Below are 113,534 nucleotides of genomic sequence, written 5' to 3'. Positions count from 1 at the left end.
CGATCGAACGGCGCGAGCTGGGTGCCACTCGCGCCTTTAATATCTAGCTATTTTTAATAGCTAGATTAGTCATTTAGTCTATCGCCATTTATGGGCTAACGTCACCCGCGCTTTTAAGCACTTACTTATCAACCTGTCTTTGTGCTCTTTTTTACAAACTCGCCGCCAGACGAGTGCCCTGCTCAATTGCGCGCTTAGCATCCAATTCGCTGGCTTCATCCGCACCGCCAATAATATGTACCGCCGCCCGCGCGCGCTCCAGCGGCGCCAGCAGATCGCGAACTGACTCCTGCCCGGCGCACACCACCACGCTATCCACGGCAAGTACTTGATCGACGCCATCGCGGCGAATATGCAGCCCCTCGTCGTCGATTTTGAGGTATTCGCAGCCGGTGAGAGTTGCCACTCCCCGCTGCTTAAGCGATGCGCGGTGAACCCAACCGGTGGTTTTCCCCAGATACTTGCCAGGCTTGGAAGTTTTACGCTGGAGCATGACAATTTCGCGGGGAACCACGGGCGCCGTAGGCGCTTTTAAACCGCCCTGCTCGCCGACTGCCAAATCAACACCCCACTCGTCGCACCACTCGGCAATGTCCAACGCTGGATGGCCTTGATGTGCCAGCAGTTCGGACACATCAAAACCAATACCTCCCGCGCCAATCACCGCCACTCTACGCCCAACACGCTCGGGGGATTCAATCGCTTCGGCGTAGCTCAGCACTTTATCGTGATCGTGACCCGGCAGACTTAGCTCGCGGGGCTGAACCCCAGATGCCATCACAACTTCATCAAAATCGGCGAGCGTTTCCGCAGTTGCCATGGTAGTCAAACGTACCTCTACCGCATATTTCTCCAGCATCACCCGGTAGTAGCGCAGGGTTTCGTTAAACTCCTCTTTACCGGGAATCTTACGCGCGTAGTTAAACTGCCCGCCCAGCTCGCTACGCTGCTCAAATAAGACCACGCTATGTCCGCGGCTAGCAGCTGTCACAGCCGTTGCCAACCCGGCCGGCCCGCCACCCACCACGGCAACGCGTTTAGGGGTTTGCGCGGGCTCTATCACAAGCTCGGTTTCATGACAGGCACGGGGGTTGACCAAACAGGAGGTCAGCTTTCCGGCAAAGGTGTGATCCAGGCAGGCCTGGTTACAGGCGATACAGGTATTGATTTCTTCCGCCAAGCCCTCTTCGGCTTTGCGTATCCAAGCGGGATCCGCCAGAAAAGGCCGCGCCATGGAGACCATATCCGCGTGGCCTGCCGCCAGCACACGCTCGGCTACATCAGGCATATTGATACGGTTGGTGGTAATCAGCGGAATCGACAGCGCTGACTTGATTCGCCGAGTCACCTCGGTAAAGGCAGCACGGGGCACGCTAGTCACAATGGTGGGCACCCTCGCTTCGTGCCAACCGATACCGGTGTTGATCACGTTTGCCCCGGCGGCTTCGATCGCCTGGCCCAGCGTGACGACCTCTTCCCAGGTGCTGCCCTCTTCGACCAAATCAATCATCGAAAGGCGGAAGATAATCACAAAACGTTCACCCACCGATTCGCGAACACGGCGCACAATCTCGACCGCTAAACGCATACGGTTTTCAAACGCCCCACCCCACTCATCGTCACGCTGGTTGGTACGCTGGCAGATAAACTGATTGATCAGATAACCTTCTGACCCCATGATCTCAACGCCATCGTAACCTGCCTGTTGCGCCAGGCCTGCACAGCGAACGTAGTCAGCAATTTGTTGCTCAACTTCATCGCTTGAGAGAGCTCTAGGCATAAAGGGATTGATCGGCGCCTGAATAGCCGAAGGCGCTACCAAATCCGGCGAGTAGGCGTAGCGCCCGGCATGAAGAACCTGCATGCACAGATGGCCGCCCTCAGCATGCACCGCGTCTACCACCTGGCGGTGTTCTGGCAACTGCGCCTCATCAACGAGCGCGTGGGCGCCCTGGAATACGGCGCCTTCCGCATTAGGGGCAATACCGCCGGTGACGATCAGGCTAACCCCCTCCCGCGCACGCTCGGCATAAAATGCCGCTAAGCGTTCAAAGCCATTGGGCGCCTCTTCCAAATTGGTATGCATGGAGCCCATCAAAACGCGGTTGGGCAGCGTTAAATGGCCAATGGTCAGCGGGCGAAAAAGATGCGGATAGGCGGGCGCACGGGTCATCACGGTACTCCTTGGTATTATTAGTAACACTGTCAAAACGCATTCAAACAAGCGTATGACATACTTGTCGCAACGTACAGACCTTTACCTCTCTGAATATTGCTAGGTTTGCCGTTCTCCCCCTTGCCCAGCGTGCGAATCCGCGTCACATTACCCGGCTAACGATAAGGAACCGTTGCTATGCCCTTGATGTATTTTTTGCCACCGCTCGCCACCGTGCTTATCTGGTCGGGCAATATGACCATTAATCAGCTTAGCGTAGGCGCCATCGCACCAAGCAGTATCGCTTTTTTACGCTGGCTGCTTGCCCTTGCGGTGATGACCCCGTTTGTGCTCCCCGCAGCGTTACGCCACCGCGACGAAATTCGCCGCCAGTGGCCTAAGCTAGCACTGCTTGGACTACTCGGCATGGGCCTATGGCAAGGGCTTGCCTATGTGGCGGCAGAAACGACGACCGCTACCAACATGGGTATTCTTGCCGCCATGGTGCCGTTGTTAACGGTGCTGCTGAGTGCGCTGATTTTAAGCGAGCCGCCGTCCCTGGGCGGCATTGTGGGCGGCGTGCTGGCCTTCGTGGGGGTTACCGTTCTACTAGGGCGCGGTAATCCGCTCTCGCTGCTACAGCTACAGGTTGCCCTCGGTGATGCGCTGATGGTGGTAGCAGCCACTTGCTACGCGCTATATGGGGTGATGCTCAAGCGCTGGCCGATGAATTTACCGCCCGGAGTCATGCTTTACGCCCAAGTCTGTTTTGCTGTGTTGTTCTTGTTACCGCCTTATTTGATGGGGCCAATGACACCTATCGATGGCCAGAATATCGGCCTGATTCTCTACGCAGGCATTCCTGCTTCGATCATCACCACCTTTTTATGGATGCGCGCGGTGCGCCAAATTGGTGCCAATCAATCGAGTATTTTCATCAACCTAATGCCACTTTTTAGCGCACTGATTGCGATGGCCTTCTTGGGTGAACAAGTGGCGGGGTTCCACTTTACCGGTGGGCTGCTGATTCTGGCTGGAGTCATCATGGCGCAAACGCTGACACGCCCGTTAACACGCGGTTTAACCTCGGATAAGCCGAGCAGCGCCCGATAATGCTAGAATGGTCGTCGATTTCTAACGCTGGGAAGCCCTGATATGTCCCTGGAAGAACTGCATCTTAATCTGCGCAACCTAATGAGCGATGACTACGATCAGCTCAAGGCATTGATGGACGCCGTCTATCACGATATCGGCGGAGCATGGCCGAAGCGCACCATCGACAAATTAATTCAGGAATTCCCCGACGGCCAAATCGCCATTGAAGACGATGGCCTTCTGGTGGGCGTAGCACTGACCGTTCAGGTGGATTACGACGAATTTTCCAACCCGCATAAGTACGATGACCTGATCGGCCATCGCGAGATCATCCTCAACGACGAGGATGGCGACGCCATGTACGGGCTGGATGTACTGATTCACCCGGATTACCGCGGTTATCGCTTGGGCCGCCGCCTTTACGAAGCACGTAAAGAGCTGTGCCGCTCCATGAACCTGCGGGCGATTTTAGCCGGTGGGCGTATTCCTGAGTATCACCAGCACGCCGATGAACTTACGCCTGCCCAATACATTGATAAAGTCTCGCGCAAAGAGATCTACGACCCGATTCTCTCTTTCCAGCAGGCCAACGATTTTCAGGTAAAGCGCCTACTGCGCAAATACCTGCCTGAAGATGAGCAATCGCGTGGTTACGCCACCCTGTTGGAGTGGAACAACATTCTGTTTGAGCCCGCTGCCAGTGTGCTCGACAACAAACCGACCCAAGTACGGGTGGGCGCGGTGCAGTGGCAGATGCGTGAGTTTTCATCGGTTGAAGCCGCGCTTCAGCAGATCGAGTACTTCGTGGACGCGCTCTCCGACTACCAGAGTGACTTTGCCGTTTTCCCAGAGCTGTTCAACGCGCCGTTGATGGGCCTCCAAGACCGCGCCGCCCAGCAGGATCAAATGGGCGCGATTCGCTTTTTGGCCGGTTTTACCGAACGCTTCAAGACTGAACTGTCGCGTATGGCGGTCTCCTACAACATCAATATTGTCGGTGGCTCGATGATTGAAGTAGGTGACGATGACCGACTCTACAACATCGCCTACCTGTTCCATCGCGACGGCACCGTTGAGCGCCAGGCCAAGCTGCATATTACGCCTCAAGAGCGCCGCGACTGGGTGATCGAGGGCGGCGATGAGCTACAGGTGTTCGATACCGACGCTGGCCGCGTGGGCATCCTGATCTGCTACGACGTGGAGTTTCCGGAACTTGGCAGACTGCTGGCCGACCAGGATATGGACATTCTGTTTGTGCCCTTCTGGACCGACACCAAAAACGGTTACCTGCGCGTGCGCCACTGCAGTCAGGCGCGGGCGATCGAAAATGAGTGCTACGTGGTGCTCTGCGGCAGCGTTGGCAACCTGCCTTCGATTGAAAACCTGGATATTCAGTACGCCCAATCAGCGGTGTTCTCGCCGTCTGACTTCGCGTTCCCCCACGATGCAGTGCTGGCGGAAACCACGCCCAACACCGAGATGATCTTCTTCTCGGACCTGGATCTCACTCGCCTCACGGTAGTACGTGCCGAAGGTTCGGTGACCAACCTTAAAGACCGCCGCAAGGATCTGTTTGATCTACGCTGGCGCGACTGGTCGTGGAAATCGGGTGCTAATTTGGAAGAGTGAGGAGTTAAATGTGAGGTGTGAGGTGTGAGGTGTAAAACAAACCACCATCGCCCATTATAAATACGCAATCATGAATACGATAACGCCGCCCAATTGAGCGGCGTTATTGTGTCTAAAAGCGTTTTATATAGCTTAATCAGGCCAGACGAGGTGTGCTGGCACGCGGCCTTTGGCATCAAACAGCACCCCTTCATCACGCAACTTGCGATGCTGGCGTTCGGCGCCGCCGTGATCGGCAAGCTTCAAAGACGATGCAATCACGCGATGCCAGGGCAGCTGGTGGCCATCCGGCAGGTGGCGCATCGCCGAACCTACCATGCGTGGGGTGGCACCTTCAGTCATGGCGGCAATACGGCCATAGGTCGTCACACGCCCCGGCGGAATTTGATCGACAATGGTGTAGATCTGTTCAAGTAATTCCGGCCGAGCCATGTGATTATCCTTTTATTCCTTGAGAGCGCTTCAGACCGTGTTTAAAGCCCCTCAACCAATTGATCGATCGCTTGGAAAGCTTCTTTTATTGCAGCTTCGCGCTGCTGCTCACCCAAATTCAGGCCTTCAGCATAGACCACGTCTACCTCTTTAATTCCCATCAGCCCTAGCATGGCTTTCAGGTGGGGTGTTTGGCTGTCAAATTCAGTTCCCGCGTACTGACCACCCCGCGCTGCCAGAATAATCGCTCGCTTACCTTCTACCAACCCTTGCGGGCCGTTTTCAGTATAGCGGAACGTTTCACCGGCACGCAGAACACGGTCAAACCACGCCTTCAGCTGTGAAGGAATACCCAGGTTATACATCGGTACCGCAATGACCAGCACATCATTGGCGCGTAGCTCAGCCAGCAGTTCGTCCGAGCGCGCGGCTAATACCTGCTGCTCAGAGGTACGCTCTGCGGCCGCCACTTGCCAAGCCCCTAGTTCACTAATATCCAGGTGAGGGAGCGAGGTTTTCACCACGTCACGCTGAGTAACGTTTACATCGTTGCGGGCGCTCGCCTGCTCGATAAAGCGATTAGCCAACGCAATGGATTGGCCGTTCTCAGCCAGAATAGAAGAGGTAATTACCAGGGCACGGGTCGTCATTGAAAGCTCCAAAAAAGTATAGGGAAGGATTGGAAGCTATTGTACGGCGCTTTCCTATAAGCAAAAGCGCAACGTTTTCCGACTTGTATTCGATTAAATCGAATCATGTGACGGCCAAGAAAAAAGCCCCGCGACGCAAAATGCGAGGCAGGGCGCAGCCAGTGTATTAAATGACTAGCTCGTTTACTTAAGCTCGGTTACTTCTTGGGCCAGGCCTTGGGATCGACTTTATTAACCAGCTTGGGGAAAAGGCTGGGATCAAACACAGGCTCTTTGCCCGCTTTCAACTGCGCTTCGTAGTCGCGGAAGAGTGCGAAAGCTACTGGCGAGAGAAGCAGAATAGCGACAAGGTTAATAATCGCCATCATCCCCATGGAAAGGTCAGCGAAGTTCCAAATAGCCCCCAGGCTTGCCACCGAGCCAATCATAATCATCGCCAGCACCGCTAAGCGGTAAATAAACACGGCAACCGGGGCGCGGCGCCCGGCCAGGTACTCAATGTTGGACTCGCCGTAGGAGTAGTTGGCAATCACCGAGGTAAACGCAAACAGCAGAATCGCCACCGCGATAAACATACCGCCCCAATCGCCCACATGGCTGGAAAGCGCCATTTGGGTCAACTGAATGCCGTTGTTCTCATCGCCCGCCATCAGCTCCGGCCCCGCCATAATGATGATTGCCGCCGTGGCCGTGCAGATCACCAACGTATCAAGAAACACCCCGAGCATCTGAATAAAGCCCTGGGCAGCAGGATGATCTGGCCGCGTAGAGGCCGTAGCCGCGGCATTGGGCGCCGAGCCCATACCCGCTTCATTTGAAAACAGCCCGCGCTGAATGCCGTTCATAATCGCCTGGGATACCGCGTAGCCTACTGCACCACCGGCCGCCTGCTCAAAGCCAAAAGCACTGCGCACAATGGTCATGATGGCAGCGGGCAAGTCGCTGATATTCAACCCCACTACCACCAGCGCCAGAATTAAGTAGAGCAGCGCCATAAGCGGAACCACCAGTTCAGCCACCTTGGCAATCGATTTCAAACCGCCAAAAATGATCGGCGCCACAACAGCCATCAAAACTAACCCCATGGCCCAGGTGGGAATGGCGAACGCCTGTTCCATGGCCTGGGCGATAGAGTTGGCCTGAACGCTGTTGAACGCCAACCCAAAAGCAATAATCAAACAGATAGAGAACAGTACAGCCAGCCAGCGCAAGCCCAAACCACGCTCAATATAACGCGCAGGGCCGCCGCGGAAGGTGTTGTCGCCGTGGTCTGTTTTGTATGCCTGGGCCAGGGTGGACTCCACAAAGCTGGTCGCCATCCCAACCATTGCGGTCATCCACATCCAGAAAATGGCCCCAGGGCCACCAAAATAAATAGCCACCGCGACACCCGCCAGGTTACCGGTACCGACTCGGGCCGCCAGACTGGTGGAGAGCGCTTGAAACGAAGATATACCGCCGCTTGATTGCCGAGAGCTACGCAGCAGCTTAAACATATGGCCGAAATAGCGCAGCTGAATACCGCGTGTCATCACAGTAAAATAGAGACCCGCGCCAATCAACAGATAAATCAGCACGCTGCCCCAGAGCAAGCCGTTGCCGCGATCCACTAGCGATGTCAGCAACGGAGGAAGAGTAAAGTCCATGAAAATCACGCCTTTTTAAACAATGAAAGCGCATCATTTTTCACGGCTGCACCAAAATGGCAAGAAAATTGGTAAAAAGACTTTAAAACAGCAATAACCACTTATCACATGGAATCGCAAAGCCACCGCCACACCAGCTCGGCTTCGTCGCTAACGTGTCGCCGGCTAGGGCGAACCAGCCAGAAGCGTTCATCGCTGGGCACACTAAGCTCAAAAGGCGCCACCAAATCGCTACGCTGCTCCATTAAGCGTCGATGAGTTAACGCAACGCCACCGCCCTGGCTAGCAAGCGCCAGCGTCATCACCTGGTTATCGCAAGTGAGCGACCAACACTGCGCTTCCAGGTGAGCAACCCCCGCTTCCTGCAGCCACCCCGGCCACCCCACCCCAAAACCGACAGCATGCAGCAGCGTATGCCCAACCAGATCGCTCGGCGCAGTAAGCGTATCCGCTAACTCCTGCGAGCAAACAGGCAGCAGTTGCTCTTGGCCTAGCGGCTGCATTTCAACGCCCGTCCACTCCCCTTTGCCATAGCGAATCTCGATATCCGCCCCTTCAGGGCCAAAGTCATCGGGCCAGATAGCACTTACCACACGAATCGACACCTGGGGATGAGCCCGGTGGAAGGCAATTAAACGCGGCGCCAGCCACGACTGCTGAATAACCGGCGTGGCACGCAGCGTCACTGGCTGCTCAGAGGTGCTGCCAAAGACCTCCAAGGTGCCCTCACTAATACGCACAAATGCATCGTGAATGCTCGGCAGCCACGCCTGGCCAGCGGGGGTGAGCGTTAAGCTACGTGCATGGCGAACAAAGAGCTTCTGCCCCACGCGGTCTTCCAGCAGCCTGACGCGCTGGCTGATGGCCGCTTGGGTAACGCCCAGTTCATTGCCTGCAGCAGTAAAGCTTAAGGTGCGCGCTGCAGATTCAAAGGCTTGTAGCCATAACAATGGCGGTAACTGGCTCATGAAAAAGAGACCTATAAATTAAATGATGTCTTAGGGGTCAGATTAATCGTTTGTCACTGCCGTGGCTACTCCGCATCCTGGTTGGCACAAACGCACACCCCTACGTAATGCCACAAAGGGAGCAAATCGGAGTTTTAATGAACAGCGCAGCACAGACCACCTTAACGCCCCCCCATACAAACACCCCTGAGATGGGCGAATTAAGTCCGTATCAAGCGGGCCCGGTACTCACTCAAGCGATGCTTGCCCACAATGGCATCACCCTTGAGTGGCAAGATAGCCAAAGAACCACTCTGCCCCTGCTCTGGCTGCGCGACCACTGCGCCTGTCCGGCCTGTCGTCATCCGCAGACCCGGGAAAGGCTCTATCTGCCGCTTGAGCCAATCACTGAGCCACCCAGCGTTGCTCTGCTAGATGGGCACTTACACCTGCAATGGCAAGATGGTCATGTCAGTGCCTTTCATAGCGGCTGGCTTTACCAGCGCCGCCCGGAAGCCAAGCTGACTTCTGCGGTACCCAACGCTAAGCCTTGGGTCGATAACTTCACTCCCGAGCACATCAGCCATAGCGATTTTTTAACCCCTCAAGGCGAGAAAGCCTGGCTAACCGCCATGCTACGCGACGGGCTGGCACTGATTACCGACGGCCCATTGGTAGAAGAAGAAGTGAGCCGCTTAGCTGAACGTATTGGGCCCCTGCGCGCCACCAACTTTGGCGCCCGCTTTGATGTGCGCTCCAAACCCAATCCCAACAATGCGGCGTATACCGCGGTAGGGTTGCCGCTGCATATCGATTTACCCAACTGGCGCCAACCGCCAGACATTCAGTTGCTCTACTGCCTGCAAAACGGTGCCAGCGGCGGCGAATCACTGTTTGCTGATGGCGCTCGGGTCGTAGAAGCTCTGCGCCAGGTGTCTCCAGAAGCGCTGACGATTCTTAGCGAAACACCGATTGATTTTCGCTTCCAGGATGAAACCCACGATATTTCAATGCGGGCACCGGTGATCACTCTGGACAGTGCAGGCAACCTGGTTGAGATGCGCCTGAATAACTGGATTCGCGATGCCCTTCACCTACCGGTAGAGCAGATGGACGCCTGGTACAGCGCCTACGCTCTATTGTGGAAGCTGTTCCACAGCGAAGCACACCAGTTAGAGTTCACCCTTCGCCCTGGTCAAATGGTCGCTTTTGATAATCGTCGCGTACTCCACGGGCGGCGCGAGTTCGACCCCAACAGCGGCGCACGCCATTTACAGGGCACCTATTTAGACCGCGATATGCTGGCTTCGCGCCTCCGCGTGCTGGCCCGCAACGTTTAGCGGTATTCAAATCACTATTTAACAACAACACCTATCAGACAAAAACCTAGCAAGGAGATCCTATGACACACCTCAAGCCTCTCGCCTCAGGCATTGCCCTCGCCACTACCGCGCTATTTGCCTCGGCGGCTTACGCCGACGACCAAACCCTCGATTTCGGTGTACCCGCCTGGCCCGGCATTACAGTAAAAACGGCCATCGCCGAACAGCTATTAAACCCACTCGGCTACGAAACCAGCACCCAGGAAATCGGCCTACAGGTGATTTACCAGGGTATCGAAAGCGGCGATATCGACGCCTTTCTAGGGGCTTGGCTGCCCGCCCAGCGTGAGATGTTCAATCCTCGCAAGGAGTCGGGTGTACTGATTGACGTGGCGAATAACGTCGATGGTGCGCAAATGACCCTGGCGGTACCGGAATATGTTTATGAGAGTGGCATTCAGAGCTTTGCTGATCTAGACGAAAATCGCGAGCAGTTCGAGGGTGAAATCTATGGCTTCGGCGCAGGCTCTGCTGCCAGTGAAATTCTCCACAACGCCATTGATAGCGACACCTGGGGGTTAGGTGACTGGCAGGTAGTCGATACCAGTGAAGTGGGCATGCTTTCCGCTGCACGTGACGCCATCTCCCGTGAGGAACCGATTGTCTGGGTAGGCTGGACGCCCCACTGGATGAACCTTGAACTGCCCATGCGCTACCTGGAAGATCCTGAAGACCTGTTCGGTGAGAACAACGGTGAAAGCGATGTGTTGACGCTGCTGCGCAGTGACTACGCTGAAGCCACCCCCAACGTAGTAACGTTCTTTGAGCAGTTTACCTTTTCGACTGAAGAGCAGAGCTGGATGATCCAAGCGTTTGGCCAGGAAGAGCAAGACCTTGCCGACGTCGCCGAACAGTGGATCAACGACCACCCAGAACGCATTGAAGCAATGCTGGCAGACGTCACCACCACTGACGGCGACCCCGCTTGGCCGGTCATTGAAGCCCAGCTCAACAACTAAGACACCGCTGATTAACTACTGCGCTTTAACTACTGCGCTTAATGTAAAAGCGTCTTCATCCCATCGGACGGCTAGCGTATGCTAGCGCTTTTTTAGACGATGGGAGTGGGCATGTCGCGGACATTGGGTAAGGGCGTAGGCCTGCTGGTAGTCGTCGTGCTGCTGGGCGTTATGTGGCAGTTACTGCAGCGCTGCGACCTACTCACCCAGGCGCGCCTTAGCGAATTTATCGCTTACATTCGCCAGTGGCGTACCGCGCCCTGGATGTTTGCTGCGGTAATGGCCACTTATGCCAGCGCCCTGCTGGTGATGTTTCCACTTAGTCTACTGGTGGTGGTGACTGGCTTACTGTTTGGCCCGATATGGGGGCTGGTGTACGCCACGCTAGGCACATTGACCTCCTCGATTGTGTCTTATTGGGTAGGCCACTGGTTAGGCCGTGAGGCGCTTATGCGTTATGGCGGGCGTCATCTGCGCGGCCTATCGGGTTACTTATCCAAACGCGGCATTCGTACCATGACGGTGATTAACCTGCTGCCACTCGCCCCGTTCACGCTCACTAACATGCTGGCGGGCGCTTTTCATCTTAAGTTTCGCGACTATATGGTCGGCTCCACCCTGGGCATCGTACCGGGGCTGGCAGCGGTGATCTTATTGGGCAGCCAGCTAGGCGCACTGTTCACCGCGGCCTCAACCAAAGAAATTATCTTAGCGGCTGTCGGGCTAGCGGCCGGCGCTGGCTTGTTAATAGGCCTTAAACGCTATGCTAACCGGCGCCAAGCGGCAAAAAAACAGCCTCACCGCGAAGGCGAGTGATATTTGGCCAGCACCTCGGCGTAAAAGCCTGCCACCGCTGAGGCAAAGTTGGCAATATCAAACTCCTCAGCAAAGTGGCTGGCCTGCTTACCCAACTGCCGGCGTCGTTCAGCGTTATCTTTTAACTCAACCACTTTTTGCCCCCAGGCCTGACGATTTTGCGGTGTTTTGAACCCATTGACCCCTTGGCGCACCACATCATCGATACCGCTTGAGCGCACTGCCACGACGGGCAACCCCGCCGACATTGCTTCAAGAATCACCATGCCCTGGGTTTCTGAGGTCGAAGCAAACACAAATATATCGCCTAGATGGTAATAAAGCGCCATGCGCTCCGGCGGCACCGCTCCTACCAGGGTGACCTGCGAGGTCAGTTTCAAAGTATCGATTTGGTTTTGAATCGCCTCCCGGTCTGGCCCATCACCAATCAGTAGCAGATGAAGATCATCATGCCCCTGTGACTGAAGCTCGGCGAGGGCTTCCAGCATAAAGCCAATGTTTTTCTCCTTACTAATCCGCGAGACGCTGATCAATATTTTACTTGCAGGGTCGATAGTTAATTGCTCGCGCAGCGTTTCCAGTTCACTCGCCTCAACGTGGGAAAAGCGTGCCACATCAATGCCTGTGGGCTGCACCAGCGAAGGTGTTTTCACTCCAATCATGCGCAGATACTCCTCGGCGGAGTAAGTCGGCACAATCACTCCTTGGCAGCGATTCGAGAAGCGCTTAATCAGGGTATGGGAAATCAAATTACGAAACAGCGCACCGGGCAACGGCACGAAGTGGGCATAGTGCTCCAGGCGAGTGTGATAGGTGTAGATCACCGGCACCTTGAGCCGACGCCCCATAAACAGGCCCATGGAACCGAGCCAAAAAGGATGGTGAACGTGAATCACATCCGGCTTAAACCCACGCAGGCAGCGGCGGAAACGAGCACTGAACGGATTGGTTAACCGGAACTCGCCCTTCTGCCCAAATGCCATTAGCGTGGGAATGCGTTTAATTGAGCTGTCGTCCTGCCACGTTTCTCGGTAGCGCGGCACTAACAGTTGGATGGTGTGGCCTAGATCACATAAGCCATTGCGCAGTCGATCCACTGAGACCGATACCCCCGACACAAAAGGAAAGTAGTTATTAGAGATCATCGCTACGCGCAGAGATTTACCCAGGAAAGGCGTTGGGTCGATATCAAAATCAGGGTAGTAGTCGCGATCTTCGAAAATTAGCCGATATAAGCGCAGTGCGAGCAGCGTCAACATACCCACAATTAGCAAAAACCGCGTATAGCTAACGTAGAAAAACGCATACACCGTGGAAGCCACACTACTCACCATCCGCCACCAACCAGGGCTATCCACATTTAACCGCACCGGCGCAATAGCGACATTCTCACCCTCTACATTGACGATGACATAGTGATGAAAGCTACTATCGGCATCGATGAGGATGCCTCCCGCGCCACCTGTGGTGACGTAATCCACGCCATTGATCGTCTGCTGGGAAAAGAGCGTTAAGTTGGCAGAAAATACGGTATCAACGTCATGCTCCTCCGCCAGCGCCATAATGCCATCGGCTAAGCGAGAATCGTTGAGGTAATTGTCCGCTTCAAACAGAGGCGCGTCGCGCACTACGTTGTGCAGCGGCAAACCAACAAATAGAAACCGATGCTGTGTTTCTGAGGCCGCAAGTTCACGCTCCAACCAATCAAGCTGCCAGGAGGTAGAGGACTTGCCGGTACCATCAAGAAAGATAAAGTGGCTATTGCCCGCTACAAATGAATAAAAGTGAGGCCCAAAATATTCATAAAACAGATAGCTACCAAAGTCGCTATCTTCATTTTCACCGTAAGTGAGTAAGTAAGGAACATTGAGCTGCTCCAGACTCCGATAGATCGCCTGGTAGCTCTCCTGCTGCCCACTATTGACGGCATTCCCAGCGGAAATCAGGAAGTCGATGCCGCCCTGATTGATGAGCGGCACGATCTCATCTTGAAACACGCTCACCGAGTTATTGATATTGCCCACCACCGCAAAGCGGTAGTCGGTTCGCTCCCTCAACACCTCGCGAATATTCGCCACTTCAAGGGTATGCACCGACTCAAATTTGGGCTCAGCTACATACAACCAAATTTGGTGAGCAATTAGCCCAACCACCAGAGCAAGATTAAGAAAAAAGAACAGCCGCAACCAGCGTTGTCGGGAAAGGCGAAGAAAGGAGCGTCGTGGCATTTAAAAGCGCTTTTTCAAAGATAAAATGAGGTTATTAGCCACTATACAGCAACGCTGAGTCGAGGTGGCGCGCCAAGCTAGCGCGCTTCACACCCGTTTAGGGTGGCCAGTAATCGACGTGGCCCAGCCTGATTGCGGTGTTCTCCCAGCCATATGCCCTGCCAGGTACCTAAGGCCAGGCGTCCATCGCGCACCGCTAGCGTAAGCTGTGTACCCAGCAGGCTGGCGGCTACATGGGCGGGCATATCATCAGGCCCTTCCAGGGTGTGGCGGAAATAGGACAAATCTTCGGGCACCAGTCGACGCAGAAAAGCATCTAAATCGTGGCGCACATCCGGATCAGTGTTCTCATTGAGCGTTAACGAGGCAGAAGTGTGCATCAGCTGTAAATGCAGCATGCCAATATGGCAGTCACTTAAGCAGGGCAGTGCGCGGGCCACATCATCCGTAATCAAATGAAAGCCGCGCGCCATTTCGGGCAAATGGATCTCTTGTTGGTACCACATACGCACTCCTTTATTTGTTATGTAAACGGAAACACTCCATCACCGCGTGCTCGTTTTGTATATCAAAATAGCCACCAATAGCACTTACCATAGTCCATCGCGCATAGTTCATAGTTCATAGTTCATCGCCAAGGAGCGCGTTAATGCCCCCTTGCTAGGAAGCAGCGTCGTCAACATGGCCCTACTCCGGCAATATCGGCACCCGCCCCGCTATCTCTCGCTGAACATAGTCAATAAAAGCGCGCAGCCGGGCGGGAACATGGCGGCGTTGCTCAAACACCGCATAGAAATCTGCCCGCACCCCCTGCCAGCCTGGCAACAGCGCTACCAACGCGCCACTGGCAAGGTGCTCGTTAACGTCCCACCAGGAGCGCAGCATGACCCCGTGGCCGTCCAAGGCCAGTCGGGTAATGACCTCGCCATCGTTGCTGGCTAATCGGCCGCTGACCTTTATCGACTGTGTCTGCCCAGGCAGTCCTTTGGCAGACTGAGCGACTTGTTCAAAGCGCCAGAGGGGGAAATCACTGTCGTTCTCGCGAATCACCAAACAAGCGTGCTGCTGTAAATCTGTCGGTACTTGCAAAGGCGGCGCCTGGGCAATGTAGGCAGGCGACGCACAGAGCACCCGCCGATTGGCCAGAATACGTCGAGCGACCAAGCGCGACTCCGGTGGCTCGCCCACGCGAATACCAATATCAAAGCCGTGATCGCTCAAATTGAGCGGAAAATTGGTTAACTCCAACCACCCTTCCACCTCGGGGTGATCGGCACAAAAGCGTGACAGCAGCGGCGCAATATGGCGGCGCCCAAAGCCAAAAGTGGCGTTTACCCGCAAACGTCCGCTAAGCGCTTGATCGCCCCCCTCACCCAGTGAATTTTCCAGCTCATCCAACTCATCTAAAATCAGCGCGCCACGGGCCAAGTAGCGCTCGCCCTCTGCGGTCAGCGTCAACCGCCGCGTGGTGCGGGCCGCAAGCTCTACTCCCAAACGCGCCTCCAACTGCTTTAGCCGCTTGCTGACCGCCGAGAGCGATAGCCCCAGCTCGCGAGCAGTCGCCGTCAGGCTCCCCGCCCGCGCTAAGTGCTGAAAAAATGCCAAATCATCCAGGTGCGCCATTTCACTCCTCATCTATTCTGCACTTTCACGCAACAATAACTTGAATAGTAGCCTGATTATCTCCGACAAAATAGCCGCTACACTCTATTTACGACTCACAAATCACACGCATAAAAAGCAACTAACAAGATAAGGAACCACTATGACCCACCGTATTGCCATTATCGCCGGTGACGGCATCGGCACCGAAGTGATGCCTGAAGGCATCCGCGCCCTTGAAGCGACCGCCAAGCGCTTCAATATTGATCTTGAGTTCGCCACCTTTGAGTTTGGCAGCTGCGACTATTACCTGGAACACGGCAAAATGCTGCCGGATGATTGGTTTGAGCAGTTAAAAGGCTTTGACGCGCTGTTTTATGGCGCGGTGGGCTGGCCCGACAAAGTCCCCGACCATATTTCCCTGTGGGGCTCACTGCTGCAATTCCGGCGCCGCTTTGATCAGTACATCAACCTGCGCCCTTGCAAGCTCATGCCCGGCATTAAAAGCCCACTAGCAGGCCGTAAACCCGGCGATATCGACTTTTACGTGGTGCGTGAGAACACTGAAGGCGAGTACTCAAGCGTTGGCGGCAAAATGTTTGAAGGCACCGACCGTGAAGTGGTCATTCAAGACACGGTCATGACCCGCACCGGCGTAGACCGCGTATTGAAATACGCCTTTGAGCTGGCCCAAACTCGCCCGCGTAAAAAGCTCACCTCCGCGACCAAGTCCAACGGCATCTCAATCACTATGCCGTATTGGGATGAACGTGTGGTCGAAATGGCGAAGGGCTACCCTGAGATCGCGGTGGATAAATTTCATATCGATATTCTCACCGCCAATTTCGTTCTCCACCCGGATTGGTTTGATGTCGTCGTGGGCAGCAATCTGTTCGGCGATATTCTTTCTGATCTCGGCCCCGCCTGCACCGGCACGATAGGCATCGCCCCTTCAGCCAACATCAACCCCGAAGGCAACTTTCCGAGCTTGTTCGAGCCAGTACACGGCAGCGCGCCAGATATCGCCGGTAAAGGCATTGCCAACCCTATCGGTCAGATTTGGTCAGGCGCCATGATGCTGGAGCACCTCGGCTATAAAGAAGCCGGTGACGCGATGGTCACGGCCATTGAGGAGGTATTAAGCGAAGGGGATGCCACCGTACTCACACGCGATGTGGGTGGAGAAGGCACCACTGCAAGCCTAGGCAAGGCGATTGCCAACGCTATTTCGCACTGACACACAGATGTCATAACGATTGGCTGTCTGGTTGAATCCAACCGGGCAGCCAATGTATGTTTTCTAATCACCTATGTTCTACATTTGTCCTGAGGGTGGAAGAAACATCAGTTTCACTCCGCTCATAACAACATCAACAAACAACCATCAGGACAATGCTATGAAACTTGGACGCCGTCAGTTCCTTTCGGCATCGGCCGCCCTGGCCGCTGTTGGCACATCGCCCCAGCTTTTTGCTTTGCAGAGCTCACAAGGTTCCACCCCGGAACGATACCCGATCGATGCCTGGAAAGTCGAAGATTCCCGCTTTAGTGATTACATGATTTTTAACAGTCCTCTAGAGCGCCACTGGAGTGGAGGTCTATGGACAGAGGGGCCAGCATGGAACGCCGTAGGCCGTTATGTCGTTTTCAGCGACATACCTCGTGCCAAGCAGATGCGCTGGGACGAATCCACTGGCCAAGTCAGCGTTTTGAGAGACAATGTCGGCCACTCTAACGGTAATACCTTCGATCATCAGGGGCGACTAATTGCTTGCGAACACTATCCCTCACGCGTTTTGCGCTACGAATGGGACGGCAGCACAACGGTGCTCGCCGAGCACTATCAGGGCAAACCGCTCAATGCCCCCAATGATGTGGTGGCACTGACTTCAGGTGGAGTGATCTTCACCGATCCAGGCTATGGTGCTCACTTCGACTACGAGGGCAAAAAACGAGACCTGGAGCTAGAAACGGCCATCTATTACGTCGATGACAGCATGGATGAGCCCATCATGCTGACCGACGATATTTATAAGCCAAACGGTATTGTATTAACGCCGGATGGCGAAGGGTTCTACGCCAGTGACAGTGCCCCCACCCATTTCGATGAGCCCGCACGAATCATTCGCTGGTCGCTTGGCGAAGATGGCCGTAGTGTCAGCGATCGGCAGGTGATCGTCACCAGCGAAGATACGATTTTCGACGGCATGACCTGCGACGTGGATGGCAATATCTGGTCAAGTGCCAATGGTGGCGAAGGTATCGACGGAGTCGTGGTCTTCTCACCGGAAGGCACTCTGCTGGGTCGAGTATTGCTACCCGAAGTCTGCTCGAACGTGTGTTTTGCGGGCAAGAGCCGCAATCGGCTATTTATGACGGCCAGCCAATCCGTCTACACAATTTACACGGCAGCACGCGGGGCGAAGTAAGACTTATAACCTCAACCCAAAAAGCCTCCTCAGACATGTCTGAGGAGGCTTTTGCATTGCTGGCTAGAAGAAAATTAACGGGTCAGCTTGGCCGCCGTTTGGGCCACTAATTCGCCCTGGAAGCGGGCGATTTTCAGTTCACGCTCGTCAGGTTGGCGTGATCCGTCACCACCAGCAATGGTTGCGGCGCCGTAAGGCGTACCGCCGCTGACTTTGGAAATATCAAATTGCTCTTCGAGACCGTAACCAATCGGCACGATGATCATGCCGTGGTGGGCCAGCGTGGTCCAAGTAGAGGTAATGGTCATCTCATCGCCGCCGCCAGTACCGGTAGAAGTGAACACGCTAGCGACTTTGCCACGCAGAGCACCGTTCGCCCACAGGCCACCGGTCTGATCCAGGAAGGTACGCATTTGACCGGCCATATTCCCAAAGCGGGTGGGCGTACCGAAAATGATCGCATCGTAATCGGCAAGCTCTTGAGGCGTCGCTTCCGGCGTGTCGTAATCCTGCTTACCGCCTGCATTTTTAAACGCATCTTCCGGCATGGTTTCCGGCACGCGTTTCACCGTCACCTCAACGCCGCTCACACCCTTTGCGCCTTCTGCCACGGCCTGAGCCAGCGTATCAATATGGCCATACATGGAATAATAAAGTACCAGTACCTTTGTCATTGCTATCTCCTTCACTTATGAGTAGTGCAGTTATGAGTAGTGCCGTGAACGTCGCCTAAAGTGGGCGGCGCCTGATAAGTAGTAAACACAACATAGCGCACTCAAGCATAGAAAAAAGCGAATGTTTTCGTCCGTGGGCGTCGATTTCATCGACGAACGCCGCCTTGCACTTTACGCCAACCACCACTAGCTTTTGACTTGCCTACATCAAACGTATCCAAGGAGTCTGGAATGACGATTTTTGAAGCCCTGCGCAAGGATCACGATATTCAGCGCGATCTGCTCGCCCGCTTAGTTGACACACATGGAGACAGCGATGAGCGAGATAAACTGTATCAGCAGGTACGGGCAGAGCTACACTACCACGCCGCTGCCGAAGAACGGGCGCTCTATATCCCAATGATGTCGATCGACCTGACTCAGGAAAAAGCCCGTCATAGCGTTGCCGAACATCATGAAATTGATGAGCTTTTAGAATTGCTTGATGAAACTGACTACAGTGCGACCCACTGGTTGACCCACGCCAAACAGCTTCAGGATTTAGTCACCCACCACCTGGATGAAGAAGAGCAAGAGGTTTTCCAACTGGCGGGCCGAGGCCTGCAAGATAAACAAAAGACATCGCTTGCTAGCGAGTACCAGGAAGAAATGCAGCGCCAGCGTTCAGCGTAACTTGATGAACAAATTGAAAAACGCTCATGCACCCCATGGGCGTTTTTTGTTGTTAGCGATTAAATAAAGCCACTTGTCAGCTTCCGCTTGTTTCATGAATACGCTTTTTCACGAATACGCTAGGCTTTTACACGCGAACGACCTGCGGGCTTGTGGCATACGCCCAGCATGGTAAACCTAGGCTCGCTTTTATACTGACAACGATACTCAAAACAGTTAACTGAGGAGCGACAATGCTAGGCCAATGGCTCGACTGGTCGCTTGATGGGCAACTCCCCACCGCCAGCCAAGGCGTCTTCGCCAGCGGCACTTATCATTTGCATGCGCCTGGTATTTTGGAGCTCTCCCCCAACACGGTTAGCCAAGGCGCCCACGCGTGCATTTTTTCAGCGGCGATCCATGGCAATGAAACCGCGCCGGTTGAACTGGTGGGTGAATGGTTAAGCGGCGTAGAAGCGGGCAGCATATCGCTCGGCGCTCCCGTGCTGGTGATTTTAGGCAACCTGCCCGCGCTTAAGGCGCAGCAGCGTTTTCTTACCACCAATTTAAACCGGCTATTTAGCCGTGAACTAACCGCCAAGGGCGAGGAGCCAGATCGCGCCAGGCAATTAATGGCCACGGTGGATAGTTTTTATGCCCGCCATGCCGGGCGACCCAAACTGCACTACGACCTACATACCGCAATTCGGGATAGCCGCTACCCTCGTTTTGTCGTGGAGCCCTTTGCCGAATCCTCCACCGATGCTGAGCAATGGGGCTGGCTGGCGGCGGCGGGTATGCAGGCGGTGCTGCACCAACATCAGCATAGCTGGACATTCTCCCACTACAGTAAGCACTATCACGCCGCTCAGGCATTTACTTTTGAACTAGGGCGGGTAGCGCCTTTTGGCCACAACGATATGGCATCATTACAACCGATGCACACACTACTCACCACGCTTAGTGAAGGGCATACGCCGCCGAATCAGCCCGCCACGCAAATGCAGTTTTTCCAGGTTCAACACGAGTTAATGCGTCACTCGGAGGACTTTACACTCTGTTTTGCCGAGGACACGGCGAATTTCAGCCGCTTTGAGCCCGGCACTCTGCTGGCTCAAGACGGTAAGTCGGGTGAGTTTCGGGTAGGTGATTCGCCCCTTCATGTGGTTTTTCCTAACGCACAAGTAGAGGTGGGCGCCCGTGCCGCGCTGTTGGTGGCGCCTATCGTTTAAACCACCACCAAACAGGATCTACTTTAACCAAGACAATAATAATGGAGAGGCGACAACAGGCCCCTCGACGTCGATACGACTATCGTCGAGTGCATAATGTTAGAAGGAAAGCGCGCATAATGCGCCCAGCCTGATAGAATCGCCCCTTTTTTCGCGCCAGCCGCATCAAACCCTGTTGTTGTAAACCCTGTTGCTGCGGCAACTCTGTACTGGAGCCAATGATATGGCCGCTACGCCTACTCCCCTTGAAGTGCGTAATATTAAAAAACGCTTTGGCGATACGGAAGTTCTGAAAGGTCTCTCACTACAAGCCCAGAAGGGCGATGTGATTACCCTGATTGGTGCCTCTGGGTCGGGTAAAAGTACTTTTTTACGCTGCATGAACTTGCTTGAACAGCCTGACGACGGCGACCTGATAGTCCATGGCGAACCGGTTCGCTTTAAGACCACGAAGCACGGCCGCGAACCTGAAGATTGGAAGCAGGTGGTACAAATGCGTGCCAAGCTCTCCATGGTGTTCCAGAGCTTCAACCTGTGGGCCCACATGACGCTGTTGGAAAACATCATCGAAGCGCCGATTCATGTGCTGAAAAAACCCAAAAAAGAGGCCTTGGAGCACGCCCATGCCCTGCTCGATCGGGTTGGCTTAACGGCCCGCGCCAATGCCTACCCCGCACAGATGTCAGGCGGCCAGCAGCAGCGCGGTGCGATTGCTCGCGCACTGGCGATGGATCCAGAAGTGATGCTGTTTGACGAACCCACCTCTGCCCTTGACCCGGAATTGGTCGGCGACGTTTTGAAAGTCATGCACGGCCTTGCTGAAGAGGGGCGCACCATGGTGGTAGTTACCCACGAAATGGGGTTTGCCCGGGATGTTTCCAGCCAAGTGATTTACCTTCACCAGGGCCTGGTGGAAGAAGCTGGCCCGCCCGATCAAGTGCTCGGCAACCCGCAATCACCGCGCCTGCAGCAATTCCTGGCACCTAAATACTGATCCGCGAGGCTCACCATGATTGATTTGCAAGGTTATGGTCCCCGGCTGATCGAGGGGGCAGGCGTTACCGTTCAATTAGCGGTGCTGTCACTGATTTTAGCGATTATTTTGGGACTACTGACGGCCAGTGCGAAAATGTCGCGCAACTGGTTTTTAAGGCGTACAGCAACAGTTTACACCACGCTGATTCGCGGTGTGCCGGATCTCGTTTTGATGATGCTGCTGTTTTTTGGCGGTCAGATTGGCGTTAACGCCATTAGCGACATGCTCTATTACAGCTACGATATCGACCTTTATATTAACTTCAATGCCTTCGCAGCGGGCGTACTGACCATTGGCTTTATCTTCGGCGCCTATATGGGCGAGACCTTTCGGGGTGCCTTTATGGCGGTGGACAACGGTCAGATCGAAGCGGGCAAAGCTTACGGCATGAGCAGCAGCCTCGTATTTCGCCGCATCCGCTTTCCGCAAATGATGCGCCATGCGTTACCAGGGCTATCCAACAACTGGATGGTACTGCTCAAAACCACCGCGCTGGTCTCGGTCATTGGCTTGACCGATATGGTGCGGGTGGCAGCGGAAGCCTCCCGAGCGACCCACGAGCCCTTTACCTTTTTGCTCCCCGTCGCCGTAGCGTACCTACTCATCGCCAGCGTATCCGAATGGATTTTTGCGCGCCTGCAGAAACACTACGACATCGGCTTTGGAGGTCAGTGATATGCTCGATATTTCCACTTGGTTCAATGACCTGCTAGCAGGCAACGTGATTTTCACTGCTGATACGCTAGGTTATTACTGGGAAGGCCTGGTCACGACCACCCAACTGGTATTTTTATCGCTGATTGCGGGGCTCATTCTCGCTGTGCCACTGGCCATTATGCGCAGCTCGAAGCATAAATGGATTAGCCTGCCGGTTTACCTCTACACCTACGTATTCCGTGGCACGCCACTGCTGATTCAGCTCTATATCATTTACTACGGCGTAGTGTTTATTGATGGTATCCAAGAGAGCTTTTTATGGCCGGTGCTGCGCGAAGCTTTCTACCCAGCGCTTATCGCCTTCACGCTGAATACTGCTGCTTACACTACCGAGATTTTTCGGGGCGCCATTAAATCCACGGCCCAAGGTGAGATTGAGGCCGCCCGTGCCTATGGCATGTCGCAGAATTTAATGATGCGTCGAATCATCTTACCCAGCGCCTTTCGCCGCGCCCTGCCCGCCTACGGCAACGAAGTGATCTTTATGCTTCACGCCAGCGCAATTGCCAGCGTGGTCACGCTGATGGATTTAACCGGTGCTGCCCGCTTTGTTTACGCCCGCTACTACGCCCCTTTCGAGGCGTTTCTATTCGTGGCTGCGATTTATCTATGCTTAACATTCGCGATTTTGTTCTTCTTCCGCTATTTAGAGAAAAAGCTACTCGCACACCTGCGGCCGCAAGATGCTTGATCATGGAAAACCGGTGCAACCGTCAAACAAACGTTGGTTCACAACGTAACGTCCCCTTTTCGTCAACGCCAACCTGGGTTAGTTTAATTGTCGGCTAACAACTATTTGTCAGTTAAAAACGGGGATCACTTTTAAGTGAACCCGCTTTCTACGGAGTAATAAGATGAAAAAGCTACTATCCCTTTCACTGCTAGGCCTGGCAGTCGCTGCCGCTTCCTCGGCACAGGCGCGTGATTACGATAACGTGCGCATTGGCGTAGACGTTCCTTACGAGCCCATGGAGTTCCGCACTGCTGAAGGCGAGCTTACCGGTTTTGATATTGACCTTGGCAACGAGCTTTGCGACCGCATGGGCGTTACCTGCGAGTGGGTCGAGCAAGAGTGGGATGGCATCATTCCCGGCCTAATGTCACGCAACTACGACGCCATCATGTCGTCAATGACCATTAACGACGAGCGTCGTGAGCAAGTGCTGTTCTCTGACCCCTACATCACTATGCCCTCTGCATGGTTTGCTGCCAGCGACCTGGGCATCAGCGAAGCCACTAAAGAGACGCTGGAAGGCATGACTATTGGCGTTCAACGCGGCACCCTGCAGGACAACTACGTGACTGATAACTTCAGTGACGTCGCCGAGATTAGCCGCTACTCCACCGCCGACGATATGGTGCTGGATATGGAAGCCGAGCGTCTGGATATCGTGTTCCTCGACTTCCCGATTGGCCAATCCACCCTGCTGGAAAGCGAAGAAGCCGAGTACATGGTGGTTGGTGAGCGCATCAGTGAGCCTAAAGAGTACTTCGGTGACGGCTTTGGCATCGCCTTCCGTCAGCGCGACGAAGCGCTAGCCGAGCAGTTCAACGAAGCCCTTGCTGAAGTGCAAGAGGACGGCACTTACGACGAGATCTACACCCGTTATTTTGGTGAAGAAGAGTAAGCCTCAAAGCAATCCAGAACAACGATCACCCCGGCAACCGCCGGGGTGATGCGTTTCTATCTAACGCTGAAAATTCAGTGAACTAGGTAAAGCTACCTCTGTCTGTGTATCATTGCGCATGTTCAACACGGAGGTTTTATGGCTCACCCGACTAGCCCACATGCAGGCACGCTACCTCGCCTCTCTTCTCACTGGACCGGCTGGGGGCAGTGGCTGGCCCTGATCACCATGACCGTGGATCACCTCACTCGCTATGTGCTGCCCGGCGATTGGGATCTTGGCTGGGCGGGATCTTCCATTGGGCGTATCGCCTTTCCTCTGTTTGCCGCCATGGTGGCTTGGCACGGGCTGTTTAATACCCGTAATCCGTTGCGCTACTCGCGCCGAATTCTAATTATCGGCTTGGTTGCCCAACTCCCCTACATGATGATGCCGCGCTCAACAGACGCATTTATTCTCAACGTCTGCTTTACCCTCGCCAGCGGTTTAGCCCTGGGAGCGCTCGTGCGCCAAGGGTGGCAGCACTACCATCAGCAAACGTTAGGTTTTCCCTGGTTGTTAGCCGGTGCGGCGGTAGGTGTTACCGTGTGGTACCTACTCGGTTTTTGGGTGGAGTACGGGCACAACGGGCTGCTGCTGATTCCGTTATTAATGTTCGCGATGCACGCCTTGAGCCAAGCTGAAAACCATTTTCAAGCGCGCCTATGGGCAGGCTTGGCGGCGTTTCCTGTACTCTGGATTGCTGGACAGATGAATGCCTCTGACATGGCCAAATCGTTTACCGTAGGTACGTGCCTCATCGTGCTAGTACTTGCTGCAGGTGCAGCGCAACGAATCCCCCCCGTCTACTTAGTGATGCCCCGGCGTTTATGGCTAGCGTGGTACCCCGGCCACTTTGCGTTAATCGCGTTGTGGGTGCTGCTAATCGGTCAATTGGCTTAAGCGTTCGGATCACTGCATTTTATCGCGCATCCAGGGCTGGTAGCGGCAAAGCTGCGCCCGGCCTTCTGTTTTTGCGCGATACATCGCAATATCCGCCTGTTTAAGCACTTCTTCATAATCACAGGCAACGGTCGTGAAGCAGGTATAACCTATGCTGGGCGTTACGTTGGTATCGTTGCTTGTCAGTCGGTAAGGCTGAGAGAGAGCCTGCTGAACCTTAAGCATATAAGTCTCAGCGCGCGCCTCCAGGGCCTCCTCTGCTCCCTCTCCAAGCAGGGCCATTAGCACAAACTCATCCCCGCTGAGACGAGCAGCCATATCCTCCCCGTTCAAGCAGCTTTCAAGGCGGCGAGCCACTTGCACTAGTAAATTATCGCCCGCTGCGTGTCCCAAGGTGTCGTTAATCAACTTGAAGCGATCCATATCCAAGAACATCAGTAACCCGCTCTGAGGCTCTGTTTGTTTCTCATCGCAAAGAGTTGCCAAACGCTCGATAAACAGCCGCCGATTGGGTAAATCGGTGAGGGAGTCATAAAAAGCCTGACGGTAAATGATCGCCTCTGCGCGCTTACGCTCGGTGAAATCTTCAATTATTGCTACGCCGCCGACCATCTCATTACTGGCACTATGCACACCGTTGAAGAATGCCCGTAAGGGAGTGCCTGCGCTCGCTTTGGGCAAATAGTAAGTTCCCTCATAATAGCCAGTCCCTTTAGCGAGGGCATTGCGCACGGCCTTGGCCACCTTTGGATTCGCCGAGCGGGATAACAGCTTATAACCGAGCAACTGAGCGCGGTTCACGTCCAGTATCTCTAACAGCTTACTATTACAATCAGTGATGAAACCCTGGCTATCAAAATGCAGCACTCCCAGCGGCGAGCGTTGAAAGATAGAGCGGTAGCGATTTTCGCTCTCTTGCAGCTGCGCTTCCCGGGCCGACATACTCACCCGCAGAGCAATGTTATCGTGGATAATTCTGCTTAAACGTCGGCTAGTGGTAACAATCAGGCCAAGAAACAGGCTAATCATGGCACCAATTAAAATTGCCAGCGGTGAACCTAATAGTAAAAACTGCACTAGCAGGGGAAGCAAAATCGGCAGCACAAAACCGAGCGCCACCCACCAAACGGCCGAAAGCGTTGTGACACCACCGGCAGCAATACCTGCCAATACAATAGAAAGCGCAGCCACCTGACCGTGATTTTCGCCCGTAAACAGAACGACCCCACCGACTCCCCAGACACAGCCAGCTAAAAATGCCCCAGCGCTAAACCGGTATAGCCAGCGGCGGCGCTGCTGTTGCTGCGCAGGTAAGCGTCGAAAATAGAAGGCCAAGACAAGCCGGGCCATTGATACCAGGACCAATACAGCAAGCCAAGTGAGCAGCACCCAGCTTGCTACAACTGGCCACATGGCGGCCACTAATAGAATTCCTGCTAATACACTGCTCAGCACCGGCTGCCACAGATTGTCGTATAGCAGACTTACTTTTTCGCTATGCAAGCGTTTTACAGTGACATGATGATCGCGATGAAAACCACTGCGCAGCCCAGACGGCGTTCCAGTGGTTGAAGAGTGAGGCATACTGGCTACCCGCCTAAAAAGATACTGTTAAGGTCAGCCTAATGGCTGATTTTGTTGTCGTTCCTTTTTAGCGCATTTAAGTACTTTTAGCGATATAAGTTGTGTGGTTGGTCAACATGGTAAAAAAAGCCGCCTAGGCTAAGACAGGCGGCATTGGTAACTACTGCTTAATGGAAAAGCTCAGCGCTGGCGGAGGTGCCTCCGGCAGTAACGCGCTACAAGTGTTCACTTTTTCCAGTAGTTCGGCATGGTTAGGTGCCAGAATATTGATGTGGGCAAGCTTGCGACCGGTGCGCTCAGCTTTGTCATAGCGATGCAGGTGCGTATTGGCAAGCGCTAGAATCGCTGCGTTGTCACCTTCACGACCAATCACGTTAATCATACAGGTGGGGGCTATCGCCTGGGTATCGCCTAAGGGCAAGCCCTGTATCGCGCGCAGGTGGTTTTCAAACTGGCTGGTCACTGCGCCGTCCATCGTCCAGTGGCCAGAGTTATGCACCCGGGGCGCCATTTCGTTGGCGAGCAGACTACCATCGCGGGTTTGAAACAGCTCTAGCGCCAGCACGCCCACGTAATCCAGCTCATCGAGCAGCGCACGAATATAGCCATCAGCGGTTTGCTGAACGCTGGCATCCAGATCCGGCAGCGGTGCCACGGAGTAGCGCAGGATGCCATCCACATGCTGGTTCTCGGCCATGGGGTAGAACACCACCTCACCATCGCGACCGCGCACGGCAATCATCGAGACTTCACGCACGAAATCGACGAAGGCCTCAACGACCAACTGTGAGTGGCCAATAGCGTTCCACGCCTCGCCAGCCTGCTCGGGATGTTTCAAGACTGCCTGGCCTTTACCGTCATAGCCTTCAGTAACCGATTTAGCCACCACCGGGCAACCCAACTCACGGGCGGCGGCTTCAAGCTGCTCGGCGCTCTCGACCACCCGGTAAGCGGGCGTGGGGATGCCTAAGCGATCAAACAGCGTCTTCTCTTCGACCCGGTTCTGACACACTTCAATAGCGCGACTGCTGGGGTAAACCGGTTTGTGCTGTTCTATTTCGCGTACCAGTTGAACAGGCAGGTGCTCGAACTCATAGGTCACCACATCAACCTTGGCCAAAAACTCTGTCAGGTGCTGATTGTTAGGATCGACAATCACCTCGCCAATCCCCGCACTAGGATTCCCAGTGGTATCTAAAAAGGTGAAGCGATTACCCAGCGGATAACCCGCCAGCGCCAACATGCGGCCTAATTGGCCTGCACCCAGTACGCCGATGTTTTGTACAACGATATCTTTTACAACGGTGCTCTTTGCAATACCTGAGTTCATAGCCAGACTCCTTATTCCGCTTCCGGCTCGGGGCGCGGATCAGGGTTGTCGAGAACTTTCTGAGTCTGTTCTGCGCGAAACGCTTCAACCGCGCTGCGTACGGTCGCATCTTGCAGGCCAACGATCTGCGCTGCTAACAACCCTGCGTTGGTCGCGCCCGCTTTACCAATCGCCAAGGTGCCCACCGCTATGCCGCCCGGCATCTGCGCAATGGAGAGCAGCGAATCCAAACCTTTTAGCGCTTTCGACTCCACCGGCACACCCAGTACCGGTAGTGGTGTTTGCGAGGCCACCATACCTGGCAAGTGAGCAGCGCCGCCCGCACCCGCCACAATTACCTGCAAACCGCGCTCGGCAGCGCTTTTGGCATAGTCGAACAGCAGGTCAGGTGTGCGGTGTGCCGACACCACGCGAGTTTCATAAGCCACGCCCAAACGCTCCAGCATGGAAACAGCGTGCTCCATGACTGGCCAGTCGGACTTGGATCCCATGATCACGCCCACCTTGGGTGCGCTGTTCGACGACATGCAAAACTCCTCGGCCCAACGGCCTATAAAAGCGAAACTAAATTAAAAAACAGCGTGCGCCGAGTCAGGCACACGTCAAAATAGGGAGGCAGATAGTTTACCAGAGCCACGGGCGTTTGAGGGTGTTGCCGAGGTCGTGAAATTTTCATCAAAATAGGCATTGAAATGCGCACCGGTTGGCGGCATTGTGTGTTTGTCATTTCAGACTGATGGAGCCACATGAGCACGGCACGCGCAACTGCCACTGCGGAACAGCTTGATCCTCCGCGAAGCAGCCCTGACCTCGACGTCAGGGAACTTGAAAAACGTACGCGATTAATGCGTATTATCACGCGTCTGATCGCCGTATCAGACTTAGGAAGCCGAGAAATTGCCCGCCGGGCAGGGCTTCCCGTTCAGAAAATTAGCGACCTGCTCGCCGGAAGGCTTGAGCATCTGGGAGTGGATGAACTTCACGCCCTGCGTCGCACCTTAGAGCTGGAGGCGCCATAGCAGACACTTTTTCTGCTGTTCCCACTTCTCCACTCCACGCAGGCCGCCTCCCGGCGGTCTGCCAAGAAAGCTTTTTTTCTATCGCGCTCATGCCCAACCCCGAAATTACCTCACTGCCTTCGTAAATGACATTTCAAGAGTCACTACTCACGGCGCAACCGCAATTCCCCCAAATGCGACAATAGCCACCACTACCCAAGCGGGCAGCTTCCATACGGTTAATAGCAAGAAACCGGTTAACGCCAGGGCAAACTCCTCTGCACCAATGATCGCGCTCGTCCACACCGGCTGATAAAGAGCTGCGCCTAAAATGCCTACCACCGCTGCATTGGCACCGCGCATTAGCGCCTGGGCACTGCCCCACTGACGAAATTGATTCCAAAACGGCAGCACGCCCACTAATAGCAAAAAGCCCGGGATAAAGATTGCCAGCAGCGCCAGCAAAGCACCGACTAAACCATTGATACCGGGCAGCAACGCGCCTAAATAAGCCGCAAAGGTAAATAGCGGCCCTGGCACCGCCTGAGCGGCCCCGTAACCGGCCAAAAACTCATCCGGCGTAAGCCAACCCGACTGCACCACTTCCGCCTCCAACAGGGGAAGCACCACGTGCCCGCCGCCAAACACTAATGCGCCTGAACGGTAAAACGCATCGGCGATATCCAGCCAAGCCGCCATCCCCGCCAATAACGGCAGCAGAATCAACAGCCCTGCAAATACCCCCAGCGCCATCATGCCTGCCTTACGCGTTACCGGAAAATGCAGCGACTCAATTGCCGTAGCGGCAGCGCTATCGCGACACAGTGCTAGCCCGGCTAAGCTGCCCAGCACAATCGCCGACACCTGGCCCAGCGGGCCGCTGACCAGCACCACTGTCAATACCGCTGCAAGTGCGATTCCCGTGCGGGTTTTATCGGGGCAGAGATTACGTGCCATGCCCCACACCGCGTGGGCAACAATCGCCACCGCCACCACTTTTAAGCCATGGATAATGCCACTGGCAATGGGGCCATCCAGCACCGCCGCGCCAAACGCAAACAGCACCAGGATAATCGCCGAGGGCAGTGTAAACGCCAGCCACGCCATGGCAGCCCCCCAAGGCCCCGCACGCAATAGGCCAAGTGCAAAGCCCACCTGGCTGCTGGCGGGCCCCGGTAAGAACTGACACAGCGCCACTAGATCAGCGTAGGCCTGCTCAGAGAGCCACTGGCGCCGTTCCACAAAGGCCGTGCGAAAATACCCCAGGTGCGCTACTGGACCGCCAAAGGACGTTAAGCCTAGTGCTAAAAATACCCAAAACACCTCACCTATGCGCCCGCGTGCCTGCGATTGCTCCACCATTTCGGCCACCTGTTATCCCAATAAAAAAGCGCAAGGCTTTTATACTAAGCCTTGCGCTTTAATTCTTTATGACAGCGTGTTCATGAGGATACGCTCATAACAGCAACGCGGATTACTCCTGGTCGGTCACCGCGCCGGTGCTGGCCGAGCTAACCAAACGCGCATACTTCGCCAGCACACCGCGTGTATAGCGGGGTTCTGGCTGCTGCCAGGCGGCGCGGCGGCGCATCAGCTCTTCATCGGAGAGATCAACGTCGATGGTATCCGCTTCAGCATCGATGGTGATGGTATCGCCATCTTTCACCAGCGCCAACGGGCCGCCGTCAAAAGCTTCCGGTGACACATGGCCGACCACAAAACCGTGGCTCCCACCGGAGAAGCGCCCATCGGTAATTAGCGCCACGTCGTTACCCAAACCACGACCCATAATCGCCGAGGTCGGTGTGAGCATTTCACGCATACCGGGGCCACCTTTCGGCCCTTCATAGCGAATCACCACCACATCGCCGGCAACGACGGTGCCATCATTAATACGCGCCTGGGCCTCTTCTTCCGAGCCAAATACCCGCGCTGAACCAGAGAAGCGAGTGCCCTCCTTGCCGGTAATCTTCGCTACCGCGCCTTCCGGTGCCAGGTTGCCGTAGAGCATACGCAGATGGCTTTCCGTTTTAATCGGATTACCCAGCGATGCAATAATCGGCGGCTCAGCAGGGTAAGGCTCAACCTCAGCAAGGTTCTCTTCCAACGTTTTGCCGGTGACAGTCAAGCAGTTGCCGTTGAGCAAGCCCGCATCCAACAGCATCCTCATCAGCGGCTGAATACCGCCAATCGCCACCAGCTCACTCATCATATAGTGGCCGCTGGGGCGCAGGTCAGCGAGCACCGGTACGCGCTTACCTATTTCAGTGAAATCGGACAGCGACAGTTCAACGCCGATGGTGCGCGCCATAGCGATAAGGTGCAGCACCGCATTGGTAGAGCCACCCAAAGCGATGACGACAGTTATCGCGTTCTCGAACGCCTCGCGGGTCATAATATCGGAGGGTTTGATATCGTCCACCAGCAGTGCCAGCACCGCCTCGCCCGCCGCTTTGCAGTCGTCGCGCTTCTCTTGGGAGATGGCATTTTGCGCCGAGCTACCCGGCAGGCTCATGCCCAAGGCTTCAATCGCCGACGCCATGGTGTTGGCGGTGTACATGCCACCACAGGAGCCAGGGCCAGGGATCGCCGTTTCTTCGATATTCTTAAGCTCGATCAGGTCGATATCACCACGGGAGTGCGCACCCATGGCCTCGAAGACCGAAACGATATCGGTATGCCCCTTGCCGGGCATAATGGTGCCGCCGTAAACAAACACGCTGGGGCGATTCAGGCGCGCCAGGCCCATCAGACAGCCCGGCATGTTTTTATCACAGCCGCCAATGGCGACTAGACCATCAAAACCTTCACAACCGGCGACGGTTTCGATGGAATCGGCGATCACCTCCCGCGACACCAGTGAATACTTCATCCCTTCGGTGCCGTTGGCAATACCATCGGAAATCGTGATGGTATTGAAAATCACACCTTTACCACCGCCTGCATCGGCACCGTCACGGGCAAACTCAGCCAGCTCGTTAATATGACTATTGCAGGGCGTCACCATGCTCCAGGTAGAGGCAATGCCCACCTGAGGCTTCTTGAAATCGGCATCCGTAAAGCCCACGGCGCGCAGCATGGCGCGACTGGCGGCTTTGCCTGGGCCATCGACCACTTGGGAAGAGTGGCGGCGGGAGTTTTGCGATGAATCAGACATTAGAAATCTCTCTTAGCGTTGTTCACGGTATCCGCATAGCTTGGCGATATATATCGCATCCCGCAAGATGATTAACTTATGGCACCATACACTTAGTCGCCCCGCCACCGCCGCGAAGGAACCATCCATTAAGGAATCGTGCATGTCTGCAAACTCGCTGCTCTCACAAACGCCGTTAACGCCAGGCTTTATGGTGGTGCATGCCAATCGCCTGGAAGATTTGCGCGGGTTGGCGGTGGAATGGATGCGCCGACACCCGCTCTCGCCGCTGGAGAACGAGACCATTCTGGTGCAGAGCAACGGCATTGGGCAGTGGCTAAAACTGGCGCTGGCGGAAGACCCGGCCCAGGGCGGTGCAGGCATAGCGGCGGCATTGAACGTCACACTGCCTGCGCGTTTTCTATGGCAGGCCTATCGCACGGTGCTGACTCACTTAACGCACGACGAGCACGCAGTGCCCGAAACCTCGCCGTTTGATAAATCGCGGTTGATATGGCGCTTATTGCGCCTGCTGCCCAGCCTTGCCGAGCAGGAAGCTTTTGCGCCGCTGGCACGCTTTTTAGAAGTGGATCGCGACCAGCGCAAGCACTACCAACTGGCCGAGCGGCTAGCGGATCTGTTCGACCAGTACCAGGTGTATCGCGCCGACTGGCTGGACGCCTGGGCCAAGGGCAATGACGTGCTGATCACCGCCCGTGGCGAGGCACGCCCGCTGGAAGCGCACCAGCTGTGGCAGCCGGAGCTGTGGCGAGCACTGCGCGACGATGTAGCTAATAACCTAGGCCAAGCGGGCCTTAACAGCAGCCGTGCCCAGGTGCACAGCCGCTTTCTGGAAGCCGCCGTTCAGCTTGAAGGCCAAGCGTGCCCACCCGGCCTGCCCCGGCGATTGATCATTTTCGGCATCTCATCGCTGCCGCAACAGACGTTAGAAGCCCTGGCGGCGCTGTCACGCTGCTGCCAGATCGTGCTCTGCGTGCACAACCCCTGCCAGTACTACTGGGCGGATATCATTGAGCACAAAGACCTGCTCCGCGCCAGCCGCTACCGCCAGCGGCGCAAGGCAGGCATGCCCGACGCCCTGGACGTACTCGGCACCGGCGATGCCGACGACGCCCTGCACCTGCACGCCCAACCTCTGCTGGCCGCCTGGGGCAAACAGGGGCGCGACTACCTGCGCCTACTCGACGAACACGACGACGCGGGCAACTACCAAACCCTATTCGAGCAGCAGGCGCTACGAATCGATATGTTCGAGCCCTTTAGCGGCGAAGAGCGCAACTGCCTGCTCAGCCAGCTACAGGACGATATCCGTGAGCTGCGCCCAGTGGCGGAAACCCAAACCCACTGGCCCGCGCTCGACCCCGCCAGCGACGACTCCATCGTGTTCCATATCGCCCACGGCCCCCAGCGGGAAGTAGAGATTCTTCACGACCAGCTGTTGGCGGCCTTCAGCGCCGACCCGGATTTGCGCCCGCGGGATATCATCGTCATGGTGCCGGATATTGACCGCTACGCGCCCCATATTGAAGCCGTATTCGGCCAGTACCGCTCCGCCTTCGGTGGCTATAACGCTAACGCTAGACCCGACGACCCACGTTACATCCCTTACACCCTGTCGGATCAGGCCAGCCGCCACCGCTTGCCGATGATGATCGCGCTGGAAAAACTGCTGCGCCTGCCGGAACTTCGCCTCTCGGTAAGCGACCTGCTGGATCTACTGGAAGTCCCCGCGCTGCGTGCACGCTTTGGCATCGATGAACACGACTTGCCCACCCTGAGCCGCTGGATCGAGGGTGCAGGCATCCGCTGGGGGCTCAATGCCGAGCAGCGCACCCGGCTGGATCTACCCGAAGGGCTAACCCAGAACACCTGGGCCTTTGGCCTGCGCCGGTTGCTGCTAGGGTATACGGTGGGGAGTGCCGACGCCTGGCAAGGCATCGAGCCATTCGATGATATTGGCGGGCTGGAAGCCTCTTTGGCAGGCCCGCTGGCAAATCTGCTGGAAAAACTGGAAAGCACCTGGGAAACCTTCTGCCAGCCCACCGACGCCGCCAGCTGGGTGGCACGGCTGCGCGAACTGCTGGAAACCTACTTCTTGACCGACGACGCTCAAGAAAGCGTGATGCTCACCAACCTGGAAACCGCGCTACAGCAGCTGTTGGACAGCACCGAAGAGGCCGCGCTTTTTGACCCGCTGCCGCTCTCCATGGTGCGTGAACACTGGCTGGGGCAAATCGACGAGCACAGTCTTTCCCAGCGCTTCCTGGCCGGGGCGGTGAACTTCGCCACGCTGATGCCGATGCGCGCCATTCCGTTTAAGCGGGTGTGTTTATTGGGCATGAACGACGGTGAGTACCCCCGTTCCCAGCCGCCGCTGGACTTTGACTTAATGGGCAGCGACTACCGCCCCGGCGACCGCTCGCGGCGGGAAGATGACCGCTACCTGTTTCTGGAAGCGCTGCTCTCCGCCCGCCAGCAGCTTTATATTAGCTGGGTAGGCCGCAGCCAGATCGACAACAACCCCATGCCGCCCTCGGTGCTGGTGGGCCAGCTGCGCGACCATCTTGAAGCGGGCTGGCAAACACAGAACGGCGAGCCGCTGCTGGAAGCGTTAACCACCGAGCACCCGCTGCAACCGTTCAGCCGCCGCTATTTCTCTGTCCAGGCCAGCGACTCCCCCGCTCAAGCACGGCTGTTCACATACGCTCACGAGTGGCACGCCCTGCACACCCCGAGCGGCGAAAGCACCCAAGGCTCAAAACCACCAGGGCTTAAGGCGGACAGCGAACAGCAGAGCACGTTAACCCTGAACCTGCTAGGCAGCTTTCTACGCGAACCCGCTAAGGCGTTTTTCAACACCCGGCTTGGGGTCTACTTCGAGCAGGAGGAGCTTACCCAGCTGGACGTTGAACCCTTCACCCTGGACGGGCTACAGAACTGGCAGTTGCAGGATCAGCTAATCGCCGCCCAGCGCCACGCCGTGGATAACGGCCAGCCGCGAGTGGAAGTACTGCACGCGGCACTGGAACGCTTTAAAGGCCAGGGCGTGTTAGCGGTTGGAGCCTTTGGAGAGCGAATGCGTGAAGCGCTAGCCGAACCAATGGACGCCCTGTTTGGCGCCTACGAAGAAGCGTTGCAAGAGTGGCCCCAAGTAGTGGCGGTGCCCCAGGCGGTGCATGTTGTTGAAAGCGCTGAGGGGCAGGTAACGCTGGAAGATTGGCTGGGAGAACTTCGCCAGGATGACGCGGGCAACCGCTGCCGCTTGCTACTGCTTAGCAGTAGTTTAATCAGCCAGGGGCGTGGCCGTGGCCAGTACCGCTGGCAGCATCTGCTACGCCCCTGGGTCGCCCACTTAGCGGGCAATATTGAGCGCCCGATGACCACCCAGCTACTCTCCAAAGCAGGTCATGTGCGCCTGGAACCGTTAGAAGCCGAGAATGCCCGCTACCAGCTACAAAACCTGCTAAGCGCCTGGTGTGATGGCATGCAGGCCCCGCTACCGCTGGCCCCGCAAGCCGCTTTCGCCTGGCAGGCCAAACAAGGCACGCCGGAATTGGAAGACGATAGCGCAAGGGAGAGCGACGCCTACGCCGCCGCCGAAACCGCCTACGAAGGCGGCCGCTTTCAAGCCGGCGAAGTTGCCCAAAGCGCCTACCTCTCCCACCAATGGCCGAGTTTTGAGCGACTGTTTAACGAGCGCGTCCTAGGGCATAGCTTCGTCACGCTGACCGAGGCGCTCTACGCGCCGCTGCACCGTTCGGTAAAGGGGTGACTTAACGTTGCCGAACCAGGAATAAACGATCAGCGAAAGCAACCAGCCTTAGGCTAAATACTATTCCCATTCAGCGACAAGATGCGCTTCGCCAGCGAGATCATCTCCGGGTCACCGGTGTTCTTTTCCGCCACGTCGGAAAGCTTGATCACCGGCAGCCAGCCCTGCCCTTCTGGGCGCGCCTCGACCATCTTGATTACCATGTTCATCGGCTCAACACCGACATCGTTAGTGAAGTTGGTGCCGATACCAAACGCCATGCCGATGCGACCTTCGCAGAAGGTATGTATCCGCTCGACCTTCTCCGGTGTTAGCGCGTCGGAGAAGATAATCGTCTTACTTAGCGGGTTGATACCCAAGCGCTCGTAGTGGTCGATGGTTTGGGAAGCAAACTCGATAGGGTCGCCGCTATCGTGACGAACGCCATCGAACAGCTTGGCGAACTTCTTATCGAAGCTGTCGTAAAATGCCTTAGAGGTAAAGGTATCCGTTAAGGCGATTCCCAGATCCCCCCGGTACACATCCACCCAATGTTCCAGCGCCAGGCTATTGGCCATTTTGAAACCGAAGCGGGCACCGTGGAACATAAACCACTCGTGAGCGTGGGTGCCGATCGGCTTAACACCGTGGTGCATTGCCATCAGCACATTGCTGGTGCCACTGAAGGCCTCACCGCCGTGGTGGCTAAGTGCGCCGACCACCCGGTCGTGAACGTCAGAAGAGAAGCGCCGCCGGGTGCCAAACTCAGCAATTTTCAGCCCTAAACGGCGGTAGAGTTCGATCTTCTCCTGCGCGTGCTGCTCAATCATCGCATCAGCGTCAGGCGTGATTGTCACGCCACGAAGCCGATACCACAGCTCGCTGATCAACGCCATCAGCGGCACTTCCCAGAGAATGGTGCGGTACCAGGGCCCTTCAATGATCACCGAAAGATCGCTCCCCTGCTGCTCTACAATCACCTCGCTGGGGTTGTAATGAAACCCGGCGAGGAAATCGAGATACGTAGGGTCGAGATAAGGGCACGTTATTTCGAGATAGCGCTTCTCCTCGTCGCTCAAACGCAGCGATGCCATCTTATCGACTTCGCGGCGAAGTTCAGCGCCGAAGCCGTCAGGAAAAGCATGCTCGCCACGATTGATAAAGGCGTAGCGCGCATGGGCATAAGGAAAGCGTTTGATCACGGCGTTCTGCATCGTGATCTTATAGAAGTCATTATCCAGCAGCGATGTCAGCATGAGATCCCATCGTTAGAGTGAACCGAAGCCGCCGGTGGCGTAAACTAAAATGCACCTAAAGTGGCTCGACGATAAGATTATCAGGTGGCGGGGCTGTCATACAGTTAAGGAGCTGACTTCATGCGTATTACCCAAACACATCGCGCAATCATTCTCTCTGGCGTGAGCGAGTTTATTGGTGATTCGGTGGAAACTCATGTGTTTGGCTCAAGACTAGATGACTCCAAGCGCGGCGGCGGCGTTGATCTACTGTTAATTTCCCAGACAGCGATACCGCCGCAGCCTCGCGCTGAACTCAAACAGATACTCGAAGAATACCTCAAACTGCCGGTGGAAATTGTCACCTATGTATCGACTGATGAGCCAAGCCCCACCCAAGCGAGAGTCTTAGCCGAAGCGCGCCCGATTGGTTAAAGTGGGGAAGCGGCATGAGTCAGGACGTTCTTAGCGGCCAACAATATATTAATAACGCTCATACAGCGTGCAAAACGGCAATATGCCAGTTTCAGGGTGGCAGTTGATGTACTCAAATGGCACGCCTTCGGTTAGCAGGAAGACTTCATGCCAGGTCACCACTTCGCGTTTTTTCCCGTATTGCCTGTTTTTAGCAATGGCATGGTCATAAATGGTTTTATGAGTAGGATGTGAACTGGCCCAGCTTTCCATCTCCTCCAAAGAAGCAAAGTAAGCATGCACCGAGGTTTCATAACGCTCGTCACCATTATCATCAAGGTTTGACATGACTCTCAAGCAGAGCGTGCCCGTTTCCTCCTTATTGTCGAGCAAGTACTGCATACCTTCCATCAATTTGGGGCGTAATGACTCCTCGTAGTCGTCAAACTGCTCCTGCTTCGCCTCCCCCCAATACTGACCGGATCGAATCGAGGTCAGGTTATGAGGCACTTGAGCAAACAAACGTCGCCCGAGTGTCGTTTTGCTACCCGGTACAGGCATCTTAACCTTAAAGGTGCTCGCCAGTGGATCCACCGCAGAGACCGGAAAGCGGTCACGGGCAGCGCCAAAATAGCCGTTGGTAGTCATGGGAACCACCTTGGTGTCAGGACAACGCCCAAACCCTATTCGATAGTTACCTTCTGAGTAGATCGTTTCATGGCGGTCATAATGGACGTGGATGGTCTCCCGCCAATAGCCGAACGCATCGTCAGTGCGCTGTGGCTGTGCGAGCCACTGGATAAACGCAGCATCCCGCAACCACTCCATATAGACCGAAGGATCGGTCCAGTAAGCGACCAGCACCGCATTGGTGTAGCCCGCTTCATCGGTAAAGCGCAGCGTTTCGTGGGCTTCCGGTGCGGAGTCGATAACAAAGGAGTCCCTGATACGGCTGAAAAACGCCGCCTGGTCATCCCAGGCAAGCTCGCGCCCCTGAATACCAAAATAGACACAACAGAGTCGATTGACCGGTCGTGTCCAGCGCAATGTATAGCGGGGGGCCGCCGGTTCATGACCAGGAGGCCGCCGCTCGGGTACCACTCGGGGGTAGTCGATATGAAACGTCATGGCAATACTCCATCTCAACGACGGCTGATCCAGTGGAGCATGAAACAGCCATCGGATGAGTTGATTTCACAGCAAGCTTAAACGTGATCAGTCACTTCTTACCGGCGACTTCGCTTCTGTATCCACATGCAGGCTGAATACGTCCGGGCGGGCATAGTGCCCGACCGGGTCGAAATCGAGCTTGCTGCGTACGATGACGCCCTGGGAGACCTCGGTATAGAGAATGCCCTCCTCGTTAAACAGAGGGCCGGCGAGAACTTCCCCCATGGGGCTTACGATCATGCTCGCGCCTCGCATCAGTATCGTTTCCGGCTCACTCGCCGGTGCCAGCAGGCAGTCATAATCGTCGGGAAAATCGCCCCTAGTCAGATACTGGCAGGCGCTTAACACGTAGCAACGTCCTTCAAGAGCGATATGCTGCATGCTAGCCAACCACGTATCACGGTCATCAGCGGTGGGCGCGCAGTAAACATCGACCCCCTTGCCATACATGGCCGAGCGCATCATAGGCATATAGTTTTCCCAGCAAATCACCGCGCCTACCGTACCTACACCGGTCTTGAAAACCGGTAGCGTCGAGCCATCGCCGAACCCCCAGATGATACGTTCACCGCCGGTAGGCATCAGTTTGCGATGTTTGCCCACCAAGCCCTGCTCAGGATCTATATACAGTACCGTGCAGTAGAGGGTATAGGCCGTACGCTCAATCACCCCCATGACCACGAATACGTTATGTGCCTGAGCTGCATCGGTAATCAGGGTCAGCTCCGGCCCATCAAGGTCAATGGCGCTTCGGTAGTAGCGAAGAAACTCATCACGTCCCTCCTCAGTCCGTTTGCCTACCGGACTACCGAAGCTTGCACCCTTAGGGTAGCCCCCCAGAAAGGCTTCTGGAAAAACTACCACCGTTGCCTTTTTGGAGGCAGCTTCACTGATTAACCTTGCCCCCTTTTCAGCGGTCAACATAGGGTCAAAGGGATGGGATCCCGCCTGAACGACGGCGACTTTTTTAGCTGATTGCATGAGCAGTTACCTTTTGCGTAGGTTGCTTGCCATAGAGCTGAGCGAACAGCGCATGGTAGTCATTGTCGCCGTTCACTGGCGCAGCCTGGGTAAAGCGGCTAACAACGGCCACCAACAGGCCATTGACGATGATCGCGCTGATACCCGGGCCAAAGAACAGCGTGAAATCGGTAGCAGCGCTTACGAACAGTGTGATGACACCCACCACCATCCCGGTTAACGCACCAGCGGGAGTAATCCAGCGGAAATAGAGCATCCCCAGTGCGGTGGGTACCAGTTGCAAGCCAAGGCTGAAGCCCAGGGAGGCAACAGGCACAAGATAGCCAGCCCCGGAAGGGCTAAGGGCAAGCACCAGTACAATGCTGGTGATCAGCCCAATGACCACCTTATTGACCAGGCGCAAGCGCTTTTCACTCATCTCTTTATCAAAGAACCGACGCCATACATCCTCAGCCACCAGGCTTGCCGAAGAGAGCAACTGGCTGTTGATGGTAGAAATGGCAGCGGCAAGGATACCGGCGACCACAAAGGAGCCGAGAATGGGGGCATATTCAGCAAAGATCAGGGGCAGAATCGCATCGCTATTGTCCGCCGCCCCTGGCACCAGCCCAGGAATGTTGGCTGAAAGGCCTATCACCAACGGAATGCAGGCCATCATCCAGGAGTTCCAGAAAGGGGTGAACATGGCCACCTTGCCCAACACTTTCGCTGAATGCGCCGAGTAGAACTTCTGCCACATGTGGGGCAATGCCCAGGCGCCAAAACTCAGCCCAACCCATAACTCCAGCATAGCCACCGGATTGCCTTTATTGGTCAGCAGTTGCGGTTCGACCTCGGCCACGTTCTGCAGAAACGACCAACCGCCCGCTTGACCAATGATAAACACTGCCGTGAACACCAGTACCGTAGCAAAGAAGGTACCCATAAAGGCATCCGCCCAAGCGGTACCCCTGAAGCCCGCCCAGAGCACGATAAAACCCACCACTACCGAGGTAACGATAACCCCAACGGCATAGGGGATAGCCCCTCCGGTCAGGCTTTCCAGAGCTCGGGCACTGCCTGTTACCTGGATCAGCATTACCGGCACCAAGGCGATGATACCAACAATGGAAAACAGCAAACGAAGCGTGGGGCTCGAGTAGTAGTGCTCTACCATTTGCCCAGGGGTAATAAAGTTGAAGCGTTTCCCGATATACCAAATGCGCGTGCCAAACAGCCAAATAAACACACTGCCCTGAATGATCGCCCAGGTAGTAAAGCCCGCGAACCAAATCCCTTCCCGGTAATAGACACCGAATGAACCCAGCAGCGTCCAGGTAGAAAAGTAAGTCGCCCCCATAGACATCAGCAGCAGCGCGGTATTCATGGAGCGCCCACCCACCACGTAATCGTCAATGGTGGACGCATTATGCTGCCGAGCACGCAGCGATATCGCGACAAAGATAGCGATAAACGCGATCAGTATGATGATAGTGACAGCGGTGCTATTCATGCCCTCCCTCCTTACGTTCAAATGCATCAATACGTTCAGAGAGTGGCTTGAAATAGAGCGGATACATCGCGATGGCACAAAGTGTCAGCACTATATTACAGGTAAATACCCAGGCCAGCGGAAGAGATAGTGGGCCTACCCACACCAGTCCATTGAGAATATTAAAGTAGGGAAGCCAGCTTCCGATAAGTGCCAATATAAGCACTAACCAGAACAACTTCCGATTCATTCCTGTCAACATTTAAGTCACCTTTAAGCGTAGAGCCAAAGCCAACATCTCTTTTTAGCTTTACTTGTTAGTTTTATAACAAACCGTGTTGAGCAAGCGTCTCGAATTTCCTTAAGCTATATTTACAGACCTGTTTACAGACACGTTTTTATACAAGCCTTCACATAGCTTACTGAGCTCACGATTGCCGCTATCAAGAGATACCCAAGTACTGCATTGCAGTAAGATAGAGCATAGGAAGCGCCAGGGTATGAGAAAAACGCTATTGTTAGCACGACTCGTTGCCGAAATGTGAACACCTACCTAAATTATTGTTTTAATTAAAAAAACAGGGGATCAACATGCAAATTTCAATGTTCAAGTACTTTTTGGCTGTCGCGGAAACGGGGTCGATACGCCAGGCGTCGCTCTCACTTCATGTCAGCGCTTCAGCCATTAGTCGCCAAATCCAGAACCTTGAGCACAGCTTCCAGACAACGCTGTTCGATCGCTGCGCGGATGGGATGCTGCTTACGGAAGAAGGCAGGGTTCTGGCACTCCACATGCAGCGCACCATGCGTGAAATGGAGCTGGCAAGAGCCAAGATAGCCGATATACACGGATTGACGGCAGGCACGGTGAGATATGCCACTATCGAAGGCGTTGCCAGGGCCTGGCTGTTCCCTGCCATTGCAGAGTTTCAAAAAGCCCATCCACTCGTCGAATTCAAAGGACGTATTTCAGGGGCAGAGGCCGTCTACCAGGCCCTTGAAAATGATCAGGTGGATTTCGGAATCACAATGCAAGATGACTTCTATCCTGATATCGGTATCGTTGAAAAATTCACGACCCAATTCAAGGCGGCCATGCCTCACCAACACCCATTGGCCAAACATAGTACGTTGAACCTGAAAGACTTAACCCCCTACGAGCTGACAATGCTCGACCCAACGTTCCATACTCGGCGAGCACTTGATACCTCCCTGTTAAGGCTGGGCCTCACCGCAAAAATTGGCTTCGAACTCGACCACATCGAGTTGATCAAGGTGCACGTCATGCAAACCGGCAACCTCACCATATTACCCGACTACGCGGTGAGCCATGAAGAGAAGCACCAAACCATGGCCATTGTCGATATCGCAGAAAACGAGCTCCCCTCTGCAACGACTATCCTCTGTGTTCGCAGGGGACGTATATTGACTAAAGCAGCCGAGGCGATCATCAATAGCTTACGGAAACGCCCCATTACGCTGCCTGTATAACGACAATTAAAATATATAAAAGACGACGGTCTCAATGACTAAGCCACGCCAGCTTTATATCCCTACTCAAGCACACTGGTTAAAATGCACTTTTTAAATTAAGAACCAGAATCTATTCAATAACTGTAAACAATGATGTGTATATAATGATTGAACACAGGCAGCCTGAAACAGCCATAGTAACGACTTCCAGAACAGCCCGACTTCTACCCAGCTACCTTCTCGTGTTCAAATAAGCGTTGGACAAGCCTCGTCCTACAGCGCCCTACCGTGCTGACAGTGAATACTGCTCGGGATACCGCCATGCCTTCTATCACATCTCTTGACCCCCTGAGCCTTCCGCTCCACGGCAGCCGCCTGATAGAGGCAAGCGCTGGCACCGGCAAAACCTTCACCATCGCCCTGCTCTACGTGCGGCTGGTACTCGGCGGCCACAGCGTTGATGACGACACAGCATTTATCCGCCCGCTCACGCCGCCGGAAATCTTGGTCGTCACCTTCACCAACGCCGCCACCCAAGAGCTACGCGAACGCATCCGCAATCGACTGGTAGAAGCAGCAGAAGTATTTCGAGCTGAGGACGTAGAAGAAGGGGCGCCGGGGGCAAGCCGTAGTGGAGGTCATTCAACAGGGATGTTGAATGTAGCGCCCACGGATGGGTTCACAGCGCCTCCACGTAGGCTTGCCGCCGGGGAAGCCCCGGTTGCACTAGATCCGTTGCTCCTAGAACTCCGCGACCAATACGACCCCGCCACCTGGCCCGCCTGCTCGCGGCGCCTGGCGCTGGCCGCCGAATGGATGGACGAAGCCGCAGTTTCCACCATCCACAGCTGGTGCTATCGCATGCTGCGCGAACACGCCTTCGACAGCGGCAGCCTGTTCTCCCTCAACTTGGAAAACGACCAGCGCGAACTGGAACAGGAAGTGGTGCGCGACTACTGGCGCAGCTTCTACTACCCGCTGGACAGCGACGCACTCGGCATTGTCACCCGCTACTGGAAATCACCGGACGACCTACACGCCCCGCTACAACGGCTACTGCCCGAAAGCGAAGCACTGGGCGACCAAAAGCCCGCACCCAGCGAGACCCTGGCCGCCACTCAGGCCGAACGCACCGCCCAACTCAACGAACTCAAAGCACCCTGGGCCGCCTGGCTGGACGAGCTGGTGCCCGCCCTGGAAGAGGCCGCCACGCGCAAAGCCTTCAAGGGCCAAAGCTTCAACGCCAAAAGCCGCGCCAACTGGCTAAGCGCACTACGCGAGTGGTGCGAAACGGAGGCCGACCGCCCGGCGCTCACCGACGCCGCCTGGAAACGCATGACGCCCGACGGCATGGCCGACATCTGGAAAGAGGGCACACCGCCCTGCCCGCAGGCCTGGGAAGCGCTGGCCCAGCTCCCGCAAGCGCTGGATGCCCTGCCAGAGCCACGCAACGACCTGCTGATTCACGCCGTACAGTGGTGCCGCGCCCGGTTAGAGCGCGAACAGGAACGCCGCGCCGAGATGGGCCCCAACGATCTGCTCACCCATCTGGATCGCGCCCTCAAAGGCCCCAACAAAGAGGCCCTGGCCGCGCAGATCCAGCGCCAGTTCCCCGTGGCGCTGATCGACGAGTTCCAGGATACCGACCCGATCCAGTACCGCATCTTCAACGCCGTGTATGACGTTGCAACGCCCCGTCGCGACAGCGCCATCCTGCTGATCGGCGATCCCAAGCAGGCGATCTACGCTTTTCGCGGTGCGGATATCTTCACCTACCTGCAGGCCCGGCACGACACCGATGGCCGCCACGTCACGCTGGGCACCAACTTCCGTTCCAGCCAAGCCATGGTGGCAGCGGTCAATCACTACTTCAGCTACGCCGACCAGCATGAGGCCGGCGCCTTTCTGTTCCGCGCAGAGGGCGGCGACAACCCGCTGCCGTTCAACCCCGTCAACGCCAAAGGCACCAAGGATACGCTGGTACTCAACGGCAAACCGCTACCCGCGATGACCCTATGGCCGTTGGAAAGCGACGAGCCGCTCTCCAAAACCGCCTACCAAACCGAGATGGCCGAGCGCTGCGCCTCGCACATGGCCGCGCTTTTGGAAGCAGGCCGCCAACAGCAGGCGGGCTTTGCTAAGGCGGCTGATGACAGCGGCGATAACGGAGAGCAATCACTCACTCCGCTGGCCCCCTCGGACATGGCGGTGCTGGTCAACGGCCTGCAGGAAGCAAGGGCGATTCGACTGGCGCTGGCCAGCCGGGGCATCAAGAGCGTCTACCTTTCCGATCACGACAAGGTATTCAGTTCCCCCATTGCTCCGCAGCTAGCCATTTGGCTGCGCGCCTGTGCAGAGCCCCAGGCCAACTCCCGCCAGGCGGAAGCCAAGCTACGCGCCGCCCTGGCAACATCAGTACTAGGGCTAAGCCTTGAAGCACTCGACCACCTCAACCAGAGCGAGCTAGCCTGGGAAGCGCGGGTCGAGCAGTTCAGCGACTACCACCGCCTGTGGCAGCGCCAGGGCGTGCTGCCGCTGGTGCGCCGTTTGATGGTCGATTTTGATATAGCCGCACGGCTGCTGGGCGAGTTCGCCGAGGGTGAGCGTTTGCTAACCGACCTGCTCCACCTGGGTGAAATGCTCCAGCACGCCAGCCAGGAACTGGATGGCGAACACGCGCTGATTCGCTTTCTGGCCGAAGCCATCGCCGACCCAGACAGCCACGGCGAAAGCCACAAACTGCGCCTGGAGAGTGACGCCGATCTAGTCAAGGTAGTGACCATCCACAAATCCAAGGGGCTTGAGTACCCGCTGGTGTTCCTGCCGTTTATCGCCAACCACCGCCCGGTCAGCGACAGCGACCTGCCGCTGCGCTGGCACGACAGCAAAGGCAGCCTGCAACTTAGCCTAAGCGCCGATGAAACCACGTTGGCCACCGCCGACCGCGAACGGCTGGGCGAAGACCTGCGCAAGCTCTACGTCGCGCTCACCCGCGCCCGCCACGCCACCTGGCTGGGGCTGGCACCGCTGAAAGGCGGCGAGAACAGCGCCATCGGCCACTTAATTAACGGTGGCAAGGCCATTGCCCCCAGCGCGTTTACCCAGGCGCTAGGCGAGTTGGTAAGAGGCAGCAACATCGCGCTAAGTGCCGCCCCGGAACCCACCGCGCTGCGCTTCACCCCGGTGCCGGAACAGCAGGCACTGGGCCATGCGCGCACCCCGCTGCGCCCCGCCCGCGAACAGTGGTGGATCGCCAGCTACTCGGCGCTGCGCACCTCCGGGGCCGTCTCTGAAACGATGCCAGGCGCGGCGCAGCCAACGCCCACGCCAGAACCCACCACGCCCCAGGAAGCCACCACCCTGGAAGTGCTGGATGAACCCCACGACAACGCCATCAACACCGAAGCATTTCACCTGCACCGGTTTCCGCGAGGGCCTGGCCCCGGCACCTTCCTGCATGGATTGCTGGAGTGGGCGGGCCAGCTAGGCTTTAACAAAGCCCTGAAAGACCCCGCCGACCGGGAAGACATGCTGAGGCGACGCGTGCAGCTGCGCGGCTGGCAAGCATGGCACGACACCCTGGCGGGCTGGCTGGAAGAACTGCTAGCCACACCGCTTCCTCTGCCAATGCCCCAGGCTCTGTCACAGCCCAGCGAAGGCAGCCAGGTGGCGCTATGCGAACTCGAAAGCTATCAGGTGGAACTGGAGTTCTGGTTTGCCGCGCACCAAGTACAAACGCGCAAGCTGGATGAGCTGGTCAGTGACCACTTACTGCCAGGGGTATCACGCCCCGTATTGGATGCCGACACCCTCAACGGCATGCTTAAAGGCTTTATCGACCTCGCCTTTGAGCATGAAGGCCGCTTCTACGTGCTCGACTGGAAATCCAACTACCTGGGCAGCGACGACAGCGCCTATACCGCTGACGCCCTGCGTGATGCCATGCTCGACAAACGTTACGACCTGCAAGCGGCGCTGTATATGCTCGCCCTCCACCGGCTGCTAAAAGCACGCCTGCCCGACTACGACCCGCACCAGCATTTGGGTGGCTCGATGACGGTATTTCTGCGCGGCAGCCGCACCAACGCCCGTGGGGTACACGCCGTGCCTGCGCCGGTCGCGCTGATCGAAGCACTGGATGCACTCTTTGTAGGCACAGCGGCAGAAACTGCAGCACCCCATCAGGAGTCGGTAGTATGAGTAAGCGTGACTTAGCCTCCAAGAATGGGCCTATGAACCTTGACCTGTTCGCCGATGACGCGCCGCCCGCGGCACCTGATTCACCCGCATCGGCAGCACCACTGACAGAATCAGCCGCCAGTGCTACCCAGCCGCACCCGGCACTGAGCGACACCGCCGCGCTATTCCTGCTGTGTGAACGCTGGGTTTCTCGTGGCTGGCTACGGGATCTGGATCTAGCCCTGGTGCGCTTTCTCGACCGTGAAACCCAGAACGCCCCGCCGCTGCTACTGCTGGGCGCAGCGCTGGCCAGCCACCAGCTCGGCCGAGGCCATGTCTGCCTGGATGTAGCCGCGACGCTGGAAGCCCCGGATTTTGCGCTTTCGCTGCCCCCAGAAGGTGACGACCTAAACGACCCGCCGCCGCTACCCAGCCATGTGCTGGCCACGCTAACGCTGCCCGAATGGCAGGCCGCGCTCAATCACCCCACGCTGATCAGCGACGGCCCCGGCAATACGCCGCTGGTGGTAAGCCACAGCGGCAACACCAGCAAACTCTACCTACGCCGCTACTGGCAGTTCGAGCAAACCCTACACCAGGAAATTGCCAACCGGCTTGGCGCCGGTAATGAAGCGGATAGCCCACTACTCAAAAGCGCACTAAATACGCTATTTCCGGCCACCGACACTCTGGATTGGCAAAAGAATGCCTGCGCCCTCGCCGCCCGCAGCCCCTTCGCGATCATCACCGGCGGCCCCGGTACCGGCAAAACCACCACCGTGGTGCGCCTGCTGGCCCTGCTGCAAACCCTGCAACTTGCTCAGCCCAACGCCCACCCGCTGCGCATTCGCCTAGCCGCCCCCACCGGCAAAGCCGCCGCACGGCTAAATGAATCCATTGCCGGGCAGGTGAAAGACTTACCCCTTAGCGGGTTGGAATCTCTATTAGATGAGCAATCAGCCGCTTCCTCATCGAACGCAATCGACATTCCGACGGAAGTGACCACGATCCACAGGCTACTTGGCGCCCGCGCCGACACCCGTCACTTCCGCCACAACGCCGCCAACCCACCGGCGCTGGATGTGCTGGTGGTAGATGAAGCCTCAATGGTAGATATCGAAATGATGACGGCGCTACTCAGCGCCCTGCCCGCCAGCGCCAAGCTGGTACTGCTAGGGGATAAAGACCAGTTGGCATCCGTGGAAGCAGGCGCCGTGCTAGGCGACCTATGCCGCCGCGCCGACGACGCCCACTACACCCCCACCACGGCGCAGTGGCTAGCCGAACTCACCGACCACCCGCTGCCAGAGGCATTAATCGACCCGGACGGCCAGCCGCTGGATCAAGCTATTACCATGCTGCGGGTAAGCCATCGCTTTACTGAAACAAGCGGCATCGGCCAGCTCGCCCAGGCGATTAACCAGCCGCTAAGTGAGGCATTGCGGGAACGGGATAAACTCCAAGCCGTGCATGGCGTGCTGAATAACGGCTACGCCGACCTGCACCACCTAGTGTTGAAGCCAGACGCACAAAATGAAGACAGCGCCCTGGAGCGCCTAGTGATCACCGGAAGCCCGGAACGTTTTCCCAACGCAGGCGAAGGCCGCACCAATTTCAAAGGCGAGCCAATTGCACCGCCCACCGGCTACCAGTACTACCTGAATACCTTGGCAAGTGAACGACCTGATACGGCATTAGCATTTGAAGAGAACGGTAAGATTTACGATGCCTGGGCGAAGCAAGTACTCAACGCCTACAGCCGCTTTCAGCTGCTGTGCGCGTTACGCAAAGGCCCCTGGGGAGTAGAAGGCTTAAACCTGCGCATCGCCAAAACATTGCGCCGCGAAAAGCTGCTGTTCGGCAACGACCACACGTTAGAAAAAGGCTGGTTCGAAGGCCGCCCGGTACTGGTCACCCAAAACGACTACGGCCTGAAACTGATGAACGGCGATATCGGCATCACAATGGCGGTGCCAGATCCCCGCTCTTCATCAGGAGCGCCAGGAAGATCGCTATTAAGAGTTGCCTTTCCGACAAGCGACCCTGAAAACCCAATTCACTGGGTACTGCCTTCCCGCCTACACGCGGTAGAAACCGTGTTCGCGATGACGGTACACAAATCCCAAGGCTCGGAGTTTCAGCACACCGCTCTGCTGCTACCGCAAACGCCCAACCCGATTCTTACCCGCGAGCTGGTCTACACCGGCACCACCCGCGCCCGCGACTGGCTCACGGTGATCGAAGCCAAGCGCGGGATATTGAATGATGCGGTGGCTAGGGAGGTTATGAGGGTGAGTGGGATGGGAAGTTTGTAATCAAAGTCGACATTACCGTTGGTGATGTCGGTTTTCGGCCGAGGCTGTGTGAAAACGTAGCTGTCGCTATACTCTACCCATGACTGATCGTGGGAGGTACCGATGAAACGTTTCGTCGCAGGTGAATCCCGGTCCCAGGCTACGTTGTTTCCTGAGCTTCTGGATGATTTCGTTACTGAAGACAACCCGGTTCGGTCTATTGAAGCTTTCATTGACGCCCTCGACCTCAGACAGCTGGGCTTCAAAGGCATTGATCCTCATGCCACTGGACGCCCAGCGTATCACCCCGCTGTACTGTTAAAAATCTATCTTTACGGTTACCTCAACCGCGTGCAATCCAGCCGCCGTTTGGAACGTGAGGCACAGCGTAATGTTGAACTCATGTGGCTAACGGAGCGCCTCGCGCCGGACTTCAAAACGATTGCCGATTTCCGCAAGCACAATGGCAAAGCGATCCAAGCCACCTGTCGAGACTTTGTCGTTATATGTCGGCGTCTAGGGCTTTTTTCACAGTCGGTCATGGCAATCGATGGCAGCAAATTTAAGGCAGTCAACAATCGAGACCGCAACTTTACCTTGGCCAAAATGAAACGCCGCGCAGAAGAAATCGATAAGAGTATTGAGCGCTATTTACGCCAACTCGACGCAATGGACCAAGGCTCCACCGTTGTCACAGAAGCGCAGACGACAGGATTGAAGGAAAAGATCGCCTCCCTCACAGAAGAAGTTCAGCAACTGCAATCCATTGAAATTCAAAGGATCGAGGCCCCTGATCAGCAAATCTCGTTGACGGACCCAGATGCTCGCTCCATGACGACGCGAGGAACGGGAGTCGTGGGCTACAACGTTCAGACGGCTGTCGATAGCCAGCATCATCTGATTGTCGCCCATGAAGTCACTAATGTCGGCAGTGACCGGCGTCAGTGATCTCCACGTCGTCGCTGATCGCGGTTATTTTACAGGTAATGAAATTCTTGCGTGTCATGAGGCCGGTATTACGACGTATCTCCCTAAGCCCAAAACCTCGCCGAACGAGGCCAAAGGCATGTTTCCCAGGGAAGCGTTCCAATACGTGAAGGAGCGTAACGAATATCGCTGTCCTGCAAGGGAGCGCCTGATTTGGCGCTTCAAGAACGTCGAAAAAGGCCAGACGCTCCATTGTTATTGGAGTTCGGCCTGTCCGAGTTGCTTAATGAAGTCGCAGTGCACCACGGGTATCTATCGGCGCATCAGACGCTGGGAACACGAAGAGGTACTGGAGGCGGTAACATCACGTCTGGATCAGAGGCCGGATATAATGCGCACCCGTCGTCAAACGGTTGAGCATCCCTTTGGCACGTTAAAAGCGTGGATGGGAGCGACTCACTTTTTAACCAAAGGGCTTAAGAACGTCAGCACGGAAATGAGTCTTCATGTGCTTGCCTACAACATGAAACGCGTCATGAATATCCTCGGCCCCAAGGGTTTGATCCAGGCATTGCGGGCATAAGTCCTTAGTCCGGACCTAGCTCTGCCAAGCTTGTGGTAGCCAATAACGCTCTTTAGTAAGCGCTTTTAGGCTTTATCTCGACTCACTTCAAATGTTGGCATAACGAAGGAAGGCGTTCTGGTCTGTCTTGCTGGTCTGTTAGTGAGGGCAAAACGGCTGAGCACTGTAATCGCCAACTGATTTTGGGTTTTCACACAGCCTCGGCCAGAAGCGGTCCTTTAGGTATCAGCGATATAGCTCTATAAAAAACCTGAATTAAGCCTAGCCGCGAAGCGGCGTCGGCTGTTGTACCGCACATATTTGCTTTACCCATTGTGCGGCCTGACGTATTGATTGCTGTCGAACCTGGGTATTCGAACCGCCATGATCGAATTGTTTGCCTTGGATTGGAACAATACAAGTGCGATCCTGTTGCATCTGGCTGAGCGTCCACTCCCAAAGATCGCGGTTGATGCCATAGCTCCACCAATCGGAGAAATGGCAAATGATAACGGGAGCAGTAGGCTTGGTTGAAAGCTCGCCGCGCAAGTACGGCCAATATTTGAGCAGGTTCTGGATTGGTATTTGCTTGCTCTCAAACTCTATGACGACTTTGTGCCCTTTGATGTTTGCAGTTAAGTCACCTAGCTCAAATCTCTCGGAACTGTGGTAGATGTTTCCGCGTCTCCCAGCGCTGTGTGTCTCAAGCCTCGCAGTGTTGGATTTGCCTTGCCCCCCCCCAGTCCAACTGGGGCGAACCAGAAGATCTGCGTCGAAGTTCGCTAAAAATTCCGTAAGGAAGGTGGTTTGAGTTTGGCCCATGCAATGCTGTCTCTTGTGCGGTCTAACGCCTAAGCTCCGTTGTCGCCACGCAGTAGCGATCAACTGCAGCACTTCACTATGTTTTACTTTTACTCGCGGTTAGTTTTCATCACTTTAACCAAGAACTCAACCGCAGCATGATTGTAAATGCTCGGTGTTACAGACGGTACCACACCGGTCTCTCGGTATTCATCTTCATGCTTTTTATTTCTAAAATTGTAGGCTGAATAGTCGGAGTTATTCTTCAGATCATTTTCGGTGATGCATTTCCATACTTCATTGCGGCCAACACCCGGTACGAGGCCCTTGACCTCGTCAGCTAAATCTATTGCCGCCAGCGGGTAATTTTTAGTCAGGTTTTCTTTTACGTGCTTGATGACTTCAACTTGATCAATCGGTACAACATCCCCCACAAGTTGAAGTGCTGTTGCACCGTCTTTTTCAACAAACTCACCTTGTTTTATAAATTTTAGCTTGGATGCGAGGCCTTCATCCAAAACTAAAACACGGGTCTCATCCTTTTCAATCAAGCCCTTTTCTGTGTCCAAAATAGCCGCGTTTTGAGGACCAGCTCGACCGATCTTAGACATCAAATCGAGCCAATGCTGATTATTTTGCTCAATCCGATGATTGATTATACTTTCAAGCTCAGCGCTCTGAATTTTCTGCGTTCGCCCACCATAACGGTAATAGATTTCTCCGTTTTTTATGGTTTGGTCTTTGCCCTCATCCTTTCGCGCAATTACTGGTTTGCTGTTTGATGGCCAGACACGGAAAACGCCAAACTTCTTATCGTCGATCTCGATCGCTGCTTGATCCCAGTGAATCTCCGAAGAAAAAATATCTAAGAGAAACCCAGTTATTTTTTCAGGGTCTATCTTTTCGAACTGATCCGCAGACTTCTCGGACATCCCAATCAAAACTCGAGGCGCGTCTTTGACTCCAAAAATTAAATGACCTCCTCGGTTGTTTGAAAATGCTGCAAAGTCGCGAAAATAGTCAGCAAGCGCGGCGAGATTAAATTGCTCTTTGAACTCTAGCTCCTGCCCCTCTCTGTGATAAAGCCGCTCGCCATTTAGGCGAAGGAGCTCTCGCACTTCAGGTTCATTGATCACGTTTTAGCTGGCTCCCTGATTTTAGACATAACGCTGTAAACAGCGGCGAGCGATAGCGAGTCCGGCGGTGACAGCCGCGAACTGCTTCACTTTATTAGCTTTTTTCTGTGGATACGATAGTGTAGTTAATGCCACGGCTATTAAACTCGCTTTGAATCCAGTGCGTTATTTTGAGCATTAGAATAACAAAGACAAGAACAAACTTTACTCTATTGTCGGAATCGTTCCATGTGTAAGTTATTTCTTTGAGATTTCCATTTTCGTCTTTTCCACCTACAAATACATGAAAAGTTTCACACTTCTGCACCTTTGCAGATTCAACTATACCATCAACTCTACTTTTTAGAGATTCGATTTGAGACTTTTCTAGCTGGTAGTTCTTACGGTGCGAGAATTTATTTCGAATATTATTTACCTTATTAAGTACGGTAAATAACTCTTCGCTCATGCCGAGATTTTTTGATACAACCAACTTTGTTTTGAAAGAAACGAAAGTTCCGGTATAAAGGTCTTCAGTACTAGTCAATTTACTTGACCATAGGTTTAAGACTTCTTCTAGTATTAAATGCCCCCTGAGAATACAGGTCGCTTCGTCAGGGATACTTATCATTGCTAAGTAATCCTTGTGATCAAAAATTCTATTAAAATCGCCGCCTACGGCTACTTGTTTATGATTCATGGTCAAATTTCCGTGTACAGCTAACAGGTATTAGACTGACCATCTTATGATTGGATAAACGTGCCAGCATGTTTATCAGACAAATGCAGCCTATGAAATGCGCTCTAAGTATATAACAGTTATCATAGTTAGGTTGCATATAAAAATTCTCGCCACTGCTGCATTTTCCTGTACGTATGCTTTGGATCGTTAGATGAAGCAACATTTTCATTATTATTTCCAAACGATTTTATTTATTATCATTCCAATTCTCCGCCGCCCAATCGCTTAGCTTTTCTTCAAGATCACTAAAAATCATAATATGCCGAAGCCTGAACTGAGGGTCGGTAGAAGCCTTCTGAAGACGTTGCGCTAATAAAGATGCGCAGATTTCACGATCACTCTCTGGCAACGACTTAGAACTTATGCCTTCACCCAAAATATGGCAAACATTCATAAAAGGCGCGATACGATCTTTCTTATAATACGCTTGCTCACGAAGCACTCTCAACTGTTTAAGATTCTCAGGAAGCTGACAAACCCTGTTAACAAACGCCTGATCGGCATATTGGGCCTTTAGTTCCGCTTGAACTTTAGCAATATACATTCTTGCTTTTATCAACTCAAACATTAGTCACCTTTGCATTTTTATTTTAAAAGTAAGCTTGCGGCGTTTTAAAAGTGTCTGCTAAGAGTCGTGTTCTGTCGAAGCGCATACATCAGCATAAGCTAAATCTCTTCTACCGGCCATCAACGGCCTAAGGCGTGCTACTCATCTTAAGCGCAACGACAGCTATTCGGACCGAACCTTATTGCGCTCAGCGTACTCGTCGGCACGCTTAGCATCCTGATCCCAGCTTTCGGCGATGGCGGCCAGCATCGCCTTGGTACGCGGAAACTTCACGTTCGCCGCAGACCAGCGTCGGTACTGCGTGGCCAAATCCCGCTCCTGGTCGCCGCCTTCGAAGGTAGACTTCGTGAAGACGCCTCGCATGTTGAAGCGCTCGATCATGATCGCGTGCTCAACGTCGTTCGACCGAAGGCGCTCGATGGCGCTAGCGACCTCGGGCGGCGGCCATATACCCTCCACCTCGGCGGCATGAGCGAGCGTGCGGCCAATGTAGTTCGGAACGATTTTCGTGCGTTTCTGCTTGAGTGCCTCCTCATTCATCCCGTCAATCCAAGCGTCAAGTTCAGCCTGATCGATCTTACCGTTCTCCTGCCCTGGGACGCGCTTGTTATGCATTAGGATTCTGTGAGAGATGGAGGCGCGGTTGCGCTGATCCGGCGTCGTCTCGTTCTCTCCAGGGTCTACGTGGTCGGCGACGAACACGTCCTTCATGATCGATACGAAGAACTCCGGATCGCTGACCATTCGGTCGTAGAGCGCGAGATCTCCGTCCTGATATTCGAGGACTGGGAAGAAGGCATATTCCCAGTGCGCGAGTTCAAGCTGATTAACATCTTCGCGGCTACGGATGGACTTGAAGAGCTTGCTCAGAAGATAGCTGTCGATATCGCTGTTCTTTTCGCCCGCGTTGATCTCGGAGATCCGTCCGCCGAGTATCGCTGTAATGGCTTGCCACGAGAGTTCGTGCTCGCGCGGATGGACGAGCGAGAGTGCGCTACCGGCGCGGCCAGCTTTGACGAACCGATGCACCAGTTCCTCCAGCTCTTCCGCCGAACCCTCGAACCTGTAGGAGCGCCGGTTTTGCCAGAAGTACTTCTCGGCTTCCTGGCCCAGCGTAGTGATCAGTTTCCAGGTGCGTCGCTCCTCGGGCCAGTCCAGCAGCATCGAAGCGGTGCGCACGGCGTTCCAGCCCGACCGCTCAGCCAGAGAAAGGATCTCCGCATCATATCCCTCGCCGCGGCGGTGTCTAAGCATCCCGGCCACAGCCGTCGAAAGATCGGGTGCGGGTGCCTGCGGGTCGCCGTCTACCAAAATATGTTCGAGGATGGACTCGTCCTTGATACCCGTGACAGCCGAGAAGGCTACACCCCGCGAGAAGCGCACAGTCGCCGCGAGCCGTATGATAGCTTCAGCTCCGGACGTCACGGCGAGATTGGCTACTGCGTCGGCGCGACGCTGCTCGATCGCTCGCTCGGAAGCCGTAATGTCTTCGACTGGGTAGGGATCCCACTCGTCGAAGAGCGTACGGGCCTGGTCGAACGGTTCCAGGGTTTCCATGGACGCGACGATTTCCTGCAGGCGCTTCAGATCCTCTTCCGGCAAGACCCAATCCGCCTGCCTGAAGCGTGCGTGACGGTCCTCAAGCCGTCTAAGGGTGCGGCGGAGCTCGACACGCTCCTCGCCGGTGGTGCTCTTAGCGTGTGGGACAAGCATCGATAGGAACTGGTCGCGCCGTTCCGGCGAGAAACGTGGGAAAGCCTCGGCGACTACGATCCAGTGGGCGTTATTGTCTCCGACGAGTGAAAGCGCTCGGTCGGCCATCGCGTTGTAGGTTTCCGCGATGATCCCGTATGTAAGGGCCTCCTTGTCAGAAGCACCAGCATCCCGATAGCGGGGGCGCTGCGTTGGGTTTTTCGTGTCATGGAGTGTAGGTAACAGCATGGTTACGAGCTGCCATCCGACCTGCGTGTGCTCGGCGATGATCTCATCGACGACAGCGATGCGTTCTACCATCGGCGCGTTCGTGCCAGGCAACCAGGCCGTGAATAGATCGCGCAGGCTCGAGATTGGTCGGTTTCCGGACTTGCCGCCCGGATCCATTGATGCCAGTTTGGCAAGCAGAAGCGCAGTGCGCCTGAAGTAGGCGGGATCCCATGCCAAGAGCTCAAGCGCCCACAGCAAGTTCGGGATTCTTGAATGTGGCACGCCGTAGCTGCTGTTCTCTTGGAACAGGACTGCAGCCACCTCATCGCCCTCGAGCAGGTGCTCGAGGGCTGCGAGCAAAGGGCGCGGGGCCGCCTCCATTAGATACGTCAGTTGACCTTCCAGACCCAGGATTACTCGCGCGTCGTCGCGCAGGCCTGGAAGGTTGGCGACGAGATCGTGTACGAACTTTTCTGGATCCAGACCAACCTCAAGGCCAACTTCCTCGTGCACCGCAGCGATGATGAGCAGGGTCGTTGCGATTCCTTCGCGAAGAAGAGAACTATATGGCGCCGTTGATCGTCCGAAGCGCTCATCGGCGAAGTTCGGGGGTACCTCGGTTGTGAACACTTTGAACGCTGCTTCGGCCAAAGATTCGAGGTGGCGGCGGGTGATGAGGTGCGACAGGTTCACGAAGGCGTCTACCGGCGCCTGTAATTTCCAGAACCCGCCTCTCAAGTCGACTGGCGTGTCTTGCTTAGTAAGATATCGGCGTAGCGCTAAATCATAGTCCTCGTAGCTTGAACCGCTGAGTTCGGCGATGATCTCGAGGTCGCCTGTCTGTTGCGTACTCCAGGAGCTTGCTAACAGGGCTGGCACCAACCGTTCTCCTTCCTCCGCCCAGGGAGGAGGGCGGGAGCCGGATCGGGGGGCATGACGTTGAAGGATGGTGAGGCTTCGACCGGATTTACGCGCGAGAGTCTCGGCTTCTTCCTCGCCGTAGCTCATCGACTTGAGGGCTTCGCCCATCTCTCGGATCGAGGGCCGTTCCAGGCGCGAGTAACCGTTGCCTGTCGGCCTGTAGTCGAGGGTTGAGACGGTTGGGCCGAAGTTCGCAAGGGATCCTCCGACCTCCTTTACCGTTGGCGAGAGGATGTATCCATAGCGTCCGGCTGTCGAGAGCGAACGCCCAGCCTCATCTGTATCGACGATCAGCGTTCGAGCCTCAAGGAACTCTCGGCTGGCTTTGTCTGCCTGACGGATCGCGGCTACGGCGACGGCGCTCACTTCGTCCGGGCCGTCACCTACGAACACGAGAGGTCCTCGATCACTCATCAGGTGATCGACGATTTCCTTGGCTTGGGCGCTGCGACCGGCGAGTGCGACCTCCTCTGTCAGCTGCTGCCTATAACGGTTGGAGAATTCGTTCCAGAATTCCTCGGTGCTACGCGCACCATGGTTTGGTACCGTGCCTAGGATTTGGCGCGCGTGTTTCGCGCCGACCGCGCCATGCTCCTGCAGCCACGCATCGAGCATCGCGCCATCAATGTAGCGGACGTCGGCAAAATCGCCCTTGTCCTTGTATTCTTTAACGAAGTCAGGGAGCTTGCGATTGGCGTTGTCCCAGTTTCGGGGTGTCACAAACACGAAGGTCAGGTCTTTGCGGGTGCTCTCGTCGGTGTCTTGCACTCGACTTTCATAGTCGCTTTTAAACTTCTTGACTGGTTTGCTATTCGTCCCGAATTCCCAAACCGATCGGCCGACGGGGATGTATGGCGTTCCCACCGCCATTGTCAGGTCGCCGTCGTATCCACGGATCTGGCCGGCCTCGCCCCCTGGAAACCGCACATGGTGGATATCACCGACATCGCGCGCCGACGCGAGGATGAGATCGCGAATCATGACGGGGAACTGTTCGCGTGAACCAATTCGGTCTGCCCAATCCCGGAGTTCTGCCTGATTAATCCACTGCATAAGGTTTCTCTCGAGAGTCTTATCCACTTTCTGCCATCGTTTGGCCTTTTAGCCAAGGACTGACTGCTTTGGGTCGAAAGGCGTCATTCGCTAGTTCACTAATACAAAGCAACCCTTCCCGTCATACCCTCCATAACTTCAATTAACTGTTCATAATTGCAAGCAATATCCTGAATCTCACCCAGCGGAAAACAAGCTGTATGCCCTTTAAAGAGACAATAGATGGTATTTCCGAAACGGTGAGTAGATCCACCGCACATCTTCGCGGGAGAAGTAGTGGCGTGGCGGGTAGACTTGCTCTTGGAGCTCTAGGGCTTGAGTGGAGTCGGCAAGCAGCTTGCCATCAACATGCTTCTGCACGCGCTGGCTAACGAAGTAAAGCTCAATGCATCGGGCATTTTGCATTTAGATTGTCCCTGCGGCGATTTTTCGCTCTAGTTATTTCAGCCTAGCAGCTAAGTTCGTTGAAACCCATTTTTGGTTCATTAACCTTTAGGCTACGAGGATGACTTGGGACATGCTCATATCCGATTACCGCCCTACTATTTCCCTAGGCTACTGCGAAGCAAACACGCACTTTGAGCTGTGCCGTTTTGAATATCTGGGTGAGCTGAAAAACATCACGACAACGCCCCGCAGCAGCGAGGCGATGAAGGCAGCAAGGGTGTTGGCGTAGTCTCTGCTAAGCGAATGCGGTCTGCTCAAAACTCGCACGTGCAGTCACACCAGAATGCCATGCCAGAAGCTGTGGATACTCTTCTTGCCAATTCATCTCAGGCAGCCTGAAAGCTAGATAATCCAGCGCGACCGCAATAGCGATGTCACCCAGGTTGATGGTTGAGGCCTGCGGTTCTTCGCCAAACTCACTGTTCAGTTGTTTCAGCAGCCTCTGAATAGCCCGCGAACGCCGCTGCACCAACTCACTGTCATCTATCTCGTTGCCATAATGCTTTCTGGCAATCACGGTCGTGAACGCGGCATCCATCAGGTTTTGGCCTAGCCCCGCCAGGTGCAACACGCTCCCCAGGTTGGCTGCTAGCAGCATGGGCGGGTTGGGGCTAACGCTATCCAGGTAAACGGCAATCAGCATTGATTCGCTAAGCGTGGTGCCCTCCTCCGTTACCAGCACGGGAATACGCCCGGCGGGGTTGGCTTTTAACAGATCTACATCATCTGCCCAGGGGTCGCACCACTTTAGCGTCACGGCGTCCATCAGGCCTTTTTCCAGTAATACGATGCGCACTAGGCGCGCATAGGGCGAGGTTGCGTTTAGGTAGAGTTCCATTATTGCCTCCCTTGGTTTGAAGATTGCTGTGTAGGTTGCTGGGCAGAAAGATGCGAGTGACGCTGCTGTACGCCACGGCTAAGCAGCACCAGCAAAAAGCCAGCGACGAGGATGAGGCCGCTGATGGCAAACAGTGGTGTGTAGCTGCCCCAAGCGCCATAAAGCGCGGACATGGCATAGCCCGCCACTGCCTGGGCGGCAGCAAAGGCGGCGGTGGCTTGCCCCCAGAGCTTCTTGTGGGCGGTTGGCCCTACCAACTCAGCAAGGCGTCCAGAGGTGAGTGCGACAATGCCGGGGATCATCGCCCCCACCATGAACGAGGAAACCGACTGGCTGAGCAGTGCGAGCGAGAACACCGGCAGCAAAACGGCGGCGGCCTTCGTCGCAAAGGCGATCATCAAGCCACCCTGCCAGCCCACTCGCTGCGCCAGTGCGCCTACCATGAACGGCCCACACAATGCTCCCAACCCGAAGATACCCCACTGCAGAGAGGCCGCTTGATTGCCCAGGGCGTTTTCTCTGGCGAGATAGTCCACCCAGAACACGGTATGGGGCATAAAGCCAATCGCATCCAGGGCGTAAGCGCCAACCACCAACATCACAATTATCTTTACACCCGCACCCCCTGTGGGGCTATTCACCCTTGGGCTAGCCGTGGTCGGTGAGGCTAAGTGTGCTACTCCCTGTCGCAAAAAATAGTCGCACAAAAGGCCAGCGGCAATACACAGCAGCCCCAGCGTGCCCCAGGTGACGGAGAGGCTTAACCCTAAGAGTAACGGTACGATGAAGGCCGAAAGCAGTGCGCCTAAGCCAATGCCGGTAAACACCATGGCACCCACACTGGCTCGCCTTTCAGGGGGCGTGGCAGCCAGCGCCAGCGAAGGGCCAACGACCATCAAGATGGCCCCAGCAGCCCCCGAGACCAACCGCCAGAAGAAGAACCAGAGGAAACCGCCCGCCCCGGCGCAGAGCACAAAGCTTAGCGCGATACCCGCGAAGCTTGCGGCCATCACCAAGCGAGGAGAAAAGCGCTCACTCAGGGAGTGGGCGGCGAGTGCGCCGATAAAATACCCCAGCAGGTTGGCGGCCCCCAGGTAGGCGCCTTGGCTCGCGGTAAACCAACCCTCTTGAATAATCGCAGGCAATAGCGGCGTATAGGCGAAGCGCGCAATGCCAATTCCCGCCAGGGTCGCCATTATACCTGTCATCAGGGCAGGCAGATCGTGAGTAGTGAGTGATCGATTCATCATGTGGTGTCCTTTTCGTGCCGCCTTTCGGGCAAGGTGGGCAGCGCGTTAGTGCACAGTCAGACTACGCGTAAGGAACTATTTCTAGAAACGATTAGTTTTGATAGCTACTATCTTGTTTAAAGATAACCTGACAGGGAGACGGCGCGTGCAATTGAAATCACTGCGACTATTCATGGCCGTAGCCGAAACCGGCAGCTTCGTGACGGCGGCTAAGCAACTGCACACGGTGCAATCCAATGTGACGGCCCACATCAAGAAACTTGAGGAAGAGTTAGGCGTACAGCTGATTCACCGTGCAGGACGCGTTCGCCCTACGAGTGCCGGATCGGCGCTGGTGGAGTACGCCGAGCGCATGCTGACAGCCCACGACGAAGCGGTATCGCTGTTCAAAGGCCAGGAGAAGGCGTGTGGGCGGCTGCGTATAGGCGCCATGGAGACCACGACGGCGTTGCGCCTTCCGCCGATACTGGCGGCGTACCACGCAGCGCAGCCTGACGTTGATATCCAGATAAAGACCGGGCCCACGGCTGAGCTGGTCGAGTTGTTGCTTAACGGGCAGGTGGACTGTGTCTTCGTGGCCGGTCGGCTTGAACATGGCCGCTACCACTTGCTCAAAGCATTTAGCGAGCAGCTTGTCTTAGTCGGCTCAACACCTATGACGAGAATGCCCTCTTCACAAGAACTGCTGACGTCTGCTTTCTTGGCGTTTCGCCAGGGGTGCAGCTACCGCCAGCGTATTGAGCTGTTGCTGGCTTCCTACAGCGTCAATGCAGGCCGGATTTTTGAGTTCGGCTCCCTGGACGCGATGCTTGGCTGCGTTGCTGCCGGGATGGGTTACACGGTGCTACCCCGTGGGACGGTTGAAGCCCACCAGCACCGGTTCGGGATTCATACGCTGGAACTGCCCACGTCCATCGCCAATGTCGATACCTATTTTGTCGCCCCCGAACCAGAGTCCTGGACACCCGCCCTGGCAAGCTTCGCTGAGACGTTGCGTGATGCGGTGGTGGTGGATGAGCCTCAGCTTACTGTGTCGTGAAGTGGGTATCCTATGGTGGCGTTTTGTGATTTGCTACGTGTTGCCAGAAAGTCTCGACAAGTTTCAAGACCGGTGTGGCCGTTGCAGGGACGAGCCCAAACCTTCGATAAATCGGCTGTGTCAGCGATAACACGCGTAAACCACGCTTATCTTCGGGTAGTGTTGATTCCGGCACGATGGCGACTCCCATTCCTTCACGAACCAGTACACAGGCACTGACCCAGTCACGTACCGTCACACGGATATTGCTCAACGCTACTCCCCTCTCTTGAGCCAAATGCTGGGCATTCACCGCGCAGCCCCCCGTTGCGAGAATGAACGGCTGGGTAGCGAGTTCTGCAAAGTCGACACCTCGTGCGGATGCACGGCGCGCCATGGGGTGAGCCGTTGGCACCACGGCTACCCAAGCATCGCAGCCGAGTATCAAGGCTTGGCGTTCCGGCGTAGGATTCAGCACCACGCCAAGGTCGATGGCGCCACTAGCTAACCATGTCTCGACTTCTTCATCGGTACCTTCCAGAGCGACGATGTCGATACCGGGATGGCGCTGTCGAAAGGAGCCGAGCAGTGCAGGGAGACGAGTCGAGATTACAGACGGGAAACTAGCTAATCGAAGACGGCCACTCCCTATACCTTTCTGCTCATCGGCCAAACCACCAATCGCGTTGAGGCTCGCCAACATACCACGCGCGTGCTCGACAACCGCATCTCCAAAGGCCGTCATGCTGACGTCTCGTCGCGAACGGGCAAATAGCGGTGCCCCCAGCGTTTCCTCCATTTGTGCGAGCGCCTGGCTGGCGCCGGATTGAGTCATGCCAACACGCTCGGCACCTCGTGTGATAGTGCCAGTGTCCGCGATGGCGACAATCAAGCGCCAATGGGAGAGATTCATCATGTCAGTAGCTCAGCTAATGGCTAACTCGTGAGATATTAATTTTACGGTGATTAAAAGGATCTGCACACTTTTGAATTGTTAGCGGTAGCTAATCTCTTTTTTATCACTATAAAGGAATCCCATGAAGCTGTATTACGCCCCCGATACCTGTTCGTTATCGCCTCATATTGTCCTGCGTGAATTGGCGCTGCCTTTCACGTTAGTGCGTGTCGACAACCAAACAAAAACAACAGAGGATGGCCGAGACTTCCTCACCATCAATCCCAAGGGCTATGTAGCGGCTTTGGAGCTAAAGGATGGGCAGATCCTGACCGAGGGGCCTGCCATACTCCAGTACCTAGCTGATCTATCGCCGGAAGCGAACCTTGCTCCACCACTAGGAAGCTGGGGGAGAGTTCGTCTTCAAGAGTGGCTGGCTTTCATTAATAGCGAGATTCACGCTGGATTAGCGCCACTGTTTAACACCAGCCTGGCCGAAGAGGCCAAGCGTGTGTTTCACGATAAGTCCTTCAAGCGCTTTGACTATCTCGACAGTGTTCTTGAGTACAACGCTTACCTGATGGGCAAAAACTTTTCTGTCGCGGATGCCTATCTATTCACAGTGTTAGGTTGGTGTCGGTTTTTCGACATTGACCTGGGGCATTGGCCGACGCTGACAAATTATGTATCACGTGTGGGTGAACGACCGTCGGTTCAGGCTGCTCAGAAGGCAGAGCGGCAGAGGTGAAAAACTGGGCGTGGCGATAATTTGCATCACGGCCAACAAGCACCAGTATCTCGCTGAACTTATGATGGCCTATTCCTTGAAAGTGCCACGACTAAACAGTCTAATCATATCCATTGGTATAGGACAGTCGCAGCCCACCAACACCGGGGCGGGATTCCCACCCTGGAGTTGTCCACGTCCATCGCCATGATCGCTACCTATTTTGCGAACCAGAGTCCTGGACACCCGCCCTGGCAAGCTTCGCTGAGATGTTGCGTGACGCGGTGGTGGTGGATGAGCCTCAGCTTACTGCGTCGTGAGGTGGGTAGAAGAATTCCGGGTCTTATTCAGGCCTTATTTACAAAATGGGCAGCACCCAGCCCTAACATGGTTATCTCCTCTCTTGCTCATGACCCAATAGTTGCTTCCCGAAGACCCGCTATTTATTCTTAGATATCTTTTTTTGCGAAGCGGTAGCGTATCGCATTGATACGGGGGGAATGCATGAGCGATCTGGAGGATAGTCGCCGCGGTGATCACGACAGCCCATGGAAGATGGCGCTGGAAGCGTATTTTCAGGAGTTTCTAGGGCTGCTGTTCCCGGCTATTCATAAGCAGGTGGATTGGTCACAGGGCTACAGCTTTCTCGACAAAGAACTCCAGCAGATCACTGCTGATGCTGAAAGCGGTAGGCGCTATGCCGACAAGTTGATCAAGGTGGCTGCCCTGGATAGCATTGAAACCTGGGTATTGATCCATGTGGAGGTACAAGGCGAACCAGAAGATAGCTTTGCCGAGCGTATGTTTACCTACCAGTACCGGTTGCGTGACCGCTATAATATTGATGTGGTCAGCCTTGCCGTACTCGCAGATACCCGCGAGAGTTTCCGGCCCACGACCTTTCACTATCAACGCTGGGGATGTGCGCTATCCTTTACCTTCCCCACGGCTAAACTAATTGATTGGGAAGCGCACTGGGCAGAACTGGAAGCCAGCGACAATGTCTTTGCTTTAGTGTTAATGGCCCAGATACAGGCCAAGCGCGTGAAGGAGAACGCATCGCGAAAGGATACCAAAGTGGCCCTGATCCGGCTGCTCTACGAGCGAGGTTACAGCCGCGATCAGGTTTTACGACTGTTCAATATCATCGATTGGATGATCCAATTGCCTAGAAGTTTAGATCCTGACTTTGCACAGGCGGTCTACGCCATACAGGAGGAGAAGCACATGCCTTACGTCAACACGATTGAGCGACTGGGTATTGAGAAAGGACGTCAAGAAGGACGTCAAGAAGGACGTCAAGAAGCGCAACAAGAAGCTGAGCAGCGCGCTTTGGAAAGCAAGCGTAATGCAGCCCGTAAGCTGATCGCTCGCACCGAAATGGATGACCAGATGATCGCCGACATCGAAGAGCTGAGCGTCAAAGAAGTAGAAAACTTGCGGGCCGAGACACAGCACTAAGTTCGCCTTCTATCTCTTATTAGCCGCTCGCTCAACGCGACGAGATCTTCAGCCACAAAATCCCATGCTTCTTCTGCTTCTAAATCTTTGCTCTGATGAGGGCCATACTCTGTACGACGGGGTATAAACGCCGTTTTCATTCCCAGTGCACGGGCAGCACCCAGGTCATAATTGTGCGCCGCGCACAGCATCACCTCTTCTGGCGGCAGGCGAAGCAGGCGGCAAGCCCCTATATAGACTTCAGCGTCAGGTTTGTAGTGTTGGAATAACTCGGCGCAAAAAATCATATCCCACGGCAGCTTGGCGTGACGGGCAACGTCCACCATTAGCGATAAATTGCCGTTGGTCAGCGTGCCGATAATGGTGTGCTCTTTTAAGCGCTGCAGGCCACTCTGAACATCTGGCCAGGGCTCTAATTGGTGCCAAAAGTGATTAATGCGATCAATGGTCGTTTCGTCTAGCGCAATCTCATGTTGATTGAGTAGTTTGGCTAAGCTTTCTCGATGCAGATCATCTAATACCGTCCAGGGGATTTCCCCTCTGCGTACCCTGTCCATGGAAGGCGGCATAAAGCTGACGCCATTGATCAGCCAGCTCTTCACTAGGCAGTTCAATCCCCAGCTCTTTCTCTAGCTCATTGAATTGATTAATCAAACTGGAGCGCCAATCAACAAGAGTGCCAAATACGTCAAACACGATCGCTTTCATTAATTTCTCCTTGCCGCTGGATGGTCATTAATAGCCCCAATAACGTCATGGCGATCAGCAGACTCCAGCCGAGCATAAAACTGCCACTTATATCTAACAGCCACCCAAGGAGTGGTGGTATCGATACAATCGCCAGTTGGTTAATCGCCATAGCCAATCCCAGCACAAAGCCGGTTTTATCAGCAGGTGCAGACTCAGCCACATAAGCTACCCAAGGGCCGTACCAACCAAAACCAAAAAAGCCTAGCCAGGCCATCAAACCGCTCAGCATGAGCGTTGAGTGAAGCGGTAGCCAAACCAATACCAGCAGCCCTACTATCACCGCCACCATGCACCCCATTACCGGAAAATAGCGTGAGCGACAGCGGTCGCTCCAGGCCGCCAGCAAAATACGTCCGGCAACCCCGGCCCCTTGGGCTACGAATAGCAGCGCCGCCGCCTGCAGTACCTCCATTTGCAAGCGGCTATGCAGATAGAGCACGGTAAAAATCAAAATGCCGTACTGAACCGAGATCAAACTAATACCGGACGCCATGATCTGTTTCATGGCCGGTTCACGAATCATTGCCAATCGCGATAAGACGACTTGTTTTACGCTACCTTCAGAGGCTCTTGCTACCGGCACCACGCCACCAGGGGTACGGTAAAAAAGTATAAAGACCAACGCCCCGAAGATTGCAATCAGCCCACCCACCAGAAAAGAGGCGCGCCACCCCCAGGTGATAGCGACGGTTGGCAGTACGATCGCCGCCAGCGCCCCACCGAGCGGCAAACCTGCCTGACGAATCCCCATGGCAAAACCGCGCTGGGATTTATCGAACCAAGCAGCTACCGATTTGCTACCGCCAGGCTGGGCGGTACTGTAGCCCGCCCCTACGATGACCAAAAACAGCAGCATTGCCCAGTAACTCTCAGCCAGCACGGCAGCGCTTAGCGCGATGCCCACTACGAGGGTTCCCACCCCTACCACTAAGCGTTCACTGAACCTGTCCAGCAACTCGCCGGCAACTAACAGCCCGACTAAAGGCACCAGTTGAGCAGCAGAGACCAGCGCCCCAATCTGAAATGCAGAGAGCGCCATATCTGCCTGTATATAAACGCTGATGGCCCCGATGCCTTGAACGAAAAAGCATGCCGCTGCTTGAGCCAGGGTGGCTATCAGTAGAATGAACCAGCGGTAGTTGTGAGCAGAAGCCATAGGCAGCATTGTCGTCATAGGGGTTCTCAGCGCATTGAGCCTTTCCTAAGAATTAACCCTTTTTGGGCGCTAAGCCGCGACGATATCGCAACGCCTGTTGCCACATCAGCAAGCACCGCTACTTTTCTGGCTAGGTTGCGTTACCGAATAAAAGAGGCGAAAAAATTGCCAACATTGCAATGAAGCGTGGAATGCCGTTCAAACAACCTCAGAGAAGGTTCTTACATTTTTCATTTCCAGCAGCCCATCCCATAACCGCTGGGCTTCTGCTGCGAGGGGCGCTGTGCGTCTCAGCAAGGTGATTTTTAATGGCACATCGAAAGCGGCACCTCCCGCTCGAACAAGCCGCTTAGCCCCAAGGTCTTCCCGCACTAGCGAATAGGGAAGCCACGCAACACCCAATCTTGATAACGTCATATGACGCAAACTATCAGCAAGACCAGCATCATGGTGTTGCTGTAAATTCAAACCTTGATTCACCAGCATGGCACTCAGCGACCAACCCAAATGGCACTCTTGGGAATAATTCAAAAATGAGAGTGGGGAGCCATCTGCAGCATGTAAATTAAACAGTGGCTGACCTGCGGCATTTGGTGCGCTAACAGGGATGAGAGACTCGGTATCTAGCTCAATTGAAGTGTAACTATCACTCTCTACTCCCAAACGCCTTGCAATAAGGTGTTCACCATCGAATAGTGCCGTTACATAGTCGGCCTCTCCCTGATCTAGAGTGGCTAGGCACTCCGGCAATGTATTAGCATCAATGCTAAATTTTGCCTGTGTGAACTGCTCTTGTAAGCGCGGCATCCAGTGAGGAAAAAATATCGCAGCCATAATGTGTGGTGAGCAAAATCGTATCCGCCTTTTCTGATCGTTAATATCATCAGCAACGGAGCGGCGAAATTGATCAAAAGCGCTAAGCGCTTGTGAAGCTACCATTTGCAGGCTTTGCCCTGCCTCCGTCAGCACTAGCTCCCCTTTACGCCGCTCAAACAGCGTGGTGCCTGCCCACTCTTCAAGGCCTTGAATACGACGACTCAAGCCTGAAACCGAAACATGCCGATGCTCAGCCGTGCGGCTAAAACTCTTGGTTTCACAAAGGGCCAGGAAATCTCTCAGGATTATCAAATCAGTCATTGAAGGCCTTCCGGCAGATAAGCTTTAGTCTTACTTTAGCTAAATAAATCGAAAGGAAATAGCGCTTTTGAATACTTTCCAACCCGCTGTCAAAGGCCTTAGAGCTGATTTTGTTGCCCTAGAACCAGATACCCGAAAACACGCTTCGCTTAAACGCTGAGTGAAGTGGTGATGGTGGGTGAGCCTCAGCTTACTGCGTCGTGTGGTGAATCGAAGAATTCCGGGGTCTTATTCAAGCTTTTTTCACAAAGTGGGCGGTCACCATCATGTCGCCGACGCCGTCGACCTTGCAGTCCAGTTGGTGATTCTTGCTATCCAAGAGCCGCTTGATAACCGCTTTGGTGCCCACCTTGAGTACCAATGAGCTGCCTTTGACCTTGAGGTCTTTGATCATCGTTACCTTGTCGCCTTCCGCTAACAGGGTGCCGTGGGCATCTTTTACCGTCACGGTCTCTTCTGCCTCAGCCTCAGAAGGGTTCCATTCGTGAGCGCATTCGGGGCAGATGAACAGGCTTTGATCCTGATAGACGAATTCGGATTGGCAATGGGGGCAAGGTGGGCACGACATGAATGATGACTTCTGTGGTTTGGTTTAGGCTGCTTATGATACTGAGCCTGTATACCCTTGGCGAATGCCTTCACGCCTGCCCAAGAAAGGAGAACCAGGATGAACAAACGTGACCTGGAAGCAACCTACCGTGATTACATCACCTGCCTCAATAATCAAGACTGGACGAACCTTGACCAGTTCGTGCATGACGATGTCCACCACAACGGCAGGCGCCTAGGGCTTGATGGTTATCGCGCCATGCTGGAAGCCGATTACGAGCAGATACCGGATCTTCACTTTAACATTGAGCTTTTGGCCGTTGATTCACCCCATGTCGCGTGCAGGTTGCGATTCGATGTCACACCCAAAGGTAGCTTCCTTGGCCTTGCGGTGGATGGCAAAAACGTGACGTTTTGCGAAAACGCGTTCTACCTGTTTAGCGATGGCAAGATTAGGGAGGTCTGGTCGGTCATTGATAAAGCCGCGATTGAGGCTCAGCTTGGTTAAACGTTGTGGTTATCTCCATTAACAAACGAATAGAGCAGAATATCGGATCGGTACGCCCAGCCTTGGTGGGCCTCGTTTTGTGACGATATTGGTCTAGAGAAGCGTTATCTGAGCCGTTTGACTGGCTACCTGCGCTCCTTGGATAGTCATTAACTTATCACCTGAACGACACAGCTTTGTCACTTAGGCGGGCTACCGTTGCATTGTAAGTCACAATAAAGTGAGCTTATACATTGCAGAAGGTGATCCAATGGAGCCTATTCAATCCTCTGACTTAATGCTCCGCATCGAGAAAATGGGGGTGACATATCCTGGGAATGTCCTCGCACTCCGCCCCACCACCGTCGATTTCCACAAAGGGGAGTTTACGGTACTACTCGGCCTTTCCGGTGCGGGTAAATCGACGTTACTGCGTTCTCTCAACCACTTGGTGCGGCCCAGCACTGGCAAAGTGATCTCGGCCGAGCTAGGTGCGCTCGAAACCCGGTCTACGGTACGCCGCCATCGGTGCAAAACCGCCATGGTTTTCCAGCACCATCAGCTCATTGAACGCCATACGGCGCTCCAGAATGTGCTGACCGGTCGGCTTGCTTACCACAGCACCTGGCGCAGTTTGTTTCCGCTACCCAGGCAGGAACAGGCGCTTGCTCTGCACTGCCTGGACCGCGTAGGCATGGCCGAGAAAGCGCTTACCCGGGTCGATCAACTCTCCGGCGGGCAGCAACAGCGGGTGGGCATTGCGCGTGCCTTGGCGCAGCAGCCCGCCATGATATTGGCGGACGAGCCAGTGGCCAGCCTTGACCCGGCAACCTCTGAGCGAGTGCTAACGCTACTGCGAGATATATGCCGTGAGGATGGTATTACCGCCATTATTTCACTGCACCAGCTGGAGTATGCCCAGCGGTTTGCTGACCGCATTATCGGGTTAGCGAATGCCCAAATCGTTTTCGATGCGGCCCCCTCACAGTTACAGCAACGCCACCTGAACGAGATCTACCACGGCACGCGCGGAGCTGTGACCGACGCCGCTGAGACCACCGAACCCAACCCTCAAACCACCACTCCCTCCCCGATAAAACTGGAGATTGCCCAATGAAACCGCTATTCAGCTTTTTCTTTGCCATCTGTCTTATGTTTGGAATCGCCATGCCGGCCTTGGCGGCGGACCCTGATCCAAATCCGGATCTATTAAAAGTCGCGCTACTCCCCGATGAAAACGCTTCTGAACTGATCAAACGCAACCAGCCATTGAAAGAGTATCTTGAAAGTACCCTTGGGAAAGAAATTGAGTTAATCGTCACCACGGATTACTCCTCCATGATCGAAGCCATGCGCTTTGGTCGCATCGACCTCGCCTACTTCGGCCCGCTCTCCTATGTGATGGCAAGAAGCAAAAGTGAGATCGAACCCTTTGCCGCCATGATTGTGGATGGCAAGCCCACCTATCGCTCCATCATTATTGCCAATGTCGATTCCGGCGTTGAGTCCTATGCGGATATCGAAGGCATGAAAATGGCCTATGGCGACCGTGCCTCTACGTCAAGCCACCTGATTCCCAAAACCGTGCTGCTTGAATCGGCGGGGCTGGAAGCAGGCGAGGACTATGAAGCCCATTTCGTTGGCTCCCATGATGCCGTGGCGGTGAACGTGGCCAATGGTAATGCGGATGCAGGCGGGCTATCGGAAGTGATCTTTGAGCACGTAATGGACCGCGGCCTGATAGACCGCAACCAGGTTAGGGTGTTGGGTCACAGCGGGGAGTACCCTCAGTACCCTTGGGCGATGCGTTCCAACCTGGACCCTGAACTCAAGCAGCAGATCCAGGATGCCTTCATCAGCATCGATGATGAAGAGATTCTGGACAACCTAAAAGCCGAAGGTTTCGCCGTTATCACGGACGCCGATTACGATGTGATTCGGGAAATGGGTAGTCTGCTCAACCTCGACTTCGGCAAGATGTAAGGGGGCATGATGAATCCGTCCAAAACAGTGCCGCCACCCCTTTCATCGCTTTCTCCTGACGCCGTGTTGGACGAACACGCCCGCGGCTGGCGGAGCAAGCTCTTCCAAGCGGGCTTGGTGCTGGCAGTGGTTCTTCTGGCGAGTTGGTATGTAGATCTGCTGGATTTTCGCACCCTGGCCAACGGGGTGCCTGCCATCGCTACCCTAATGGGAGAATCCCTACCGCCCGACTTTACCAACGCCATGGATTGGATAGCGCCGCTGGTCGATACCCTTGCCATGAGCATTGCCGGCACGGCGATAGCGGTCACTGCTTCCGTACCCCTGGCGTTCCTGGCCGCTCGCAATACCTCGCCCCACCCCGTGGTATTCCACGTAACCCGCACGCTGCTGAACGCTCTTCGCTCGGTGCCCGAGCTGATTATGGGCATTATTTTCGTTGCTGCCGTGGGGTTTGGCGCCTTACCGGGCGTGCTCGCGCTCGGCCTTCATTCTATCGGCATGGTGGGTAAATTCTTTGCCGAAGCGATCGAGCATGTCGACCCAGCCCCGGTAGAGGCCGCCAATGCCGCTGGCGCGACGCGATTACAGGTTCATTGGCACGCGGTGCTCCCGCAGGTGCTTCCGCAGTTTGCTGATGTCTCTATCTACCGCTGGGAATACAATTTCCGCGCCTCTACGGTGATGGGCATGGTGGGGGCTGGCGGGATCGGCTTCGAGCTAATGGGCTCTTTACGCGTCATGCAGTACCAGGAAGTCAGCGCCATCCTGATTGTCATACTCGTTATGGTGACGATGGTGGATAGCCTTAGCGGCCATCTTCGTAAGAAATTCAAGTAAGGAAATCAAATGAAACCAAGGGTTTTCATTACCCACCGGGTACACAACAGTGTGTTGGAAAGGCTGGAACAACACTGTGAAGTGATCACCAACCAGTCAGCCACTACCTTGACCGCCGCCGAGGTAAAGGCCCGCGCGGCAACCGCAGACGCCATGATGGTGTTTATGCCGGACCAGGTCAGCGAGGAATTTCTAGCGGGCTGTCCCAAGCTGAAAGTTATTGGTGCCGCCCTGAAGGGATACGATAATTTTGATGTGGAGGCCTGTACGCGTCATGGCGTTTGGCTGACCTTCGTGCCGGATCTGCTGACGGTGCCAACGGCTGAGCTAACCATCGGGCTAACCATTAGCCTAATCCGCCATGTCCGAGCGGCCGATGAGTACGTTCGTTCCGGCCAGTTCAAGGGATGGCAGCCCACGTTTTATGGGCTGGGGGTTGCCGGCGCGACCGTGGGTATCGTCGGCATGGGTCCCATCGGCCAGGCAGTGGCAACACGGCTCCAGGGGTGGGGCGCGAGCTTGCTGTATTCTCAGCCAGACGCCTTGCCCGCTGCTGAGGAGGCCGCGCTAGGCGTGGCGCGCAAGTCGCTTGAAGAGCTGCTCGGGCAAGCCGACATTGTCATTTTGGCCCTGCCGCTCAATAAACAAACCCTGCATACCATGAACACTGCGCGCTTGGCCCTGATGCAACCAGGCGCTTTTTTGATCAACCCATGCCGGGGTTCTGTAGTGCAGGAAGCTGCCGTTTTGGAAGCATTGGAGTCAGGGCAGTTAGGCGGCTACGCAGCGGATGTTTTTGAAATGGAAGATTGGGCTCGAGAGGATCGCCCGCAAGAGATTTGCCCCACCTTGCGAGCACATCCCAACACGCTATTTACGGCACACATTGGCTCTGCCGTCCAGGATGTGCGGCTGATGATTGAACAGCGTGCTGCCGACAACATTCTTCAAGCGTTACAAGGAGAATGCCCTCAGGATGCGGCTAATTCGCCCACTATCACTGAGACAACTCCATGCTGAACTTGGTCTGGCTGAAAAGTTTTACCACACTGGTTCAGCACCGACGTTTTCAGGCCGCCGCCCAAGCTCTCGGTATCGCACAACCCACGCTTTCACAGCACATTCAAAAGCTCGAAGAACAGCTAGGTGCCCTGTTGATACGCCGCAGTAAAACGGGTTGCGAGCCCACCAAAGCAGCCCTGGCGCTTATGCCGCTTGCGCTTAGTATGTTGCAACTGGACGAGCGTGCTCGAGAAGTCGTTAGCGGTACGCGTTTACGCGTAGGGGCAAGTTCCAACATCGGTATTTACATGCTCCAGCCCTACGTGAGCACGTTCAAGAACATTCCGGCGGTACCTGAGCTGGATCTTGTGATTGATAACAATCCTAACATTGCTAGACAACTGACTAGCGGCGAGCTGGATATAGCGGTGATGGAGTGGTGGCACCCGAAATCTGGCTTCCAGGCAATGGATTGGCGACAGGAGCCCGTGGTGTTAATTACTTCACCCGATCACCCCTGTGCGGAATGGCATGAAATAGACCGGAAAACCCTCGCAGGAATGAGCCTGCTGGGCGGTGAACCCGGAACAGGTACGGGCCGGTTGCTGGCGAGTTTCTTCGGCGAAAGAGGGCCGTTCCCGAAGGTTTCAATGCAACTGGGCAGTACCGAAGCGGTTAAACAGGCTGTCAAAGCAGGCCTGGGCGTATCACTGGTGCTGGCGGCTTGCGTCGAAGCGGAGATCCGAGCGGGCACTTTGTGTGCTATCCCGGTCAGTGATGCCGGGCTGGCCAAGAACCTGAGCGTCATCTGCCCGGAGACGCTTGCACGGCAACCGCCAGTTTCCACTTTCGTCAGCCATATATGTCAGTGAAAAACGAGTGACATCTTTAGAGCCAGGGAAGGCGTATGGGCAGCTAAGAATAGGTGCTATTGAGACCCGCCCCCGCAAGCTTCACTGGAGCGTTACTCGGCATCGTGCAGCCGCACGCCTTCACTTTCGCTCTACAGAGCAATGGCGGCGTCATCGTCGTTGATGGTCATGATGCGGTAGTGCATCAGGCGGTTCTCATTGGGTGGCGGCATCGTTTTGTTCGTTCTGCTCGTCAGGGTTGTTGAAGTGATCCCTCTGCTCTGCCCATTTCAATAAGGCATCCAGCGCCGGGCAGAGCGTTTGCCCCCATTCGGTCAGGCGGTACTCCACTTTCGGCGGCACCTGGGGATAGACTTTGCGCGCCACGATGCCATCCGCTTCCAGCTGGCGCAGCTGTTGGGCGAGCATTTTCTGGGAGATATCGGGGATGAGTTTTCCTAAATCGGAGTAGCGCTGCACTTTTCCATCGAAGAGATGAAAGAGAATAATGAGCTTCCAGCGCCCTTCCAGCATTTTTAATACATTTTCCACATCGCTTGCGGCGGTAGCGGGCGTATAAAGCTTTCTCATGGGTGAGCCACTTACCTTTTTGTGCGTTCTTGATAACGCGTCAGTCTAGGCAGAAGATTCTCGCATATTACCCCCTGCGAGAGATGACCATCATGAGTTTGTCACTGCCAGACGCGATCACTACTTACTTCAGCATCAGCAACGGTGCGGATGCCACCCACATTGCGGATTGCTTCACTCAAGATGCCTGTGTGTTCGACGAAGGCGAGACGCACCGCGGGCGACCCGCTATTCAAGCCTGGATGCGCGCCACCCGCGACAAGATTGAGTATCGCGTCGAGCCGGTCAGTGTTTCCCAACAAGGCAACACGATGGTGGTTACCGCCACCGTGACCGGCAACTTCCCCGGCAGCCCGGTTCAACTTGACCACGCTTTCCAGCTTGCCGAGTCGCAAATCCAGTCATTGGAGATCCACTAATGAACCTGAACTTGAACGGGCGACGCGTATTGATCACCGGGGGCAGCCAAGGGGTTGGCGCGGCCGCGGTGGCACTCTTTCGCGAGGAAGGCGCGCAAGTGCTAACAACCGCCCGTACTCGCCCCGCCGACCTGCCCGATGAGCTGTTTGTAACCGCTGACCTGACGACGGCCGAAGGCTGTGCCACGGTAGCCGATGCGGTCAACGAACGCTTGGGTGGCGTCGATATTATCGTTCACGTACTGGGTGGTTCATCCGCCCCCGGCGGCGGGTTCGCTGCCCTTGGGGAGGAGGAGTGGCAGCAAGAGCTCGACATCAACCTGTTTCCCGCCGTGCGGCTGGATCGCGCCCTGCTGCCCGGCATGCTGGCCCAAGGCGATGGGGTGATTATCCACGTGACCTCCATTCAGCGTGAACTCCCCCTGCCCGAATCAACCACGGCTTATGCGGCTGCCAAGGCGGCGCTATCCACTTATAGTAAGAGCTTGTCAAAAGAGGTGTCACCCAAAGGGGTGCGCGTGGTACGGGTGTCGCCGGGCTGGATCGAGACGGAAGCCGCCGTTGCGCTAGCCGAGCGGATTGCCCAAGAGGCAGGCACCGATTACGCAGGCGGCAAGCAGATCATCATGAATTCGCTGGGTGGCATCCCGATTGGCCGCCCTTCGAAGCCTGCAGAAGTGGCCAACTTGATTGGGTTTCTGGCATCACCGCTGGCGGCCACTATTACGGGAACGGAGTACGTGATCGATGGCGGCACTGTGCCCGTCGCTTGAGGGCGATGGTGAAATGGAGATTGCCTATCTTATGGCGCGAATATCGTCGATATCGACCGGTCTTGAGAGCACCGACTTATAGCGGATCAAGTCATCCTTGAACATCAAAGGAAGCTCCAGGCCTAGTAAATTCACTGTTTCATAGCGGGCAAAATCAATATTGAGCGGCACCCAGGCCTGGCTGGCTGCATCAAAAATTTGCGCGCCGTCGGCGTTGCCAACTTCCACCTTAATGCCTTCATACTTGAACTGGACATAGGTTAAATCCCAGCCCTCTTCGCAGTAGTGCGTGGCGGGCTTGGATATGTTCGCTTGGCCAGCCTGCACCACAGCTGCAAAATGCTCGCCGGGTACGAACAGGTCAATATCGTTCAACGCTCGTTTAGATCCATACCCCTTTGCTGCGAGCCCTCCGCAGATTTGAAAAGGGATATTTCTGTCTCTCAGTAATCCCACTACCCATTGGGCGGCTAACTGGTGCACGAATCCTCCTATCGGGCATAGGCCTGCTGGCTACTTTCTAACACGTCCGCCTCACCAAGGCCCGGCCAGCAATGGTTACTCGGCTGAGCGCTCGCCAAGCATGTCCGAGCGGGGCCGGGATGCAGGCGGCCCGGCCAGCGCAACACCATTATTGCCAGAACGTTGCGGTGTTCACCACCCGCCAGCCCCTTTTCCCCAGTGGCCGTGGGGATGATGCCGCTGGTCGGGTCTACCCCCGCCACCAGCGCCTCACGCACCCGGCCCACCAGCGGGTGATCCTCGCGGTCGGCAAGCAGGAAGGCCAATGCCACCTCGGCATGGATGTCGGCCGTGGCCCGGGCCATGATGCCGGTCGTCTCCCGCTCCAGCGCTTCCAGCACCCAAGCGTGCACCTCCGGGTCTACCTTCCGCTGGTAGTATCGGCTGTCAGCGATGACGAAGTGGGTCAGGCCATATAGCCAGTTATGGTACTCGGCGTCGTCGAGCTCGGCGACTCGATCAGGCGGGTAGTGGCGTCGGAAGGCTGCCTCTACCTCCCGGCGCAGGTCCATCACGCCGAGCTGGTGCAGGAAGTACGCTTGGTTGGCCACCTGAGCGGCATAGATCCCGATCACCGCGGGGTCGGTCAAGAAGGCCGCCCAGTCAACCTCTGCCTGGTAGCCCAGCGCCCGCTCGTGGTTCTCAATGGTCGGCAGCAGGCCGTAGTACTCGGCCTGGATCAGCCGGAACAGCAGCCCCCGGGCGAAGGCGATTTCCCCCCACTCACACAGCATGGCGCGCCGGGCGCGCTGCTTGGCCGTGCGCTGCGAGTAGTTGGCAACGATCGCCCGGCTGCGGGCAGCCGCGTACCCGGGCTTGGCTAGGCCGACGATGTCCTCCTCGAGTCGCGTCAGTAGACGCTCGCCGTAGGCATGATTGAGAGGCCGCCAGCGCTGCTCGCCCGTCAGGCGGTAGAGCCGCTGGGCAAAATGGCGCTGCTTGTCCTCGGACAGCGTCGGCAGCGCCCGCTCGTAGACCTCCTGGATGGCCAGTCCGACGTCGCGCTGGACGTCACGCTCCGCATGCGGCTCCATGGCGGCGCAGCCAGCCAACGCCAGCACCATCATCAGTGAAAAGAGCTTTTTCATGACGGCCCCTTGGTGGTGTTCACTATCGATAGGCCATCATTGCACATTCGATTAGCAATTATGTATAAGCATCCGTGGCGCTACCGATTGGGTTTGTGCATGTGTGGCGGCCGCTTACCAGCGCTTAGCACCCACGTACTATCTATTGAGTTGCTGGTGGGCGGCTTTTATCGACTGAAAAATCAGAAGTCCTTAGCCAGAAAGGATTCAAGCTTCAACTCGGGATACTGCTTCGACACATTCGCAACGTCATTGCGGGTTTCTGCAATTATCCACTCACGCACCTGCTTGGCTGCGGCGCTTAGCGGCTTTTTGCGTGAGTGAACCAGGTGGCATAGCCGCTCGGTGGCAATCGCGGTTGGTGTGGCGGGAACCAGCGAGCCGGTCTCTAGCCAGTGGGATGCAATATTCAGCCAGCCGATAGCGATACCCTGGCCCAGCAGGGCCGCCTGGATCACGACGGCATAGTCCGAAAATACCAGCGAGTGAGTGGTTCCATAAGCTTGCAGATGAAAATTGGGCAAAAGCTCAAACCAGTCTATGCGGCTGTCGCTGAGGCTAATCAGGGTGGTGGAGACATCGATGCCGGACGATTCGAGTTGCTGCTTTCGATAGGCCGGACTGCAGACCGGCACCAGTATCTCCGGCAGTATCAACGAGGCGTCGTGCAGGATGTCCTCACCCGTGACGAAGCGAATCCCCAGGTCAACATCCTCGACCGAGCCGCTGACCGCCCCCGATATCAGTTGAAAGCGCAGATCGATATGGGGTAGCTGCGCCTGCAGCCTGTGCATGCGCGGCATGAGCCAGTGGGTGGTGAAGGCGGTTGACACCGATAACGTGACGGTTTCAAGCCCGGTGCTGCGCGCCCGGATTTCCTGAATCGCCGCTTCGATATTGTGAAAGCCGTCGATCACCCCTTGATAAAGTATCTCGCCACTCTCTGTCAGCACGGTCTTGCCGGGGGTCCGCAAGAACAGTTTGACCTCCAGATACTCCTCCAAAAGTGCAAGCATACGGCTGACCGCCGGTTGGGTAACCCCCAGTTCGGCGGCGGCTTTTGTGAAGTTACCGCAGCGGGCCGCTGATTCAAAAACAAACAGGGCGTTGGCGCTGGGTAGTTGTCGGCGCAATGTTGGCATAACTTGAGCTTATGATAACACCAAGATTTTCGCAATTGTCCCCGGGCATCTTATCTGCTGTACTCAATGTCAACCGATAGGCATCACAACAATGAAAGGTGATAAATCCTATGGATGAGCGAGATAGCGTGGGTGTCTCCATACGTTCAATCAGTAAGCGGTATGGCAGCACGGAAGCCCTGAAGGACATAACTTTAAATATTGAGCCAGGTGAATTCATGTCGCTGCTGGGCCCTTCGGGCTCGGGAAAAACGACCTTGCTTGGCGCCTTGGGCGGGTTCGTCATGCCGTCATCAGGGTCGGTATGGGTCGGTGATCAGGACATGACCTACATGCCGCCCCACAAGCGAAATATCGGCATCGTTTTTCAGAGTTATGCGCTCTTTCCTCACATGAGTGTTGGCGAAAACGTCGCTTTTCCCTTGCGGGCTCGACGCCTACCCAAGTCAACATGGCCGGAGCGAGTTAAACAGGCGCTGGCCATGGTCGAGCTTGATGGCTATCAGGATCGTGGAGTGTCTCAGCTGTCAGGCGGCCAACGGCAGCGCGTCGCCCTTGCCAGGGCGATCGTGTTCGAGCCTCGACTGATCCTGATGGACGAACCGCTATCAGCGCTGGATAAGCAGCTGCGCGAGACGATGCAGATTGAACTTCGCCGCTTACATCGCAAGCTTGGGGCCACCGTGGTGTATGTGACCCACGATCAGCGTGAGGCGCTGACCATGAGCGACAGGGTCGCGATCTTGAAAGATGGTGAGCTGGTACAGATCGGCGCTCCCGAAACGCTGCACAACAACCCTAAAGACTCCTTCGTAGCTAGCTTCATCGGCGATTCCACCCTGCTCCCGGTAACCCGTATTGATGAGCACACTGTCCAACTAGGCACTCATACGCTGCGTTCTGCCAAGCCCATCGCTCCCCATGCCGAGTTATTGCTGGCGATCCAGACCGAAAAACTGCTGATCGATGACGGACTGCATGAACCGGGCATCAATCGCCTGCCATGCCGGGTCGTGGAGGCCGTGTACCAGGGCGATAGTCTGAGACTGTTTCTCGAGCTGGAAGATGGAACCTCAATCAGCATGCGTCAGCCCAGTCACCATACGGCACTGCAAAAGATTCCACCGCTCGGCGAGCGTCTGAGCGTGGTACTGCATCCAGAGGACACCATTATCGTGCCTCGTGCGGGATGCGCCCCTCCGGCGACAAACGTCGCCTGACATAACTTCAAAGCACCTCAGAAAGGAGTCATTCACGATTATGGAACTTTCCAATTTTAAAGTTCTTACCTTCGATGTCGTGGGCACGCTGATCGATTTCGAAACCGGTGTACTGGACGCTATCCGTCGGATTGGTGGAAGTGCCGCTCAAGACCTGAGCGACAACACCATCTTCGAGGCCTACAAACGTGGGCGGGATCTCTACCCTGGCCGTTCAAGCAGTGCCATGGCAGATGTCTACCGCTCGCTGGCGGAGGAGTTGAAGCTGCCTGCCGATACGGTCTCAGCCGATGCTTTCCAACTGGCAGTGTTTCGTTGGCCCGCCTTCGAGGATTCGGTGGCGGCGCTAAAGCGCCTGCGCAAGCACTATCGTCTGGTAGCGATGACCAATGCCGACCGCACAGCGTTTTCCTGCTACTCGCATATCCTCGACAGCCCGTTCGACGATAGCGTGACCTGCGATGAAACCGGTGTGGCCAAGCCCAACCCTCAGTTCTTCGCTTACAACCGGGGTCGTCAGGCGGCCCATGGCTATAAGTTCTCGGAAATACTGCATGTCGCCCAGAGCCAGTACCATGACATCGGCATTGCCAAGGAGCTGGGTTACACCACCTGCTGGATCGAGCGTCGCCAGGGCCAGTCGGGATTCGGCGGTACACCGGAACCCGCACAGGTGACAACGCCTGACTTCCATTTCCCCACGCTGAAGGCGTTAGCCGACGCCGTGGAGAAGGTGTGACATGAGTGGGCCGCAGCCAGCATTCCAGATTGCTTCGCTTTGGCGTGATACAACACGTGTCACACCTGGCATCGCAAGCCTTTCCAGTGACAAGGTCGTTGATGTTGCCATCATCGGGGGCGGATACACGGGACTGACAGCGGCCCACCGGCTGGCCGAAAGAGGTGTCCAGGCCATCGTGGTGGATGCCAATCCTATCGGTTGGGGGGCAAGTGGTCGCAATGGCGGCGTGGTATCCGCCAAGTTCCGGCTATCGTTCCACAGCATCGCCCAGGCCCATGGTATGCCAGTCGCCACTGCCATGCACCGGCTCTGCCATGAGGCGGTGGATGAGGTGGACGCCCTGATTCAGGAGTATGACCTGGAAAGTGCCCGTTTTACGCGCTGCGGCAATCTGCGCTGCGCCCATACGGCCAGGGCGCTGGAAGCGATTACCCAGGAAGCCGAATGGATGCGGCGGGAATTGGGCGACGATTCACTGCGCTGCCTTTCCGCTGGCGAGGTGGCAGAAGAGACTGGCTCCCACGCGTTTACGGGTGGGGTGCTGGGGCTTGGGGTCGGCACCTTGCAGCCGCTCGACTATGTGCGGGGCTTGGCGGAAGGCCTTAATCGACGCCATGGCGAGATCGTTTTCGAGCGAACCCCCGCCACCCATATTCGCCGCCTGGAGGATGGTGTATGTATCACGACGCCGGGCGGTGAGATCAAGGCGCGTCAGGTGATACTGGCGACGAATGCCTATTCGGATATCACACCGGTCAGTGCTGCCATCAAGTCGCGTCTGGTTCCGTTCAGGAGCTCGATCATTGCGACTGAGCCGCTTCCAGAGGCGCTGCAGAGCCGCCTGATGATCAAGGAGAGAAGCTACGGTGAAACGCGCAGGATGATGCGCTGGTTTCGCAAGGTCGATGGCCGGGTCGTATTTGGCGGCCGAGGAGCATTCGGTAAACATGACTCCCAGGCGGCATTCGACTCTCTGCGCAAAGCCATGGTGTCGCTCTTTCCAGAGCTTGCCGATATCGGCATCGCTTACCGTTGGTCGGGGCATGTGGGCATGACGTTGGATGCTTTGCCCCATGTCGGCAGATTTGACGACAGAGTTTGCTACGCCGCCGGTTACAACGGCGCTGGAGTGGCTATGTCGACTTTACTCGGGCGTTTGGCGGCGGACTATGCCATGGGCGAAAGCCCTGACGTGGCGCTGCTTGCGGCGGAGCGGCTCCAGGCCGTTCCGCTTTACCCCTTGCGTGAAGTCGGTATTCGACTGGTAGCGGGTTACTACCAGTTCCTTGATGCAATCGGGCGCTGATTGGGCGTCGGAAGCATTTACTCAGTTGGAGATCGCATGATGAAAGATACTAACTGCTTGAAATACTTGTTTGGTTCGTCGGTAATGGTCATCGGTGCGCTTGGCGCCGGGCAAACGCTGGCAGATGGCGAAATTACTTTCGTTTCCCAGGGTAGCGCGTACCAGGATGCGCAGACGGTTTCCATCCTCGACCCAGTTGCCGAGGCATTGGGCATCACCATTCGCCAGGAAAGCGCTCCCGACGCCTGGCCGATGATCAGAACCCAGGGCACCACCGGCCAGGCGGTATGGGATGTGGTCGATACACCGCCGTTGAACTGTGTGCGGGGCGGCAATCAAGGACTGATAGAGGAGCTCGACTTCAGCCAGATTCCTAACGCCGAGTCGATGCCTGAGGAGTACAAGACGCCCTACTCGGTTGCCTACGAGTTCTACTCCAGCGTACTGGCCTACAATCCAGAGGCCTTCGATGGCAATCCGCCACAAAGCTGGGAGGACTTCTGGAATGTGGAGGAGTATCCCGGTAACCGTGCACTGCGCAACCACCCGCTAGGAACGCTCGAAGCCGCCTTGATGGCTGATGGTGTTGCACGAGAAGACCTATATCCGCTGGATGTTGACCGGGCATTCGCCAAGCTTGAGGAGATCAAACCGCATATCACCACCTGGTGGACCTCCGGCGGGCAGTCGGCACAGCTGCTCTACGATGGCGAAGTGGATATGTTGATGATGTGGAATGGCCGTGTCAGCGCCATCATCAATGAAGGCGCTGACGCTGACTTCACCTATAACGATGGGATCTTGCAGAACACGCACCTGTGCATTATCGAAGGCGCGCCCAACCAGGAGACCGCCGTCGAGTTCATCAACGCAGCCATCGCCCCTGAATATCAGGCCAACCTGCCTCTGCATATCGACTACGGCCCCGGTAATCCGGCCGCCTTCGATACGGGCAAGATTCCTGATGAGCGTGCCAGGGAGCTGCCTAGTTTCCCCGAAAATGCCGAGCGTCAGGTGTTGATGTCATACGAGTGGTGGGCTTCCTCGGCAGGTGAACAAGCGGAACGTCGCTGGCTGGAGTTCATGCAGCGATAAGCGCGTCGTTGCCGTGGCCTGCCTGCGAGTTACGGCAACGCTTGTCGATTTCCCGATAGGAGACATCCTTTGAAAGCGACCGCCATCAACAATAATTACCCTCACGTTAGTCACCGGGATGCGTCACTGGGCTATCGGCGACGCGAGCATGTGCTCATGCTGCTCCTGATGTCGCCCGCCGTGCTGGTGGTTTTCGTGCTGCTCCTCATCCCTCTTGGCTGGCTGATCGGTCAATCGTTCTATGCCGACGGTTTTTCGCTGGAGCACTATCAGCGGATCTTCACGGAAGGTATCTACTGGAATACGTTCTGGGTCACGTTTCGCATCAGCTTTATCGTGACGCTGCTGGCGCTGCTGATGGGTTACCCCATTGCCTATGCCGCGTCGATATTGCCACGGCGCTGGTCGATGCTGGTATTGGCGCTGGTGATTCTGCCATTCTGGACCAGCGTTCTGGTGAGGGCCTATGCCTGGCTGATCCTGCTGCAACGCTCAGGCGTGGTGAATGAATCCCTGTTGGGCGTAGGCCTTATCGATGCACCGCTGGCGCTGGTGCATAACGAGCTGGGCACCATCATTGCCACGGTGCATATCCTGCTGCCGTTCATGGTCTTGCCGCTTTATGCCACCATGCAGAAAATTCCCAGCGATCTGATACAAGCCGGTGCCAGTCTCGGCGGCACTCCCCTGCATGTGTTCATGAGGGTGTTCTTCCCGCTCTCTCTCAGCGGGGTTTTGGCGGGCATGACCCTAGTGTTCGTGCTGTGCCTCGGCTTCTATATCACCCCCGAGCTGGTGGGTGGAGGGCGCACGGTCATGGCCTCGATGCTGGTCAGTCGCAACATCCAGCTCTATAGCGACTGGGGTGCTGCCAGTGCAGTCAGTGTCGTGCTGCTCATCTGCGTGCTGGCCATTTTCTATGTGGTGAGCCGACTCGTCCCCCTCGAGAAGATACTGGGTGCAAAATGAACAAACTATCTTTGAGTAGAATTAGCTTTATTGGCTATGTGGCGCTGGTGCTGACTTTCCTGATCCTGCCACTGCTGATTGTCGTTCCCATGTCGTTCTCGGACAGTCGTTTTCTGTCCTTTCCGCCTAGCAGTTTCTCATTTCGCTGGTATGAAACCTTCTTCAGCAATCCAGGGTGGATGTCTGCCGCGAAGACGAGTCTGATTGTGGCGTTTTCCACGGCATTGATCGCTACACCGATTGGCGTGGCAGCGGCCTATGCCATCAATAACTCGTCCCACTGGCTTATGCGTTATTTGAAGATCGTACTTCTACTGCCATTGATCGTGCCAATCATCATCGTCGCCACTGGTGTGTTCTTCATCTACGCCTTGTCGGGGATGCTCTATACCATTCCCGGTTTGATCATGGCGGATGTGATGCTGGCGCTGCCCTATGTGATCACCGCCGTCACGGCAGGACTGCACGGTTTCGACCAGACCCAGGAGATGGTGGCCAGAAGCCTTGGCATGAATCGCTTTCGCGCGTTCATGAGCGTCACCCTGCCGCAGATCATGCCTAGCGTAATGACCGGCGCGATCTTTGCGTTCATCCAGGCGCTGGACGAAACCATGGTGGCGCTCTTCATTTCGGGCGGGCAAAACCAGCCGCTGACCGTGCGCATGTTCACCGCGCTGCGAGACGAAATCGACCCGACCATCGCCGCCATCAGCACCTTGCTGACAGCCGCTTCCTTCGCGCTGGTGTTGCTGTTGGTGCTGGCACGAAAGCAGTCACCGGCATGAATATCGACTTTCTTCCTCTGGAGGAGCGCCACCTCAACCAGGCCGTTCAGCTCTCCAACGCCGTAGGGTGGCCCCATCGGCGGTGCGATTGGCAGCGGTTGCTGACGCTGGGCAGTGGGGTCGCTGGTGTTCACAACGGTGAGCTCGTTGCCACCGGGATGCATTGGTCATTCGAGGCCAGGCTGGCAACACTGGGACTGGTCATCGTATCACCGAACTACACACATCAGGGGTTGGGTCGAAAGGTGATGGAGACATTACTGGAGGCCATCACCGCCACGCGCATCGAGCTGTATGCGACCCAAGCCGGAGCCGATCTGTACCGCTCGCTGGGTTTCAAAGAGACCGCCTGGGTGCACCAGTGCCAAGGGTGGGTTGCCGACTCAGCGGCGGGACAAGCGCTCTTCCCACTGGCCCATCCCGGGGTGAGGGGCTTCCGTGCGACCGACTACGAGACCTTGACCACCCTGGATGAACAGGCCAACGGCAGCCCACGCAGGTCACTGCTTTCCAGCCTATTGGAACAGGGAGAGGCGTTGGTGCTGGAACAGGCGGATGGTCAGTTGAGTGGTGCCGCGATTTGTCGCGATTTTGGCCATGGGTATGTCATCGGCCCGGTTATCGCGAATGAGCATGACGCCGCCAAGTGCCTGATCGAGGCTTGGCTGACCCGCCTGCCAGGCAGCTTCGTGAGGCTCGACACCCTGGATGCCGACCTGGCCGCTTGGCTTACCGGGATCGGTGTAGCCGAGGTTGATCGAATCCCTCAGATGGTCGCGGGTAGCACTCTTCCACGTGTCGGTCCTGCCAAACGCTATGCCCTGGCCAGCCAGGCCTTGGGTTGATAGGAGAACCAGCATGAGTTTCGTTTATAACGCGGATCCCGAACGGGGGCGAGAGTGGGAGCGGCTGTTCGCCCTGCACGCACCGGACATGGCATTTCACCACTGGCCAGACTATGGAAACCCCCTTGATGTTCGCTATCTGGGCACCTGGGCCCCAATCGAGGATCTGGAACGCTTCAGCAATCTGGAGGTGATCTTCTCGCTCGGCGCTGGCGTCGACCAGTTCGACCTGGATGCCCTGCCGCGCCATGTGCCGCTCGTGCGCATGCAGGAGCCCGGCATCGTTGCCACCATGCAGGAGTACGTGGCAATGGCCGTGCTTGGGCTGCATCGGGATTTATTGCGCTACATCACCCAGCAGCGTGAGCGCGTGTGGAAAACATGGCGGGTGCGCCCGGCCGCGCAACGCTGCGTGGGGATATTGGGCCTTGGCCAGTTGGGTGCAGCGGTGGCGCAGCATCTGTTGGGGTTAGGCTTCAACTGTCGTGGCTGGAGCCGCACTGCTCGCGAACTCCCTGGGGTGGAGTGCTATGCGGGGGAGGCAGCGCTGGGGCAGTTTCTCGCTGGCAGCGATATCCTCGTCTGCCTATTGCCGCTGACCGACCACACCCGAGGCATTCTTGATGCTAGGCTTTTCGCTCAATTGCCGCGCGGCGCGTCACTGATCAACGTGGGGCGCGGTGCTCACCTAGTGGATCGCGACCTGCTCTCCGCCCTGGACAGCGGTCAGCTCTCTGGCGCCGTGCTGGATGTATTCGCGCCGGAACCACCACCCGCAGATCACCCTCTGTGGCACCATCCCCGGGTTCTTTTGACGCCCCATGTGGCCAGCATGACCCAGCCGGAAAGTGCCGTGATGATGTTGCTGGACAATATTGCCCGGCATCAAGCAAACCGCGAGATGGTTGGCATCGTCGACCGCAAGCGCGGCTATTGAACGCGAGCTGATCCACCAGCCTGACTATTCCATAACAGCAAAGACAGGAATCGACATGAACCAAGCGACCACCTTTCTACGTCAGCAGTGTTATATCAATGGGGCCTGGGTCTCGGCTAGCGACGGCCGTACCGTGCCGGTACATAACCCGTCGAACGGTGAACTCATCGGCCATGTACCTAGCCTCTCCGCAGAGGAAGTGCGAACAGCCATTCAGGCGGCAGAAGCAGCAGGCTCCGGATGGGCAGCGCTTACCGCCAAGGCTCGTGCCGTCATTTTGCGCCGCTGGTTTGACCTGTGCATGGAGCAGCAAGAGGCCCTGGCACAGTTGCTGACCCTGGAACAGGGCAAGCCATTGGCCGAGGCGCGCGGCGAGATCGCTTATGGTTCGGCCTTCATCGAGTGGTTCGCCGAAGAGGCCAAGCGGGTCTATGGTGACATCATTCCCAGCACAGGCGAAGGCCGACGAATACTGGTGCTCAAGCAGCCGATTGGTGTCGTCGCCGCCATTACCCCCTGGAACTTTCCTAACGCCATGATCACCCGCAAGGCAGGCGCCGCGTTGGCAGCGGGTTGCAGCATCGTGATCAAGCCAGCCAGCGCGACGCCCTTTTCCGCCCTGGCACTGGCTGAGCTGGCCGAGCAGGCGGGCGTCCCCAAGGGGGTACTGAATATCGTCACCGGCCAGGCATCGGTAGTCGGTAACGAGCTGACCGACAACCCAGCGGTACGCAAGCTGACCTTCACCGGTTCCACCGAAGTCGGCAAACAGTTGATGCAGCGCTGCTCGAACACTGTCAAGAAGGTCTCCATGGAGCTGGGGGGAAATGCGCCCTTCATTATCTTTGACGACGCCAATCTGGACGCGGCAGTAGACGGTGTCATGGCATCCAAATTCCGCAATACCGGCCAGACGTGCGTTTGCGCCAACCGAATATTGGTGCAGGACGGTGTCTACGATGCGTTTGCCGACAAGCTTAAGGCCGCCGTAGAAGCACTTTCGGTGGGTGACGGTTTTGAGGAGGGGGTAACGCTCGGGCCGCTGATCGACGAGCGTGCCGTCGCCAAGGTGCAGGAGCATATCAACGATGCCCTGAAGGGAGGCGCCCGCTTGTTGACAGGCGGCATTGCTCACACACGCGGCGGCAACTTCCTAAACCCGGCAATTCTCACTGACGTGTCCCGGGATGCCCTGCTGATGCACGAGGAAACCTTTGGCCCAGTGGCCCCCCTGATCCGTTTCGATAACGAGAAAGATGCCATCGCCCTTGCCAACGACACTCCCTTCGGCCTGGCCAGTTACTTCTACACGGAGAACCTCGCCCGCTCCTGGCGAGTGGCGGAAGCTCTGGACTTCGGCATCGTCGGCCTCAATGAGGGCATCATCTCCAGCGAGGTAGCCCCCTTCGGCGGCGTCAAGGAGTCGGGCATCGGCCGCGAAGGCTCCAAGTACGGTATCGATGACTACGTAGAAATCAAATACCTGTGTGTGGGTGGCATTCGTTGACCGGCAAATAGTCCCTCTTTGGAGGGACTATTTTGTAGCCATGAACCAGGAGACCTGGCTGTACCTCCGGGTATAGCAGCACGCAGCCATCCCCCATCTTCTGAGTACAGCTCACCAATCTCTGCCCCACAGCCGATTAGCAATTATGTACAAGCATTCGGGTGCGGGGGTGGCATAAGCTAGGTGGTGTGACTAATCAGGAGGGGGCGGCATGAGTAACGCAAGCCGGTTTCAATTTATCAAAAGCCAGCACGTGCCAACGCTAACGGTGCTTCACGCGGCCATTGAAGATTTCAGCTACGACCGCCATGCCCACGAGGAGTATGCTTTCGGTGTGACACTGGCGGGGCGGCAGGATTTCTTCAGCGGCGGGCAGTTTCATCGTAGCCCACCGGGCAACGTTATTTTGTTCAATCCAGAGGAAGTTCACGACGGCCAACCGGGCGGAGAGCGCTCACTGGATTACTTGATGGTATATGCGCATCCCGAGCAGGTTAATGCCCTGTTTGCTGATGCTCTGGGGCACGAGCACACGGCTGGCTTTCGCTCAAATAACACCCTTGTTCAGGACATTCGGCTACGCAATGCCATTTTGGAACTGGCGCGCTTAGTCACTTCTCACTCTGGTAGCTATATCGATCAGGAGAATGCGCTTTATCAGGTAATCGAGCGAACCGTGCAACTCGGCGGGATTTCTCAGCCCAACCAGGTACTCACCCGCCCCGATGCTCTGCTGAGCCTAGCTAAAGAGTATATTCACGCCCACTTGGATACGGATATCTCCCTGGATGACATCAGCCAAGCGGCGCATATCTCCAAGTACCACTTCTTACGCCTGTTTCGTCAGCAGTACGGCATTACGCCGCATCAGTATGTGATTAATTGCCGAATCAATGCGGCTCGCTCAGCGCTAGACCTAGGCGCTTCACTAACGGAAGTCGCTTTGCGCTATGGGTTCTCCGATCTCAGCCATTTCAATCGCCGTTTTAAGCGCATTTATGGCATGACGCCCCATAAGTACCAGCGTGATATTGCACGCTAGACTCTGAACGAAAACTGGCTGCGCTCGCCAATACTGCGTTAAAAATCATCTCAAAATGCTCATTTACTCCTCGTAAACTCCGCTTTTTCGTTGATTTTTGCCTTGTCTAGCCTTCGCTCACCGACTTTTCGTACAGACCCTTACACCTAAATACCAGCATAGAGGTTTAACCATGTTAGGAATTGTCGCCTATGCCCTAGGCGCTATGTATTCGCCTGGGCCTGTGAATCTGCTTGGCTTGAATATTGGTATCAATGGGCAAGCCAGGCAGTCGGTTGGGTTTTGCCTTGGCGTGGGTACTGCGATGCTGGCGTACTTATTAGTATTGGGTTGGGCGGGTGCTGCATGGATCGATGATGAAACACTCATTGTGGTGAGTGCCTTGGGCTGCGCCTATATTGTTTATCTCGCGAGCAAGATTGCCCGTTCAAGTGTTGATATAAGCGAGCCAGACAACGCCCCAAGGCTAGTCAGTTATCGTGATGGGCTGGTCATGCAGTTGCTTAATCCCAAAGCCATTTTGGCCACCCTGCCCATTGCCACACTGCAGTTTCCTGCCGCTGACATTCATGGGCTTAGCTTAGTGTTTTGGGCATTCGGGCTATCGATGTTAGCCGCGGGCGCGCCCGGCAGCTATATCGTGATTGGCAGCGTGGTGGGCAGCCGTATTAAAAACCCAGGCGTCGTTAAGGGCTTTAATTGGCTGATGGCAGCTTTGCTGGTGGCCGTGGCGCTTTCGATTGGCGTTGAGCATGTGTGGGCACCGCTTACTGCCCGAAATTGATCCCCAGACGCAGGGCTTGTAAGCCATCGAATTCGACACTTACTTCGTCAGAGAATAAGGGATGGCCCTGCACTATCAAATCTAGCGTCGCCTGAGAGCCGCGATAGGTGACAGTTACTTCAATATTCGCAGTCGTGTTAATGGGCGCCAGCACACCATACTCAATGTTATCCACGCTAACTGCGGTGAGGCCGCGGTCATCCAACTGCTGCTGAACTTCCCGTTCAACGACAACGCCGTAATAGAAGTAAATACCGGCATAGCCAAGCGCTAACAATACAATCAGTGAAAAGAGCTTTCCCATTATTTCTCTCAGTTTTATAGAATCTTAGAGGCTTACAGCGGCTTGTCGGGCTGAAACCAGTGGCGCACTCTGCGGTGCGAGCATTGCCCACAACAACTTCTCCCCTTGGGCGCTGAAGACGATAACGCGAGAGTTTTTTTCTCGCCTTGCCCAGCCAAGCGCCTGAATTCGGGTAAGCAGTGCACTGCCCAGCGCGCCCGCTAGATGATGCCTGCGCTCGCCCCAATCGAGACACTCCCTACAAAATGAGCGTTTTGAAGAAGCAAGCGCGTCTGTATCGATGCCAAATTGATTAAACCACACCTTTCCCTGCTCAGTGAGTTGTAGCCCTCCCGGGTGCTGATGAAGGATATCCGTTCGCAGCATCTGCTCATACACTGAAACACCCAACTCCCCGGCAAGGTGGTCGTAACAGATACGGGCCTTGCGCAAGGCGGGATCGCGTGGCCCTGTAACAAGGCGGTTCCCCTCACTGCGGTAAGCGAGGCCCATCAGCGACTCCAGGAGACTGGACACCTCCGGACCCATCAGCCGGAAATAGCGGTGTCGGCCCTGCTGCTCCACCGTGATCAGCCCTGCGTCTAGCAGCTTGCCAAGATGAAAACTGATGGTCTGCTTGGTAACACCGGCCGTGTCCGCCAGTTCGGTCGCCGTCAGCGCACAACCTGACATCAGGGCGGAGAGAACCTCCGCCCGAGCGTTATCGCCGATAAGCGCTGCAACGCGCACAATGTTAGGGCCTTCACTCATGGTTCGATTCTAGTCGAACCACCAGAGGCCGACAACGCGGTATCGTCCTGGCTACCTATGAGGCCTACCGCGCCCGGCTGAAGTCTGACGAAGGTGGGCACGAGAACTTCACCATGGCTCAAGAGAAGCAGTTTATTCTCAAGGAGGAGCGCAGCTTCGTTGAGGTGGTGGACGGCACACTGGGCGTTGAATCTGTCTATTCGTGGAGTGTTTTATGATCGCTGTGATATTTGAAGTACTACCGCATTCGAACCGGAAGCAGGACTACCTGGACGCTGCCAGCGGGCTGAGCCAACACCTGGAAGGCACCGACGGTTTTATCTCGATTGAGCGCTTCGAGAGCCTCACGCATCCTGGAAAGATCCTGTCGCTCTCCTTCTGGCGGGACGAAGAAGCCGTGAAGCAGTGGCGAACGTTCGAACCTCACCGTTCCGTTCAGAAAGCAGGCCGGCAGGATATCTTTGCCGACTACCGGCTCCGCGTCGCTTCCGTCATAAGGGACTACGGAATGAATGACCGCCGCGAGGCTCCAGAGGATTCGCTTGACGCGCACCCATCATAAAGCGAGCGGGCTAGCCCACTGGGCAGCTGTCCTCGATAGCTAAATTGGTCACTAGCGAGGCGTCGAGTGCGCCTCCGTTAATAGCGCAAATCACAATGCAGGCTTCAGTGCCGTCAGCAGCGATCGCGAGTTCACCATCTACCTTCCAGGCACCGCTTTTGCCGCAGGTTAGCCAGCCGCCGGTGTTGGAGATGTGGTTGGATAGCAGCACCAACCCGCTGCCTGTCGATACTTGATTCTGGAGAGTAACGTTTATAGACAGGCTGGAAAAGTCGCGAGCTAAAGCTGCCTCCCATGTTAAAGCTTGCTCACTCTTTTTTAGCAAGCAATAGCCCTACTCCTGCGCTGGCCAATAAGCCTGCGCAGCCGCGGTTGAATAAACGTCGCATGGCGGGACGTGAAAACCAGTGGCTTAAAAAGCTGCCTGCATAGGCGTAACCGGCAATCGCTACCCATTCCAGCAGCAAAAACAGCGCACCTAGCACTATAAATTGCTGCCCTACATTGCCGCTGGGCTCCACAAACTGCGGCAGGAATGCAGTAAAAATCAGGATGGCTTTTGGGTTACCGGCGGCAAGCAGAAACTCTTGTCGCGCCAGCTCAAACAGGCTCTTGGGTTGGGTGTCTCCGTCATCACTTTCAGCACTGTCGGCACCCCATAATTGATACGCCAGCCATAACAGATAGAGGCCACCCACTACCTTGATGGCCAGGAAAATCTTTTCAGAAGTGTAAAGCAGCGTAGCCAAGCCGGTCGCAGCAAGCGTAATCATGCCAACAAAGGCTGTCAGCCGCCCAATACCTGCAAGACAAGCTGCCCTAACGCCATAGCGCTTGGCATTTGTCAGTGACAGCAGATTGTTAGGCCCCGGCGCCATATTGAGGGCGAAGCAGGCCGGAATAAACAACAGCAGTGTGGTTAGGTTCATGAAAATCGCCTCTCTGGTCTCGCAGCAAAGCCCTTCATTAACATTAGGCTATATGCCCAAGTGTTTAGTTTAGATTAGCTGCTCACGAAGGCTTGGCTCAACCTTTGATACCCAACAGAGGCGATACATTTCCCAACAACAGCGTTAATCGGTAAGGGACGAAGCCTGTGCCCTTATCAGTAAACTTGCGGCTCACTTACCTCCCGGCACGCCCTGACGCTTTCCGCCAGTTCTCCCACTAAGCCATGCACACGCTCTACGGCTTCATCAGGTGTATTGGCATTTTCGATACAGTCGACGAGTGCAGAGCCCACGACGACCGCGTCGCTGAAGCGGCCAATGGTGGCGGCTTGTTCGGCGGTACGAATACCAAAACCAACGGCGATGGGCAGTTCAGTATGTTCACGAAGCCCGGCTACTGCGCTTTCCAACCGTTCTGGCGTGGGCGCACTTCCACCAGTGACACCGGCAACGGAAACGTAGTAGATAAACCCAGAGGCATTCGCCAGCACCTTGGGCAGGCGTTTGGCATCGGTGGTCGGCGTGGCCAGGCGAATAAAATCAATGCCGTGTTGGGCCGCTGGCTGGCAGAGCTCTTCGTCGTGCTCGGGCGGCAGGTCTACCACGATCAGGCCATCGACCCCGGCCTTGGCGGCATCGGTCAAGAAGCGCTCGACGCCGTAGCAGTAAATGGGGTTGTAGTAGCCCATCAGCACAATGGGCGTGGTGCTGTCTTCTTCACGGAAGCGGCGCACCATTTCCAGCGTTTTGGCTTGTGTCTGGCCGTTATTTAAGGCGCGCAGCGCGGCTTTCTGGATGGCGGGGCCATCGGCCATCGGGTCGCTGAACGGCATGCCGAGTTCGATGATATCCACCCCCGCTTTTGGCAACCCGTGCAATAGGCGACGGGTGGTCTCGGCGTCCGGATCGCCAGCGGTGAGATAGCTGACCAGCGCCGGGCGGTTTTGCTGCTTGAGGGAAGCAAAGCAGTGTTCAAGACGAGAGGTATGGGTCATGACGTTCTCCTGTGTCGCGCTCATAGCTGTTTAACCCCGAATTTTTCACCAAGGTGATGGGCTACGCTCATCATGTCCTTGTCGCCACGGCCGCTGAGGTTCACCACCATTAAGTGCTCGCGTGGCAGGCCGGGGGCGCGCTTGCCCACTTCGGCCAGGGCATGGGCGGTCTCCAAGGCGGGAATAATGCCCTCCTGGCGGCAGCAGACCTGAAAAGCTTCCAGCGCTTCATCGTCAGTGGCAGAGACGTACTCGACCCGCCCCTGCTCGTGCAACCATGCGTGCTCCGGCCCGATACCGGGGTAATCCAGCCCGGCGGAAATCGAGTGAGCGTCGATAATCTGGCCATCTTCGTTTTGCAGCAAGTAAGTGCGGTTGCCGTGCAGCACGCCGGGGGTGCCGCCGTTCAGGCTGGCCGCATGTAGGCCGCTTTTAACGCCCTTGCCCCCCGCTTCCACGCCAATCATCTTCACATCAAGGTCATCGAGGAACGGGTGAAACAGCCCCATGGCGTTTGAACCGCCACCAATGCAGGCCACCAGTGAATCCGGCAGGCGACCTTTCTTTTCCAGCATCTGGGCGCGGGTTTCATGACCGATCACGGCCTGGAAATCCCGCACCATCGCCGGGTACGGGTGTGGCCCCGCCACGGTGCCAATGATGTAGAAGGTGTCGTCGACATTCGTTACCCAGTCGCGCAGCGCTTCGTTCATGGCGTCTTTTAGCGTGCCGGTGCCCGAGGTAACGGGGATGACTTCCGCGCCCAGCAGTTTCATGCGAAATACGTTGGGCTGCTGACGTTCGATGTCGGTTGCGCCCATATAGATAACACAAGGCAAACCAAAGCGCGCCGCTACGGTCGCGGTGGCAACACCGTGCATGCCCGCACCGGTTTCTGCGATGATGCGTTTTTTACCCATCTGCTTGGCCAGCAACACCTGACCAATGCAGTTGTTGATCTTGTGCGCGCCGGTGTGATTCAGCTCTTCGCGCTTCAAATAAATACTCGCCCCGCCAAAGTGCTCGGTCAGCCGCTCGGCAAAGTAGAGCGGGCTTGGTCGACCCACATAATCACCCTGAAAATAGGCCAACTGGCGCTGGAATTCGGGGTCGTTCTTGGCGATGGTGTATTCGTCTTGCAGCTCTAGAATCAGTGGCATCAGCGTTTCAGCGACAAAGCGGCCACCGAAGCTGCCAAATAGCCCGTTGGCATCGGGCAGGCTCTTGGATACGTCTACAGGTTGATTCATCGCGACCTCTGAATGCGTTATCGAACTGTTCAGTAAAAACAGTTCAGTGAAAACAATGCAGTGAAAATAGCGCAAGCAGGTGGAGATAAAAATCGATAAGATGTCAACAACATGTGAGATTAAGTCAACTATCAGCAGGATAACCCATGCAACACAGCATGCCCCCGCTTAGCGCCCTGCGCGCCTTTGAAGCCACCGCCCGTTTGGGTAGCGTGACCGCCGCTGCCGATGAGCTAAGCGTGACTCACGGTGCTGTCAGCCGCCAGCTAAAGAGCCTGGATGACCATTTTGGAGTAGCACTTTTTGCCAAAGCGGGCCGAGGTATTGTACTGACCTCGCACGGGGAGCGACTGCAGAGTGGTGTGGGTGAAGCGTTCTCACGCTTGAAGGATAGTTGCGCATCGCTCAAGCGAGATGTCGAAGAGGCGCCCTTCACCCTGGCCTGCCCTGGTAGCCTGCTGGCGCGCTGGCTAATTCCCCGCCTGGATCGCCTGCACCGCGAGCTGCCACAGCTGAAAGTGCAGGTGGTGGTGAGTGAAAGCGAGCAGCCGGGTACGCAAACGGATGCTAGCGCCACCCTGGCATTTGCCGAGCCACCCTGGCCCACAGGTGTTGAGGTATTCGAGCTGATGGAAGAGCAGATATGTGCGGTGGCAAGCTCGCAGCTGGCGGCCCAGTGCGATGCAACCAAGCCCGAATCGCTGCTTGCCAATAAGCTTTTATATACATCTTCCCGCCCCCAGGCATGGCCGCAGTGGGCCACCGCCAAAGGGCTGGCGCTGGAACAGCTTGAGGCGGCGCTCAGCAGAGGCCAGAGGTTCGATCACCTTTACTACTTGATGGAAGCGGCAGTGGCAGGCCTGGGTATCGCCATCGCGCCACGGCTATTGGTGGAAGACGACCTTAAGAGCGGGCGACTTATTGCCCCCTGGGGAAGTATCGAAACCCCCGCCCGGCTGTGCCTGTGGTTGCCCAGCCAAGCCGATAGCCGCCGTAGCGAGCCGCTGGCAGAGTGGCTCAAGCGGGAGTTGGAGGCTGACCGCTGCTAATATGACTACTTGATGAACGTTTATTTCACGCAAAGGATGCGCGATATTTGCTCACGCACCCAACGATGCGCACTATGACCATGATTGCGCTCATGCCACACCATACCGACTTTGAATCCCAGTGATTTAATGGGGGATTCAACAATTTTAAGGTCGGAACGCTGGGCAACTAAACGCCGCGGCACCAGTGCTACAAAACGTGAGTGAGCAATAATCTCAAGGACGAACAGGAATGAAGATGTCGACAGAACAACATTGCGTCTATAGCCCAATGTTTGTAAGACCTGATCCACCTGAGTGGAAAAATTGCCCCCGCTGAGCGAAACGATTACATGCTCGAGCTGGACATACTCTTCAATCGTCATTTCTTCACTTAGCTGTGAGTGATTCCAGCACCCAACCAGCACATAGTTCTCATCATACAGCGGCCTGATTCGTAAAACCTTGGGCGCCTCTTCGGGTGTCATGAGTGCAAGATCCACTTCACCCCGTGCCATTTGAGCTTCCAGCCTGGGTGGCTCCAGACTACGTATGGCGATTCTAATGCCAGGTGCTTGACGCCTTAATTCGTTCATGACCGCCAAACCAATGACCGCTTGAAGGTAATCGGTGCATGCAATCGTAATGGTCAGCGACGCTTGGGCAGGTTCAAAGTGCTGGTGCGTTATCAGCGTCTCTCGCACCTGATCCAGTGCAATACGTAGTGGGGTAAGTAACTCCAACGCTTTGGTGGTAGGCATCATCCCGCGGTGAGCCGGAATGAGCAGCGGGTCGTTGAACATATCCCTAAGGCGGCTCAGCTGAGCGCTGACGGCAGGCTGACTAAGATGCAGCCGTGCGGCGGCTCTCGTGACATTTTGCTCTTCAAGCAAAGCCTCTAAGGTCACCAACAAATTAAGATCCAGCCTTTTATTATCCATATTTTATATAGTAGATCATAAAACTATTAATTTCATTGATAGCTTATTCTTGCCCACAATCTCTAGCGTATCCACCAAGTAAATTCGCCTGTAGGAGCATTAGAGTGTCCAAGACCATATTGATTGTGTATGCGCACCCAGAACCCACATCATTGACCCGCCGGTTCGTAACTGAAACGGTACAAATACTGGAGCGACAAGGCCAAACCGTGCTGCAGTCAGACCTATATGGCATGGGTTGGAAAGCGACGTTTGATGAGCACGATTTCCCCAACCGTATAAATAATGACCGGCTAGGCTTTATTCAAGAGTCGCAGCACGCCTATGCCACTCACCAGCAGACGCAGGATGTCGCCGCAGAGCAGGACAAGCTGCTTGCCGCCGACGCCGTCATATTCCACTTTCCCTTGTGGTGGTTTGGTATGCCCGCCATTCTCAAAGGCTGGATAGACCGGGTGTACGCCTATGGATTTGCTTACGGATACAAAGATGAAGGCAATCGTTATCGCTATGGAGACGGTATTCTCAAAGACAAACGGGCGTTACTGTCGGTAATGGTGGGTGGCCCAGCGGAGGACTATTCACCCCGAGGTATTAATGGCCCCTTGGAGGAATTGCTATTCCCAATCACCCACGGCGCCCTGTTCTTTCCAGGTATGGATGTACTGCCGACCCATGCCGTGTATGGCACCGGGAAACTTTCGAATGCCAGCGTCGCGAAGGAGTTAGCCGCTTGGCGTCTACGCCTCGAAAATCTTTTTAATGCACCCCCTATTCCATTTAGGCGGCAAAATGGTGGGGAGTATCAGCAAAATATACTCGCTGACCATATTGCTATGGGGAAAGAGGGACTAACCATACACATCGACCATTAGCCAATTTTTAGACAGCAACAGCATAAAGATAAAGCATTCATAGCTGCACAATGTTACCAACACGTGCAGCTATGAATTCAGGAAATCTTGGCCAAGCGCAGCGATAAAGCTATCGCTGTGCTTGGCCTTGTCGGAGCTAGTGAGATATAGTTGTACGGAATTTCCGTACATTATGGTGACGTTATGGATATTATTAGTGTTAACAAATTCAGAGACAACCTGAAAAGCGTAGTAGAACAAGTGATTAGCCAGCACGAACCCTTAAAAGTAACCCGTCGTGCCGGAGAGGCGTTTGTGGTGATTAGCGCTGAGGACTGGGAAAGAGAGCAAGAAACACTGCATGTGCTTCAGAACCGAGACCTCATGCAACAAATTGCGGCTTCTCTAGATACCCATAGTCGTGGTCAAGGATACCAACCTGATAATGAGCAGATGAATGAGATCACTGGTATTTGAGGGCCGTACATGGGAAGCCTATGAAAAAATGCGTGAAACAGATAAGAAGCTGCATAAAGCGCTCTGCAAACTCTTAAAAGAAATGCTCCGCTCTGACGATCCAACGGCTGGTATCGGAAAACCGGAGCCACTCAAACACAATCTTTCTGGCTTGTGGTCAAGGCGCATTTCACAAAAAGATCGGCTGATCTACCGGTTCGATGACAAAGCTATTTATATTTTTGCCATCGGCGGACATTACGATCAGTCCTGATAATAGTTAATTGATGAAAAGCACGACGCTACCTCTTCTGCACTATCAAATAAGTGTGCAACTCAGGATGCTGATCGTACTCCAAGTGTTTGCACACCGCGCCTAGCTTAATCAGCAGGGATAAGAAGCCGTTGGTTCCAAGCGACGAGTAGTAGACCTCTGGCCCCATAAAGCTATCAGTGTGCTCGCCGGGTTCTTCCGTGCCACCAAAGGAGAAGATAAACACACCCCCCTCATTCAGGCTGTTGATGATCTTCGTGATGACACTTTCCTGTTGCGCCAGCGGAATATGCCAAATGCTGTCCCAGGCGGTGATAAAGTCGTATTTTTCCAGCGGCTGCCACTGGCAAATATCCTGGTGGTGAAAGGTCACGTCAGGGTGCTTCTGCTTAGCGAGGCGCAGCATTTCATCGGAAATATCCACGCCTTCAGGCGTAAAGCCTTCATGTTGCAAGAAGTCGATAAAGCGGCCGGTACACCCACAACCGATATCGAGTGCCTTACCTCGGCCCTTCACAAACGAAAGCGCCCTTTTGTGCGCCTCTATCCCGTTAGCGAGATTGAATTTGTCGCTTTGCCAGAGGTGGGTGATCTGATCGTAGGCGCTGCCAATATCAGTGGGTGTCATGGATGGCCTGTCGGATAAAAAGTGAAGACTTAGTGACTATATCACCCACTCAAGCGCTCGCGGTTATTGGCCACCAGTTCAACCAGAAAGTCCGCCACGGCCCGAATACGGCCTGATTGGGTAAGATCCGTCTGGATGACCAAGTAGATCGGCTGATCCACGCCAATATCCGCAGCGACACAGACAAGCCCGGCCTCCCTGGCCAGAAAATGTGGCAATACCGCTATCCCCAGCCCCGCTTTCGCCGCCGCAAGCTGGGTCGCCAGCGAGGTGGTGGTTAGCGCCGGTTCCCGCTCTTGCAGAATCCGCTCAACCCACTGGGCGGCAGGTAGGTGCGCTTGCATTTCTCCCCAGGTAATAAAGGCGTCGCTGTCGTAATCGCCCGCGTCATGATGAACCTCACGCTGGGCCACATAACTGGGGCTAGCATAAAGCCCAAAACCCAGCGAGCCGAGTCGGCGAAGGGTGACATTGCCCCGCTCAGGTTTGACCATTCGAAGCGCTACATCGGCGTCACGGCGGTGCAGATTGACGGTGGTGATATCGGTCACTAGCTCAAGTGTGATGCCGGGGTACTGAGCATAAAATTGTGGCAATGCAGGCAGAATCAACGACGTGGCCAGGTTTTCAGCCGTAGCCAAGCGCACCCTGCCGCTCAGTTGCGTAGCGAGTGCGCCCCCGCTGGAGAAGGCAGCTGCGGCGGCTTCCAGCGCTTCGGCTTTTTCGATTAGCCCGGCCCCTTCTTCAGTAAGCTGATAGCCCGACTGCTGACGAACAAACAACGGCAGCTTCAAGACTTTTTCCAGCCGCTCGATACGCCGGGAGAGCGTCGCGATACCCAGGTGGAGTTCCGCTGCCGCGCCGCTCAAAGTGCCGTGGCGGGCCACCGCCAGAAAGGCGCGTGTGTCATCCCAGACCCACCCGCGGGGCATCTGATTTTCAAAACTGGAAAACGGTTTACCGAACTCGTTCATTTTTTTCATTATTGGATAGTGCCACGCTGTTATTGCGCGTTTCAACAAGCGCTCGATAACAGCTCACGCTCTCTTGATGGGCAATGGTTTCGTAAGTCATTACAGGAGACATAGCATGCAAAAACGTACACTCGGCACCGACCTGACCACTTCTGCCATTGGCTTAGGCTGCATGGGAATGAGCGAGTTCTACGGCCCCCGAGACGATAGCGAGTCGCTTCGGGTATTGGCCCGGGCGGTGGAGCTGGGAATCGACTTTTTTGACACGGCGGATATGTACGGGCCACACCATAACGAGGAGCTGATTGGCCGTTTTCTTGCCAGCCATAAACCAAATGTACGTATCGCCACCAAATTTGGCATTGTTCGCAACCCTGGTGAGTATCAGCGTAGCCTGGATAGCAGCGCCCAGTATGCCCGCCAAGCTTGCGAGGCGTCGCTGAAGCGGCTGGGCATCGAACAAATCGATCTCTACTACGTTCACCGCGTTAACCCGGAAACTCCTATCGAAGAGACCATGGAGGGCTTGGCACAACTGGTTAAAGAGGGAAAAATTGCCCACATTGGTCTCTGCGAGGTTAGCGACGAGACCCTGCGCCGCGCACACTCCGTGCACCCGGTGACGGCGGTTCAAACCGAATACTCGCTCTGGACACGGGACGTGGAGCAAGCGGTACTGCCCACCTGCAAGGAGCTCGGCATCGGCTTCGTGCCCTACTCTCCTCTCGGCCGAGGTTTTTTAACGGGCAGGTTTCAAGAGAACGCCGATTTCGGCGAAGGCGATTTTCGTTCTAACCTGCCGCGCTTCTCTGAACAGGCCATGGATACTAACCGCCGAATCGCGGAGGTGATTGGTGACATGGCAGCACTCAAAGGCTGCACCCCTGCGCAGCTCTCACTGGCCTGGCTGCTATCCAAAGGCGACAATATCGTACCGATTCCGGGCACCAAGCGGTTGCGCTACCTTGAAGAGAATGCGGCAGCGGCTTCCATCCCACTAACCACCAATGAGCAGCAACAGCTTGAGGCGGCCACTGCTCGCCTTCCGGTCATCGGCGAGCGCTATACACCAGAGGGCATGAAGGGGGTTAATACGTGAGGAGCGGCTGCGGCTTGGCTACTAAATAATCTCGCCAATCGAGCGTTTGCCATCCAGCAGTAGATACTCCTGATTGACCAAATCGGACTTTTGCACGACATGAAGTAACGCATGGGCCACGTTGGCTCGTGAGATTTGGTTGTCGCCTGCTTCATCCAGTGAACTAGCAAACTGCTGGCTGGCGGCTTCGTGGGTCAAACGCCCAGGCTTGAGAATAACGTAGGGCATACCGCTATTGCGAAGGTGGGCATCGGCGGCAAATTTAGCAGCCATATAGGGGCGCAGCTTTTCGGGCGCTTCCATAGGGTTTTCTGCCCGCATAGCGCTGATCATGATGTAGCGGGAAAGCCCCTTTTGTTTGGCGATATCGGCAGTACGGATGGCACCGTAAAGATCAATCATCAGCGTTTTGTCTGGCCCGGTGTGCGGCCCTGACCCTGCCGTAAAGACCACTTGGTCGCAGCCGTCAAAGGCGTGCTCAAACTCGCCTTCTAAATCGGCTATCACTGTATCGATGCCGTGCTCTTTGAACCAGGCTGCCTGCTCTTCACTGCGGATCATCGCCTTGATGGGCGTGCCCGCTTTTTGGGCCAGTTGGCAAAACTGTTTGCCAATCTGCCCGTTCGCGCCAATCACTAACGTTGTCATAACGACTCCTAGTGAATTAGTTAGTTACTTACTAATAAGTGCAGGCATCTAGGCGTAATTCAACCTATTGCTGATTAATTCTCCCCCTGCACTTACTTACCTACGTTAAGACCTTCCTAGAGCCGATGGCCCCGCAGCGAGCCGCTGGCATAATGGCTTAAGCGTGAACTTGAGGTGTAAAGCTATAATGAATCAGTGAGCGCTTTGCGCCTAGTCGTTATCAGGAGACCTCCCTATGACCGAGGCAGAACGCAGTGTCGGTGTTGATGCGAGTAACGATGCTCTTACCCGAGCACGTTATATATCGCAAATTCAGCGTATTTCTTCGACTGCTAAAGCAGGCATCTCAGCAGGCAGAACCAGTTATCTTGAGGCAGCGGAGTACTGTCATGCGATGCGCAACCAAGTCATGGATGAGTATAGGGAACTGACAAGCGTGCAGGGGCTGGCGAGAGCAGAGCAGATAAAAAAAACACCGCCTAGTCTTGCTGCTCTTTTCGAGCGATACGCGCAGCAACTATTTGGTTATTCGTACCAAAACCTCTCAGCTGAGCAGCAGCAACGCATACACCACGAGGTTATTGAAGCTTCTGGCCGCAGCAATGCTGAAGTCTGACCCAAGCACTTCAGCATCGATAATTGCCAGCTCTTCAATACGAACGCTACATTCAGCGCTCACGCACTCAAGCCACAACCCCAAACACACGCCCAATAGCAGAGGTTAACGCCATTGCGAGCGCGCCCCAGAACATCACTCTTGCTGCAGCTTTCCAGATAGGTGCACCGCCCACTCTAGCCGCAAGAGCACCCAACAAAGCCAGGAAGAGCAGTGAAAACAGCGCTACCAGAGGAGTCAATAGTGATGATGGTGCCCACCAGGCGACCAACAGTGGCAACAGCGCGCCCGTGGTAAAGGTCGCTGCTGATGAAAGGGCTGCTTGAAGCGGGCGCGCTTGACCAGTCTCGGTGATGCCAATTTCATCCCGTGCATGGGCACCCAGGGCATCGTTGCTCATCAGCTGTTCGGCGACTTGCCGCGCCAGCTCAGGAGTCAGGCCGCGGGTTTCATAAATGGTGGCAAGCTCTTCCTGCTCTAGTTCGTAATGCTCCGCCAATGCTTTACGTTCGATATCGAGATCAGCATTTTCAGTGTCGGCTTGCGAGCTTACCGAAACATACTCCCCCGCCGCCATCGACATGGCGCCAGCCACCAGCCCGGCAATACCCGCCAGCATAATAGCGCTTTGAGTGGTATTGGCTGCGGCTACCCCCAGTATTAAACTGCTAGTAGAAACGATGCCATCGTTGGCCCCCATCACAGCAGCACGCAGCCAGCCGGAACGGTGAGATCGATGGTGCTCTGAATGGATCATGGACTTTCCTTTCTCTGAGGCGCATCCAAGCCAACAATAGCATCTAAGGTCATGAACTATTTTGCTGGCACTACTCGAAGTAGCCTGCCCTCGGAGCTGTCGGTAAGTAGGTACACTTCACCTTCTGGGCCTACCCGCACATCTCTTATACGCTCGTCTAGCTCACCAAACAGGCCTTCTACATCGCTGGCTTCGCGGCCATGGTTAGATAAACGTACCCGACGCACCTCGTTATTTACCAGCGCTCCTATCAGTATATCGCCCTGCCACTGCGGGAACAGCTCGCCGCTGTAAAGCGCTATCCCCAAGGGGGCAATAGAGGGCGTCCATTCTAAAAGTGGCGTTACGGTACCAGGGTACTTTTTGAACGGCGTGACGCGCGCCATGCTCATGGGCCATCAGCCGCGGGGTCTGCTCGTCATAGACGCCGTGAACGATGCGATGACCATAGCTGCAAATTGCAGGTGGGGGCCTACAAAAGGGAAGAGTGGCTCGCTTTCCAAGTTTTACAACGCCGTATGGTGCCCTTGCTGCCTCTTCAGCTCTCGATGAATCACTGAACAGTTCTCGTCATTTGGCTTTCACGCTCCAGGCCATGTACGCTTATTGAACGAACATTCAATTAAGGTGCTTTCATGCAACGTCATTCGCTATTCGCCGCAATGTCACTGGGGCTTTTTGCTGGTGCTGCCACAACCACCGCGCTGGCGGAGTCCACACCGTTGGAAGAGCAACTCAAAGAGCTTGAGTCATTCCAAGTGATCGCCCACCGCGGCGCCAGCGGCCACGCGCCGGAAAGCACCATGGCGGCCTATGAATTGGCCCATGAGTGGAATGTCGACTACTTAGAGCTGGACGCCCAAATCACCGCCGATGGTGAAGTCGTGGTATTTCATGATGACGCCATTGACCGCACCAGCGACGGTGAAGGCAAGATTAACGACTACACCATGGAAGAGCTGAAAGCGCTGGATACCGGCGCTTGGTTCAATGAAGCCAATGCTGATAAAGCAGACGCGGACTTTGCAGGGGCACAGATTCTCACGCTGGATGAGCTTTTCGAGCGTTTCGGTCACGATGCTCGCTACTACATTGAAACCAAGTCACCGCAGCTAAATCCAGGCTTGGAAGAAGCCCTGGTAAAAACGCTGGAAGAGTACGACATGGTCGAGAGTGGCCGAGTATTAGTGCAGTCTTTCGAGCAGGAAAGCCTGTTAAAAGTGCAGGAACTAAACGATGACATTCCGCTAATCCAGCTCGTTTGGTACTATCCCAGTGAAGAGGACGAATCGCGTTTAGTGGAGTGGACTGGCGTGACACCGGGCCCAGCAGAGATTAATGATGAAGACTTCCAGGCGGTAGCGGAATACGCGTCAGGAATCGGTACTAACTATATCTACGAAGGCCAAGAAGTCATCGATGCCGACTTTATTCGTCAAGCAAATGAAAATGGCCTGCCGGTGCACGTTTACACCGTCAATGAAACCGAAGAGATGGAGCGTTTGATGGAAATGGGCGCAAACGGCCTGTTCACAAATTATCCAGATCGCTTGCTTAAGCTCGTTGAGTAACCATCGTTTAATGGCATATTACGCCCGGCCTTGGCCGGGCGTTTTTATAATAAGGTTTTACTCAAGCCCAAGCTGCCCCAGTACCTGCTCTACTCTTTTACGATCGCCCGCTTGCAGCGTTTTAAGCGGCTGGGGCAAGCAGGGCTGACTCACCTTCCCGGTGATTTCTGCAATGGTAGCCGCCACTCGCAGGCTACCGCCGTATTCACGGTAGAGTGCCCACAGCGGCTCAAGGGCATCTGAAAGCGCCTTGGCCTGTTGAATATCCCCCGCCTGAGCAGCTCGGGTTATCGCCAGCGCTGCTCTAGGGTATAACCCGCCGATAACGGAGTACCAGGTATCACATCCCGCATTTAGACCGGTGGCTGCTGCCGCGTCGCCGCTGATGCCGATAGTGACATCAGCGGGGAGCAGCTTGCGCAACCCAGCCACCCGCTCCTTTGCAGAGTCCATATCATTGTTCACCGGCGGAATTTTGATAGAGCGAACCTGGGGTAGCTGCGCGATTCGCCCATGCAACTCATCGCTAAATTCAAAATGGGTTGTGCCAGGATTATCGTACACGCAAAGCGGCACACTCAGCGATTGACAAACCGTGGCGTAGAGGTCGAAGACTTCGTCATTGGTGAGCTTTTGGTAGGAAACCGGCGCTAGCAGAACTCCGCTGGCGCCTGCCTGCTGTGCGTGCTCTGCGTTAGCCAGCACATCACGAGTACGTAACGCACCAATGCCTGCAATTACAGGCGTGCCAACTGCATTTTCAACGCTAAGCTGAATAACACGGGCGCGCTCATCACGGTTTAAATAGGCGTAGCTACCGGTCGAGCCCAGCACGCCAATGGAATCCACCGCTGCCTCAGCTAAATGAGCAACTAAACGGACAAACTCATACTCATTAATGCCCCGCTCGTTCATGGGAGTTAGCGGGAATGCACTTAGGCCGGTGAACATGGTGGATGATCCTTTTAAGATGGATGTCATTCGTAGTGTCGCACAGACGATTAGCTCTTATGTACAAGCGTACTGCAATGGAATAGCCACAACTTATCCTCGTTATTCGTTGACATAACTTTCTGTTATTTTTCTTGAATTGATGTAGTGTTTGCGTATACGCCGTATCGATACGGCACATTGCTTCTGATGTGTATCTTTCAGTCATACTATCATGACTGAATATAAAAACAGTCTCGTTAGTGCTGCAAGGGAGAACACGTCATCAATTCATACACATTTTCAGTGCAGAGCAGAACTGCACCGTGCGTGAACCTGGCGTTCATCAATCAACCAGTAAGCCACCATCAATGTCATTACCCGTTGTAAGCGGTTCTCTAATGCGATTGGCCTTACTGGCAGTAACCACCCTTATTTTGCTTGTGGTGATTACTTTTGCAGCAACGAATGCCATCGCTCGGGAAGCACCACTTTATTTAGTGGCTCACCCTGACGTCACTACCCGTTGGCTGAACCGCGATACCACCCGCGCAATTTTCGCCATGCGCCAACGCACCTGGCCGGATGGCCAAGCGGTTAGGGTCTTCGTCTTAAGTAATAGCCATCCTATGCATGCTCGCTTTGCCAAAGAGCAATTGGCGGTTTACCCGCACCAGCTACAGCTAGCCTGGGATCGCATGGTCTTCTCAGGTACCGGGCAAGCCCCCGATCGAGTAAGCGATCAAACCGAAATGCACGAGCGCGTTGCTACGACACCCGGTGCTATTGGCTATCTTGAAAGGGAGTATCTGGATGATAGAGTCCAAGTCATTTCGATGGAATGAATGCAGAGTCTTTGCCGCTTTGCTAGGCACCGTTGTAATGGGTTTATCTGCTCCCGCCCAAAGCGACGAACACCCTCTGGATACTTTACAGGTGCATGGCTTTCTAAGTCAGGCGCTGGTCGTGACTGACGATAACAACTTCTTTGGTCAGAGCAGCCAGGATGAAGGCAGCTTAGAATTTACCGAAATCGGCCTCAACGTCTCCTTACGTCCCCATCAGGATGTACTCGTTGCTGCTCAAGTGCTAAGTCGTCAAGCTGGAGGTGATAGCAGCGATGCTGAACCTAAACTGGATTACGGTCTAGTTGATTACCAAATAATTTCAGACCAAGAACGTACCTTTGGTATCCAGCTAGGAAGGTTCAAAAACCCTTTTGGATTTTATAATCAAACCCGCGATGTGGCCTTTACACGGCCCAGCATATTACTGCCTCAGTCTATTTATTTTGATCGCACTCGGTCTCTGGGGCTTTCAGGAGATGGCATCAGCCTTTACCACGAGGAAAGACTCCGCACAGGTACCATAAGGGCGCAGGTAGGTTTTGGTCAGGCACGCATGGAAGATGACGTAGAGCAAACCTTGGGACTTGATAGGTTTCCTGGTTCTCTAGATGCGGCTTCCTCAGCGATAGGGCAGGTTCGATACGAGCATGATGCAGGACGGATCGTTGCAGCAGTGAGTACAGCAAATGCCAACGCTGATTATGAATCTCCTGCCAGCTCGCCCGGCGAAGGCCGGTTCCGATTTCAACCCTGGGTACTATCTTTTCAATATAATGAAGAGTTATGGACACTAACTGCCGAGTACGCCATCAGAAAATTAGAGTTAGAAGGCTTTAATTCCTTCTCTAATTCAAGCAGAACTGGCGAAAGCTGGTATGTGCAATTTGCTAGACGCTTTAATTATAACTGGCAATGGCTGATTCGTTACGACAGCTTAACTAATAATAGAGAAGACTCTTCAGGAAAAAATTATGAAGCGATGGGCCTGGGGCCTGCACATTCACAATTTGCAGATGATCTAACATTTGGTCTGCAGTGGACACCGCACCCTCAAGTAATGCTGGCAGGCGAATATCACCATGTGGACGGCACTGGTTGGCTGCCCACTCAGGATAATCCCGACTCTTCAGCGACCAGCCGAAGATGGAACATGTGGTTATTCCAGCTATCGCTGCGCTTCTGACGCTTCCCCAGATCCTGGCTAGGACGTTACCGCGATGAAAACACCTACTCTTTTTCGAACGCCTCAGCGTCTTAGCCTAACATGGCGGGTCATCGCGTTAAGTAGCCTCCTGCTTTTGGCACTGGTAACACTTTTTACTTGGCTAGGCCACGACAACTTAACTCGTCAGTTTCAGGAAAGTCAGACTCAGCACCATGAACGCCAGCAGCGAGAAATCCGTTTAGCACTACTCCGTTCATCAGAAAATTTACGCCAGTTAGCAGGCTTGACGGCCGCCTCTGCGAGCCTTGGGCTGCCCTTGCAAGCGGGTAGCACAGCCGATGTAGAGCGAGCGCTGGACTCCCAGTGGCCCGCTCTTCAGCTCGAGGCAGGGATTGATGAGATTCTAATCATCAATACTCGCGGACAAGTCATGGGAAGCTGGGGAACCGGAAATTCGCAGGCACAGCTTCCCATCTTGAACTGGGTAAATCGTGTAATGAACACCGAACGTCCACTCGCAGCACTTCGCTGTTCAGATAGCTGCCAGCAGTTTGCTGCCGTGCCGGTGCTGGTGGAGGGGGAAAGTGTCGGTATGGTCGTGCTGTCCCGCTCGTTAGCCGATGTCACTCGGCAAGCCAAAGAAGTGTCTGGCAGCGAAGTCGCTTTACTCGTTACCGGGCCCGCTGAAGAAAATCAGATAACGGCAACAAGGCAGTTGCCAGCGTGGAATGGCCAATTGTTGGCACTCACAAGCGAAGAACAAAGCTTAGTACCTTTGCAGCGAGCGGCAGACACTGCCCCTGTTCGCCGCTTGATGGAAGCACCATTAAGCCTTGAACATGACGGCAGGCATTTAGAACTCAGTGCAGTGCGCATGGAAGAGGATAACGAACGTAGCAATATCGGGTACTTCCTGCTGATATCAGACATTACCGAACAAATTAAGGCAATTAATCAGGATACTCGCACACTCTTGTTCGTAGGCGTACTCGGCTGGATAGCTGCTGAACTACTGCTACTGGTCATACTGCTGGGCCCAATGGCTCGACTGCGTAGAGTCGCTGGATTGCTTCCTGCCCTGGCTGACGGGAAGTTTAGCGATATACACTCCGCCATTCCCAGCCACCGCCGTCGCATTCCCGACGAGATAGATGTGCTTGAGAGCACTACGCTCGAGCTTTCGCGCCAACTCGAATTGTTAGAGAGTGAAGTACAAGAGCGCGGTGACCAACTAGCCGAGCGCATTGAAGAGCTAGCCAAAGAGCGGGATTTCATCAGTGGCCTGCTGGACACAGCCCAGGTGTTTATCATTGCTCAAGATTGCACTGGAAGGATCAGCCTAGCCAATGAGTATGCTCAGTTGATGCTGGGGCTTAATGATACTTCACTACTTGGACGTCATTTTATTGATGTATTCGAGGCGGGTTCTCCTACCACGTTGAATACGTTTCTCCATCCCCAGCAAGAAGAAAAAACGCTACGTACGCCCGATCACCGCCTTCATACTATTGCTTGGTATCATGCCCCTTTACAGACGGGTAATGAGGGGAAAGTATCACGTATATCAGTAGGGCTCGATATTACCGAGCGCAAGGCTGCCGAAGCGCGATTAACTTGGTTGGCCGAACGCGATCCGTTGACGGAACTGTACAACCGGCGCTATTTCCAGCATGCGCTACAAATCGCCATTGAACGCCCCTCAAAGACAAAAGGAGCAGTACTGCTGCTCGATTTGAATCAGTTCAAGGAGGTTAACGAGCTGAGTGGCCACCATGTAGGCGACAAATTACTTCGTGAAGTGGCTGACACCCTCTTCCGCAACCTTGGCCGCCGTGGGGTTATTGCCCGCCTCGGTGGCGACGAGTTTTCCCTGCTATTAGAGGATACCAACGCCGATCAGGCAGTCAGTGTCGCGCAATATATAGTCCAACTGCTAGAGGCCATCGGCTTCATTGTCGGCGAGCGGCGGCACCGGGTAACTGCCAGTATTGGTATTGCCCTGTTTCCAACCCATGGCAATACGCCTGCTGACCTAATGGCTAGCGCTGATGTGGCAATGTACAAAGCTAAGGAGAGTGGGCTCCAGCACTGGCATCTACTTTCCAAGTCAGAAAATGCCAAAGACGAACTACAAGAACGAGTTTACTGGGTTGAACGCATACGCAATGCGCTTGAAGAGGACAGCTTCGAGCTAATGGTGCAGCCCATCATGCGCCTTGAAGACCAAGACGTAAAACACCACGAGGTGCTTCTGCGAATGCGAGACGCAGATGGGAGCCTAATTTCTCCTGCACACTTTATTCCTATTGCTGAGCAGAGCGGACAAATAATTTTAATCGACCGCTGGGTATTGCGGCATAGTTTAAAAGCACTTAGCCAGTTGCAGGATCGAGGCATCACTCTGGCAGTTAACCTTTCGGGCCAATCTCTTCACGACGGAGATTTGAAGCAATACTTGGCAGATGAGCTGACGGCTAGTGGCGCTGATCCTCATCACCTCATATTGGAAGTAACAGAAACAGCCGCGGTTACTGATTTTTCTACCGCGCGCGGCGTACTACAAGCAGTACGCGACCTGGGTTGCCGTACCGCATTGGATGACTTTGGAGTGGGCTTCAGCAGTTTCCACTACCTCGGGCAGTTGCCCGTCGATTATATTAAGATTGATGGCTCTTTTATTCGCAGCTTGCTAATTAGCCCTGACAGCCGCGTCATTGTTCGTGCTATTGCCGACATTGCTAAAGGTTTTGGCAAGCAAACGATTGCTGAATTCGTTGATCAAGAAGCACTATTGCCAATATTAAAAGCCTATGGGATAACTTATGGGCAAGGATTTTATTTAGGGCGTCCTGAAAAAATTAAAAAAATAATAGAAAATTAATAAAATTGTCAAACATAAAAAATTAGCTATATAATTTATGCATTTCATTCTACGCCCTAAAATAGGAAAAAAAATGACACCTCAAGAAAACAAATTTTCAAAACGTTCTCGAAATCAAGCACTTCTTGAAAAATTTTCAAATGAATACAATTTCATATTAGCAAAAACGGCTAGCGAAAAAAACAAAGCCTTACTTCTAAGACATGCGATTTTTCTACAAGAGCTTAATTATGAAATGCATGAAGATCAAACTAAAAAATATGAAACCGATGAGTATGATAATACTTCTATACACTGCCTTATTGAGCATAAAAAAAGTGGCCTACCTGCAGGATGCATGCGTTTAGTAATCCCATCGAGCGACCCAACCTCAAAACTTTATAGACTACCGGTGGAAATACAAGGGGAACAAAAGCTTAATCATAGGACCTTGAATCCTAGCCTAATGTCAAAAATACAACTTTGTGAAGTCTCCCGCTTAGCAATTTCACGACACTTTCGACCACGGCAGCAAGATAAAAACCAACTCGATGTAGTATTTGATGGATATAATTTCTCTACCGAAGAGACAGAAACTTTTCCATTAATTGCTATTGGTTTATTCCTATGCACCTATTCTTTAGTTGGTTTAAGTGGCAAACAACATGTATATGCAATGATGGAACCTCGACTACCTAAACTTTTATCGCTGTCTGGATTCCATTTCACTCAAGTGAGCGAAGTCATAGAATACCATGGCTCAAGGCATGCTTATTATATTGACCATACCAAAGCAGAAAAAGAAATGCATGAAGACTTAATGCCGCTATACCTATATATCCGACGAGCATTAGAGCCACAATTAAAAGAACTGCTGGCTACAACAGACAGCAGTTCTATAGCTTAGGCTCTGTCTGAAAACTGGCTGCGCTCGACCATACGGCGTTAAAAATCGGCTCAAAGTACTCATTTACACCAAGTAAACTCCGTCTTTTTGCCGATTTTTGCCTTGCCTGGCTTTCCGCTCACCGACTTTTCAAACAAAGCCTAGCGTAGTTATAGAGATACAACTATGCTGCTCTATTACTCTCGACAGGCGAGGGGGATCTAAAATCATTAACCGTTAAGCTGGTGAATTTCTCCAAGAAAAACACTAGCGTTTCGGGATATTTGAAACGCTCCTCGAAGCGCTCTTGGCCCTCTTGTGAACGCCGTGTCACGCTTGCTTTATAGCCGCCATTAGATTTAGTCACTTTTACGCTATTTTCGCGACTGCCATCACGTTTAATGGCCGTTAATGGTGAGCTATCGCTTAATAAAACGTCTAGCTGTCGAGCAGCAGTGCGTTCCTCATCAGATGCCCAGAGAGGCTGATCTCGGTCACCATAACGGTAGAGCATAATCACCAGCATGACCGAAAAAATACTGCTGGTTAGCATCCAGGTTAATAAAACGCTCGAAAGCGCCGTTGTCAGCATGATGAACATTTGAACCACAATACCCACCGCTAGCACACTGGCCAGAGGCCTCCACATACGCGGGTTCATAAACCCACGCTTGAGGATATACCCCCAAAGCCCAATGACCGCTAATGCCCCCAACAACAAATGAATGGGGGCAAGCAGCGTTCCTCCTCCAGCCAATATAGCAATTACCCCAATGATCACTATTAAACTGTAGAAAGCAGCTAACAGGTAGTAAGCACGATCAAGAGTCATATGCAGTCTCCATGCGGGTTAGCCGATAACCTAATCGCCATCGGTTTTCTTGTTATCTGTATACGGAAAAAGCCTTGAACTGCAGTATAGGTTATGACGAAAATTCTTCACTATTGCCGACGTAGCCAATACGGCAGGTCATAACCCTTGAGCCCCTCGGCGTAGCCAATCATGCACGAAAGCGAGCTTATGTCGGGCAGCCTCTGAGAGGACAAAGGGATAAAGATCCGGCAAACCCATCGAGCGATTAACATGATTAACGCCCACGGTGAGTGAAGCTGCCACGTAGATCAAGCGCTCTGCATCAGGCTCTGCATACGGCTCCCATTGATGGCTAGGCAGCTCTGGTGAAGAGAGGTCTGATGCCGCAAAGCTATCGGCAATATCGGTTAAATGCAGCAGGTGAGCAGCAGTCTCGGCCCAATCTTCATGAGGGTGCGCAGAGGCATAAGTGGTTAAATAGCGCTTTTTCCAATCGGGCGGCGGGCCATCAGTATAGTGGCGCTGAAGTGCTGCGGTGTAATCCAGACGTTCGTCTCCAAACATCTCACGAAAAGCATCAAGAAAGTCTTCGCGCAGGCTTAGCCGCCACCACAGCATATGCGATATTTCGTGGCGCATATGGCCAATCATCGTGCGGTAGGGCTCTTCAAGCGCTTCACGACGGGTCGTGACTAGTACGGGGTCTACTTCGGCTACACTAATGGTCACCACCCCTTCAATGTGCCCCATCGGCACAGGCGTACGGCCTTCGGCGAGCAAATGGAAAACCGGCGGCGCGCCTGGATCTTCCGGGCGGAACCAGTGCCAACGCCCGAGGTTATCAAGCACCCAGCGTTTGGCGGCTTCAGTCTTGGCCCAATTAGGAATCGCATTAGGAAGGTTAGGATCTGGAGCCAGCGCCGTCATGGCACAAGCGCGACAAAAAGCTCCCTCTTCAGGTGCAATCCAGTTGCAACCGATAATGTCACGGTTAATACAGAAAGGTGGCATTGGCACAAAGGCCCGTGCCTGAGGGTCATAGGCAACGGGGATACCATCTGCGGTTGCGAGATTATCGAACCATAGAGAGCCGGAACCGACGGGGTTTGAAAATACTCGCATACGGTAAAGCTCCTGAAAGCGAGGAAAAGAGAACCTCAACCGACCGACTGAGCGTTCTCTTTTCCAAAAATCCTATTAAAAACAGTGTGCAGCGCACTTTATTTCATTTCAAAACCGCGCTTGATTAAAAAATCGCGCATATGAGGGCGCAGCTTGTTATCGAACAAAGGCTTGAGATTGCGAGACCAGTCGGTGTCTTTATTACTGCTACTGCGAGCCCGATAGTAAGCCTGCATAGTCGTATCGAAGGACTCTACCTGCTCACCGTCTTCAGTGTAGTAGTCTTCTTTAAGAACCGCCTCCACGGGTAAGCGCGGCTTAACTTCAGGCTCTTGATCCGGATAGCCAAGGCACATACCAAACACCGGGTACACGTGCTTTGGGAGGCGTAGCAGGTCGCTAACCTCTTGAGGATTATTGCGGATACCACCGATATAGCAGATTCCCAATCCTTCGGATTCAGCCGCCACTGCCACATTTTGCGCCATCAGTGCCGTATCCACTGTTGCTACCAACAGTTGCTCGGTCATTCCCCGCACAACGTTTGCACCGGTGCGCTCTGAAGCCTCCGTGGGGCGCTTCATATCGGCACAGAAAACCAGAAAGTCTGCACAGGTGGCAATATAACCTTGTCCACCGGCCAGTTCTGCTATCTGCTCACGGTTCGCTTGGTTTTTTACATGGATAACCGTATACGCCTGAACGTGGCTGGAGGTAGCTGCCCCCTGCCCGGCTTGGATAAGCTCCAGCAGCAACTCTTTCGGGATCGGCCGGTCGCTAAATTTACGGATCGAACGGTGGGATTTCAGCAACTCAATAACGTCGTTCATGGAACCTCGCTTATCTGGATAATGCTTATCTAAAACAACTGACTAATAGGGTAACAGATTTGTACAATATGACAGGGTTGGCGGATGGCTTGAAAAATGGCTATAGCAAGTACATGATCGCGCCTCGCACGCCACATTGATCTATCCATAATTTGCCTAGAGTAATCGGTAGTTTGAATCTCCTCTTTCCCGCCGCACCTGGATTAAAAAGCAGCATTCCCTCCTGGTATTCATTACGGGGCTTATGGGAGTGGCCATGCAGAAGTGCATCGCAAGCCATCTTCGGGTCGTAATCCTCTAAGCGGTGAACAAGGTGCAGGTGTTTCCCGTTCACAATGATGTCCTGATGTATCGGTAAACCCGTCGCCCACGCCGCCGTATCGATATTGCCCTTAACGCAATGCACCGGCGCCAGTGTCTCCAAATGTTGCAAAATCGTTTTATCTGCCTCTTTGCTACCTACATCCCCCAAGTGAAGAATGAGCTCGCACCCCTGCAGCAGAAAAAGTGCCTCATCACGCAGCAAACCGTGGGTATCGGCAATCACTCCAACGGGAGAATTAACCCTATAGCAAGGCATAGAAAGGCTCATTAACAACCTCTTCCAGCGGTTAAATGGTGTCATTCTAGCTTTTTTTACTAGAACGCTATTAAAAGTTGCTTATCAAGGCCGATATCTAAGTTATCAAATAGGTAGTGATGGCGGGTCATTTATTATGATTTTCATTGTCTATCTAATAAGTTAGGCACCAGCAAGCTATACTG

Annotated in this window: 109 protein-coding genes and 1 pseudogene; 56 read left to right on the top strand and 54 right to left on the bottom strand. The window is 55.0% G+C overall.

The window, feature by feature from the left end; translation table 11 throughout:
- Positions 1–151 precede the first annotated feature (151 nt).
- Entirely contained in the window at positions 152–2,173 is a 2,022-nt protein-coding gene (locus tag HZU72_RS07440) for an NADPH-dependent 2,4-dienoyl-CoA reductase (protein WP_180091206.1), read from the bottom strand.
- 180 nt (positions 2,174–2,353) lie between these two features.
- On the opposite strand from HZU72_RS07440, the gene HZU72_RS07435 reads away from it, so the two are divergent.
- Together HZU72_RS07435 and HZU72_RS07430 are read left to right on the top strand one after the other, a co-directional pair.
- Positions 2,354–3,268, top strand: coding sequence for a DMT family transporter (locus HZU72_RS07435; RefSeq protein WP_180091205.1), 915 nt, complete (start codon positions 2,354–2,356; stop codon positions 3,266–3,268).
- A 42-nt stretch (positions 3,269–3,310) separates the two neighbouring features.
- Complete coding sequence (locus HZU72_RS07430) at positions 3,311–4,879, top strand: bifunctional GNAT family N-acetyltransferase/carbon-nitrogen hydrolase family protein (protein WP_180091204.1); 1,569 nt, start codon at positions 3,311–3,313, stop codon at positions 4,877–4,879.
- A 132-nt stretch (positions 4,880–5,011) separates the two neighbouring features.
- On the opposite strand, the gene HZU72_RS07425 is transcribed toward HZU72_RS07430, so the two are convergent.
- The 4 genes from HZU72_RS07425 to HZU72_RS07410 all read right to left on the bottom strand — a co-directional run bounded on the left by HZU72_RS07425 (position 5,012) and on the right by HZU72_RS07410 (position 8,575).
- Positions 5,012–5,311, bottom strand: a complete 300-nt coding sequence (locus HZU72_RS07425; RefSeq protein ID WP_022522712.1) for an MGMT family protein — start codon at positions 5,309–5,311, stop codon at positions 5,012–5,014.
- Positions 5,312–5,352: 41 nt separating this feature from the next.
- A complete protein-coding gene (locus tag HZU72_RS07420; protein WP_180091203.1) occupies positions 5,353–5,961 on the bottom strand; it encodes an FMN-dependent NADH-azoreductase in 609 nt (202 codons plus the stop codon).
- A 197-nt stretch (positions 5,962–6,158) separates the two neighbouring features.
- A complete protein-coding gene (locus HZU72_RS07415) occupies positions 6,159–7,607 on the bottom strand; it encodes an alanine/glycine:cation symporter family protein (protein ID WP_180091202.1) in 1,449 nt (482 codons plus the stop codon).
- A gap of 104 nt (positions 7,608–7,711) precedes the next feature.
- Positions 7,712–8,575, bottom strand: a complete 864-nt coding sequence (locus tag HZU72_RS07410) for a LysR substrate-binding domain-containing protein (protein WP_180091201.1) — start codon at positions 8,573–8,575, stop codon at positions 7,712–7,714.
- Positions 8,576–8,712: 137 nt separating this feature from the next.
- Between HZU72_RS07410 and HZU72_RS07405 the strand changes: the two genes are divergently transcribed.
- The 3 genes from HZU72_RS07405 (at position 8,713) to HZU72_RS07395 (ending at position 11,711) form a co-directional block, all read left to right on the top strand.
- On the top strand, positions 8,713–9,894 hold the full coding sequence (locus HZU72_RS07405; protein ID WP_180091200.1) for a TauD/TfdA family dioxygenase: 1,182 nt from the start codon (positions 8,713–8,715) through the stop codon (positions 9,892–9,894).
- Between the two features lie 62 nt (positions 9,895–9,956).
- Complete coding sequence (locus HZU72_RS07400) at positions 9,957–10,895, top strand: ABC transporter substrate-binding protein (RefSeq protein ID WP_180091199.1); 939 nt, start codon at positions 9,957–9,959, stop codon at positions 10,893–10,895.
- A gap of 111 nt (positions 10,896–11,006) precedes the next feature.
- Positions 11,007–11,711 carry a TVP38/TMEM64 family protein gene (locus HZU72_RS07395; protein WP_180091198.1) on the top strand — a complete coding sequence of 235 codons (705 nt, stop codon included), beginning with the start codon at positions 11,007–11,009 and terminating at the stop codon, positions 11,709–11,711.
- Here the strand turns inward: HZU72_RS07395 and HZU72_RS07390 are convergent.
- From HZU72_RS07390 to HZU72_RS07380, 3 genes are all read right to left on the bottom strand, one after another.
- Positions 11,693–13,939: a glycosyltransferase gene (locus HZU72_RS07390; protein WP_180091197.1), complete on the bottom strand. Its 2,247-nt coding sequence runs from the start codon at positions 13,937–13,939 to the stop codon at positions 11,693–11,695. The genes HZU72_RS07395 and HZU72_RS07390 overlap by 19 nt on opposite strands.
- A gap of 77 nt (positions 13,940–14,016) precedes the next feature.
- Positions 14,017–14,445 carry a secondary thiamine-phosphate synthase enzyme YjbQ gene (locus HZU72_RS07385; RefSeq protein ID WP_180091196.1) on the bottom strand — a complete coding sequence of 143 codons (429 nt, stop codon included), beginning with the start codon at positions 14,443–14,445 and terminating at the stop codon, positions 14,017–14,019.
- A 181-nt stretch (positions 14,446–14,626) separates the two neighbouring features.
- A complete protein-coding gene (locus tag HZU72_RS07380) occupies positions 14,627–15,562 on the bottom strand; it encodes a LysR family transcriptional regulator (protein ID WP_180091195.1) in 936 nt (311 codons plus the stop codon).
- Positions 15,563–15,704: 142 nt separating this feature from the next.
- Between HZU72_RS07380 and HZU72_RS07375 the strand changes: the two genes are divergently transcribed.
- Positions 15,705–16,778: a tartrate dehydrogenase gene (locus tag HZU72_RS07375; protein WP_180091194.1), complete on the top strand. Its 1,074-nt coding sequence runs from the start codon at positions 15,705–15,707 to the stop codon at positions 16,776–16,778.
- A 160-nt stretch (positions 16,779–16,938) separates the two neighbouring features.
- Positions 16,939–17,970, top strand: coding sequence for an SMP-30/gluconolactonase/LRE family protein (locus tag HZU72_RS07370; protein ID WP_180091193.1), 1,032 nt, complete (start codon positions 16,939–16,941; stop codon positions 17,968–17,970).
- Between the two features lie 74 nt (positions 17,971–18,044).
- Here HZU72_RS07370 and wrbA read toward each other — a convergent pair whose 3' ends face one another.
- Positions 18,045–18,644: an NAD(P)H:quinone oxidoreductase gene (wrbA, locus tag HZU72_RS07365; protein WP_180091192.1), complete on the bottom strand. Its 600-nt coding sequence runs from the start codon at positions 18,642–18,644 to the stop codon at positions 18,045–18,047.
- A 231-nt stretch (positions 18,645–18,875) separates the two neighbouring features.
- Between wrbA and HZU72_RS07360 the strand changes: the two genes are divergently transcribed.
- From HZU72_RS07360 to HZU72_RS07330, 7 genes are all read left to right on the top strand, one after another.
- On the top strand, positions 18,876–19,316 hold the full coding sequence (locus HZU72_RS07360) for a hemerythrin domain-containing protein (protein ID WP_180091191.1): 441 nt from the start codon (positions 18,876–18,878) through the stop codon (positions 19,314–19,316).
- 233 nt (positions 19,317–19,549) lie between these two features.
- Positions 19,550–20,527, top strand: coding sequence for a succinylglutamate desuccinylase (locus HZU72_RS07355; RefSeq protein WP_180091190.1), 978 nt, complete (start codon positions 19,550–19,552; stop codon positions 20,525–20,527).
- A gap of 223 nt (positions 20,528–20,750) precedes the next feature.
- On the top strand, positions 20,751–21,521 hold the full coding sequence (locus tag HZU72_RS07350; RefSeq protein WP_180091189.1) for an ABC transporter ATP-binding protein: 771 nt from the start codon (positions 20,751–20,753) through the stop codon (positions 21,519–21,521).
- A 15-nt stretch (positions 21,522–21,536) separates the two neighbouring features.
- Positions 21,537–22,238 (top strand): ABC transporter permease, encoded by a 702-nt coding sequence (locus tag HZU72_RS07345; protein ID WP_180091188.1) that lies wholly within the window; start codon positions 21,537–21,539, stop codon positions 22,236–22,238.
- A gap of 1 nt (position 22,239) precedes the next feature.
- Entirely contained in the window at positions 22,240–22,971 is a 732-nt protein-coding gene (locus HZU72_RS07340) for an ABC transporter permease (RefSeq protein WP_180091187.1), read from the top strand.
- A 163-nt stretch (positions 22,972–23,134) separates the two neighbouring features.
- A complete protein-coding gene (locus HZU72_RS07335) occupies positions 23,135–23,908 on the top strand; it encodes a transporter substrate-binding domain-containing protein (protein WP_180091186.1) in 774 nt (257 codons plus the stop codon).
- A 138-nt stretch (positions 23,909–24,046) separates the two neighbouring features.
- Positions 24,047–24,850, top strand: a complete 804-nt coding sequence (locus tag HZU72_RS07330; RefSeq protein ID WP_180091185.1) for a TraX family protein — start codon at positions 24,047–24,049, stop codon at positions 24,848–24,850.
- A 9-nt stretch (positions 24,851–24,859) separates the two neighbouring features.
- On the opposite strand, the gene HZU72_RS07325 is transcribed toward HZU72_RS07330, so the two are convergent.
- The 3 genes from HZU72_RS07325 to purE all read right to left on the bottom strand — a co-directional run bounded on the left by HZU72_RS07325 (position 24,860) and on the right by purE (position 28,291).
- Positions 24,860–26,434, bottom strand: a complete 1,575-nt coding sequence (locus HZU72_RS07325; RefSeq protein WP_180091184.1) for a sensor domain-containing diguanylate cyclase — start codon at positions 26,432–26,434, stop codon at positions 24,860–24,862.
- Positions 26,435–26,594: 160 nt separating this feature from the next.
- Positions 26,595–27,764, bottom strand: coding sequence for a 5-(carboxyamino)imidazole ribonucleotide synthase (locus HZU72_RS07320; protein WP_180091183.1), 1,170 nt, complete (start codon positions 27,762–27,764; stop codon positions 26,595–26,597).
- Between the two features lie 11 nt (positions 27,765–27,775).
- The gene (purE, locus tag HZU72_RS07315; RefSeq protein ID WP_022522693.1) at positions 27,776–28,291 is read right to left on the bottom strand and encodes a 5-(carboxyamino)imidazole ribonucleotide mutase; all 516 of its coding nucleotides are present in this window, start codon (positions 28,289–28,291) and stop codon (positions 27,776–27,778) included.
- Positions 28,292–28,510: 219 nt separating this feature from the next.
- On the opposite strand from purE, the gene HZU72_RS07310 reads away from it, so the two are divergent.
- Complete coding sequence (locus HZU72_RS07310; protein ID WP_008958942.1) at positions 28,511–28,783, top strand: XRE family transcriptional regulator; 273 nt, start codon at positions 28,511–28,513, stop codon at positions 28,781–28,783.
- A 147-nt stretch (positions 28,784–28,930) separates the two neighbouring features.
- Here HZU72_RS07310 and chrA read toward each other — a convergent pair whose 3' ends face one another.
- Both chrA and ilvD read right to left on the bottom strand, forming a co-directional pair.
- The gene (gene chrA / locus HZU72_RS07305) at positions 28,931–30,124 is read right to left on the bottom strand and encodes a chromate efflux transporter (RefSeq protein WP_180091182.1); all 1,194 of its coding nucleotides are present in this window, start codon (positions 30,122–30,124) and stop codon (positions 28,931–28,933) included.
- Between the two features lie 112 nt (positions 30,125–30,236).
- Complete coding sequence (gene ilvD, locus HZU72_RS07300) at positions 30,237–31,919, bottom strand: dihydroxy-acid dehydratase (RefSeq protein WP_180091181.1); 1,683 nt, start codon at positions 31,917–31,919, stop codon at positions 30,237–30,239.
- Positions 31,920–32,061: 142 nt separating this feature from the next.
- Here ilvD and recC point away from each other — a divergent pair, with 142 nt between their 5' ends.
- On the top strand, positions 32,062–35,691 hold the full coding sequence (gene recC / locus HZU72_RS07295; RefSeq protein ID WP_180091180.1) for an exodeoxyribonuclease V subunit gamma: 3,630 nt from the start codon (positions 32,062–32,064) through the stop codon (positions 35,689–35,691).
- A 53-nt stretch (positions 35,692–35,744) separates the two neighbouring features.
- On the opposite strand, the gene pncB is transcribed toward recC, so the two are convergent.
- Positions 35,745–36,926 (bottom strand): nicotinate phosphoribosyltransferase, encoded by a 1,182-nt coding sequence (gene pncB, locus HZU72_RS07290; protein ID WP_180091179.1) that lies wholly within the window; start codon positions 36,924–36,926, stop codon positions 35,745–35,747.
- 120 nt (positions 36,927–37,046) lie between these two features.
- Between pncB and HZU72_RS07285 the strand changes: the two genes are divergently transcribed.
- The gene (locus HZU72_RS07285; protein ID WP_180091178.1) at positions 37,047–37,340 is read left to right on the top strand and encodes a nucleotidyltransferase domain-containing protein; all 294 of its coding nucleotides are present in this window, start codon (positions 37,047–37,049) and stop codon (positions 37,338–37,340) included.
- A gap of 48 nt (positions 37,341–37,388) precedes the next feature.
- Here HZU72_RS07285 and HZU72_RS07280 read toward each other — a convergent pair whose 3' ends face one another.
- The 4 genes from HZU72_RS07280 to HZU72_RS07265 form a co-directional block, all read right to left on the bottom strand.
- A complete protein-coding gene (locus HZU72_RS07280) occupies positions 37,389–38,447 on the bottom strand; it encodes a phenylacetaldoxime dehydratase family protein (RefSeq protein ID WP_235976025.1) in 1,059 nt (352 codons plus the stop codon).
- Positions 38,448–38,534: 87 nt separating this feature from the next.
- Complete coding sequence (locus HZU72_RS07275; RefSeq protein WP_180091176.1) at positions 38,535–39,470, bottom strand: carbon-nitrogen hydrolase family protein; 936 nt, start codon at positions 39,468–39,470, stop codon at positions 38,535–38,537.
- Positions 39,457–40,962: a sodium:solute symporter family protein gene (locus HZU72_RS07270; RefSeq protein WP_235976024.1), complete on the bottom strand. Its 1,506-nt coding sequence runs from the start codon at positions 40,960–40,962 to the stop codon at positions 39,457–39,459. The genes HZU72_RS07275 and HZU72_RS07270 overlap by 14 nt, the downstream gene beginning before the upstream one ends.
- Positions 40,955–41,203 carry a hypothetical protein gene (locus tag HZU72_RS07265; RefSeq protein ID WP_180091174.1) on the bottom strand — a complete coding sequence of 83 codons (249 nt, stop codon included), beginning with the start codon at positions 41,201–41,203 and terminating at the stop codon, positions 40,955–40,957. Before HZU72_RS07265 ends, HZU72_RS07270 begins: the two co-directional genes overlap by 8 nt.
- Positions 41,204–41,532: 329 nt before the next feature.
- Between HZU72_RS07265 and HZU72_RS07260 the strand changes: the two genes are divergently transcribed.
- The 4 genes and pseudogenes from HZU72_RS07260 (at position 41,533) to HZU72_RS07245 (ending at position 50,397) form a co-directional block, all read left to right on the top strand.
- A complete protein-coding gene (locus HZU72_RS07260) occupies positions 41,533–42,432 on the top strand; it encodes a LysR family transcriptional regulator (RefSeq protein WP_180091173.1) in 900 nt (299 codons plus the stop codon).
- 303 nt (positions 42,433–42,735) lie between these two features.
- Complete coding sequence (recB, locus tag HZU72_RS07255) at positions 42,736–46,614, top strand: exodeoxyribonuclease V subunit beta (RefSeq protein WP_180091172.1); 3,879 nt, start codon at positions 42,736–42,738, stop codon at positions 46,612–46,614.
- Between the two features lie 32 nt (positions 46,615–46,646).
- Positions 46,647–48,908 carry an exodeoxyribonuclease V subunit alpha gene (gene recD / locus HZU72_RS07250; protein ID WP_180091256.1) on the top strand — a complete coding sequence of 754 codons (2,262 nt, stop codon included), beginning with the start codon at positions 46,647–46,649 and terminating at the stop codon, positions 48,906–48,908.
- Between the two features lie 102 nt (positions 48,909–49,010).
- Positions 49,011–50,397: pseudogene (locus tag HZU72_RS07245) on the top strand (IS1182 family transposase).
- A 261-nt stretch (positions 50,398–50,658) separates the two neighbouring features.
- On the opposite strand, the gene HZU72_RS07240 reads toward HZU72_RS07245, so the two are convergent.
- The 6 genes from HZU72_RS07240 to HZU72_RS07215 form a co-directional block, all read right to left on the bottom strand.
- Positions 50,659–51,198: a hypothetical protein gene (locus HZU72_RS07240; RefSeq protein WP_180091171.1), complete on the bottom strand. Its 540-nt coding sequence runs from the start codon at positions 51,196–51,198 to the stop codon at positions 50,659–50,661.
- Between the two features lie 89 nt (positions 51,199–51,287).
- Entirely contained in the window at positions 51,288–52,313 is a 1,026-nt protein-coding gene (locus HZU72_RS07235; RefSeq protein ID WP_180091170.1) for an AlbA family DNA-binding domain-containing protein, read from the bottom strand.
- A 94-nt stretch (positions 52,314–52,407) separates the two neighbouring features.
- Positions 52,408–52,992: a hypothetical protein gene (locus HZU72_RS07230; RefSeq protein ID WP_180091169.1), complete on the bottom strand. Its 585-nt coding sequence runs from the start codon at positions 52,990–52,992 to the stop codon at positions 52,408–52,410.
- A gap of 229 nt (positions 52,993–53,221) precedes the next feature.
- Positions 53,222–53,602 (bottom strand): hypothetical protein, encoded by a 381-nt coding sequence (locus HZU72_RS07225; RefSeq protein ID WP_180091168.1) that lies wholly within the window; start codon positions 53,600–53,602, stop codon positions 53,222–53,224.
- Between the two features lie 162 nt (positions 53,603–53,764).
- Positions 53,765–57,499: a hypothetical protein gene (locus HZU72_RS07220; protein ID WP_180091167.1), complete on the bottom strand. Its 3,735-nt coding sequence runs from the start codon at positions 57,497–57,499 to the stop codon at positions 53,765–53,767.
- A gap of 207 nt (positions 57,500–57,706) precedes the next feature.
- Positions 57,707–57,904, bottom strand: coding sequence for a DUF427 domain-containing protein (locus tag HZU72_RS07215; RefSeq protein ID WP_180091166.1), 198 nt, complete (start codon positions 57,902–57,904; stop codon positions 57,707–57,709).
- A gap of 112 nt (positions 57,905–58,016) precedes the next feature.
- Here HZU72_RS07215 and HZU72_RS07210 point away from each other — a divergent pair, with 112 nt between their 5' ends.
- The gene (locus tag HZU72_RS07210) at positions 58,017–58,175 is read left to right on the top strand and encodes a hypothetical protein (protein WP_180091165.1); all 159 of its coding nucleotides are present in this window, start codon (positions 58,017–58,019) and stop codon (positions 58,173–58,175) included.
- A 6-nt stretch (positions 58,176–58,181) separates the two neighbouring features.
- On the opposite strand, the gene HZU72_RS07205 is transcribed toward HZU72_RS07210, so the two are convergent.
- Positions 58,182–58,784, bottom strand: coding sequence for a glutathione S-transferase N-terminal domain-containing protein (locus HZU72_RS07205; protein WP_180091164.1), 603 nt, complete (start codon positions 58,782–58,784; stop codon positions 58,182–58,184).
- On the bottom strand, positions 58,784–60,034 hold the full coding sequence (locus tag HZU72_RS07200; RefSeq protein WP_235976023.1) for a YbfB/YjiJ family MFS transporter: 1,251 nt from the start codon (positions 60,032–60,034) through the stop codon (positions 58,784–58,786). The genes HZU72_RS07205 and HZU72_RS07200 overlap by 1 nt, the downstream gene beginning before the upstream one ends.
- Before the next feature lie 145 nt (positions 60,035–60,179).
- On the opposite strand from HZU72_RS07200, the gene HZU72_RS07195 reads away from it, so the two are divergent.
- Entirely contained in the window at positions 60,180–61,073 is an 894-nt protein-coding gene (locus tag HZU72_RS07195; RefSeq protein WP_138801396.1) for a LysR family transcriptional regulator, read from the top strand.
- Between the two features lie 10 nt (positions 61,074–61,083).
- Here the strand turns inward: HZU72_RS07195 and HZU72_RS07190 are convergent, their stop codons facing one another.
- The gene (locus tag HZU72_RS07190) at positions 61,084–61,968 is read right to left on the bottom strand and encodes a LysR family transcriptional regulator (protein ID WP_138801397.1); all 885 of its coding nucleotides are present in this window, start codon (positions 61,966–61,968) and stop codon (positions 61,084–61,086) included.
- A 121-nt stretch (positions 61,969–62,089) separates the two neighbouring features.
- Between HZU72_RS07190 and gstA the strand changes: the two genes are divergently transcribed.
- Together gstA and HZU72_RS07180 are read left to right on the top strand one after the other, a co-directional pair.
- The gene (gene gstA, locus HZU72_RS07185; RefSeq protein ID WP_180091163.1) at positions 62,090–62,695 is read left to right on the top strand and encodes a glutathione transferase GstA; all 606 of its coding nucleotides are present in this window, start codon (positions 62,090–62,092) and stop codon (positions 62,693–62,695) included.
- A 483-nt stretch (positions 62,696–63,178) separates the two neighbouring features.
- Positions 63,179–64,135 carry an RpnC/YadD family protein gene (locus tag HZU72_RS07180; RefSeq protein ID WP_235976022.1) on the top strand — a complete coding sequence of 319 codons (957 nt, stop codon included), beginning with the start codon at positions 63,179–63,181 and terminating at the stop codon, positions 64,133–64,135.
- On the opposite strand, the gene HZU72_RS07175 is transcribed toward HZU72_RS07180, so the two are convergent.
- The 5 genes from HZU72_RS07175 to HZU72_RS07160 all read right to left on the bottom strand — a co-directional run bounded on the left by HZU72_RS07175 (position 64,132) and on the right by HZU72_RS07160 (position 67,746).
- On the bottom strand, positions 64,132–64,704 hold the full coding sequence (locus HZU72_RS07175) for a haloacid dehalogenase type II (RefSeq protein WP_235976021.1): 573 nt from the start codon (positions 64,702–64,704) through the stop codon (positions 64,132–64,134). The two genes, HZU72_RS07180 and HZU72_RS07175, sit on opposite strands and share 4 nt — an antisense overlap.
- On the bottom strand, positions 64,646–64,843 hold the full coding sequence (locus HZU72_RS23780) for a hypothetical protein (protein ID WP_235976020.1): 198 nt from the start codon (positions 64,841–64,843) through the stop codon (positions 64,646–64,648). The genes HZU72_RS07175 and HZU72_RS23780 overlap by 59 nt, the downstream gene beginning before the upstream one ends.
- Entirely contained in the window at positions 64,824–66,059 is a 1,236-nt protein-coding gene (locus HZU72_RS07170; RefSeq protein WP_022522630.1) for an MFS transporter, read from the bottom strand. Before HZU72_RS07170 ends, HZU72_RS23780 begins: the two co-directional genes overlap by 20 nt.
- Before the next feature lie 180 nt (positions 66,060–66,239).
- Positions 66,240–67,178, bottom strand: a complete 939-nt coding sequence (locus HZU72_RS07165; protein WP_022522629.1) for a LysR family transcriptional regulator — start codon at positions 67,176–67,178, stop codon at positions 66,240–66,242.
- Positions 67,179–67,410: 232 nt separating this feature from the next.
- On the bottom strand, positions 67,411–67,746 hold the full coding sequence (locus HZU72_RS07160) for a zinc ribbon domain-containing protein YjdM (protein WP_022522628.1): 336 nt from the start codon (positions 67,744–67,746) through the stop codon (positions 67,411–67,413).
- A 99-nt stretch (positions 67,747–67,845) separates the two neighbouring features.
- On the opposite strand from HZU72_RS07160, the gene HZU72_RS07155 reads away from it, so the two are divergent.
- From HZU72_RS07155 to HZU72_RS07130, 6 genes are all read left to right on the top strand, one after another.
- Complete coding sequence (locus tag HZU72_RS07155; RefSeq protein ID WP_022522627.1) at positions 67,846–68,235, top strand: ester cyclase; 390 nt, start codon at positions 67,846–67,848, stop codon at positions 68,233–68,235.
- 250 nt (positions 68,236–68,485) lie between these two features.
- A complete protein-coding gene (gene phnC / locus HZU72_RS07150) occupies positions 68,486–69,331 on the top strand; it encodes a phosphonate ABC transporter ATP-binding protein (RefSeq protein WP_022522626.1) in 846 nt (281 codons plus the stop codon).
- Positions 69,328–70,197 (top strand): phosphate/phosphite/phosphonate ABC transporter substrate-binding protein, encoded by an 870-nt coding sequence (gene phnD, locus HZU72_RS07145; protein ID WP_022522625.1) that lies wholly within the window; start codon positions 69,328–69,330, stop codon positions 70,195–70,197. The genes phnC and phnD overlap by 4 nt, the downstream gene beginning before the upstream one ends.
- Before the next feature lie 9 nt (positions 70,198–70,206).
- The gene (gene phnE, locus HZU72_RS07140) at positions 70,207–71,037 is read left to right on the top strand and encodes a phosphonate ABC transporter, permease protein PhnE (protein WP_027960098.1); all 831 of its coding nucleotides are present in this window, start codon (positions 70,207–70,209) and stop codon (positions 71,035–71,037) included.
- A gap of 9 nt (positions 71,038–71,046) precedes the next feature.
- The gene (locus HZU72_RS07135) at positions 71,047–72,057 is read left to right on the top strand and encodes a phosphonate dehydrogenase (RefSeq protein ID WP_022522623.1); all 1,011 of its coding nucleotides are present in this window, start codon (positions 71,047–71,049) and stop codon (positions 72,055–72,057) included.
- Positions 72,051–72,911, top strand: coding sequence for a LysR family transcriptional regulator (locus HZU72_RS07130; RefSeq protein ID WP_009287603.1), 861 nt, complete (start codon positions 72,051–72,053; stop codon positions 72,909–72,911). Before HZU72_RS07135 ends, HZU72_RS07130 begins: the two co-directional genes overlap by 7 nt.
- Before the next feature lie 195 nt (positions 72,912–73,106).
- On the opposite strand, the gene HZU72_RS07125 is transcribed toward HZU72_RS07130, so the two are convergent.
- A complete protein-coding gene (locus HZU72_RS07125) occupies positions 73,107–73,481 on the bottom strand; it encodes a winged helix-turn-helix transcriptional regulator (protein ID WP_022522621.1) in 375 nt (124 codons plus the stop codon).
- 92 nt (positions 73,482–73,573) lie between these two features.
- Between HZU72_RS07125 and HZU72_RS07120 the strand changes: the two genes are divergently transcribed.
- Together HZU72_RS07120 and HZU72_RS07115 are read left to right on the top strand one after the other, a co-directional pair.
- A complete protein-coding gene (locus HZU72_RS07120) occupies positions 73,574–73,900 on the top strand; it encodes a nuclear transport factor 2 family protein (protein ID WP_022522620.1) in 327 nt (108 codons plus the stop codon).
- The gene (locus HZU72_RS07115) at positions 73,900–74,673 is read left to right on the top strand and encodes an SDR family oxidoreductase (protein ID WP_022522619.1); all 774 of its coding nucleotides are present in this window, start codon (positions 73,900–73,902) and stop codon (positions 74,671–74,673) included. The genes HZU72_RS07120 and HZU72_RS07115 overlap by 1 nt, the downstream gene beginning before the upstream one ends.
- Before the next feature lie 24 nt (positions 74,674–74,697).
- On the opposite strand, the gene HZU72_RS07110 is transcribed toward HZU72_RS07115, so the two are convergent.
- From HZU72_RS07110 to HZU72_RS07100, 3 genes are all read right to left on the bottom strand, one after another.
- The gene (locus tag HZU72_RS07110; protein ID WP_022522618.1) at positions 74,698–75,156 is read right to left on the bottom strand and encodes a hypothetical protein; all 459 of its coding nucleotides are present in this window, start codon (positions 75,154–75,156) and stop codon (positions 74,698–74,700) included.
- An 8-nt stretch (positions 75,157–75,164) separates the two neighbouring features.
- Entirely contained in the window at positions 75,165–76,283 is a 1,119-nt protein-coding gene (locus HZU72_RS07105; protein WP_235976019.1) for a DUF3541 domain-containing protein, read from the bottom strand.
- A 182-nt stretch (positions 76,284–76,465) separates the two neighbouring features.
- On the bottom strand, positions 76,466–77,425 hold the full coding sequence (locus HZU72_RS07100) for a LysR family transcriptional regulator (RefSeq protein WP_180091162.1): 960 nt from the start codon (positions 77,423–77,425) through the stop codon (positions 76,466–76,468).
- 110 nt (positions 77,426–77,535) lie between these two features.
- Between HZU72_RS07100 and HZU72_RS07095 the strand changes: the two genes are divergently transcribed.
- The 11 genes from HZU72_RS07095 to HZU72_RS07045 all read left to right on the top strand — a co-directional run bounded on the left by HZU72_RS07095 (position 77,536) and on the right by HZU72_RS07045 (position 88,657).
- Positions 77,536–78,645: an ABC transporter ATP-binding protein gene (locus HZU72_RS07095; protein ID WP_180091161.1), complete on the top strand. Its 1,110-nt coding sequence runs from the start codon at positions 77,536–77,538 to the stop codon at positions 78,643–78,645.
- A 40-nt stretch (positions 78,646–78,685) separates the two neighbouring features.
- Positions 78,686–79,384, top strand: coding sequence for an HAD-IA family hydrolase (locus HZU72_RS07090; RefSeq protein ID WP_180091160.1), 699 nt, complete (start codon positions 78,686–78,688; stop codon positions 79,382–79,384).
- 1 nt (position 79,385) lies between these two features.
- A complete protein-coding gene (locus HZU72_RS07085; protein ID WP_180091159.1) occupies positions 79,386–80,693 on the top strand; it encodes an NAD(P)/FAD-dependent oxidoreductase in 1,308 nt (435 codons plus the stop codon).
- A gap of 36 nt (positions 80,694–80,729) precedes the next feature.
- The gene (locus tag HZU72_RS07080; RefSeq protein ID WP_235976018.1) at positions 80,730–81,788 is read left to right on the top strand and encodes an ABC transporter substrate-binding protein; all 1,059 of its coding nucleotides are present in this window, start codon (positions 80,730–80,732) and stop codon (positions 81,786–81,788) included.
- A 69-nt stretch (positions 81,789–81,857) separates the two neighbouring features.
- Entirely contained in the window at positions 81,858–82,757 is a 900-nt protein-coding gene (locus HZU72_RS07075) for an ABC transporter permease (RefSeq protein WP_208457991.1), read from the top strand.
- Positions 82,754–83,542, top strand: a complete 789-nt coding sequence (locus HZU72_RS07070) for an ABC transporter permease (protein ID WP_180091158.1) — start codon at positions 82,754–82,756, stop codon at positions 83,540–83,542. Before HZU72_RS07075 ends, HZU72_RS07070 begins: the two co-directional genes overlap by 4 nt.
- Entirely contained in the window at positions 83,539–84,387 is an 849-nt protein-coding gene (locus HZU72_RS07065; RefSeq protein WP_180091157.1) for a GNAT family N-acetyltransferase, read from the top strand. Before HZU72_RS07070 ends, HZU72_RS07065 begins: the two co-directional genes overlap by 4 nt.
- A gap of 13 nt (positions 84,388–84,400) precedes the next feature.
- On the top strand, positions 84,401–85,324 hold the full coding sequence (locus HZU72_RS07060) for a 2-hydroxyacid dehydrogenase (protein ID WP_180091156.1): 924 nt from the start codon (positions 84,401–84,403) through the stop codon (positions 85,322–85,324).
- Between the two features lie 55 nt (positions 85,325–85,379).
- The gene (locus HZU72_RS07055; RefSeq protein ID WP_180091155.1) at positions 85,380–86,831 is read left to right on the top strand and encodes an NAD-dependent succinate-semialdehyde dehydrogenase; all 1,452 of its coding nucleotides are present in this window, start codon (positions 85,380–85,382) and stop codon (positions 86,829–86,831) included.
- 211 nt (positions 86,832–87,042) lie between these two features.
- The gene (locus tag HZU72_RS07050) at positions 87,043–87,873 is read left to right on the top strand and encodes a helix-turn-helix transcriptional regulator (RefSeq protein WP_180091154.1); all 831 of its coding nucleotides are present in this window, start codon (positions 87,043–87,045) and stop codon (positions 87,871–87,873) included.
- Positions 87,874–88,045: 172 nt separating this feature from the next.
- The gene (locus tag HZU72_RS07045; RefSeq protein ID WP_180091153.1) at positions 88,046–88,657 is read left to right on the top strand and encodes a LysE family translocator; all 612 of its coding nucleotides are present in this window, start codon (positions 88,046–88,048) and stop codon (positions 88,655–88,657) included.
- Here HZU72_RS07045 and HZU72_RS07040 read toward each other — a convergent pair.
- Both HZU72_RS07040 and HZU72_RS07035 read right to left on the bottom strand, forming a co-directional pair.
- Entirely contained in the window at positions 88,641–88,961 is a 321-nt protein-coding gene (locus tag HZU72_RS07040) for a hypothetical protein (RefSeq protein ID WP_180091152.1), read from the bottom strand. The two genes, HZU72_RS07045 and HZU72_RS07040, sit on opposite strands and share 17 nt — an antisense overlap.
- Positions 88,962–88,985: 24 nt before the next feature.
- Positions 88,986–89,711: an ArsR/SmtB family transcription factor gene (locus tag HZU72_RS07035; RefSeq protein WP_180091151.1), complete on the bottom strand. Its 726-nt coding sequence runs from the start codon at positions 89,709–89,711 to the stop codon at positions 88,986–88,988.
- Between the two features lie 214 nt (positions 89,712–89,925).
- On the opposite strand from HZU72_RS07035, the gene HZU72_RS07030 reads away from it, so the two are divergent.
- Entirely contained in the window at positions 89,926–90,273 is a 348-nt protein-coding gene (locus tag HZU72_RS07030) for an antibiotic biosynthesis monooxygenase family protein (protein WP_180091150.1), read from the top strand.
- A gap of 10 nt (positions 90,274–90,283) precedes the next feature.
- Here the strand turns inward: HZU72_RS07030 and HZU72_RS07025 are convergent, their stop codons facing one another.
- The 4 genes from HZU72_RS07025 to trpB all read right to left on the bottom strand — a co-directional run bounded on the left by HZU72_RS07025 (position 90,284) and on the right by trpB (position 93,468).
- Positions 90,284–90,484 carry a hypothetical protein gene (locus tag HZU72_RS07025; protein WP_235976017.1) on the bottom strand — a complete coding sequence of 67 codons (201 nt, stop codon included), beginning with the start codon at positions 90,482–90,484 and terminating at the stop codon, positions 90,284–90,286.
- Positions 90,485–90,581: 97 nt separating this feature from the next.
- Complete coding sequence (locus HZU72_RS07020) at positions 90,582–91,202, bottom strand: LysE family translocator (protein ID WP_180091149.1); 621 nt, start codon at positions 91,200–91,202, stop codon at positions 90,582–90,584.
- Positions 91,203–91,378: 176 nt separating this feature from the next.
- Entirely contained in the window at positions 91,379–92,218 is an 840-nt protein-coding gene (gene trpA / locus HZU72_RS07015) for a tryptophan synthase subunit alpha (protein ID WP_180091148.1), read from the bottom strand.
- Between the two features lie 20 nt (positions 92,219–92,238).
- Complete coding sequence (gene trpB / locus HZU72_RS07010) at positions 92,239–93,468, bottom strand: tryptophan synthase subunit beta (RefSeq protein ID WP_180091147.1); 1,230 nt, start codon at positions 93,466–93,468, stop codon at positions 92,239–92,241.
- Positions 93,469–93,614: 146 nt separating this feature from the next.
- Between trpB and HZU72_RS07005 the strand changes: the two genes are divergently transcribed.
- The gene (locus tag HZU72_RS07005) at positions 93,615–94,517 is read left to right on the top strand and encodes a LysR family transcriptional regulator (RefSeq protein WP_180091146.1); all 903 of its coding nucleotides are present in this window, start codon (positions 93,615–93,617) and stop codon (positions 94,515–94,517) included.
- Positions 94,518–94,537: 20 nt separating this feature from the next.
- On the opposite strand, the gene HZU72_RS07000 is transcribed toward HZU72_RS07005, so the two are convergent.
- A complete protein-coding gene (locus tag HZU72_RS07000) occupies positions 94,538–95,404 on the bottom strand; it encodes a LysR family transcriptional regulator (protein WP_286902268.1) in 867 nt (288 codons plus the stop codon).
- A 137-nt stretch (positions 95,405–95,541) separates the two neighbouring features.
- Between HZU72_RS07000 and HZU72_RS06995 the strand changes: the two genes are divergently transcribed.
- The 3 genes from HZU72_RS06995 (at position 95,542) to HZU72_RS06985 (ending at position 97,021) form a co-directional block, all read left to right on the top strand.
- Positions 95,542–96,312, top strand: coding sequence for an NAD(P)H-dependent oxidoreductase (locus HZU72_RS06995; protein WP_180091144.1), 771 nt, complete (start codon positions 95,542–95,544; stop codon positions 96,310–96,312).
- 183 nt (positions 96,313–96,495) lie between these two features.
- Positions 96,496–96,768, top strand: a complete 273-nt coding sequence (locus HZU72_RS06990; protein WP_035584465.1) for a type II toxin-antitoxin system Phd/YefM family antitoxin — start codon at positions 96,496–96,498, stop codon at positions 96,766–96,768.
- Positions 96,749–97,021, top strand: coding sequence for a Txe/YoeB family addiction module toxin (locus HZU72_RS06985; RefSeq protein WP_180091143.1), 273 nt, complete (start codon positions 96,749–96,751; stop codon positions 97,019–97,021). Before HZU72_RS06990 ends, HZU72_RS06985 begins: the two co-directional genes overlap by 20 nt.
- 28 nt (positions 97,022–97,049) lie before the next feature.
- Here HZU72_RS06985 and HZU72_RS06980 read toward each other — a convergent pair whose 3' ends face one another.
- Together HZU72_RS06980 and HZU72_RS06975 are read right to left on the bottom strand one after the other, a co-directional pair.
- Positions 97,050–97,649: a class I SAM-dependent methyltransferase gene (locus HZU72_RS06980; protein ID WP_180091142.1), complete on the bottom strand. Its 600-nt coding sequence runs from the start codon at positions 97,647–97,649 to the stop codon at positions 97,050–97,052.
- A 41-nt stretch (positions 97,650–97,690) separates the two neighbouring features.
- On the bottom strand, positions 97,691–98,632 hold the full coding sequence (locus tag HZU72_RS06975; RefSeq protein WP_180091141.1) for a LysR family transcriptional regulator: 942 nt from the start codon (positions 98,630–98,632) through the stop codon (positions 97,691–97,693).
- 106 nt (positions 98,633–98,738) lie between these two features.
- Between HZU72_RS06975 and HZU72_RS06970 the strand changes: the two genes are divergently transcribed.
- Positions 98,739–99,722, top strand: coding sequence for an aldo/keto reductase (locus HZU72_RS06970; RefSeq protein ID WP_180091140.1), 984 nt, complete (start codon positions 98,739–98,741; stop codon positions 99,720–99,722).
- Positions 99,723–99,743: 21 nt separating this feature from the next.
- Here the strand turns inward: HZU72_RS06970 and HZU72_RS06965 are convergent, their stop codons facing one another.
- Positions 99,744–100,370, bottom strand: a complete 627-nt coding sequence (locus tag HZU72_RS06965; protein ID WP_180091139.1) for an SDR family oxidoreductase — start codon at positions 100,368–100,370, stop codon at positions 99,744–99,746.
- Positions 100,371–100,605: 235 nt separating this feature from the next.
- Between HZU72_RS06965 and HZU72_RS06960 the strand changes: the two genes are divergently transcribed.
- Complete coding sequence (locus tag HZU72_RS06960) at positions 100,606–100,986, top strand: hypothetical protein (RefSeq protein ID WP_180091138.1); 381 nt, start codon at positions 100,606–100,608, stop codon at positions 100,984–100,986.
- 67 nt (positions 100,987–101,053) lie between these two features.
- On the opposite strand, the gene HZU72_RS06955 is transcribed toward HZU72_RS06960, so the two are convergent.
- Complete coding sequence (locus HZU72_RS06955; RefSeq protein ID WP_180091137.1) at positions 101,054–101,743, bottom strand: VIT1/CCC1 transporter family protein; 690 nt, start codon at positions 101,741–101,743, stop codon at positions 101,054–101,056.
- 56 nt (positions 101,744–101,799) lie between these two features.
- Positions 101,800–102,135 (bottom strand): PQQ-dependent sugar dehydrogenase, encoded by a 336-nt coding sequence (locus HZU72_RS06950; RefSeq protein WP_235976015.1) that lies wholly within the window; start codon positions 102,133–102,135, stop codon positions 101,800–101,802.
- 243 nt (positions 102,136–102,378) lie between these two features.
- Here HZU72_RS06950 and HZU72_RS06945 point away from each other — a divergent pair, with 243 nt between their 5' ends.
- Complete coding sequence (locus HZU72_RS06945) at positions 102,379–103,314, top strand: glycerophosphodiester phosphodiesterase family protein (RefSeq protein WP_180091136.1); 936 nt, start codon at positions 102,379–102,381, stop codon at positions 103,312–103,314.
- Between the two features lie 57 nt (positions 103,315–103,371).
- Here HZU72_RS06945 and HZU72_RS06940 read toward each other — a convergent pair whose 3' ends face one another.
- Entirely contained in the window at positions 103,372–104,265 is an 894-nt protein-coding gene (locus HZU72_RS06940) for a dihydrodipicolinate synthase family protein (RefSeq protein WP_180091135.1), read from the bottom strand.
- Between the two features lie 380 nt (positions 104,266–104,645).
- Here HZU72_RS06940 and HZU72_RS06935 point away from each other — a divergent pair, with 380 nt between their 5' ends.
- The 4 genes from HZU72_RS06935 to HZU72_RS06920 all read left to right on the top strand — a co-directional run bounded on the left by HZU72_RS06935 (position 104,646) and on the right by HZU72_RS06920 (position 110,024).
- A complete protein-coding gene (locus HZU72_RS06935) occupies positions 104,646–105,089 on the top strand; it encodes a hypothetical protein (RefSeq protein ID WP_235976014.1) in 444 nt (147 codons plus the stop codon).
- Positions 105,058–106,275: a putative porin gene (locus tag HZU72_RS06930; RefSeq protein ID WP_208457989.1), complete on the top strand. Its 1,218-nt coding sequence runs from the start codon at positions 105,058–105,060 to the stop codon at positions 106,273–106,275. Before HZU72_RS06935 ends, HZU72_RS06930 begins: the two co-directional genes overlap by 32 nt.
- A 34-nt stretch (positions 106,276–106,309) precedes the next feature.
- Positions 106,310–109,138 carry a bifunctional diguanylate cyclase/phosphodiesterase gene (locus tag HZU72_RS06925; protein ID WP_180091134.1) on the top strand — a complete coding sequence of 943 codons (2,829 nt, stop codon included), beginning with the start codon at positions 106,310–106,312 and terminating at the stop codon, positions 109,136–109,138.
- 73 nt (positions 109,139–109,211) lie between these two features.
- Entirely contained in the window at positions 109,212–110,024 is an 813-nt protein-coding gene (locus HZU72_RS06920) for a PEP-CTERM/exosortase system-associated acyltransferase (RefSeq protein WP_180091133.1), read from the top strand.
- Positions 110,025–110,187: 163 nt separating this feature from the next.
- Here the strand turns inward: HZU72_RS06920 and HZU72_RS06915 are convergent, their stop codons facing one another.
- The 4 genes from HZU72_RS06915 to HZU72_RS06900 all read right to left on the bottom strand — a co-directional run bounded on the left by HZU72_RS06915 (position 110,188) and on the right by HZU72_RS06900 (position 113,361).
- Positions 110,188–110,835: a hypothetical protein gene (locus tag HZU72_RS06915; RefSeq protein WP_180091132.1), complete on the bottom strand. Its 648-nt coding sequence runs from the start codon at positions 110,833–110,835 to the stop codon at positions 110,188–110,190.
- Positions 110,836–110,973: 138 nt separating this feature from the next.
- Positions 110,974–111,939 (bottom strand): zinc-binding metallopeptidase family protein, encoded by a 966-nt coding sequence (locus HZU72_RS06910; RefSeq protein WP_180091131.1) that lies wholly within the window; start codon positions 111,937–111,939, stop codon positions 110,974–110,976.
- 98 nt (positions 111,940–112,037) lie between these two features.
- The gene (nfsA, locus tag HZU72_RS06905) at positions 112,038–112,769 is read right to left on the bottom strand and encodes an oxygen-insensitive NADPH nitroreductase (RefSeq protein ID WP_180091130.1); all 732 of its coding nucleotides are present in this window, start codon (positions 112,767–112,769) and stop codon (positions 112,038–112,040) included.
- Between the two features lie 100 nt (positions 112,770–112,869).
- Positions 112,870–113,361 (bottom strand): metallophosphoesterase family protein, encoded by a 492-nt coding sequence (locus HZU72_RS06900; RefSeq protein ID WP_235976013.1) that lies wholly within the window; start codon positions 113,359–113,361, stop codon positions 112,870–112,872.
- Between the last annotated feature and the right edge of the window lie 173 nt (positions 113,362–113,534).

The organism is Vreelandella sedimenti, assembly GCF_013416325.1.
Taxonomy (GTDB): Bacteria; Pseudomonadota; Gammaproteobacteria; order Pseudomonadales; family Halomonadaceae; genus Vreelandella; species Vreelandella sedimenti.
Note: the sequence above shows the minus strand (reverse complement) of the source record. Positions and strands in the feature narration are given on the sequence as shown.

Bases quoted from the DNA above. Each gene is read 5' to 3' on its own strand.
- trpA (WP_180091148.1), bottom strand. From the start codon at position 92,218: ATGACCCATACCTCTCGTCTTGAACACTGCTTTGCTTCCCTCAAGCAG.
- pncB (WP_180091179.1), bottom strand. From the start codon at position 36,926: ATGCTGACATCGCTGCTGGATAATGACTTCTATAAGATCACGATGCAG.
- HZU72_RS07180 (WP_235976022.1), top strand. From the start codon at position 63,179: ATGAGCGATCTGGAGGATAGTCGCCGCGGTGATCACGACAGCCCATGG.
- HZU72_RS07220 (WP_180091167.1), bottom strand. From the start codon at position 57,499: ATGCAGTGGATTAATCAGGCAGAACTCCGGGATTGGGCAGACCGAATT.
- HZU72_RS07005 (WP_180091146.1), top strand. From the start codon at position 93,615: ATGCAACACAGCATGCCCCCGCTTAGCGCCCTGCGCGCCTTTGAAGCC.
- HZU72_RS07280 (WP_235976025.1), bottom strand. From the start codon at position 38,447: ATGACGTTTCATATCGACTACCCCCGAGTGGTACCCGAGCGGCGGCCT.
- HZU72_RS07345 (WP_180091188.1), top strand. From the start codon at position 21,537: ATGATTGATTTGCAAGGTTATGGTCCCCGGCTGATCGAGGGGGCAGGC.
- HZU72_RS07205 (WP_180091164.1), bottom strand. From the start codon at position 58,784: ATGGAACTCTACCTAAACGCAACCTCGCCCTATGCGCGCCTAGTGCGC.
- HZU72_RS07375 (WP_180091194.1), top strand. From the start codon at position 15,705: ATGACCCACCGTATTGCCATTATCGCCGGTGACGGCATCGGCACCGAA.
- HZU72_RS06935 (WP_235976014.1), top strand. From the start codon at position 104,646: ATGCGATTGGCCTTACTGGCAGTAACCACCCTTATTTTGCTTGTGGTG.
- HZU72_RS07230 (WP_180091169.1), bottom strand. From the start codon at position 52,992: ATGAATCATAAACAAGTAGCCGTAGGCGGCGATTTTAATAGAATTTTT.
- HZU72_RS23780 (WP_235976020.1), bottom strand. From the start codon at position 64,843: ATGAAAGCGATCGTGTTTGACGTATTTGGCACTCTTGTTGATTGGCGC.
- HZU72_RS07060 (WP_180091156.1), top strand. From the start codon at position 84,401: ATGAGTTTCGTTTATAACGCGGATCCCGAACGGGGGCGAGAGTGGGAG.
- HZU72_RS07380 (WP_180091195.1), bottom strand. From the start codon at position 15,562: ATGGCGCACCTGGATGATTTGGCATTTTTTCAGCACTTAGCGCGGGCG.
- HZU72_RS07265 (WP_180091174.1), bottom strand. From the start codon at position 41,203: ATGTTGACAGGAATGAATCGGAAGTTGTTCTGGTTAGTGCTTATATTG.
- HZU72_RS06945 (WP_180091136.1), top strand. From the start codon at position 102,379: ATGCAACGTCATTCGCTATTCGCCGCAATGTCACTGGGGCTTTTTGCT.
- HZU72_RS07055 (WP_180091155.1), top strand. From the start codon at position 85,380: ATGAACCAAGCGACCACCTTTCTACGTCAGCAGTGTTATATCAATGGG.
- HZU72_RS06965 (WP_180091139.1), bottom strand. From the start codon at position 100,370: ATGACAACGTTAGTGATTGGCGCGAACGGGCAGATTGGCAAACAGTTT.
- HZU72_RS06940 (WP_180091135.1), bottom strand. From the start codon at position 104,265: ATGTTCACCGGCCTAAGTGCATTCCCGCTAACTCCCATGAACGAGCGG.
- HZU72_RS07355 (WP_180091190.1), top strand. From the start codon at position 19,550: ATGCTAGGCCAATGGCTCGACTGGTCGCTTGATGGGCAACTCCCCACC.
- HZU72_RS07410 (WP_180091201.1), bottom strand. From the start codon at position 8,575: ATGAGCCAGTTACCGCCATTGTTATGGCTACAAGCCTTTGAATCTGCA.
- HZU72_RS07065 (WP_180091157.1), top strand. From the start codon at position 83,539: ATGAATATCGACTTTCTTCCTCTGGAGGAGCGCCACCTCAACCAGGCC.
- HZU72_RS07430 (WP_180091204.1), top strand. From the start codon at position 3,311: ATGTCCCTGGAAGAACTGCATCTTAATCTGCGCAACCTAATGAGCGAT.
- HZU72_RS07120 (WP_022522620.1), top strand. From the start codon at position 73,574: ATGAGTTTGTCACTGCCAGACGCGATCACTACTTACTTCAGCATCAGC.
- HZU72_RS07385 (WP_180091196.1), bottom strand. From the start codon at position 14,445: ATGTGGTACCAACAAGAGATCCATTTGCCCGAAATGGCGCGCGGCTTT.
- HZU72_RS06930 (WP_208457989.1), top strand. From the start codon at position 105,058: ATGATAGAGTCCAAGTCATTTCGATGGAATGAATGCAGAGTCTTTGCC.
- HZU72_RS06970 (WP_180091140.1), top strand. From the start codon at position 98,739: ATGCAAAAACGTACACTCGGCACCGACCTGACCACTTCTGCCATTGGC.
- HZU72_RS07020 (WP_180091149.1), bottom strand. From the start codon at position 91,202: ATGAACCTAACCACACTGCTGTTGTTTATTCCGGCCTGCTTCGCCCTC.
- HZU72_RS07190 (WP_138801397.1), bottom strand. From the start codon at position 61,968: ATGATGAATCTCTCCCATTGGCGCTTGATTGTCGCCATCGCGGACACT.
- HZU72_RS07370 (WP_180091193.1), top strand. From the start codon at position 16,939: ATGAAACTTGGACGCCGTCAGTTCCTTTCGGCATCGGCCGCCCTGGCC.
- HZU72_RS07435 (WP_180091205.1), top strand. From the start codon at position 2,354: ATGCCCTTGATGTATTTTTTGCCACCGCTCGCCACCGTGCTTATCTGG.
- HZU72_RS07240 (WP_180091171.1), bottom strand. From the start codon at position 51,198: ATGGGCCAAACTCAAACCACCTTCCTTACGGAATTTTTAGCGAACTTC.
- nfsA (WP_180091130.1), bottom strand. From the start codon at position 112,769: ATGAACGACGTTATTGAGTTGCTGAAATCCCACCGTTCGATCCGTAAA.
- HZU72_RS07130 (WP_009287603.1), top strand. From the start codon at position 72,051: ATGCTGAACTTGGTCTGGCTGAAAAGTTTTACCACACTGGTTCAGCAC.
- HZU72_RS07085 (WP_180091159.1), top strand. From the start codon at position 79,386: ATGAGTGGGCCGCAGCCAGCATTCCAGATTGCTTCGCTTTGGCGTGAT.
- HZU72_RS07080 (WP_235976018.1), top strand. From the start codon at position 80,730: ATGATGAAAGATACTAACTGCTTGAAATACTTGTTTGGTTCGTCGGTA.
- HZU72_RS07400 (WP_180091199.1), top strand. From the start codon at position 9,957: ATGACACACCTCAAGCCTCTCGCCTCAGGCATTGCCCTCGCCACTACC.
- HZU72_RS07260 (WP_180091173.1), top strand. From the start codon at position 41,533: ATGCAAATTTCAATGTTCAAGTACTTTTTGGCTGTCGCGGAAACGGGG.
- HZU72_RS07335 (WP_180091186.1), top strand. From the start codon at position 23,135: ATGAAAAAGCTACTATCCCTTTCACTGCTAGGCCTGGCAGTCGCTGCC.
- HZU72_RS07125 (WP_022522621.1), bottom strand. From the start codon at position 73,481: ATGAGAAAGCTTTATACGCCCGCTACCGCCGCAAGCGATGTGGAAAAT.
- HZU72_RS07200 (WP_235976023.1), bottom strand. From the start codon at position 60,034: ATGATGAATCGATCACTCACTACTCACGATCTGCCTGCCCTGATGACA.
- recC (WP_180091180.1), top strand. From the start codon at position 32,062: ATGTCTGCAAACTCGCTGCTCTCACAAACGCCGTTAACGCCAGGCTTT.
- phnC (WP_022522626.1), top strand. From the start codon at position 68,486: ATGGAGCCTATTCAATCCTCTGACTTAATGCTCCGCATCGAGAAAATG.
- HZU72_RS07210 (WP_180091165.1), top strand. From the start codon at position 58,017: ATGCTCATATCCGATTACCGCCCTACTATTTCCCTAGGCTACTGCGAA.
- HZU72_RS07330 (WP_180091185.1), top strand. From the start codon at position 24,047: ATGGCTCACCCGACTAGCCCACATGCAGGCACGCTACCTCGCCTCTCT.
- HZU72_RS07270 (WP_235976024.1), bottom strand. From the start codon at position 40,962: ATGAATAGCACCGCTGTCACTATCATCATACTGATCGCGTTTATCGCT.
- HZU72_RS07225 (WP_180091168.1), bottom strand. From the start codon at position 53,602: ATGTTTGAGTTGATAAAAGCAAGAATGTATATTGCTAAAGTTCAAGCG.
- HZU72_RS07395 (WP_180091198.1), top strand. From the start codon at position 11,007: ATGTCGCGGACATTGGGTAAGGGCGTAGGCCTGCTGGTAGTCGTCGTG.
- HZU72_RS07045 (WP_180091153.1), top strand. From the start codon at position 88,046: ATGTTAGGAATTGTCGCCTATGCCCTAGGCGCTATGTATTCGCCTGGG.
- HZU72_RS07100 (WP_180091162.1), bottom strand. From the start codon at position 77,425: ATGCCAACATTGCGCCGACAACTACCCAGCGCCAACGCCCTGTTTGTT.
- HZU72_RS07070 (WP_180091158.1), top strand. From the start codon at position 82,754: ATGAACAAACTATCTTTGAGTAGAATTAGCTTTATTGGCTATGTGGCG.
- HZU72_RS06900 (WP_235976013.1), bottom strand. From the start codon at position 113,361: ATGAGCCTTTCTATGCCTTGCTATAGGGTTAATTCTCCCGTTGGAGTG.
- recB (WP_180091172.1), top strand. From the start codon at position 42,736: ATGCCTTCTATCACATCTCTTGACCCCCTGAGCCTTCCGCTCCACGGC.
- trpB (WP_180091147.1), bottom strand. From the start codon at position 93,468: ATGAATCAACCTGTAGACGTATCCAAGAGCCTGCCCGATGCCAACGGG.
- phnE (WP_027960098.1), top strand. From the start codon at position 70,207: ATGAATCCGTCCAAAACAGTGCCGCCACCCCTTTCATCGCTTTCTCCT.
- HZU72_RS07030 (WP_180091150.1), top strand. From the start codon at position 89,926: ATGATCGCTGTGATATTTGAAGTACTACCGCATTCGAACCGGAAGCAG.
- HZU72_RS06925 (WP_180091134.1), top strand. From the start codon at position 106,310: ATGAAAACACCTACTCTTTTTCGAACGCCTCAGCGTCTTAGCCTAACA.
- HZU72_RS07160 (WP_022522628.1), bottom strand. From the start codon at position 67,746: ATGTCGTGCCCACCTTGCCCCCATTGCCAATCCGAATTCGTCTATCAG.
- HZU72_RS07440 (WP_180091206.1), bottom strand. From the start codon at position 2,173: ATGACCCGTGCGCCCGCCTATCCGCATCTTTTTCGCCCGCTGACCATT.
- wrbA (WP_180091192.1), bottom strand. From the start codon at position 18,644: ATGACAAAGGTACTGGTACTTTATTATTCCATGTATGGCCATATTGAT.
- HZU72_RS07425 (WP_022522712.1), bottom strand. From the start codon at position 5,311: ATGGCTCGGCCGGAATTACTTGAACAGATCTACACCATTGTCGATCAA.
- HZU72_RS07090 (WP_180091160.1), top strand. From the start codon at position 78,686: ATGGAACTTTCCAATTTTAAAGTTCTTACCTTCGATGTCGTGGGCACG.
- HZU72_RS07320 (WP_180091183.1), bottom strand. From the start codon at position 27,764: ATGAACTCAGGTATTGCAAAGAGCACCGTTGTAAAAGATATCGTTGTA.
- purE (WP_022522693.1), bottom strand. From the start codon at position 28,291: ATGTCGTCGAACAGCGCACCCAAGGTGGGCGTGATCATGGGATCCAAG.
- HZU72_RS06990 (WP_035584465.1), top strand. From the start codon at position 96,496: ATGGATATTATTAGTGTTAACAAATTCAGAGACAACCTGAAAAGCGTA.
- HZU72_RS07275 (WP_180091176.1), bottom strand. From the start codon at position 39,470: ATGCAATCAGCTAAAAAAGTCGCCGTCGTTCAGGCGGGATCCCATCCC.
- ilvD (WP_180091181.1), bottom strand. From the start codon at position 31,919: ATGTCTGATTCATCGCAAAACTCCCGCCGCCACTCTTCCCAAGTGGTC.
- HZU72_RS07360 (WP_180091191.1), top strand. From the start codon at position 18,876: ATGACGATTTTTGAAGCCCTGCGCAAGGATCACGATATTCAGCGCGAT.
- HZU72_RS07050 (WP_180091154.1), top strand. From the start codon at position 87,043: ATGAGTAACGCAAGCCGGTTTCAATTTATCAAAAGCCAGCACGTGCCA.
- HZU72_RS07175 (WP_235976021.1), bottom strand. From the start codon at position 64,704: ATGCCGCCTTCCATGGACAGGGTACGCAGAGGGGAAATCCCCTGGACG.
- phnD (WP_022522625.1), top strand. From the start codon at position 69,328: ATGAAACCGCTATTCAGCTTTTTCTTTGCCATCTGTCTTATGTTTGGA.
- HZU72_RS06915 (WP_180091132.1), bottom strand. From the start codon at position 110,835: ATGACTCTTGATCGTGCTTACTACCTGTTAGCTGCTTTCTACAGTTTA.
- HZU72_RS07035 (WP_180091151.1), bottom strand. From the start codon at position 89,711: ATGAGTGAAGGCCCTAACATTGTGCGCGTTGCAGCGCTTATCGGCGAT.
- HZU72_RS06950 (WP_235976015.1), bottom strand. From the start codon at position 102,135: ATGAGCATGGCGCGCGTCACGCCGTTCAAAAAGTACCCTGGTACCGTA.
- HZU72_RS06960 (WP_180091138.1), top strand. From the start codon at position 100,606: ATGACCGAGGCAGAACGCAGTGTCGGTGTTGATGCGAGTAACGATGCT.
- HZU72_RS06980 (WP_180091142.1), bottom strand. From the start codon at position 97,649: ATGACACCCACTGATATTGGCAGCGCCTACGATCAGATCACCCACCTC.
- HZU72_RS07420 (WP_180091203.1), bottom strand. From the start codon at position 5,961: ATGACGACCCGTGCCCTGGTAATTACCTCTTCTATTCTGGCTGAGAAC.
- HZU72_RS07350 (WP_180091189.1), top strand. From the start codon at position 20,751: ATGGCCGCTACGCCTACTCCCCTTGAAGTGCGTAATATTAAAAAACGC.
- HZU72_RS07105 (WP_235976019.1), bottom strand. From the start codon at position 76,283: ATGAAAAAGCTCTTTTCACTGATGATGGTGCTGGCGTTGGCTGGCTGC.
- HZU72_RS07115 (WP_022522619.1), top strand. From the start codon at position 73,900: ATGAACCTGAACTTGAACGGGCGACGCGTATTGATCACCGGGGGCAGC.
- HZU72_RS06910 (WP_180091131.1), bottom strand. From the start codon at position 111,939: ATGCGAGTATTTTCAAACCCCGTCGGTTCCGGCTCTCTATGGTTCGAT.
- HZU72_RS06955 (WP_180091137.1), bottom strand. From the start codon at position 101,743: ATGATCCATTCAGAGCACCATCGATCTCACCGTTCCGGCTGGCTGCGT.
- HZU72_RS07155 (WP_022522627.1), top strand. From the start codon at position 67,846: ATGAACAAACGTGACCTGGAAGCAACCTACCGTGATTACATCACCTGC.
- recD (WP_180091256.1), top strand. From the start codon at position 46,647: ATGAACCTTGACCTGTTCGCCGATGACGCGCCGCCCGCGGCACCTGAT.
- chrA (WP_180091182.1), bottom strand. From the start codon at position 30,124: ATGGTGGAGCAATCGCAGGCACGCGGGCGCATAGGTGAGGTGTTTTGG.
- HZU72_RS07390 (WP_180091197.1), bottom strand. From the start codon at position 13,939: ATGCCACGACGCTCCTTTCTTCGCCTTTCCCGACAACGCTGGTTGCGG.
- HZU72_RS07340 (WP_180091187.1), top strand. From the start codon at position 22,240: ATGCTCGATATTTCCACTTGGTTCAATGACCTGCTAGCAGGCAACGTG.
- HZU72_RS07165 (WP_022522629.1), bottom strand. From the start codon at position 67,178: ATGACTGATTTGATAATCCTGAGAGATTTCCTGGCCCTTTGTGAAACC.
- HZU72_RS06985 (WP_180091143.1), top strand. From the start codon at position 96,749: ATGAGATCACTGGTATTTGAGGGCCGTACATGGGAAGCCTATGAAAAA.
- HZU72_RS07310 (WP_008958942.1), top strand. From the start codon at position 28,511: ATGAGCACGGCACGCGCAACTGCCACTGCGGAACAGCTTGATCCTCCG.
- gstA (WP_180091163.1), top strand. From the start codon at position 62,090: ATGAAGCTGTATTACGCCCCCGATACCTGTTCGTTATCGCCTCATATT.
- HZU72_RS07405 (WP_180091200.1), top strand. From the start codon at position 8,713: ATGAACAGCGCAGCACAGACCACCTTAACGCCCCCCCATACAAACACC.
- HZU72_RS06920 (WP_180091133.1), top strand. From the start codon at position 109,212: ATGACACCTCAAGAAAACAAATTTTCAAAACGTTCTCGAAATCAAGCA.
- HZU72_RS07325 (WP_180091184.1), bottom strand. From the start codon at position 26,434: ATGCCTCACTCTTCAACCACTGGAACGCCGTCTGGGCTGCGCAGTGGT.
- HZU72_RS07415 (WP_180091202.1), bottom strand. From the start codon at position 7,607: ATGGACTTTACTCTTCCTCCGTTGCTGACATCGCTAGTGGATCGCGGC.
- HZU72_RS07095 (WP_180091161.1), top strand. From the start codon at position 77,536: ATGGATGAGCGAGATAGCGTGGGTGTCTCCATACGTTCAATCAGTAAG.
- HZU72_RS06975 (WP_180091141.1), bottom strand. From the start codon at position 98,632: ATGAAAAAAATGAACGAGTTCGGTAAACCGTTTTCCAGTTTTGAAAAT.
- HZU72_RS07135 (WP_022522623.1), top strand. From the start codon at position 71,047: ATGAAACCAAGGGTTTTCATTACCCACCGGGTACACAACAGTGTGTTG.
- HZU72_RS07285 (WP_180091178.1), top strand. From the start codon at position 37,047: ATGCGTATTACCCAAACACATCGCGCAATCATTCTCTCTGGCGTGAGC.
- HZU72_RS07170 (WP_022522630.1), bottom strand. From the start codon at position 66,059: ATGACGACAATGCTGCCTATGGCTTCTGCTCACAACTACCGCTGGTTC.
- HZU72_RS07040 (WP_180091152.1), bottom strand. From the start codon at position 88,961: ATGGGAAAGCTCTTTTCACTGATTGTATTGTTAGCGCTTGGCTATGCC.
- HZU72_RS07215 (WP_180091166.1), bottom strand. From the start codon at position 57,904: ATGCAAAATGCCCGATGCATTGAGCTTTACTTCGTTAGCCAGCGCGTG.